The following is a 115,343-nucleotide window of genomic DNA, read 5'->3' as shown; positions in this document are numbered from 1 at the left end:
GGCCCACGTTCTCCTCGGACCCGTCGCCTCGATCCCGTCCGCCGCGCCGTGCCGCACGCACAGGACCGGCCACCGGCAGGAACGCCGAGCAACTCGGCTACCGGCTCAACAACGCGGCCCGCCAGGACGGCGGGGGCCGGGGACGACGTCCGGCCGGAGTGATGGGGGCGGACGGGCCGGCCGACACGGTCCGCCGCCCGCGTGCCGGTCCGCACCTGCGGCCCTCGCCACGCTGACGTCCAGGCGTCCCGAGCGCAAGCGACCACACGGGGAGACACAGTGCTGCGCATCCACTTCACGGACGGAGACCTCGCCCGCGTCCACCTGGCCCGCGAGCCGGATCCGGTCTGGGAGACCCTACTCAGCTTGAACCAGCTGACCGCCCCGCGGCGCGGCCTCCCCGTCTTCGCCCACTGGCGGCGCACCGCTCGGGCCAAGCTGGCCGAGGAGCGCCTGGCAGGCCCGGTCCGGATGCTCGCGGCCCTCGCCCCCGCCTCGGCGGGCTACTGGCCCGACTTCATGACACCCGACGCCTCAGCGGACGGTATGGAGGCCGCGCTCGAGGAATTGCACGCCACCCCCCGGCCACGGCTGCGCCGGGAACTGGACCGGCTGGCCGAGACCCACCCGCTGCCGCCCTGGGCACACGGCCTCGCACGCGGTGACCGGACCACGACGGAGGAGGTCGCGACGGCGTTCCGGCTGGTGCACCGCACGATCGTCACGCCGGACTGGGCCGGGACGGCCAGAACCACCGAGGCCGACCGGGCCCTGCGGACGCGCATTCTGCGCGACTGCGGTGTCCATGGACTGCTGGACTCCTTCCGCCCTCTGATGGTCTGGCGTCCTCCCGTGCTGCACGTGCGCTACCCGGAGGACCGGGACCTGCACCTCCACGGCCGCGGCGTACGGCTCATCCCCTCCCACTTCTGCTGGCACATGCCAATCGCCCTGGCCGACCCCGCCCTCCCGCAGGTCCTGGCCTACCCCGTCGCCCATCCCCCGGCCGGGGCACCGGCGGTCACCCGCGACCGCCGCCCCGAGGCCCTGGCCACCCTGATCGGCCGGACCCGCGCCCGCGTGCTGGCCGCCCTGGACGCCACCGCGACGACCGGGGAACTCGCCCGGCGCCTGGGCATCTCCGCCCCCTCGGCGAGCGAACACGTCGCAGCCCTCAGAGAGGTGGACCTCGCGCACAGCCGGCGCGTCGGCAGCCAGGTCATCCACACCCTGACCCCGCTGGGCTCCGCGCTGCTCAGCGGCGACCTCCCGCCCCACCGGCCGAGCACCTGAGACCGTCCTGCCTTTTTCGCCGACGCCCTTGTCGCCGTCGTCGACGGCACACCCACCGCCGTCGCCCCGGTCGTCGTCGGAGCGGGGTGCCGCATGAGCCGAGCCGGTTCGAGCGGTGGACAGGCGCGGGTCTATGGGGACGGATGCCTCGTCGCGGAGAAGCCCTCCGCGGGTGCCAGGACGTCGAGTTCCCGAAGGGCGCCGGTCGTGATCTCGCGGGTGAGTTCCTCCGCGCGGGCCGCGTCCCCGCCGCGGACCGCCTCCGCGACCTGAACGTGCAGGGTGACGGCTTCCGGGTCGGGGTCCGGGAACATCGCCTGGTGGTGGGTGCGGCCGCTCAGGACTTCCGCGACGACGTCTCCAAGGCGGGCGAACATCTCGTTGCCCGAAGCACTGAGGATGATCCGGTGGAAGGCCACGTCGTGGATGAGGTACGCCTCCAGTTGGTGGCCGCGTGAGGTGGCGACCATGTTCAGGGCGCACTCGGTGATCGCCGCGCACTGCTCGGCGCTGGCGTTGCGGGCGGCCAGCACGGCGGCCACCGGTTCGACGGCCGAGCGCAGCACGGTCAGTGAGCGCAGTTGGTGCGGCCGGTCGGCGCCCGCGAGGCGCCAGCGGATGACCTGGGGGTCGTAGACGTTCCACTGGCATCGATTGGCAAGGTGTCAGGCGATCCCGGTGCCGCGCTGCAGCAGCAACGCCACGTCCACCGCCGCCACGGCGACCGCGGCGGCGAACGCCGCCCGCTCCCGGCGGCGGCCCAGCACTGTCCCCGCCACCGCGAGCAGGCCGGACATGGCGAGCGCCGTAACTCCCCATGGCCCGGGTGACCCGGCGGGCCCCAGCGCCAGAACCGCGGACGCGGTCACGAGCGGCACCGGCAGCAGCAGCCGCGTGCCGTGCGGGCCCAGCCGGTGCGGACATCCCCGTACGCCTGTTGCCAGATCGCCGCGGATGTCCGGCAGCACATCGCCCAGGTGGGCGCCGATTCCCAGCAGTGCCCCGGCGGTGACCACCCACCAGGCGGGCCAGGGGTGCCCCGGCAGCCCCAGGGACACGAACGCCGGCAGCACGGCGAAGCCCACCGCGTACGGCGCCCAGGACCATGGGGTCGCCTTGAGCCGCAGGTTGTACGCCCAGGCCGCCGCCACCCCGGTCAGGTGGACGGCACCGGCCCGCAGACCACTGGCGAAGGACAAGGGCACGCACACCAGCAGTGCGGTGTACGCCACCGCCCACACGTGCCCCACGCCGACCGCGCCGTCGGCCACGGGTTTGCCCCGGCGGCCGACGGCGATGTCCCGGCGGGCGTCGAAGGCGTCGTTGCACCAGCCGACGGACAACTGGCCGCTCAGCACGGCCGCGCCGGTCAGCAGACAGCGCCCGGTACTCTGGCCGGCGATGACGGCCAGCGTCAGCATCAATGCGGTGACCGCGACGACGGGCCCGGGATGGCAGGCCCTGGCCAGCCCGCTCAACTGGCCGAACCGGCGCCCGGTCGCGCCGTCCACCATCGACTGCTCGGGAACGCTCACCCGGCCGATCGTAGGTACGCTCGCCTCGTCAGGCCGGTGCACCGCGCCCCGGGCGGTCGGCCGGACGGGCGATCCCTGGTGACGTCGCCCCGGTCCGGGGAAGAGGTGGCAGAGCAAACCACCGCAATGGGTAGACGGGCAGTAGGAAACGGGACGGGAACCACATGACGCGGATCGCAGCCCTTCACGGTGCGCTCACGCCCTTCCGCTACGCCCAGTCGGAAATCACGGACATGGTGGCCCGCACCTGTCTGCCCGAGGGCACGGACCGCCGGACCCTGGAGCGGCTGCACCGCAGCGTGAAGGTCACCTCGCGCCATATGACACTGCCGCTCGAACGCTACGGGGACCTGGACGGGTTCGGCGCCGCGAACGACATCTTCATCGCAACCGCCACCGACCTGGGCGCCAAGGCGGTCCGCGAGGCACTGCATGGTGCCGGCCTGTCCGCTGCCGACGTCGATCTGCTGGTATTCACCTCGGTCACCGGTATCGCCACCCCCTCGATCGACGCACGGCTGGCTGCCCGCCTCGGACTGCGGCCGGACGTCAAGAGGCTGCCCCTGTTCGGGCTGGGCTGTGCCGGCGGCGCCGCCGGGCTGGCCCGCTGCCACGACTATCTGCTGGGCCGGCCCGGGCAGGTGGCGGTGCTGCTGTCGGTCGAACTGTGTTCGCTCACCTTCCAGCGCGGCGACGCCTCCATGGCGAACCTGGTCGCCACCGGACTGTTCGGTGACGGCGCCGCCGCGGTCGTCCTGTGCAGCGCGGACCGGCCGGACGGCGCGGGCGGCCCGACGATCGTGGAAACCCGCAGCCGCCTGTATCCGGACACCGGGCGGGTCATGGGCTGGGACATCAAGGACTCCGGCTTCCGGGTCGTCCTCGACCCGGGGATCCCCGATGTGGTGCGCCGCCATCTCGCCGACGACGTCAAGAGGTTCCTCGGCGACCACGGTCTGAAGCCGAAGGACGTGACCGCTTGGGTGTGCCACCCGGGCGGCCCCAAGATCCTCCAGGCCGTCATCGAAGCACTCCGACTTCCCGAAGATGCGCTGGATGTGACCTGGCGTCACCTTGCCGATGTGGGCAACCTGTCCTCGTCGTCGGTGCTCCACGTGCTGCGGGACACACTGGCCGACCGCCGCCCGCCGCCGGGCACGCCGGGTCTGCTGCTGGCGATGGGTCCCGGCTTCGCCTGCGAACTGGTGCTGCTGCGCTGGTAGATGGCCGCCGGGCCGTGGAAGGACACCGAACTCATGATCTGGTACGCGACTCTGGTGGCCGCCGTCGCCGCCGAGCGTCTCGTGGAACTCGTCGTCGCCCGCCGCAACGAGCGGTGGAGCACCGCCCGCGGCGGGAGGGTGACCGGGCAGGGACACTACCCGGCGATGGTCACGCTCCACGCCGGTCTGCTGGTCGGTTGTGTGGCGGAGGTGTGGCTGGCCGCCCGGCCCTTCGTACCGGCTCTGGCCTGGCCGATGCTGGTCCTGCTGGCGGCTGCCCAGGCGCTGCGGTGGTGGTGCGTCACCACCCTGGGGCACCGCTGGAACACCCGGGTGATCGTCGTGCCCGGTCTGCCGCTGGTGACGGGTGGCCCCTACCGCCGGCTGCGGCACCCGAACTACGTGGCCGTGGTCGCCGAGGGAGTGGCCCTGCCGCTGGTGCACACCGCCTGGGTCACCGCGACCGTGTTCACGGTGCTCAACGCCGCCCTGCTCACCGTACGCATCCGCTGCGAGAACCGGGCACTGGCCGCGGCGACCGCCGCCGCCACGCCCACGCCGGCGTGATCGACGTACTGGTGGCCGGTGGCGGGCCGGCCGGTCTGGCCGCCGCCGTCCACGCGGCGCTCGCGGGCCTTGAGGCCGTCGTCGTCGAACCGCGGGCCACCCCCGTGGACAAGGCCTGCGGAGAAGGTGTGATGCCCGGCGGGGTCGCCGCCCTCGGCGCGCTGGGCGTGGAGGTCACCGGACGCGAGCTGCGCGGCATCCGTTACGTGGCCGGCCCCACCCGTGCCGAGGCGCCGTTCCGCGGCCGCGGCGGGTTGGGGATCCGCCGTACGACGTTGCACGCGGCACTGCACCGGCGCGCTGTCAGCCTCGGCGTGCGGATGGTGCCGGGCAAGGTCGGCGAGGTCCGCCAGAGCGCGGACACGGTCACCGCGGCGGGCATGACGGCGCGCTGGCTGATCGCCGCCGACGGTCTGCATTCGCCGGTGCGGCGCGGCCTGGGCCTGGAGCTGCCGGGCGCCGACCGCGGCCGGTACGGCCTGCGCAGGCACTACCTGATCGAGCCGTGGACGGACTTCGTGGAGGTCCACTGGTCCGCGGACGGCGAGGCCTATGTGACACCGGTCGGCGACGATCTGGTGGGCGTGGCGGTCCTCAGCAGCAGTCGTCGCGGGTACGAGGAGCACTTGGCGGGCTTCCCCGCCCTCGCGGCCAGGCTGCAGGGACCGGCCGCGACGCGGGTACGCGGCGCCGGACCGTTCCTCCAGCGGGTGCAGCGCAGGGTCGCGGGCCGTGTTCTGCTCGTCGGTGACGCCGCGGGCTATCAGGATGCCCTGACCGGTGAGGGCATCGCACTGGCGCTGGCGACGGCCGGGGCCGCCGTCCGCTGCGTGGCCTCCGGGCGGCCGGGCGAGTACGAGCGCGCCTGGGCCCGGCTGACCCGGCGCCACCGGCTGCTGACCAGGGCCCTGCTCGCCGCGAGCCGCAGCCCCCGTACCGCCCGCCTCATCGTCCCCGCGGCATCCCGGATGCCCCCGGTGTTCGCCGCGGCGGTCCACGCAATGCAATAGCGGCAACCCCGGCGGCTGCCTGGACACGGGGGCTGGCCCGGTAGAAGACGCCGGGCTTTCCCGTGCTGTACGCCAACGAGTCCACCCGCCCAGGTGGTCGGCGGCGCCGCCCCACGGCGGAGCGGGTCGTGAGAGTGAGCGTCGCGGTCGTGGACCGTGCCGGGGACCGCTTCCGGGGCGCCCGCGGAAAAACTCCTGTGCGCAGGCTCGCCCGCCTCTGCGACTATCCCCGAATGGCGCACAGTCTCGAATCGCTGGTCATCCGGCACACCCACCGCCTTTCCTCTCCCAAGGGCTCCGCCGGGGAAGGAGCCACCGCCGCGCGGCAGTTCGACGCGGCGCTGGCATCCGTGGGCTTCAAGCTCTCGGCGGAGTTGCTGGAGCGGCTGTCGGGGCTGTCCGAGGCGGCGGTCGTGCACACCGCCAAGCGGACGCTGCGCACCGTGAGTGAGATGGTGGGCGACCACGCCCGGCACAACTCCTACTTCATCGACTTTCCGGCGAACGTGCCGGACACCGAAGAGTTCTGGATGCGGTGTGTGGCGAAGGCGCTCCTCGACGACAGGTCGCGCGAGAACGTGCTGACGCAGCTGGCACATGGCGTGCTTGACCTGCTCAGCCTCCCCACGTACGGCCGCTACCAGCACACCTACGAGGAGATGCTCGCCGCGCAGGACGAGCTGATCGCCTCGGCGGGCGACCGAGTGACCGTCCTGCACCTCGGGCGGGACCTGGACGCCGAACTCACGGATCTGTACCTGGCCTTGGCGGGCAGCACGACGCCACTGAGCGAGGACCACCTGAGCGACCTGAAGATCCTCGCCGAGCGGTGCGCGCTCGGCCCGCAGCCGGAGTCGATCCCGGTCCGGGAGAACCGGGCGGTCGTCAACGCGGCCCGTCTCGCTGTCGGCGCGGACCTGCTGCTGGACACCGTCATCGATGTGCTGCGGCTGGCTTGCGTGCTGTCGGGCGGTGACGTGACGCTGCAGGAGCCGACCCGATTTCGGGCTCTGTCGCGGCCGGTCCGCCGTACGCTGCTCGCGGGCCTCGACGCCTTGGTCGCGGCGAACCCCGCCAAGCTGGCCGATGTGCACGCGTACCGCGAGCCTTTCAAGCGGCTCGGTGAGCGTCTCCACCCGCACGAGTTTCCACGCTGGCCGCACGCCGCAGATTTGTTCGCCGTAGCGCGGGGCGAGAAGGAGGCGCGGTCCTTCGACGGCCGTGTCGAGAAACTGCTCGACGAGTTCGATGTGCTCGGTGCGGTGCGACTGCTGAAGTCCGCTCCCGGCAAGCTGTTCCGCGCCCTGGACCTCCTGCTGCGTAGCGCCGCCGACCAGGAGGAGCGGGACGCGGTGGTCGCCGCCGCGGTGCAGGTTGCTCCCGAGGTCTCCGGCCGGGTCGTGCTTTCGGTCCGCGAGCACTTCCAGAACCGGGAGCGCGAGACCGACGAACCCCGGATCTTCGTCAACCGCCGGGGCCGCGGCTGGGTCGCCCCCGACGTCCGGCAGCCCGTCCCCGCCGCCGACCGCGATCGTCTGATCGCCGCCCTCGACGCCGAGATGCGGCGCAGGCTCCCGGCGCCGGGCCGGCTGCTGCTCGACCCCGACGTCCTCGACGTGGCGATTCCGCTCAGCGGCAGGGCGACCGCGGCCGGGCTCGGCGTACTGCCGCGCGGTTCGGTCTCGGCGGTCGACGGCGAACAGCTTCGCTTCTTCGTGTACTGGAAGGAGACCGAGGACCGGACCGACTACGACCTCTCGGCGCTACTTCTCCACACCGACTACAGCCCCGACTCCTGGCTCTCCTACACCTCTCTCAAGACTGTCGGGGGCGAGCACTCGGGCGATGTCACCGAGGCGCCGGAGGGGGCCTCGGAATTCATCAACATGTCCCTGGACCGGGTGCGCAGCGCGTTCATCGTTCCGCAGGTCAACATCTACGCCGGCGAGAGCTTCGAGAAGGTCGAGGAGTCCTTCTTCGGTTTCATGCTGCGCGACGGTGAGCAGAAGGGCCGGCCGTTCGAACCGCGCACGGTGCGGATGAAGTCGGAGCTTCGTGGGGTGGGTCGAGTGGCGCTGCCGCTGGTTTTTCGGCGCGAGGACGACGGCCGGTGGCGCGCGAAGTGGCTGCACCTGTATCTGAAGGGCATCTCGTCGGCCAACCGGGTCGAGGAGAACCAGGTGTCGGTCTCCAAGGTGGTGCGCGCCATCGTGGAGCGCGAGTATCTGACGGTGCGGTACCTGATCGACCTGATGTCCGGCGACACCACGGCCGTGGATCTGTGGGACGGCGAACCGGTTCCGGACGAGCCCGTGATGTACATCGGTCTCGAACGTCCAGAGGGGCTGCACCCGGACTCGCGGGTCATCACCCTCGAAAATCTACGCGACTTGATCCCGGGCTGAGTGCTAGCGTTGCCCACGGCGAGGCCATGAAGGGGCTTCCTTCTCAATTCCTCTTAAGATACAAGTTCTTTCGCTTTCCTCGCCGTCCTACTTCGACTGGGAGGCGCCCGCGCGGCACCTCCCAGTTTTCGTGTGCGCCAACAGCGGGAAGGCACGTGCAGTCCGCGCGCACGCCAAGCCGTCGTGGGCCACTGGGCGGTGGACATGCCCGGGTGACAGCTCCTCCCGGTCTCGCCGTCGCGGAGGAGGCTCAATCAAGACAGAACTCGTTGCCCTCGATGTCCTGCATCAGGATGCACGACTCGTTGTCCTCATCGGCAAGCAGCGTTCGTACGTGTACCGCACCGAGCGCGACCAGTCGTGCGCATTCGGCCTCCAGTGTGGCGAGGCGCTCTTCACCCACGAGTCCGGTACCGACCCTCACGTCAAGATGCACCCGATTCTTGACGATCTTCCCTTCCGGAACGCGCTGGAAGAGCAGGCGCGGGCCCACACCTGAGGGATCACTGCATGCGAAGTAGACGACCTGGTCCTCAGGCGGCAGCGAGCGATGGTAGTCCTCCCAAGTGGCAAACCCCTCCGGGACCGGCGGTACGACGTAGCCCAACACCTCGCACCAAAAGCCGGCGAGGCGCGCAGGTTCCGCGCAGTCGAAGGTGACCTGGAACTTCTTGATCGATGACATCGGCGCACCATATCAAGGGGACCCTGTTGCCCATCTCCCGGCGTGAATACGCATGTTGACGGGACGGCTGCCGTTCTGGCGCTTTCGGTGCGGCACTTGTGGCCGTTGGCGCGGCAAGCGTTGCGGGCTGCGGGGGGTGACCGTGCGGTGGAGAGGTACGAGGGATGAACGTTATCCCTGCTGCTCGGGTCCGGACCGTTTCCACCTGAATCGGAACAGGCGGCCGCCCGTGTGCGCGGCCATCGGCCCCAACCGGCCGGGCATGGCGAAATACGACGTGAGATCGTCCCATTTCCAGTCCCTGCTCGCCGCGTCGCGGTAGATCTTGCCGTGCTCGTGCAGGCGCACGAGGTGGCCACGAATCGACGCGGGCGGCGGGCCGCTCAACCAGCGGTGCCCCGGGCAGGTCAGCTCGCCCTGCTGGTAGAGGTCGTCCATCAGCGCGTCCACCTCATCGATCACCTGCTTGTCCGAACCGCGCAGGAGCCTTGGCGGCAGCCTGTTGAGCACGGCACAGATCTCGACGACTCCGCCGGTGTGCTCCTGTTCCGCGACTGTGGCGGCGATGAACGCGGCCCTCACTGGCTTTCACCCACCCCGTGTGCCGGTCGGCCACCAGAGTCGTCCCCTTCCGCAGCCCGGTCAACCGCGCCACGTCCCCGCGCCTTGCCGACGGCTCGGCTCCGCCTTCGGCTGCGGCCGCTTTGATCGACCCGGCCGGCGCCGACGACACCTTGGGCCTTCGCCCTGCGTCGTCCACACGCTCTCCGGCCGACGATGTCCGCTCATGTGGGCGTGCGAAGGGTGAGCAGAGCGACGTCGTCGTCGTTGTCGGTGGGACGGGTGCGACTCAGCAGGTCGTCGGTGAAGGAGTCCAGGGGGCGGTGTGCCAGGGCGGCGGCGTGCCGACGGAGTCGGTCCATGCCATGGTCGAGGGAGCGGCTGGGGGTTTCGATGAGGCCGTCGGTGTAGAGCACGAGCGTCGATCCGGGCGGCAGTGCGACCGTCGCGTCGGGGCGGGGCTGGTGGGATCCGGCGCCGAGGAGGATGCCGTGTCCGTCGGTGAGGTAGCGGGCCAGGCCCTCGCGGGTGACGAGCAGCGGTGGTGGATGGCCGGCGTTGGTCCAGAACAGCTCACAGTTGTGGTTGTCATCCATCGTCACCCGCGTCATGAGCATGGTGGCCATGGGCACGTCAGTGATGTGCGTCACGGCCTGGTCGAGGCGTTCGACGATACGGCTGGGCGGTTCCTGCTGGGACCAGGCGTAGGCGCGGAGCATGTTGCGCAGCTGGGCCATGCCGGCCGCGGCGTCGAGATCATGGCCGACGACGTCACCGATGACCAGGGCGGTGGCGCCGTCGGTCAGGGGGAAGGCGTCGTACCAGTCGCCGCCGACCTGGGAGGCATCGGGCGCGGGCAGGTAGCGGGCGGTCAACCGCAGCGGCGGCACGTGTGGCAGCTGGGGCAGCAGGTGGCGCTGCATGGTCTCGGCAACCTTGCGTTGCCGCTGGTAGAGTCGGGCGTTGTCCAGCGCGAGCCCGGCGCGGCGGGCGATGTCCTCCAGCAGGGCGAGATCGGATGCGGCGAACCGCTCCGGCCGTTCGGAGCGGCCCAGGGTCAGGGCCCCGAGGACCTCCCGCGGGCTGCGAACGGGGGCGATGGCCGCCGAGTGGATGCCGGTGGCCTCGAACAGGCGGTGCTGTTCGAACGCGATGCCCGAGTCCGGGGGGTCCTGGTAGGTCCGCGAGTCGGCCAGCGTGGAGGAGGCGACCCCGCGCAGGGCCCGCGACAGGGGCATCGGCGAGTCCTCGGGCACCGGCGGCAACGGACCCTGGAGATCTTCGTGGGTGACCAGCGAACCGTCTTCCTCGTGGACCACAGCGGTGCGCCACACTTCACCGCGCTCGGTGATCAAGTCGATGACGGCCCAGTCCGCCAGCCGGGGCACCACCAGGGCAACGAGCCGTCGCAGCGCCTCCTCGACCACCAGGGTGGAGGTCAGCTGCGTGGTCGTCTCGGCCAGCAGCGCCAGCCGCTCAAGCTCCGGCAGCGGCCCTGCGGCCCGCTCCGGTGCCGTGCCGAGCCCTGGGGCCTCGTCAGCGCCGGTGTGGAACAGCACCAGGGTGCCCGCCTGGTCGTCGCCGAGGTCGTACGGGGTGAGCAGCCATGACACGGGCAGCAGGGAGCCGTCTCCGCGTTCGAACCAGTCCTGACGGGCCTGGGCGGTACGCCGGGAGAGGAAAGCGGTCCGCATGGTGCACCGCATCCTGGGCAGCACCTCCCCGTGTGGGCCACGGTGCAGCAGGTCGTGTGCGTCGCGGCCCAGGAAATCCCTGGCAGGCCGGGCCAGCAGCCGCTCGGCGCGGGCGTTGACAGCGATGATGCAACCCTGCTCGTCCACCACATAGGCGGCGGTACCCAGTTCCCCCAGCGTGGTGACGAGGGACTGCCGAGCTGTTCCGCCGGCTCCCCCGGCGACGGGGTCCGTGCTCTGTGCACCCGTCATGCTGCCTCCTCGGTGATCAAGTGCCGGCCCGCCGACGGTGAGGACCCACTCACCAGCACCGCGGACCGGGCACCGGCCGCGCCAGGCCGGGCTCGGGGGCAGCCGTCGGCTGTTCAAGCCGGGCAGCACCCGCACGGTTCTGGGAGCCGCCGTCGCGCAGCCCGACGGCCGGCCCCGCAGAGGATCCACGTCCGGCGATCAGTCGGCGATCCGCCTCCCACAACCATGATGGCGTCATCGACCCGGTCGGCGAGGCCGAGTGGGGCCGCGGCGTGCGGCGAGCTGGCCCGGACGGTAAAACCCGCCCTGTCGTCCGAGTACCCAGTCCCGAGCCGGTTGCCGAGTTCGCCGGCGGCCCGCTCAACCGGGTCAGCGGCTGGACGCGGCCGACAGGAAGAGCCGCCGTTCGGGACAGCCCGTGGGTGCCGCCGGTCCGCGGGGCGATGCCGAAGTGCCGTGACGGCCCCCTCGCCGAGCAGGAACGGCGCGTCGGAGGCGCGACTCGCCTGCTCCCTGCCGCAGACCACAGCACCGCGTTCGTGCGCCGCTTCGTGCGCCGCTAGGACCTGGCGCAGATGCCTACCTCGCTGTTCACCGAGTGGGCCGCTCAGCGGCCCGATAAAGAGATGTACGGCAGCATGGGCGGTACCAGCACCGGCGGGCCAGGCCCGCGACGCCGCCTCTCCCACCCGATGCTGATGGCTGATCATGTTGCCTCCGCAGTACGGTCGGTGCTGCCCGAGGACCGCGGTCGCCTCCGCCGGTTCCCCGGGTTCCGGTGCGACGAGTGCCCGTGTGGCCGGCGCGTACACGGATCAGGCCATCCGCCCGGAGCCTGCGACACCGCCGCATGTCGCGGCCGGGACCTACCGGCAGCAGCCCCGGTTGGGGCCGGCGGAAGTCCTGCGGCACGGCGGGCCTCCAGAGAGAACTGTGATCGGCCGGATGCCGTCTGTTCACGGGTGGGTGAACGCCAATAGCGTGTGCGGCCTTCACGTCATGGGGGGTCTCGTGAACGGTCTCCGAGCGGTCGTCATCTGCCTCGTGATCGCGTGTGTCGCGGCGGTGTCGCCGGCCGCGGCTGTGACGCCGAACTGGTCGGCGCTGCCGGTCCCGGCAGCGGCCCCGCCGGTGACCGTGTCCGATCTCGCCGCCCGCGGGCCGGACGAGGCGTGGGCGACCGGGTACGAGCACGCCGCCGACGGACTGCGGCCGATGCTGTACCGGTGGGACCGCACGAAGTGGACCCGGGACACAACCTTCCCCGGCGCCGGTGAGCCGGGCCGGCTCGGCAAGATCCAGCTCGTCGGCGAGGAGGTGTGGATCCTCCAGGACCGCGCGGGGGCGGGGCAGATCCTGCGCCGGTCGGCGGGAGGGTGGAGTGCCGTCCCGCTGCCGCAGACCCTGTGGACCTACCAGGACTTCACCGCCGTGCCGGGTGCCGCGTGGGTGGTCGGTGAGGACGACACCGGGCTGAAGGTGCTGCACTACGACGGTTCCGGCTGGACCGCGCAGTCCACCCCGGACGGTGTGCTGTTCCTGATGGGGATCACCGCGCGTACCTCCACCGACGTCTGGGCCTGGGCGGACACCAGCACCGGGACCACCGCCCTGCGCTGGGACGGCACGGTGTGGCGGGACGCTAAGGTGCCGCTGCCGCCGAACAGCAACGTGCACACGATCATGCTCGAACCCTCCGGCCGGGTCACGATCGGCGGCAGCCAGTACACCGACGGCGTGGCCCGCACCTACCTGATGACCCGCACCGGGCATGCCTGGCGCACCACCTACCCACCGCTGGGCGACACCTCCACCGAGGCCATGGTGCGCGGCCCGGACGGCGCGCTGTGGCTGCCGGTGCGCAGCGACCGCGCGTTCCAGTCCAAGTACGCACGGGTGGAGGGCATCCGCACCACCTTCTCCTACGGCCCGCAGCGCACGAACGCGATCGACGTCAAACCGCGTGCACTGGCCAGGGCCGGGTCCTCACTGATGTCGTTCGGCACGGTCGAGATCTACGGCTCGAAACCGAATCTGATGAGCGAGCGGCTGGGAGGCTGACCATGGCACGCAGACTTCTCGTCTTGGCCCTCGCTGTCACCATGACCTTCTTGACCATCATGACCTCGGCCGCGGCGGAAACCCGGTCCTGGCAACACGTGCCGGTCCCGCCACAGGTACGCCCGCAGGCCGGGCTCAACGAGGCCGTGGCGTTCGGACCGGACCGGGCGTGGGCGGTGGGTGCCGACGCCGTCGGTCGCGAGGCGCCGGGCTTCCCGCTGGTGCTGCGCTGGGACGGAACCGCCTGGCGGCGCCAGAGTCTGCCCGGGATCGGGTGGCAGGGAGAGCTGCTGTCCATCGCCGCGACCTCACCGACCGCGGTCTGGGCGGTCGGCCGCGACTCGGCGGGCGGCGCACACCTGCTTCGCTTCGACGGCATCGCCTGGCGCGAGAGCCGGCCGCCGCAGGGTGTCGTGCTGACGAAAGTCGTCGCCGGCGGCGGTGAGACCTGGCTGATCGGTTCGCGGGAGAGCGCGCAGGTTTTGCTGCGCTGGGACGGGCGCGGCTGGCGGGACGTGCCGGTGCCGCCGGGCGCCGTGTACGGCCTGCACATCCTGGCGGCCGACGACGTCTGGGCCGCGGGCGAGACCAACTCGGGTGCGGCCGTGTCCCACTGGAACGGGCATGCGTGGCAGCAGACGATCGTGAACGCGTTCCCGCGGTCGGCCGTGGGCAGTGTGCTGGCGGTCTCGCCGACGGAGGTGTGGGCGGGTGGCACGGCCGGGTTCGTCGGCGGCCCGGTGGGCCGGCCGATTCCGCCCCTGCTGGTCCGCTGGGACGGGCAGGCGTGGAGCCAGGTGACCATGCCCACCGACTTCGGAGGGATCACATCGCTGGCGCCCACCACGTCCGGTGCGCTGGGCTGGGTCTCGGTGGCCCGCTCCCAGAAGTGGGGGCCACCGGGCAGCTATCCGCCGTTCGTCCCCGGCCCGGACTTCCTCGCCTGGAACGGACAGTCCTTCACCGAGCACAGCGAACCCTCGGTGGCCGGGGAGGGCGACTCCTCGGCACTACGGCTCGCACCCGTACCGGGCACGGCGACGGTCTGGTCGGTCGGTCGCGCCGCCGGCCCCGAGAACACCTTCGCCCCGCGCATCCTGCGCTTCGGCTGACCTGGTGCGCCGTCACCGGCCGTGGTGCCGGCCGTGTTTCGGCTCACCGTCCGGTGGGCGGCCGGGGTGGAGCCCACCGGGTGCAGGACGGGCCGCCCGGGTCGGGCGCGTCAGGTCGGCTTGAGGATGACCGCCTGGCCACCGGCGCGCGGGAAGCGCCCCGCGTGCCACGCGGCTCGGCCCGTGATCAGCCGGACACGCGTTCTTGTAGCAGTAGAGCCGCACGGTGCTGTTCGCCGCTCCGGTGGTGAAGTCGGCGGAGACGAATGTCCACTCGGTGCCACTGGCGCTCGCCACCGTTTCCAGGCCGCCGGTTCGACGAGGACGCGGTCCGGGCCGCCGCCGAACGCGGCCATCGCTGGCGCAACCCGGTCTGGCGCAACACGGACGGCTCACTGGCCTCCTGGTAGCCCGGCCGGGCGGCCGCACCGCGCGGCGTCCGGCCCCGTGGCGTGCACCACCAGGTCCAACGGCGGGACCGCGGTCGAGGACGCCGGGCGGTGCGGGGAAGGCCCGGCCGAGTCCGAGGACGACGGCCGAGGCCTCCGCGCGGTGCGGTGAGCTGTCCGACCGGGCCGGGCTGTGCCACTTCCTCGGCGAGTCAGCCACCCCGGCCGATACTCCCCGGGGCCGGGCCCCCTTTCCGCAGCGTGTTGACCCAGTTAGGTTCGACCAGTGAGTCAACAGCAGGAAGCAGATGTACGACACTTCGACCACTGTCCCTGGCTGTTCGCCGCGGAAGCGGCCGAGGAACAGCGCGTGGTTCAACGCGAGCGGCAGCGGAACATCGGTGGGGACAGCGAGGTCGGTGAGCGGTGCTACGTCGCCGAGTCCGCCGCGGTGTTCCCGGACCTGCTGCGGCTCGGCGACGACTCCTACATCGCCGCCCATGCCTATGTCACCGGGGAGTTGACCACCGGCGCCGACTGCACGCTGAACCCGTACGCCACCGTGCGAGGCACCGTGAACCTGGGGAACGGAGTACGGATCGGCGCGCACACGTCGCTGCTCGGCTTCAACCACTCCATGGCACCCGACCGTCCGGTCTTCCAACAGCCCCTCACCAGCCAGGGGATCACGATCGGCGACGACGTCTGGATCGGCTCACATGTGGTCGTGGTGGACGGGGTGACCATAGGCGACCACTGTGTGATCGGTGCCGGTGCGGTGGTGACCAAAGACGTCCCGGCCTGGACTGTGGCCGCTGGAAATCCGGCACGTCCCCTGCGCGACCGTCGAGGCGCCCGGGCGACGCTCGCGGCGCACGGCGCGGATCCTCTCACCCGGTTCGCCGAGAACGCCCGCGCCCAGGCCGCCGACATCCTCGCCCGGTGCTGGGACGGCGACCGGTACGTCGACCGGCCCGGGGCGACGCCGACGGTACGGGCGCACTGCGACGCCGTGGAGATCGCCGACCTGCTGCTGGGCTCAGTGCCCGAGCAGTTGACCGCCGAAGAACACGGCAAGCGGCTGTGTGCCACGCAGGACCCGGACACCGGACTGACGCCCGAGTTCGGTGAGCCACTCCCGACGCCCGACGACGACGGCTTCATCGGCGATGGCCCCGCGCTGTACCACATCCTGTCCGTCGGTTACGCCCTCGATCTGCTGGGCGCCTCCTTTCCCCATCCGGTGTGCGGTACACAGAAGATGACGCCTCGTCAACTCGTCGCACGGCTTGACGGACTGCCGTGGCGGGACGGTGCGTGGGGAGCCGGGGCCTGGATCGACGCATGGGCCACCGCGACGCACTGGAACCTGCGGCACGCCGGAGACGGCGGTGTGCAACCGGGTGCCCTGGAGGCGCTGTTCGGCTGGCTACTGACCCGGGTCGACCCATGGACCGGGATGTGGGGCAGCCCCTCCCCCGAGTCCGGGCGTCTCCAGGTCGTCAACGGCTATTACCGGCTCACCCGCGGCTCCTTCGCCCAGTTCGGGCTGCCGGTTCCGCACCCGGAGCGGGTGGTGGACGCCGTCCTGGACCACGCCCGCGATTCCCGGCATTTCGGCAGCGGCCGGGACAACGCGTGCAACGTGCTGGACGTCGCCCATCCCTTGTGGATGTGCACCCGGCAGCTTGGAACCGGGAGCCGGGGCGACGGTTACCGGTCGGCGGACGTACGCGCCTGGGCTGAGCGTCAGTTGGCCGCGATCCTGCTTCGCTGGCAGAACGGCCGGGGTTTCGGCTTCGGTTCCGGGCCGGCGGGCCCCGGTCCGGAACCGGGGCTCCAGGGCACCGAGATGTGGCTGGCCATCATCTGGTACCTCGCCGACCTCCTGGGCCGCTCCGAAGCGCTCGGCTACCGGCCACGCGGCGTCCATGGCCCCGAGCCCGCCCGCTAGTCGACCCGCAGCACCACTGCGGCGTCGATCGCACGGTGACGCACGGCACGAACCATGCCTGGCAAGACTCGCCGGAATTGCCGTGGCCCGGGGCAGGCGACCACAGGACTACGCCCGTGGTGCCGGTCCTGCTGGGTCCGCGGTCCGATTCGCCGGCCCCGGCAAGTATTGGCGTCCAACCATGCATATAGGTGCTTGGAACTGGAAACGTCGCCCCGACACTGGCCCACGGCTGGAGCGCCGCTATTGGTAACCGCGGCTAACGCAACTTGACGAATGCCTCTTGCTGAGGGTCAGCGCAGCCGGTCCTTGGCCTTGTAGTACGCCCCGGCGAAGGGCAGGAACCAGGCGGTGCCGTTGTAGAACGGCACCGGAACCTTGGGTCGAGCCAGTAGGGGATCTACTTCATGACGTACGTCCTCGGGTCCTCCTGGTCGTCCAGGGGTGTTTGTCCGGGTCCCGGCTTCAGCAGCCGAGCAGGGCCGGCAGGCCGGACAGGTCGGGCAGCTCGTCGAAGGGCTGGTAGTCGGCGCTGCCGCGGGCTCCCATGGAGCCGTTGTGGCCGTAGCGGTTGATCCACACGCGGCGAGCGAGGCCGAGGTCGCGGGTGGGGATGAGGTCGTATTCCCAGCCCTGGGCGACGTGGATGACCTGGGCGGGGTCGATGTCCATGGCCTGGAAGGCGTACTCGAAGCTCTGCCGGGACGGCTTGTACGCCTTGGCCTGCTGGGCGGTGATGACATGGTCGAACTCGACGCCCATGTTGGCCAGGTTCTGGGCGATGAGGTCGTCGTCCGTGTTGGAGATGATGGCGATCTCGTACCGGGACTTCAGCGCCCGCAGGGCGTCCGGGACCTCGGGGTGGGGGCCGAAGGTGGGCACGGCCGCGACCAGGGCCTCGCCGTCGGACTGCCGGTACTCCAGGCCGTGCAGACGCATCGCTATCTCCAGGCTGGCGGGCAGCAGCTCGCGGAAGGGGCGGTATGCCTCCAGGACGGCGTGGAACCGCATGATGCGGAAGTCGTCGAGGAACTCGTCGACGTTCAGACGGTCCAGGTCCAGCCGGTCGGCCAGGACCTTCAGGGTGGTGGGGCCGAGCTGGAAGTCGACCAGGGTGCCGTAGGCATCGAAGGTGACAATCTGACGCATGGTGTTCAACCTCTTTCCGGGCGTATGGGAGACCCTGTTAACCGGGAGTCACGATCTCGTCGAGTGCGGCCAGGTCGGCCGCATCGGAAGTTCAGGAGGCTGCCGAGGCGTTGGGGCGGCGACCTGTTTAGGGGGATGGGGGCTGAGGGGGTGCCCGAGCCCGCCGCTGGAGGACGAGCCCCCCGGGACAGGCCGGGGACGGCGAATGCTGATCAGGTAGTCGGCGGCAGCATCATTACTGCTCGGATGCGATGAGCCTCTCTCCGGCTCAAGGTGATGCGTCAGTGAAGCACTGTGGAGAACCCGGCAACAAGGGACGTGAGGCCGCGAGATCGACCGCGTATTTTGTGCCTGTGCACAATTTTCTGTCAGGGGTCCGATGTTCGGCCCTAAACAGAATGGGTCTCTGAGAGGCACCGCGAGCGGCTCCGGTGCGAACTGCGGCCCCTCGGCGCCGCTGCCCGGCGGCGTGACCGGGCTGTCGGCCGCCAAGGCTGCCGTCCACATGGAGGGCATGCGGCCTCTGACCGACACGCTTCGGCTCCGGCTCTCTCCGTCGCGGCCCCCGCCGGTTGCCCCGACCCGTCCAGCGATCGGTGGATCAGGACATCGTCGCCCGGAAGCGGGCGCCCGCGTCCGTCTCCAGCCAAGCCAGGGCGAGGACCAGCCGGGCGGCGTCGTTCGGTCGGGACAGCTTCAGCCCGGTCGCCTCTTCCGCGGCCTGCAGGCGATTGCCCACCGTGTTCCGGTGACGGTAGGTGCGTGCGGCCACCTCGGCGACCGAGCCCAGGTCGAAGTACCAGCGCAGGGTCTCGACGATGCTGTCGCTGTCGCGCAGCTCGAGCAGTGGGCGCAGCACGCCGGTGGCCATCGCACTGGTGAGCTCCTCCTGCGCCGACATGATCGCCCCGATCCAGTGGCCCTCCACGTGCCGCACTCCGGGCTGCGCGGAGCTGCGGATCGCGGCACGTGCGAACCGGATGCCCCGCGCCGTCAGCGCCAGGCCGGGGACTTCCGCGACGCCGCAGCGCCACGGGGCGAACGGCCGGAGCACGGCAAGCATGGCCTCTTCATCGAACCGTCCGTGACCGATGATGCCGAGGAGCTCGTCACCCATCCATCCGAAGTGACGTACCAGGCCCGCCCGACGCAGCGCATCGTCGACCTGGGACAACGCCGGGTCCCCAGTAGGAACGGATTCGACCACGACCACGGTCAGGGCGACGTTCTCGGAGAAGCCCAGCAACGTGGAGGCCTCGGCGACGGTGGACGGATTCTGCTCCCCTTCCAGGACCAGGCGGCTGAAGGCGCGGTTGCGCACCTCCGTACGACGGCTCGCCAGGTCGCGCTCGGTGCGGCGGTAGGCGTCGACGACCTCGACGCTGTTGGCGTCCGTCGCCTCCCAGACGCGGATCAGCCCGTCGAGGAAGTCGGGATCGGCGCTGATGCCACGCGCTCGCCCCTCTGCGAGCACGGCCTCCCACAGGGTCCTGAGGTCGAGCTGGAAGGAGTGCATCAGAGCGGTCAGGGGAAACGCCTGCTCCGCTCGCTCGCGTCCCACGTCCTCGGTGGCGCGCGAGACCGTCCGGGGCACGGGACCACCGGCCAGCCTGGTCAGGGCGAGTTCGAGGGTTCGTCGCATCCCCTCCCGTTTCTGAACCGGGTCCCAGTCCGCCGACGCGTAGGCGGGCTCCTCGGCTTCCAGTCGTTCGAGAGCACGAGAGGTCAGTTCGTCGAGCCGTTCCTCGAGGAGCCGGCGCGCGATCGCCTGCACGGCGTCGTGGCGAGCCCCGCCCTGACGGCGTCCCGGGCCGCTCATGAGGACTGCCTCTCCCGACGACAGCCGTCACCGGACCGATCCGGGGCCGTCTCCGGGTAATTCCGCTGACATTCCGGTGGGGCTCCCCGGCAGTGATTGTGCACAGGCACAAAATACCGGGTCGATGTCGCGGCCTCGCGTCCCTTGTTGCCGGATTCTCCGCGGTGTTTCATCTGACGCATCACCTCGGGCTGGAGAGAGCTCGTGACATGACCAGGCACTTGGAGCAGCTATGGCACTTCCGTTAGGCACCTGATCCCCAGTCCCTCACCTTGAGTAGGCGCTCCTGAGGGCGCCGCGTTCCTCTGGTCAGTGTCAGCGGTCGCCAGGCAGAGCGGGATCGAGATCACCCAGGACTCTCCCAGAGACTACGCCGAGCTCAAGGCGAGGGGCGAGGACCATGAGGACACCGCTGGAGCCCGCCGAGGCGCTGCGCGGGGTGCTCGCCGCCAACGTCACCTGGGACGCCATGACCGCCGCCGCGTGAGCTGTTGACCGGTCTCGATGAGCGCTCCGCCTTTGACGGACGACCCGCCTCGGACCTGATCGCCGACCAGGAGTTGGAGAGCGTCCTGGCCCGGTGTCCCACTTGGTCGAGGTCTGCGCAGCCCGTGAAGCGATCGAGACACAGCCGCGGCAGCCCTGCCCGCCGCCCCCGGGAACCGCAATCGATCGGACCGTCCGGGAGCCGGCTGACAGCGTCCGGCAAAGGTCCGACACGGGTGGCGGGGGGGGGACTGACCACGACCTGAGCGTCGTGACGCAGGCCCACGGTGAGTGATGAGCGACCTGACGACGAGAGAGAGAACGCACCGATGACCTCAGCGACCACCACCGGCCAGGACGGAACGACCATCCCCGGTCACACCGGCCCACTGCCCGGCTCACTCCTCGATCACGTGCTGCGGCAGTCCTTCGGACTCGAGGGATATGTCCAGCACCCACTGGGAGGGGAGATCGACCAGAACGTCCGGATCACCGGCGACGACGGCATGCGCTACTTCGTACGGGTCACCCGCGCGGAGCCGGACTCGGCCGACGTCCTCTGGCAGAACTCGCTCTTCCAGCATCTGGCCGCCACCGTTCCCGGCCTTCCGGTGCCACGGCTGGTCCCGACACGCGAGGGGAAGTTCCTTGCCGCCGTCGTCCACCAGGGCCGGACGCACGTGGTTCGCGTGATGAGCTGGCTCGAGGGCCGGGTCCTGGCGGAACTCGACGACCACCCCGCGGTGCTTCTGCGTCAGCTGGGAGAAGCCGCCGGGCGGCTGAGCCTCGGACTCTCCAGCATGGAGCCACCGGTGGGCTTGGAACCGCACGACTGGGACATGCGCCGGGCCGCTGAGATCGTCGAGGCGTCGCTGCACGCTGTACAGGACACGGACCGGCGGGAGTCGGTGCGCACGATCATGGGCTGGTACGACGATCTCCTGCCGGCCTGGGACCGACTGCCGCGGAGCGTCGTACACCAGGATCTCAATGACGCCAACGTCCTGGCCGACGCTGACGAGGACGGGGTGCTGCGGATCTCGGGCATCGTCGACCTGGGCGACTCGCTCTACAGTGTGCGCGCGGCGGAGGTGGCGATCGCGGCGGGTTACGCCATGGTCCGAAAGGCCGACCCGCTCGCTGCCGCGGCCGAAGTCGTGGCCGGCTTCCACTCGGTGCTCCCCCTCACGGCTGAGGAACTGGCGGCTGTCTATCCGTTGGCGGCCGCCCGGCTGTGCATGAACGCCGTGACGTGGACGCGCCGGGTCGCCGAGAGCGACACGCCGTACGGGCGGACCCGCATGCAACACACGTGGCCGGCGATCACGCAGGTGGCCAAGGTTTGCCCCGACGTCGCCGAGGCGACGTTCCGGGTCGCGTGTGGGCTCCCCCCGACGCGGGAGCAGCGGGGTTTGGAAGAGGTCTTGGCAGAGGCGGCCCGAGACGGTGCCCCGTACGCACCGGCCCCGCAACTGCTCGACCTGCGACCGGCAAGTGATCTCTACGACGAAGTCGACTGGCACGACGCGAGGGCGGTGCGCGCGAGCATCGACGACGTCCTCGACGGACGACGGCGACGGGGCTACGTGCCCCACCTCAGCGCATCGCTGCTCCTGGGGGGCCGGCGCCGCCCGGGAGCCGACGAGCCCGCGACGGTTCAGGTCGGCGGCTCGCTGATCGTGGCCGACGCCGAGGAGGTTGCCAGCCCGCTGTCCGGCGTCGTCGAAGCCCGCGGTGGCGCCGGGATGCCGTTGGTACTGCGACATGCGGTCGAGGGGCTGGAGTTCTGGACGTGCTGGTGGGGACTCGACGACACGCCACCCGTTGCGGCGACGGTCCCGGCCGGGGCGCCGTTGGGACGCGCCGCCGCGAGCGAGGAGAAGGACCCGCTCGGATCCTGCGTCCAGGTGCAGGTCCACCGCACCGCGCGGATGGCCACGTGGCCGCCGCCTCGTGTCGTGCCGCCTTCGGCACGGCAGGTGTGGAGCCACCTGTCACCCGACCCCGCCCGGCTCCTCGGGTTCACCGAATCCCCCGCCGCGGTCCCCACCATCGACGACGTCGTCTCAGTGCGCCGTCGCCACATCGCTCGCTCCCAGCGCAACTACTACCGCACCCCGATGAACCTTGTGCGTGGGCGGGACGTGTGGTTCCACGACGAGGAGGGCCTGGCCTATCTGGACTCGCTGAACAACGTCACCCACGTCGGCCATGCCGAGCCACGGGTGACGGCCGCCGCCACCCGGCAGATGCGCAAGCTCAACACCAACAGCCGTTTCGTTTACCCGCAGATCGCCAGTTACGTACAGAAGCTGGTAGCCACGCTGCCCGACCCGCTCGAGGTCGTCTTCCTCGTATGCAGCGGCAGCGAGGCAAACGACCTGGCGCTGCGGATCGCCCGCCAGGTGACAGGTCGTCAGCACATCGTCAACATCGACGGCGCGTACCACGGAAACACCGGCGTGGTGACCGGGATCAGCCCGAACCGTTACAAGGGCCCCGGCGGCGCCGGTGCACCCGCGACCACCCACGAGGTCGTCATCCCGGACCGCTACCGCAGCACCTACGGGTACGACGACGCGGACGCCGGAGTCAAGTACGCGCGCGACGCCGCGGCTGTCATCGAGCGGATCACGGCCGACGGCCGACCCCCGGCCGCCTTCATCGCCGAGTCCCTGATGGGATCGGGTGGGAACATCGTGTTCCCCGACGGCTACCTCGACGGCGTGTTCACCGCTGCCAGGCGAGCGGGTGCCCTGTGCATCTCCGACGAGGTCCAGGTCGGTGTCGGACGACTCGGGCCCTGGTGGGGGTTCGAGCTCCAGGGGGTGGTCCCGGACATCGTCACGATGGGCAAGCCGCTCGGAAACGGGCATCCCCTCGCGGCGGTGGTCACGACCCGGGAGATCGCCGACGCGTTCGACACAGGCATGAAGTACTTCAACACCTTCGGCGGCAACCCGGTCTCCTGCGCGATCGGCGAGGCCGTGCTCGACATCGTCGAGCAGGACGGGCTGAGGGAGAACGCCGTGAGCGTGGGCGGGTACTTCGCCCAGTCGCTGCGCGAGCTCCAGCAGCGCCAACCGCTCATCGGTGACGTGCGGGCGGAAGGGCTCTACCTCGGCGTCGAACTGGTCCGCAACCGCTCCACCAAGATGCCGGCCACTGAGCAGGCCTTCATGGTCACCGAGCTCACGAAGGAGCGAGGTGTCATCGTCTTCCCCAATGGCGTGCACGACAACGTACTGAAGATCAAACCGCCCATGACCTTCCGCCGCGAGCACGTGGATCTCTACGTCGACGTGCTGGACGAGGTCCTGTCCCTGCCCGAGCTGCGCTCGGCCGTTCAGTCTTGAGACGGTCAACCGTCCACTGAGGCAGTGAACGAGAGTGGCCCGCGAAAGCGAGAAGTGCCCCGCGGGCCGGCCTCTCCGGCCAGGGCTTCAAGCTCTCGCCGCCCATGGGCGGCATCGCCGCGGACCTCAGCCTGGAGCGCCGCACCTCCCAGTCGATCGACTGCATCACCACAAACGGCCGTTCCGCGGCCTGAGTCAGAAAGAGGAAACACATGACCCTGACCATCGGCGCGCTGAGGGCCGAGCCCGGCCAGAAGACCCGCGGGAGCCTGTCCGCCGACCTCGGCACCACGACGGCGGAGGTGCCCCTGATCCTCGTCAACGGCTCCCGCCCCGGCCCCAGGGTGGTGATCACCGGCGGTGTCCACGGCGGCGAGTTCATCAGCCTCGACGCCACCACCCGCCTGGCCGGGCTGCTGGAACCGGACGAGGTCGCCGGCCAGCTGGTGATCTGCCCCGTGGCCAACCCCCCGGCCGTCTACGGGGGCAGGCTCAACATCTCCCCGCTGGACGGCGTCAACATCAACCGCGTCTTCCCCGGCGACAAGGACGGCGGCCCCACCGACCGGATGGCGGCCTGGCTGTTCGAGCACCTGATCGACGGCGCCGACGCCTACATCGACCTGCACAGCGGCGGCATCGACCAGCATCTGCTCGACTTCGTCGGCTACCGCCTGACCGGCGACGACGAGCTCGACGCGAAGAACAAGGCGATGGCCCACGCGGTCGGATACGAGCTGGTCATCTTCGGCACCAGCGCCGACGGCGGCAACAGCCACGCCGCGGCGAACCGGCAGGGTATCCCCGCGATCCTCGTCGAGACCGGCCAACTCGGCGACCGCGACCCCGCCACCGTGCGCAGGCTGCTCGACGCCCTGTACCGGATCCTGCACCACCTCGGCGTCATCGAAGCGTCGCAGCACGTCAAGCCGGCTACCGTGCAGCCGCGCGACTGGATCTGGGCGGGCGACGTCGAATCTCCGGCCGCAGGCCTCTGGTACCCGGACGCGGTCACCGGCGACGAGGTCACCGAGGGACAGACCATCGGCCGCATCATCGACCCGGTCGACGGCACCGAGCACAAGATCACCGCCATCGCCACCGGAAAGATCATCTACGGCATGAACGGACTCTCCGTCCGCCCCGGCACGCACCTCGCCGCCATCTCCGCCCCGCACCACTGACGGGCCGCACGCCCGCCCACTGATCCCAACCCACTACCCCACCGAATGGCCCCCATTTCACTCTTTTTGCACGCATCTTGTATCAGGTGGGAAGTTGTCAGTAAATCACCAGGTCACAGGCTTGGTGTGCGGCGACGGAGAGGTCGAGCGTTGTCCGAGATCAGAGGCTTGAAGCTCAGTCGGATCATGCATCGGATGCAATACCGCGCACTTGGGACACGACGTGCTCCTCGGTTCGCGTGAGCCGTAGAAGCGGACAGACCTCGGTCTCCCCGTGGCGGGTCTGAACGAGACAGCCGCCCACGCGAAGGTAGTCGTCATCGCCACACCGGGAACCGTCTCCGTGGAGTTACTGCGCTCCATCGGGGCACCGGCGCTGACCGGCACCCTGCTGATCGACGTCGGGGTTGGATTGGACTGCACCGTGATGGTCGCCCCGGACAGTCTTGACGGCCCAAGCACCGTCTTCCTGTCCGGCGACGACGCCGAAGCCAAACGGACCACCGACCGGCTGCTCACCGACCTTGGCGGGCCCCCGTCGTCCCAGCTGGACATCGGCGGCATCACCACCGCGGCGGACAGGAGCACTTCGCGCTGCTCTTCATGGGCATTGCGAACGGTCTGGGATCTCACAGGTTCAACATCCAGGTGGCCGGCCGCCGCCACGACGGCTGGCCACCGCCCCCAGAAACCTGCCCATGCCCCCGCCCCCGTCCGGATGTCGACACAGCCCATCGTCCCCGGCCGGGTGCGGGTCGGCATGAGTAGCCGTACTCAGTGGAGGGTGCGGCGCGGCCGGTGTTCGCGGGGCGCCGCCGCAAGCGAAGGAGGCGGCCCCGGCGTCGTCGTGTTCAGCAGCTCAGCTTTGCGTCCGCCCAGTCCGCGTGGTCCGAGTCGATTCCGTCGGCGCCGTCCGTGACGCGGAGGCGCACGACCTGCGCGGCGGTCACGTCCGCCGACAGCGGCTGTGCGGGCATCGCGTTGGTCAGGATCCCGGTCGACGCCACCTTCGTGCCGTCGGCCCAGATCTCGAACGAGACCGTTCCCCGGGTGCCCTTCTCGTCGTCGACGCCCACGTCCGCGGTGACCGTCTCGCAGGTCTTGCCCGTGTAGTAGTCGATGGTGCTCTCGGCGTGCACGCCGAGCCCGCTTGCGTACACGGCTCCGCCGATGGTGATCGGATGCCCGTCACCGGCAGCGCTCTCGCCGTTGCTCGTGTTGCGTTCGGCCGGCCCGAATCCGTTGGCCGCGGTGAGCCATTGCAGGTCACCGAGCGCGGAGGTGCCCGTCGGCGGTGCGACGACGACCGATGTCGTCACGGGCAGGCTCATCGAGATCCGTTGCCCGGTCAGGGAGCGGTAGGCGGACTCGAGCGACAGGTCGTACGAGCCCGGGGGCGTGTCCGCAGGAGCGGTCACCTTCCATGTCGTCCGCAGCGTCCTGCCGCTCGGCAGCAGGGGCGCGGAGGTCCCTGAGGTCGCCCGTACCGTCCAGCCCTCGGGGCCGGTGAGGGCCACGGAGGCGCGTGTGGCCGGGGCGCGGCCGAGGTCGGTCAGCGTAGTCGTCAGCACGGTCTGCTTTCCCGCTTCGAGCAACGCACTTCCCTGGACGGCCAGTTCGGCGGCGGGCGGGTTCTTGACCCAGCGGCGGTCGGCCGAGACGCGGAACAGGACGGTGCCGTGGGCGGGGACGGACGCCGAGATCTGGCCGGCCGTCTCGAAGCCCTTGTGCTGCCACAGGTCGCGCAGCGAATACGCGGGCGCCTTCGGCAGCCCGACGGCTTCCGCGGTGGTGGCGATGCGCTGGGCGCTGCCGGTCTCGTTGAAGAGTGCCACCACGCGGCTGCCGTCCCGCATCTCCTTGACGACGACCCAGCGCCCGCCCTCTGACGAGAGCACGGTGCCCTGTTTGCCCAGCGGGTCCTGGTCGACGGCGATGACCTCCTTGTTGCCGAGGATGTCGAAGGTCGCGTCGGACGCCTTGCGCAGATCAGTGCCGATGAGCAGCGGCGCGGACATCACGGACCACATCGAGAAGTGTGTGCGGTACTCGGTGTCGGTCATGCCGCCGTTGCCGACCTCCAGCATGTCGGGGTCGTTCCAGCGGCCCGGTCCGGCGTACTGCGCGAGTGGCAGGTTCTTCTTGAGGATCGACAGCATCGAACCCCAGCTGTCGCTGATGTCCCCGGTCGTACGCCACAGGTGGCCGACGTCGGCGGCCCATTCCCAGGGCTTGTTCTGGCCCCATTCGCAGATGCTGTAGACGATGGGGCGACCCGTTTTCTCGGAGGCGGCCCTGAGGGCGTCACGCATGGTGGTGTAGCGCAGCTTGGCGTCGACGCCCTGGTTGTTGCAGTTGTCGTACTTGAGGTAGTCGACGCCCCAGTCCGCGAACTGCTGCGCATCGCTGTACTCGTGGCCCAGCGCGCCCGGGAAGCCCGCCCTGTTGCAGGTCTTGGTCCCGGCGCTCGTATAGATGCCGAGTTTCAGGCCCTTGGCGTGTACGTAGTCCGCGATCGCCTTGATTCCGCTCGGGAATCGGACAGGGTCCGGTACGAGTTTGCCGTCGGCGTCGCGCTCCGGCAGTGCCCAGCAGTCGTCAAGATTGACGTACTCGTAGCCCGCGGCTTTGAGGCCCTTGGAGACGAAGATGTCCGCGATCCCCTTGACCATGGCCTCGTTGAACTCGGCGCGGCAGTGTGTGGAGTTCCAGTTGTTGAAGCCCATCGGCGGGGTGAGCGCGAGGCCGTCGTCCAGGGTGGGTCCCGCTGGTGCCCGGGGTGGTGCTGCCATGGCGGCCGGGGTGGCGAGCCCGGCGGCGCACAACAGTCCTGCGGCCAACGCTCCGACCACTCTTCGGCCGGCTTTGCGGGCGGGAAGGTGACGCATCGTTACGTACCTCCGTGTTCGCGAAAGTTGAAGACGAAAGATTGGATGACTGCATGTACGCGTCATCTCGCGATCGCCCTTACGGTAGGCCTCGCCGGAGTGCCGTGGAAGAGGATTGCCGACGGTTGTCCGATACTCCACCGACCCCAAGTAGGGCCACTGGCGTGAGCAATGTCCACAGCGCGCAGTTGGTTCCGTTGGATGGCACACCGGGGAGGGAACTTGACGCGATCAGAAGTCAGCGGTTCCGCTACACGCCAATAGCCCCGGTATACATCGGATGATGCGGTGAGCATCCGGTGAGGCCGGGGGCCCGTGCGTGGACGATCCTCTGGTGACGCGCTGTGGGACTCGCACAACTCGCCTAAAAGGTTGCCCTGTTGACCCGTCAAGAACCACATCTCCCGCCTGCTCGCAAACTCGGGGACCCGGCCGTAACGCGTGCGGCGGCAGGCCGTCTTGAGCCGAAGAAGACAGCGGTCTCCACCTGCTCGACGATCGCCTCGCAGGGCCACGGATCGGACGCTGAAGCTGTCGGTACCGGTCGAACTGCCGCTCCCCGTAACGCCCCTGGGCTTCACGCTGTCCCTTGACAACAGTCTCCGGACCGAAACAAACTCTTTCAACTAGGCAGAATAGGAAGCTGGTCTGACCAGTCACCTCGAGAGCCGCCCCGGCCGCCGGTCGAGGCGGGCACGGCGCGCACGGCGGGCCCGGCGCGCACGGCGGACACGGCGCGCACGGCGGGCCGTACTCTCGAACTCGCGGGCGAAGGTGTGGTCGGTCGGGCGAGGAACAGCAGCCGCGGTCGGAGGAGCGATGTCAGGCGCATGTTGCGCCCCCGCGTCAGGGGGCGACCGGGGCACCGAGCCGTCCGCCGCACGGATCCAGGACTCGGGGCGGGACCGGGCACAGGGGCTGCGCGCCATGGTGCGCATCCCCGGAGGCACCTTCCTGATGGGAGGCGACGATGCCGACGCGTTTCCGGAGGACGGTGAAGGCCCGGTCCGAGCCGTGGAGGTGTCGCCGTTCCTCATCGACGCGACCACTGTCACCAACAGACAGTTCGCGACGTTCGTGCGCCACAGCGGCTACCGGACCGATGCCGAGCGCTACGGCTGGTCCTTCGTGTTCTACGCACTCGTTCACCCTGACGCCCGGCACCTGGTGCTCGACGGCACGGTGGAGCAGGCGCCCTGGTGGCTCGCTGTCGAGGGAGCGTCCTGGCAGGCACCCTACGGACCGGGGTCGTCATGGACCGGTCTGTCGAACCACCCTGTCGTCCATGTCTCCTGGCGCGACGCGTCCGCCTACGCGGCCTGGGCGGGCAAGCGCCTGCCCACGGAGGCGGAGTGGGAGATGGCGGCGCGTGGCGGTCTGGATCGCGCCCGCTTCCCCTGGGGGGACGAGCTGCTGCCCAGGGGACAGCACCGCTGCAACATCTGGCAGGGGAAGTTCCCTGAGGTCAACACGGGTGAGGACGGATATCTGGGAACCGCGCCGGTCAAGACCTACCGGCCCAACAACTTCGGCCTGTACAACACATCGGGCAACGTGTGGGAATGGTGCTCCGACTGGTGGAGCACCACATGGCACGCGGCCGACCGCCCCGAGACCCGCCGGGACCCCGCCGGACCTCCCGAGGGGGAGGCGAAGGTGATCCGCGGCGGCTCCTACCTGTGCCATGCGTCGTACTGCAACCGCTACCGCGTCGCCGCGCGCACGTCCAACACACCCGACAGCAGCACCGGGCACATGGGGTTCCGCTGCGCGGCGGACCTTCCCCGGTCGCGCTGATGGACCGCACGATCGGCCCCCTCCACGCTCGGCTCAGCGGCCCCTGGCGCCCGGCGGGCACGCCGCCCAGCAGCTGCGACGAGTGCGGACCCCGCTACAGGCACAGCGCACGTCTTTCGAATGTCTTACGCAAGGGAGCGTCCTGGATGACCACCGCCTCTCCGGATTCACCGTCCGCGAGCGCCGCTTTCCAAGGCAAGATCGGCACGACCTACGAGGAGTCGACCCCGTGGTGGCCCGATCAGCCCTCGCCTCCCGAGGGCACACCCAACGTCGTGGTGATCGTGCTCGACGACGTCGGCTTCTCCGACCTCGGTTGCTTCGGCTCGGACATCGACACCCCGGCCATGGACGCCCTCGCCGCCGGCGGCCTTCGCTACGCGAACTTCCACACCACCACGCTGTGTTCACCGACCCGTGCCTGCCTGCTGACCGGCCGGAACCACCACTCGGTCGGTATGCGCATGCTGTCCAACTTCGACACCGGTTTCCCCAGCGGTCGCGGACGGATCACCAAGGCCGCCGCGACACTGCCCGAGGTCCTGCGCGACAGCGGCTTCAACACCATGGCCGTGGGCAAGTGGCACCTGGCGCCGATGGAGCAGACCACCCCGTCCGGGCCGTACACCCAGTGGCCGTTGTCCCGCGGATTCGAGCGCTACTACGGCTTCCTGGAGGCCGAGACGGACAGTTTCTATCCGGAACTGTTCTACGACAACCACGCGGTGGCTCCGCCGAAGAGTCCGGAAGAGGGCTATCACCTCAGTGAGGACCTCGTCGACCGGGCGATCCAGTTCGTCACGGACCAGACGTCGGTCACTCCGGACAAACCCTTCTTCCTGTACCTGGCGTTCGGCGCGGCACACGCCCCGCACCAGGCCCCGCAGGAATACCTGGAGAAGTACCGCGGCCGGTTCGACCACGGCTGGGATGTCGAACGCGCCACCCGGCACGCGCGCCAGATCGAACGGGGCATCCTGCCGCCCGGCACCGAACTGGCGCCGCGCAACCCCGGGGTCCTGCCCTTCGACGAGCTGTCCGACGACGAGAACAAGCTGTCCGTACGCCTCCAGGAGGCCTACGCGGCGATGGTCGACCACACCGACCACCACATCGGCCGCCTCATGGAGTTCCTCGAGCGGATAGGCCGGATGGAGAACACCATCACCATCCTGCTGTCGGACAACGGGGCCAGCCAGGAAGGCGGGCAGAAGGGTTCACTCAACCCCACCGCATTTCAGAACGGCATCCCGGAGGACCTCGACGAGATGGTCGCGCGGATCGATGAGATCGGCACCACACGCGCCCATTCCAACTACCCCTGGGGCTGGGCGCAGGCGGGCAACACACCGTTCAAGCGCTACAAGCAGAACACCCACGAAGGCGGCGTCCGCTGCCCGCTCATCGTGAACTGGCCCCGGGGTCTGCCGCGCACCGACGAGATCAGGCAGCAGTTCCACCATGTCACCGACATCGTCCCGACCCTGTTCGAGTTGCTCGGTGTGCAGGCTCCCGCGGTCTACAACGGCATCCCGCAACTGCCGATCCACGGTGTCAGCATGGCCTACACCTTCGACGAGCCGACCGCGCCGACGCGCAAGGACGCCCAGTACTTCGAGATGTTCGGGCACCGCGCGATCTGGCACGACGGCTGGAAGGCCGTCACCTACCACCAGCGCGGAACGTCCTTCGACGCGGATCAATGGGAGCTCTACCACCACGACACCGACTTCTCGGAATGCAACGATCTTGCGCAGGCGCGGCCCGACCAACTGCAGAAGATGATCTCCCGCTTCTGGGTGGAGGCGGGGAAATACGATGTGCTGCCGCTGGACGACCAGGGATTCGCGTACCGGGCGAAGATTCCGCGTCCCGGCTCTCCGCGCAGGCGCACCACCTTCACCTACTACCCCGGCATGGCCCATCTGCCCGGCGCCGCGGTGCCGCCGGTGATGAATCGCGGGCACCGCATCACCGCGTTCGTCGACCGGGCCGCCGAGTCGGACGAGGGTGTGCTGGTGTCCCTGGGCAACATCAGCAGCGGATACGTCCTGTACGTCAAGGACAACCGGCTGGTCTACGAGTACAACTTCCTCGGCACCCGTTACACGGTGACCTCGTCGGAAGAACTCCCCATCGGCCCGGCTGAGTTGACCTTCGAATTCGTCAAGACCGGTGACATGCGGGGCGTGGGACACCTCTACGTGTCGGACAAGCGTGTGGGCACCGAGGCGATTCCGCGGGTCCTCCCGCACTTCCTGGGGTGGCAGGGCCTCGACATCGGCCGGGACACCCTGTCTCCCTCGTCATCCACCTATGACGGCGAATTCGCGTTCACCGGAAAGATGGAAAAGGTCGTCTTCACGGTCGCCCCGGACGAGGAAGGCGAGGAAGCCTTCGAGCGGATCGACTGACCCGCTCCCGCTCGCCGTGGCTGAAACCAGAGCACAGGGCGAAGGCCGCCTCCGCGGATCAGCGGAGGCGGCCTCTACCGTTTTCGGGGCTGGGAGCGACACGGAGCCTTCTGAGCAACTGATCCCCCGGCTCCCGGCGCGTGGCCCCGCCCGCTCGACGTCGGGTCAGTTGGGCGGCGTGTAGCGTCCGTCGATCGCCGTCCAGCCTCCGTCCACGAAGAGCTGGCTTCCCGTGACGAAGGATGACGCGTCGGACGCGAGGTAGACGACGGCGCCGGCCAGCTCCTCCGCCCGGGACCAGCGGCCCAGGGCGCTCTTGGTCGCGTAGGCCTCCGACCATTCCGGCACAGCCCTGATCTGAGCGGTCAGCGGTGTGTCCACGATGCCGGGGGCGATGGTGTTCACCCGCACGCCCGACGGGCCCAGTTCGGCCGCCGCGGTCCGCAGCAGCTGGACGAGGCCGGCCTTCGTGGCCGCGTACACGCCCTGTCCGGGCTCGACGGCCACCGCTCGAATCGAGCTGAAGCCGATGATGCTTCCCCTGCCGCGTTCGGCCATGCCACGGCCGAACGCCCGCACCAGGTCGAAGGACGCGCGCAGATTGAGCGCCACGACCCGCTCGAACTCCTCCGCCGTGTAGTCGAGCAGAGCCTTGCGCACGTTCGTCGCGGCGGTGAAGACGAGCACATCGACGGGTCCGAGTTCCTCGGCGGCACGCGTGACCGCCTCGCCGTCGAGCACGTCGAGGGCGTACGCCGAAAGGCCCGGGCCCAGCGACGCCGACGCCTCGGCCGCCGTCAGGTCACGATCGGCGCATACCACCGTGGCGCCGTGTGCGGCGAGGGCCAGGGCGCTCTCCCGGCCGATTCCGCTGCCCGCGCCCACCACGACGGCCCTGCGGCCGTCGAGCCTGAACAGGCGGGAGTACGCCTCCACCGCATCGGTGCGGTCCTTTGCTTGCATGGTCCTCACGGCTTCGTTGTCGTCGGACGGATCACTGCCATACGGGTCACGGTGAGCTCTTCGATGGCGAACCTGGGGCCCTCCCTTCCTGCCCCGGAGTCCTTCACGCCGCCGTACGGCATCACGTCGGAACGGAAGCCGGGAACCTCATTGACGACCACTCCGCCCACCTCCAGGCGGTCGAGAGCGGCGAACGCCGTGTCGAGTGCGCTGGTGTAGACGCTCGCGTGGAGTCCGTAGCGCGAGTCGTTGACCACGTCGAAGGCCGTCTGAAGATCGGGGACGGACCGTACGGCGACCACGGGGCCGAAGACCTCCTCGCCCCAGACGGCGAGGGAGCGGTCCACGTCGAGCAGCACGGTGGGCTCGATCACCCCGTCGGTGACCCCGCCTCCGGCCGCCAGGGACGCCCCCGCCTTCACCGCCTCCTCCAGCCAGGCGCACACCCGCTCGGTCGACCGCTCGTCGATGAGTGCCGAGACTCTCGTCGCCGGGTCCCGGGGGTCGCCCACGACCACCTGGGCCACTCGCTCCGTCAAACGGGCCACGAACTCCTCCCGTACGGAGTCCACCACGATGACGCGCTGCACGCTGATGCACGCCTGACCGGACGCGTAGTAACCGCCTCGTACCACCGCGTCGGCGGCGGCGTCGAGGTCGGCGTCGGCGGCCACCACCAGAGCGGCGTTGGAGCCGAGTTCGAGCAGTACCTTGGTGGGTGCCGCGTCCCGGGCGATCCGGTGGCCCACGGCGGCGGAACCGGTGAAGGACACCGCCCCGATCCGGCGGTCGGTGGTCAGTGCGGCGCCCACTTCGGGGCCCCCGGTCACCAGTTGCACCGCTGCCTGCGGCGCGCCGGCGGCGTGCAGTGCCTCGCGGAGGAGGTGCACCAGCCACAGGGTGGCGAGCGGTGTCTGCGGGGCGGGTTTGGCGATGACCGGGCAGCCGGCGGCCAGCGACGGCGCCATCTTGTGCGTGGCGAGCAGCAGCGGGTAGTTGTATCCCGCGATGCCCACGACCACGCCGATCGGCTTGCGGGTCCAGAAGCCGAGCAGACCCTCGCCCGACGGCAGCAGGTCCAGCGGCACCGTCTCCCCGTGCAGTCGGGCCACTTCCTCGGCGGCCGTCAGCAGGGTCAGCAGGGTGCGATCCACCTCGACACGGCAGTCCACCAGCGGCTTGCCGGTCTCCAGGACCAGGAGCCGCTCGAAGTCAGCGCGTCGGGAGGCGACCGCGTCGTGCGTCGCGAGCAACGCCGACCTGCGGGTGTGCGAGGGGAGTCGGCCGACCTGCTCGCGCACCGCGACGGCCGCGTCCACCGCCCGGCGTGCGAGGCCGGGGTCCCCGACCGGCGCCTGCGCCACGAGCGTTCCGTCGTAGGGAAAGCGGATGTCCTCGGCGGCGGGTGCCTCCACCCAGTGGTCGCCGATGGGAAGCCCCTCGGGAAACTCTCCCGTCACGGGGCTTTCGCCGGCGGCGGGTTTGACGTGGGTGGTCACGGTCGGTACTCCCGGTTGAGGTCGGCCGCCGACACTCCGGACAGTGCCTTGCCCAGAGTCGGAACGGCGGCGATCAGCCTGCGTGTGTAGGGATGTTGTGGTTCCTCGTACACCTGCTCGGTGGGCCCCGTCTCCACGATCTGTCCGTCGTGCATGACCGCGACCCGGTCGCACACATGACGGACCACGGAGAGGTCGTGGGAGACGAAGACCAGCGTGAGGGACAACTCGTCGACGAGGTCGGCGATGAGGTTGAGCACCTGGGCCCGTACGGACACGTCCAGGGCGCTCACCGGCTCGTCGGCCACAATGATCTTCGGTCGGGGGGCGAGCGCGCGGGCTATCGAGATGCGCTGCCGCTGGCCGCCGGAGAACTGGTGCGGATACCGGTCCGCCACATCGGTCGGCAGGCCGACGGCCTCGAGCAACTCGGCCACTCGCTCCCGGCGGTTCGGGTGCCCCTGGGCGACGAGTGGCTCGCCCACGATGTCGCCGACGCGCATACGCGGGTCCAGTGAACTCATCGGGTCCTGGAACACGAGTTGGAGTCGCTCACGGACGAACCGGAGCTGTCTCTCCCGGAGCCCGGTGATGTCCCGGCCGTCGATGGCGACGCTGCCGCTGGTGGGGCGGTCGAGCCCGGCCAGGATCCGCAGCAGGGTCGACTTGCCGCAGCCCGACTCGCCCACGATGCCGAACCGTTGCCCCTGAGGGACGGCGAAGCTGACGCCGCGCAGGGCGTGCACCGGCGGGCTGGGGTGGCGCAGCGAGGTACGGGGCCGTCGGTAGTCGCGGGTGACGTCGCGGACGCTGATGGCGTCCACGGGATCGGTTCCCGCCCCGGGTGCGAGTTTGGCGCTCGTCGACTGATCAGGCACGGCCTGCCTCCTGGTTCATGGGGACGCCGGTCCTGTGTGCGCCGTTCTCGGGCACCGGGTGGAAGCAGGCATAGCCGGAGTCCGGGCCGGTCGGTCTCCAGTCAGGCCTGGTGGCGCACGACTCGCTCGCGGAATCGCACCTGTTCCGGAAGACGCATCCGGCGGGGAAGTGGCCCGCCGGTGGAACCGACCCGCCGATCGTTATCAGGCGACCGCGGTCATCGACCACGGACAGGTCCGACGCGCCGATCAGTCCCTGGGTGTAGCGGTGCCGAGGGCGTGTGAACACCTCCCGGACCGGGCCGGATTCGACCACCCGTCCGCCGTACATGACCATGACCCGCTCGCAGACCGTGGCCACCACGGCCAGGTCGTGGGTGATGAAGAGCATGGCCGACCTGCGGTCCTCGACGCCGCGCACGATCAGGTCGAGCACCCGTGCCTGAACCGTGACGTCGAGCGCGGTGGTGGGTTCGTCGCAGACCAGGAGCGCGGGGTCGTTCGCGAGGGCGATGGCGAGCACCACCCGCTGCCGCTGGCCTCCGGAGAACTGGTGCGGGTAGGCGTGCGCGGCGGCCTCGGGATCGGGAAGCCCCACCTGGGCGAGCAGTTCCACGGCGGCGGCTCGGGCGGACGCGCGGTCGGGCCTGGTCCGGTGGATCAGCAGGACCTCGGCGATCTGTCGCCCGACCCTCATGGTGGGGTTGAGAGCCGTCATGGGCTCCTGGAAGACCATGGCGATCTCCTTGCCCCGTACCCGGGACATCCGCGTCTCGTCGGCACCCACCAGGTCGTGGTCGACCCCGGCGAGCCGCACCGACCCGGTGGTCCGTAGGTCTTCGGGGAGCAGGCCCATGATGCTCAGCGCGGTCAGCGACTTGCCCGATCCCGACTCGCCGATCAGGCCGACCCGTTCGCCGGCCCGGATGGTGAAGTCGACGTCTTCGACGAGCTTGCGGCCGCCCACCGCGACTTCGAGGTTCCGCACGGCCAGGACGTCGTCCGGCGAGTCCTGCGCGGAGGCCGGTGCCGTGTCAGGTACCGGGGTCATCGGCGGTCCTCCAGCTTGGGGTCGAAACGGTCGCGCAGGCCGTCGCCGAGCAGGTTGAATCCGAGCACCGCCACCGCGATCGCGATGCCCGGGAACACCGCCAGCCGGGGGGCGGACGACAGCATCTCCTGGCTCTCCTGCAGCATCCGGCCCCAGGACGGTGTGGGGGGCGGGGTTCCGAAGCCCAGGAAGGACAGGGCGGCTTCGGCGAGTACGGCGATCGCGAAACCGACCGACGCCTGCACGATGACGAGACTGCTGACGTTGGGCAGGACGTGCCGCAGGCCGATCGCGAACGGACCGCGGCCCGCGGCGCGCGCGGCGATGACGTACTCGGTCTTCATGACCTGGAGCGTGCCGCCGCGGATCAACCGGGCGAAATTGGGGATGGACGCGATACCGATGGCGACCATCGCGACCAGTGTGCTGGCGCCGTACACGGCGGCGAACATGATGGCCAACAGGAGCGCCGGGAAGGCGAGAAGCAGGTCGTTGCCGCGCATCAGCAGTTCGCCGAGCCAGCGGGACCCCATTCCGGCGACGATGCCGAGGGGCACTCCGACCAGGGCTGCGACCCCCACCGCCACGAATCCGACGAACAGCGTGGTGCGTGAGCCCATCAGGATCTGACTGAACACGTCGCGGCCGAACTTGTCCGTGCCGAACCAGTACTCCAGTGATGGCGTCTCCAGCCGCGCGGAGGGGTTCACCAGGGTCGGGGCGTGCGGGGTCCACACGAAGGACAGCAGCGCCATGCCGAGCACGACCGAGACGATGAGACCGCCCACGAGGAGGCCGCCCGTCATCGGGCGGCGCCGCCGGCGGCCGGCGGGCACCGCGGACTTGACGGCGGTTTCCGTGTCCAGAGCACTCATGACGCACCACCCACCCTGAGGCGCGGGTCGATCACCAGATAGGCGACGTCCACCAGGAAGTTCACGAGCAGCACCGCCATTGCGATGATCATGACCACGTCCTGCACCATGATGAGGTCCCGGTTGGAGACGCTGTCCAGCAGCAGGCTCCCCAGGCCGGGGATGACGAAGACCCGTTCGATGACGACGGCGCCCACCAGCAGCGTGGCGAGATGCAACCCCAGAACGGTGACCACGGGCACCGCCGCGTTCCGCAGGCCGTGCCGCAGCAGCGCCTGCGTCGGGCGGAGTCCTTTGGCGCGAGCGGTGCGCAGATAGTCCTCCCGGAGGACATCGAGCACGGCGCTGCGGACATAGCGGGTGAGCATGGCCGCCTGCACCATCCCGAGGGACAGCGCGGGCAGCACCAACTGCTTGAGGAACAGGACCGGATCCTCCGCCGGGGGTGTCCAGCCGTTCGCCGGCAGCCACCCGAGCCCGACCGCGAACACGGTGATCAGGAGGATGCCCGCGAGGAAGGCCGGGACCGCCACGCCGACTTGGGACAGCGCCGAGAGAATCAGCCCGGACGGTCTGCGGTGCCGTACCGCCATGAGGGTGCCCATGGGGATGGCCAGGATGCAGGCGAGCACCATGCCGGTGACGACGAGCCACAGGGTGACCAGGAGGCGGTCGGCAATCTGCGGGCCGATCGGCGCCTGGGAGATGTAGGAGTTCCCCGGGTCGAACGTCAGCAGTCCCTGTACCCAGTTGAAGTACTGGACCACGAGCGGCCGGTCTAGCCCGAACTCCTCGCGGAGTTGGGCAACCGCCGTGTCCGACGCACTGGTTCCGAGGGCGACGCGGGCCGGATCCCCCGGCAGAACCGCCATGAACGCGAACACCATCACGGAGCTCACGACGAGGCTGGCCAGGAGGATCGCGATCCGCTGCATCAGGCGGACGATCATCGGTTGGGTCCGCCTTTCACGACCGGCTCAGGCCGGTGAGATCCAGTGACTCGGAGACGGAGTTCACCGGCAGGCCGGTGATGCCCTTGTCCGCCACCATCAGGTTCGGCAGCAGGAACAGCCAGTCGGCCGCGGCGTCGCGGGACAGCAGCCGGGCGGCCTCCCGCATGTAGGTGGTCTGCTCCTCCTGGGTGCCCCGGTCCGCCTTCTTCAGCAGCGCGCGGAATTGAGGGTTGTCGTAGCGGGTGTAGTAGGTCTTGTCCCCGAAGACCGCCTGAATGTCGCGCGGTTCCACATGGCCGATGATGGACATGTCGTAGTCGGCGTTCTTGAACACGGTGCTCAGCCAGGCGGCGGGGAACTCCAGTTGGTCGAGCTTGACCTTGAATCCGGCCTGTTCGAGCTGGCTCTTGACCACGGTGCCGCACGCGGTGGCGTAAGGCAGCGTCGGAATCCGCAGCCGCAGTGTCCGGCCGGCTTCGCCGGACTCCTCGAGGAGTTGCCTTGCCTTGCTGCGGTCGTACGGGTACTCGTTCGTGAGGTCCTGGTACCACGGGTCGGTCGGGGCGACCATGCTGCCGATGGGCTTGCCGTAGCCCGCCCAGCAGGTGTCCACCAGGGCTTTGTGGTCGATGGCGTAGCGGACCGCCTGCCGGACCTTCGGATTCCGCATCGGGCCCGAGCCGTTGTTGAGGGAGAGGACCACCTCGCCGTTGGTCGAGCCCTCGACGACCTTGTACTTCGAGTTGCTCTTGAACTGGTCCAGGGCATCGGGGGACTGCATCTGCCCGATCATGTTGATGGTGCCCGTGAGCAGGGCGTTGTTCATGGCCGTCGGGTCCTTGAAGTACTTGAGGGTGACCGACGCGAAGTGCGGTTCGCGCCCCCAGTAGTCGTCACGACGGGCCAGCGTGATCGAGTCGCCACGGTTCCACTTCTTCACCGTGTACGGGCCGGTGCCCACCGGTTCGGTGGCCAGCTTGCCCACACCGGTCCGGCTGAACATCGCGCCGAGGCGTGTGGTCATCCGGTACAGCCAGTCGTTGCTCGGCTCTTTCAGGGTGACCTTGAGTTCGGTGGGCGACACCGCCTGCACCGTGTCGACGACGTCCATCTGGGACTTCAGCGAAATCGTCCAGTCGGACTTGACGCGTTCGATGGAGAACTTGGCGTCCTCGGCCGTGAACGGTGCGCCATTGCTGAACTCGGCGTCCTTGACCAGCTGGAACGTGTACGTCTTGCGGTCCTTGGAGAGCGTCCACGAGGTGGCCAGCTCGGGCTGCATCTTCCCGGACTGGTCCAGTTTCACCAGGTTCTGGTAGACGTTGTAGAGCAGTGCCTGCGGAATGGCGGCACCGGCGGTCTTGGTGAAGTCGAGGTTGGCCGGCTCGGCGGTGAGACCGATCTTCAGGGTGTCGCTGGTCTTGTCGGGGCTGTCGGCGTTTCCGTCTGCAGTGGACCCCGCCGAGCAGGCCGCCAGGAGCAGGCATGCGAGCGTGGCTGCGACCGTCGCGGTGTGCCGCGTCAGCTGCCGTTGGTGTCTCATGTGTTCTACCCCTGGCTTTCCATCGTGTGCAGGACGGCGGATGTCACGTCCGCTGTGGTGGCGTTGCCGCCGAGGTCGGCCGTGTGGTGCCGGGCATCGCGTAAGGTGCCCGCCACCGCGTCGCGGATGCGGCGAGCCGCGTCCGCGTGTCCGAGGTCGTCGAGCAGCAGCGCGCCGGAGAGCATGCATGCCACCGGATTCGCCACGCCCTTCCCGGCGATGTCGGGTGCGGAGCCGTGGACCGGTTCGTAGATGCCGGGCACGTCCGCGCCAGGCAGGACGTTGGCGCTGGGCGCCATGCCCATACCGCCGGCGAGCACCGCGGCGAGATCGGACAGGATGTCGCCGAACAGGTTGCTGGTGAGCAGGACGTCAAGGGATCGCGGAGCCTGGATCATGCGGGCCGCCATGGCGTCCACCAGCACGGTCTCCAGCCGGACCCCCGGGTACTGCTCGCCGACCTCGCGCACCACCCGGTCCCACAGCGGATAGCCGTATCGCATCGCGTTGGACTTGGTCACCAGGCACAGATTCCCCGACCGCCGGCCGGCCAGGGTGAAGGCATGGTGCGCCGCCCGCTCGATGACGCGACGGGAGTGCACGGCGATCTCGATGCCGAGATCGTGTCCGCTGCCGGCGTGCGCCACCCCGCCGGCGCCGACGTATTCGCCCTCGGTGTTCTCGCGCACGATCACCAGGTCCACGCCGTCGGTGTCGCGCACCTTGGTGGGAACGCCGGGGAACGCGCGTACCGGACGGAGGTTCACGGCGAGGTCGAGTTGTTGCCGCAGCCCGATGATCAGGCCCCAGACCAGTTCGTGTTCCGGCACATCAGGACGTCCGACGGCACCGAATAACACCGCGTCCGTCTTCTTGACGAGATCGGCCGCATCCGACGGCATCGCCGCGCCCTGCCGGAGGAACCGCTCGCCTCCCCAGTCGAATTCGGTCGTGTCGAGCCGATGGCCGTCGGCCTCCAGCGCGGCCTGGAGCACGGGGACGGTAGCGCCGACGACCTCGGGGCCTATTCCGTCACCCGGTATGACGGCGAGCCGCACAACGTTGGTGTTCCGCGTCATGGACGCACCCTTCGCTATAACTGGCCTGACCAGTAAGCTCACTTGTCAGGTACCGTGACGACTGAAGCCGGTTCTTGTCAAGGGCGCGAAGGCCTTCGGTACCGAGAGCGAAGGGAAGTTCGGGTGCTCACGGAACAAAGCCTGGCCGCAATGTCGGCCGTGGAGATGGTGGCCGGATTCGCTGACGGCACGTTGTCTCCGGTGCAGGTCCACGACGCCGTCCAGGCGGTGATCGAGGCTCGCGAGAGTGTGCTCAACGCGTTCTGGGCGCGGGACCCGGACGAATCCCGCAAGGCGGCCCTGGCCAGCGAAGGCCGTTGGGCGGCGGGGGAACCGCTCGGTCCCATCGACGGCGTGCCGGTGACGCTGAAGGAGAACGTCGCCCGCCGGGGTGTCCCCATGCCCTCGGGCAACGCGGGGGTCGAGCCGGTCGTCCCCGAGGTGGACGCGCCGATCACCGCGCGGGTCGTCGAATCCGGTGGGGTGGTACTCGGGTCGACCGTGATGCCGGACTGGGGCATGCTCTCCTCGGGGGTCTCCAGCCGGCACGGCATTTCACGCAGCCCCTGGAACCCCGCCTGGACGACGGGCGGTTCCAGCTCCGGTGCGGGGGCCGCGGCCGCCGGGGGGTACGGTCCGCTCCACGTCGGCACCGACATCGGGGGATCGATCCGGCTGCCGGGCACCTGGCTGGGTCTCGCCACGCTCAAGCCCAGCTACGGGAGGATCCCGCTGGACACTCCGTACCTGGGGCGCTGCGCCGGCCCCATGACGCGCACCGTGGCGGACGCGGCCCTGTTCATGCGTGTCCTGAGCCGACCGGATCCCCGGGACTGGTCGAGCCTGCCGCCGCAGGACATCGACTGGTCGGTGGTCGTCGATGTACTCGATGTACGCGGACTGCGGGTGGGCGTGCACCTGGACGCCGGCTGCGGGGAGCCGTGCGACGCCGAGATCCTCGCCGCGGTGAACCGTGCCGCGGCGGTCTTCGAGGCGGCGGGAGCCGTCGTGGAGCCGGTCGAGCCGTTCATGAGCCAGGATCTTCTGGACGACCTGGATCTGTTCTGGCGGGTGCGGTCCTGGAACGACTTCCGAGCACTGGCGCCCGAGGCGGGGCTGCGCGTCCACCCCTACATCATCCAATGGTGCCAGGGGGGCGCGGACGTGCCGGGCACGAGGGTACTCCAGTGCTACCAGCAGATCATGCGCATCCAGGCGCAGACCGTGGCGGCGACGGTCCCGTACGATCTGGTTCTCTCGCCGGTAGCTCCGGTGGCAGCGTTCCCCGCTGAGCAGCCGATGCCGTTCATGGAGGACGGGAAGACCATGTCCCATATCGGCTTCACGGCGCCGTACAACATGTCGGGGCAGCCGGCGGCGACCGTGAACTGCGGTTTAACGGCGGACGGTCGGCCCATCGGGCTGCAGTTCGCGGGCCGCCGGTTCGACGATCTCGGCGTCTTGAGGGCGGCGGCGTGGTACGAACGGAACCGGCCTGCAGAGGCGGTTCCGCGCTGGCCGGACAGCGCCCCCTGGGCGCCGACCGGGGAGAAGACGACAGGAACCACGGTTCGAGAAGGGAAGAAGCGTGAGTGACGGGGCACAGTTCCGGCAGGTCTCGCCGGTACGGCTCTACCAGCGCATCGTCGAGCAGATCGAGCAAGCCATCGCGCGAGGTGACCTCAAGCCCGGTCAGCGACTGCCGAGCGAGCGGGAGTTGGTGTCGCAGTTCGGGGCGAGCCGGCCCACGGTGCGGGAGGCCTTGCGCGTGCTGGAGAGCAACGGCCTGGTCCGCTCGCGCCCGGGGGACCCGAACGGTCCGGAGATCCTGCCGTTCTCGTCGGCCGGCCTGGCCAAGGAGATGACCCGGCTCGTCCAGTTCGACAATGTGTCGATGGCCGAGTTGATCTCCTTCCGCATGATCCTCGACGGGTCGGCGAGCCTGCTGGCGGCCCGGCTGCGGTCGGAGGAGGAGCTGTCCGCCATGGAACAGACGCTTGCCGTGATGTCGGACGCGATCGAGGTGGGGTACGAGGAGTTCAGCAAGGCGGACGTCGCGTTCCATGAGGCGGTGGCCGTGGCCAGCCGCAACTCCCTCATCGAGGTCTGCAACCAGGTCGTCCGGGGCGCTGTGCTCTCGCTGATCTCGGACAAGGTCTCCCACGCGGGCAACAGCACGGCGCTCATGCGGGAGTCACTCCACCACCACCAGGAGGTGCTCGAGGCGATCAGGGCAGGGGACGGCCTGGCGGCCGCGCGCATATCGCGGCGCACGCTCTACGACTACTACGCCGGCTACGTCCCCGAGAGCGAGCAGGGTCCGCTGCTCGCTCTTGTCGAGAAGGAAGACACCTGATCCGCCACCATCGTGCCCCCGCGCCGCGGCTTTGACGCACCGGGCGGGCGCGGACCTGCGGCGTACTGACATGCGTCGCAGGTCGCAGGGGTCGGCCGGATCCGCGGGGCCGCTGCTGTTGCGCAGGCAAACACTGCGGCCCTCGTGGGCTGTCCATCGTGTCGTCGTCGGTGCCGCTGGAATCGGCTGGCCGACTGCGCCTCACGCGTTTGCCTTGATGCACGAGAAGAGCCCGAGGCCCCGCGTCTTCCCTCCTCACCCCGCCACGGCGCAGTCCGGCTGCGCGACCATTTCCTGCGATGACACTTCTCAAGCGGGGCGATGCGCCGCGCGTGAAGATGTCCGCTCTCAGGGCACGGGTGTTCCGCGCTGCCAGGACGCGATGACGATCAGCGTCTTCGTCTGCAGCACACCAACGCCTTTACGACGCAGCCGATTTACCACTTTCTGCAGGTCATCGACGTTGTCGACATGCAACCGCACGAGTGCGTCCACGTCACCGGTGAGCGTCAGCACCTCGTCGACCTCCGGCAGCGTCGACGCGAACTCACGATGTCGTGGATGTCGGTGTCGCCCGTGAAACGCAGCTCGGTGACCGCCTGAAGGCCCTGACGGAGCTTGGCCTGATCCGTCGTGACCGTGTGCCGGTGATGACTCCCGAGTCCTCGAGGCGTGCGATGCGCCGGCGGACCGGCGCCGGTGAGAGCTTCACCAGACGTGCGATGTCGCGAATGATGCGCCGCCCGTCGGCTCGCAGCAACTCCAGGATCTGCAGATCGACCGAGTCGAGGTGTACGGGTGCCGACATACCGCAAGTGTAAGCAGTACTTGCCGCAACGCTCACTCTCGGCGGGAGCGGACTGCTCCGTCGAAGCGTGCCTCGCATCGCTGTGCACACCGTTGTTGTGGACGGATAGGGCCCTTGGGACCGTGTTCCTCATGTCAGCCGCCATACCACCAGCAACAGGCTTTGCTCCCAACGAAGTTGTGAGGTCAGGCACGCACCATGGTGGTGGTTCCTCGATCGGCCGGACCTGATGGTCCTTCACCGCTGATTGTCGCTTGTCGGGGGTGTTCGAGACGTGCGCGCGGTTCGGCGACCGCCCAAGGGCCTGACACCTGCCGTTCCGGCGCGCGTTGGTTCACTCCTCCTCTGACGAGGGTTGGCGGTCCTGGCCGGCGGATCCGCTCCAGCGGCGCGCGCTCCCCCAAGCGCTACTCGGTGCGCAGCGCCGTGGCCGTGCGCGCCCTGGCCGCCCAGCCGGCTGGGACCAGCGCGCCCAGCACCGCGATCACGACCCCGCCCAGCCCCAGCAGGAGCAGCTGCACAGGCTCGTACACATCGAGGACCGGCGACGGCAGACTGGTGCCTGCGGCACGCCCCATCACCGGCATGACGAGGCCGTGCAGCGCGTACCCCACCGGCACGCCGACCAACCCGCCGATCACGCCGATCGCGGTCACCGAGGCGAGCACGAGGCTCATGGTCTGCCGCGGCGACATGCCGATCGCCTTGCAGACACCCAGGTCGTGGATGCGTTCCCGGGTGTCCAGGACCACGGAGTTGAGTACGCCGAGGCCGGCCACGGAGACCAGCATCAGGGTGAGCAGCACCGCCATCGCGGACATGATGAGGATGACGCCCTCCTGCCCCGAGGGGGCGTTGGTCGTGGCGTCGCCGCCCAGCGGCTGTACGACCGCGGCGACCTTCTGGGCGTACTCGTCGGCGGAGACGCCGGACTTCACCTCGACGAGGAAGGTACTGGGCTCGGCCGACGGGAAGTCGGCCATGTCCGCGTGGATCTCCAGCTCGCTGCCCGAGGTGTCGAAGGACTCGCCCACGATCCGCAGGTTCGCGGTCTCCTTCTCGTAGGTCACCCGCACCGTGTCACCGATCTTGGTGCTGGTCCTTTCCAGGAAGCGCGTGGGCACCACGACCTGCCCCTTACCGGTGATCCAGTGCCCGGAAATCATCTCGTAGCTGCCGGAGCGCGAATCGCCTTGGTAGAGGCCGGCCTGAACCGAGCCGGAGATCCCCGCCACGGCGACCTCGGTCCGCATCCTGCCGTAGTACGACCCCGTCCCCGCCTGCGACTTGATGGCAGACCGCACCTTCGCCGGGTCGGCGACCTCGGGTTCGGACGGGCTCGCCACGCTGCCGCCCGCGGGGGACGGGCTTGCCACGCTGCCCCCCGCAGGAGGAGGCGGAGGGGGAGCGACGTTGTTCAGCTTGGTGGTCGTGACCGTGACCGGTGCACGGCTCTCGGGGTCCTGTGAGGTGCCGACCGCGGTAAGGGAAGAGGTCAGTCCTACTGCGAAGGTCGCCGCGACCGTACCGAACGCCACCGCGAGCAGCATTGCGAGGGTACGGCCCGGATGCGTGAAGGGGGTGGCGAGACCGTAGGTCACCGGTCGCGGCAGCGGCAGCCGCCCCATCGCCCGATGCGCCCACTGGCCGCGCCCTGTGCGCGGCGACCGGCCGACCGCGATGGCTTCGACCGTACGCAGTCTTCCGGCCCGCAGTGCGGGAATCAGCGCCGCGAGCCCCACCACGACCAGGGCGGCGGCCGGCACCGTGACGTCCACCCACCAGGCCACCGAAAGCGAGACGGTGCCGTATACCGCCTCGGAGTCCGAGAGCAGCGGCACTGCCAGGAGGTTTCCCAGGACGACCCCCAGGGCGATGCCGGCACCGGCCGGAATCAGCGCCTGGGCCACGTAGGCGCGTACGACCTCGCGTGGGGTGAAGCCGATGGCCTTGAGAATGGAGATTCTGCGCAGGCTGGTGCCGACCGCACCACTGATCACACTGCTGACGATGATCACCGACATCACGATGCCGAGCATGCCGAAAGCCATCACGAACGGGACGGTCGCCGCCGCACCCTGATCAGCGGCGCGTTTGGTGTCCAGCCAGGACTGGGTACTCAGCAGCGCCGCGGGCCCCACGGAGGCGGCGAGCTTCTTCCGGTCGGCGAGGATCTGCTCCTTCGTGCTCGCGGGGTCGAAGCGGTAGAGCATCTGACTCGTGACCGGGTTGCCCTCCGACGCCAGCGCGTCGACCTGCGCGGGAGTCGCCCAGGAGTCGGCGGTCTTGCCGGCCGACACAGCGAAGCCGACGATCGAAAGAGTTGGGGCGTTCAGGGTGTCCGAGGCCTTCAGGGTGGCGCCGATCCCGATGGTGGGCCCCTCGAACGACGCGGCGAGCACGATTTCGCCCGGCTTCCGCGCCCATCGGCCGGACTTCAGATCCACGCGGTCCACGTCGCCGTCCGGGCCGGACCGCCCGACCAGGGTCAGCGTCGGCAGTCGGAAGCCCTCCTGATCCACCGGGCGGAACGCCGTGGACGGGTACGGCCCCGCGCTCGCGGTGACGCCGGCCAACTTCCCGGTCTCTGCCAGCTGCGCCGCACTCGCCCTGGCCGGATCGAACTGGGCGGTGATGTGCGCACCTCGCTGCTTCCCGAAGGCGTGGTCGAAGGGCGCGGCCGCGGCGACCATCAGCGATCCGGCGACCACGGCCGACGCCACGGCCATCATCGTGGCCATGGCGATCACCACTGTTTGCACCCGCCGCCGGCTCACCCCGGAGCGTACGACCCGGCCCAAGGCGCCGGTGCCGAACCGGCTCATCGGACGGCCTGCGCGTAGGAGTCGGCGGCGATGTGACCGTCGACCAGGTGAATCGTGCGGCTCGCGCATGCCTCCGCCAGCGTCAGATCGTGCGTCACCAGCACGATGGTCTGTCCGGCGCGGTGCAGATCCATCAGCAGATCGCGGACGTCGTGGCCCGAGGCGGTGTCGAGCGCACCGGTGGGCTCGTCGGCGAGGAGCAGCGCGGGCCGGTTGACCAAGGCCCGGGCGACCGCGACCCGTTGGCGTTCGCCCCCGGACAGTCGGCCCGGGTAGGCGCGGGCATGCTTCTGGATGCCCAGCATTTCCATGAGCTCACCCGCGCGGGCCGCGGCCTTGCGCCGTCCGGTCCCGGTCAGCTGGGCCGGGAGCTGGATGTTGTCGGTGACGGTGAGGTCGTCGAGGAGATTGAAGAACTGGAAGGCCATGCCGATGTGTTCGCGACGGAATTTGGCGAGGGCGTGCTCGCTCAACTGGTCGATCCGTCGCCCGGCCACGATCACGGCGCCATCGGTCGGCTTGTCCAGGCCGGCGACGAGGTTCAGCAGCGTGGACTTGCCGCTGCCGGAAGGGCCGGTCACGGCAAAAACCGCACCCTTGGCGACGCTGAGCGTGAGCGGTCCGAGCGCCGGCGCGCCGGCGCTGTCGTAGCGCTTCGCCACACTCTCCAGTTCGATCACTTGATGCATACGAGTTGTCCGTCCTTGCGGTCGCGAGAGGCACATACGGTTGCCGGGCCTGCGAACCTAGAGGCCGCCACGTACGGGGCGCGTCGGCCGCGGAACCGACATCAGGCCCTTCCTGCGGAGGGTTCGGCCGCGGAGTCATACCTGAGAAGTAGGCCTCCGGGGCCATGCCCTGGCCGGACAGGCGGACGCGGCCGAGCGGAGAGCGCAGCACAATGCACGGATGGAGACGGAAGACCGGCGCGGCCGGCATCAGCAACTCGTCGATGCGCTGCGCCCGGAGGCGAAGGCCGCCCCGCTGTCCCGGCGAGCGGTGCGCCCCGATGTGGTGCTGGCGGTCGTACTGACTGTCATTGCCCTGTTCGTGGCGGTGCGCTATCCCGGCGACGGGCCGGTGCACATCAACCCCCCTGCGGTGGACGTCGGGACCGGGGTCCCGGCCCCGCCCTCGCCGCCCGACCCTGGTCGGGTGCCCGTGGAGGAGGACCCCTCCTCCGTCCCCCGGGCTCTGGTCGTCCTGTCGACGCTGCCGCTGGCAGCCCGGCGCCGGTATCCGCTGACCTCGTTCGTGGTGGTGCTGGGTGCAGCACTGGCCATCGGCAGCTCCGCCTCCTGGATCACCGTCCTGGCCTGTGTCATCGGCGCCTACAGCGCCGTCGTGTACAGCCGTTACCGGATCACGGCGATCGCCGTCCTGGTGATCGCCGCCGCGCTGTCCGGTTTCGCCTTCCGCAACGCGGACCCCATGCTCCCCGGATGGTCCAGCCCGGGATTCGTGCTCCTTGTGGCGGGGATGCTGGCCAGCCTCGTCCGCTTTCTGCAACTGCGGCTGGCCTCCAGCCGGGACCGGGTGACAGCACTGCAGGCGGCTCAGGAGGAGGCCACGCGCCGTGCCGTCGAGGAGGAGCGTGCCCGTATCGCCGCCGAACTGCACGACGTCGTGACCCACAATGTGAGCGTGATGGTGATCCAGGCCGGCGCGGCCCGCAAAGTGATGGAAATGGCGCCCGAGCAGTCGAAGGAGGCACTGCTGGCCGTCGAGGCGGGCGGCCGGGCCGCCATGGCCGAACTCCGCCACGTTATGGGCCTGTTGGCCTCCCCGGACCACGAGAGGTCCGACGGTCTGGCGCCCCAGCCCGGGCTCGCGCAGCTCGACGCGCTCGTCGCCCGAGTACGCGCCGCCGGTACGCCCGTGAGCGTCGGGGTGTCGCTGCCGCCGGATCCGCTGCCACCGGGCGTGGACCTCGCGGCGTATCGCGTCGTACAGGAGGCGCTGACCAACACGATCAAACATGCGCGCGGCGCGCAGGCGTCCGTCGCCATCGGTTACACCGACGCCTGTCTGGAGATCGAGATCACGGACACCGGTGGCGCCAAGGATTCCCCGCCCGTGCAGGGCAACGGCCGTGGTCACATGGGGCTGCGTGAGCGGTTGGCCGTCTACGAGGGCGAGTTGACGGCCGGGCCGACGCCGACCGGCGGCTACCGGGTGACGGCCCGCATCCCACGGAGCGCGGTATGACCGCGGACCGGCCACCTCTGCGCGCCGTCATCGCCGACGATCAAGCCCTCGTACGCACCGGTTTCAAGATGATCCTGGCCGCGGACGGCATCGAGGTGACGGCCGAGGCCGCCGACGGGGCCGAGGCTGTCGCAGCGGTTCGCCGTACGCGGCCCGACGTCGTCCTCATGGACATCCGGATGCCGGAGATGGACGGCATCGAGGCAACCAGGCGCATCATCGGCGACGCCGGCCCGGCCGGAACACGGGTCATCATCCTCACCACATACGACCTCGACCACTACGTCTACGCCGCGCTCACGGCCGGCGCCAGCGGCTTCCTGCTCAAGGACGTAACCCCCGAGCATCTGGTCTCCGCCTTACGCCTGGTGCGGACCGGCGACGCTCTCCTCGCGCCCACGATCACTCGTCGGCTGATCGAGCGCTTCGCCCATCAGGACGAACCGCGGACCATCGCCCCGCACCGCGATCTGTCCGGCCTGACCCCGCGCGAGCTCGAGGTGCTCCGCCTCCTCGCGACGGGCCTCAGTAATGCCGAACTGGCCTCCCGGCTGTTCCTCAGCCCGACCACGGTCAAGAGCCACGTCGGCCGCATCCTGTCGAAGCTGGACCTGCGCGACCGCGTCCAGGCCGTCGTCTTCGCCTACGAGACGGGGCTGATCGCCCCCGGCGGGGGCGCCTAGAAGACTGCTGAAAATCTTGTCGAGGGGCCGCCCGGCCTGCGGCCGGACAGCCCCTCGACAAGATTTTCAGCAGTCTTCTAGAGGATTGATTCCGAGGTCAGTGGTCGCAGCCGGTCAGTGTTTCAGCTGCCGTAGTGGCTCGAACGTTCGGTGTGGTTCCCGACACGGACCGGCCGCGCCGGTCAGCCGGTGCGTTCCCAGCCGCGTCGCGGAGTCCGGGCGCCGAGCCGGGTGTCGCGGCTGCGGTAGACGATGTAGGGGCGGGTCAGATAGCCGAGGGGTGCGGTGAGCATGTGCACGAGTCGGGTGAAGGGCCAGAACGCGAAGAGCAGGAGCGCGCTGAGGGCGTGGAGCTGGAACAGGATCGGGGTGCCGGTCATCAGGTCGGGGTCGGGCTGGAGGTAGAAGATCGAGCGGAACCACGGCGAGATCGTCTCGCGGTAGTTGTAGCCGCCGCCGACGACATTCGCGGCCACGGTGGCGGCCAGCCCCAGCCCTACGGTCAGGGTCAGCGAGACGTACATGGCCTTGTCGTTGACGGTGGTGGCCGAGAAGACCGGGCCGACGGTGCGGCGCCGGTAGATCAGGATGGCCAGTCCGCCCACGGTGGCGACGCCCGCGATGGTACCGAGGACGACGGCGGCGACGTGGTAGGCGTCCTCGCCGATACCTGCGGCTTCGGTCCAGCTCTCGGGAATGACCAGTCCGCCGATGTGGCCGATCAGCACGACGAGGATGCCGAAGTGGAACAGCGGGCTGCCGATGCGCAGCAGCCGCCTCTCGTAGAGCTGGGAGGAGCGGGTCGTCCAGCCGAACTTGTCGTAGCGGTACCGCCAGATGTGGCCGAGCACGAAGACCGCGAGCGCGAGGTAGGGCAGGACGACCCAGAGGAGGATGCCGCCGGTGCCGGCCTCCACCGCCACAGTGACGTGCTGCTCCGGTGCGGTCATCGGGGGCCTCCAGCGGGCGGGGCGGGCATGTACTGCGGCGGCGTGTAGGGGTCGAGACCGACCTGCTCCTCGGGCGGGCCCTGGGCGGCGAGGCGGGCCACGGCTTCCCGATCGTCGCCCGCGAGGGCGGGCAGGGTGGCCGAGACGGATCCCAGCACGTGCGCCCAGGGCGAGTTGCCGTCGTGCAGGGACAGACGCAGCAGCTCCAGACCGGCGCGGTGCTCGTTGAGCAACCGGTACCCGGCGATCGGTTCGGCGCCGGCGAACTCCAGGACGACGGCGAGGTGGTCGGGCAGCTCGTCGTCGCTCAGGCGCCAGCCGGCTCTGGCGTACGTCTGCTTCAGCCGCAGCAGGGCGATGCCACGCTTTCTGGTGTCGCCGTGGGCGTAGTACGTCAGATACGGGCAGCAGCGTTTGCGGTGGTCGAAGGTTTCCACGTAGGCCGCCGCCAGGTCGTCGACGGTGGTGCGGTCCGCGTGTCCGGTGAAGCGGAGCAGGGGTTCCCGGATCTCGGGGGGCAGTGCTGCGGCGGCCCGGCGGGCCAGGGCCAGGCGGGGCGGGAGCTGGTCGTCGGGGTAGGCGAGCAGCAGGGACTGTGCCTGCCAGGCGAGAGAGTGCCCGCCACCGGGTCGCCGAGGCGGGCCTTGGCCTCGCGGTACATCTGGAGCAGTACGCCGCGTACGTACGGGTAGCGCACGCGGGTCGGCGAGTAGGTGTACCAGGAGAAGGCCGCCCCGCGCGGGCAGCCGCGCGGCTCGTACTCGGGGCGGTCCGGGCCGACCGAGGGGTAGTCGGTCTGCTGCGCCTCCCAGGTGATGATGCCGTCCTTGACGTACACCTTCCACGAGCACGAGCCGGTGCAGTTCACCCCGTGGGTGGAGCGCACCACCTTGTCGTGCGACCAGCGTTCCCGGTAGAACTCGTCCGCCTGGCGGCCACCCTTCCTGTGAAGGCTGCGAAGATCGTCGGAGACCTCCGCCCTGGTGAAGAACCGGCGGCTGCGCACCAGAGCCTCCGCCAGATCGCTGTCCAGGCCCGCCCGCGTCTGTTCCCGGCTGGTCTCCGTGCTCACCGTGCCACTCCGCCCCGGGCGCCACGGGCCCGTTCGAATTGTGATCGGTTCCGGCCGCAATCGACTCTACGACCGCCGTCCCCCGGAAGGTCAACAGCCACACCACGACCAACATGGGGCTTGGTGAAGATCGCGCTTGTGCACGGGGCGGTTACCCCGGCACCGCTCCGTCATGCCCGCGTCTGCAAAGCCCCGTACTCCCGCTCGAGTGAGCGGGAGTACGGGATTTGCGGGAGTACGGAGTGGTGCCCGCGCCCTTACGCGGTGGTGCCCGCGGCGCGGTGCTGGCGCCGGTGGCCCGTGCGCGGCTTGCGCTCGCCGCCTCCTACCGCGGCGCGGACACCGGTGAGGGTGTAGGCCAGCGCGGCGGCGGCCACGATCGCGAGCAGGGCGAGGCCGGCCGCATACGTCCCGTACCCGCCGTAGAGCGAGCCCATGACCAGGGGCGGCAGGAAGCCGCCGAGGCCGCCCGCGGCACCGACCACTCCGGTGACGGTGCCGACCTGGTTGGCCGGGGTCAGCAGGGCCACCAGGGCGAAGGTCGCGCCGCTGCCCGCACCGAGCGCGGCGGCCATGGCCAGGAAGGCGATGGTGCCCACGGGCGCCAGCTCGGGAGTGAAGGACTGGGTTACTGCCCCCGCCACGACCACGGCCAGCGAGCCGGCCAGCACCCGGACCGGCCCCACGCGGTCCGACAGCCAGCCGCCCACCGGGCGCATCGCCACGGCCAGCAGCACGAACCCGGCCATCCGGTTCGCGGCATCGGCCTGGGTCAGGCCGTAGCCGGTCTTGAGGTAGGTGGGCAGGTAGACGGAGAAGGCGACATAGCCCCCGAACGCGACCGCGTACAGGGCGGACGCCTGCCAGGTGATGCCGAGACGGGCGGTGGCAGCCAGCCGTCGGGGCAGCGGCTCGGTCGGGACGGTCCGGCCGGGTGCATCACGCAGCAGCAGTGCGGCGGCCACCGCGTACACGGCCAGCACTGCTGCGGTGATCAGGAAGGGGGTGGACATGCTGTTCGCGTCGACCAACTTCACGGTGGTCAGGGCGCTGATCGCGGTGCCGCCCATGCCGGCGCCGAAGACGCCGATGGCGAGTCCTCGCCGCTCGGGCGGGAACCAGGCGCTGACGAGCGGGACGCCGACGGCGAAGGCGGTGCCGCCGATGCCCAGGAAGAACCCACCCAACAGCAGGCCTACGAGGGAGGAGTGTCCGGCCAGGCCGAGGTAGAGGACCGGCACGATGGTGGCCGCCGACACGATCGGGAACATGACCCGTCCGCCGAACCGGTCGGTCAGCGCGCCCACCGGTATGCGGCCCAGGGAGCCGACCACGACCGGCACCGCGACCAGCAGCGACTGCTCGAACGACGAGAGGTCGAGGCTGTCCTTGAACCGGGGGCCGAGCGGGCTGAGCAGGGCCCACGCCCAGAAGTTCACGGCGAAGCCGATCGTGGCCAGGGCCAGCATCAGCCATGCACGGCCGGACACCGGGGCATCCGACGGTGAGCTGCCGTTCTTCGACTTCATCGGCTGGACCATGGTGTCCGTCCCTTTCGTCTCCGTGGTGGTACTGCGCCACCGAGATCGCTCGGCACCACAGGTCCCCTGCCTGCGGAACGGCGTCCCGTCACCACTGTCCGCACCGGGGATCACGGGCGGCATGGGCCATGAGGCCCTATCGACCGGCAGACGGTCCCCCCGGTTCGGACCGGCCGTCCCTCCACACAGCCACCCGTACCGGTTTGCCCGCGTGGCTCCCGTGAAACAACGGTTGCGATCGGCCGTCCGCGAGCCCGAAGGGGCCCAGGGACCCGAAGGGCAGGGGCGGTTGCCCTCTCTCCCCCGCCCCAGCCACAGAGACGATGGCCTGGTGTTCCAGTCCCGGGCCCGGTCAGACGATGTCGAGAACGTCTGCCACCGGACGGCGGGGGGTGGCCGGTCCCCGGGGTCCGTAACCGAGCCGCACCACCATCTGCACCTGGCCCGTGCCCGACGAGGGGTCGCGGATCAGCAGCCGCAGCGCGCGATCCTCGAGGGCGTGGGAGGTCAGGGAGGTGGCGAGGTCGGCCAGGGTGGCCTCCAGCAGGACGTGTTCCAGTGCCTGCCCGGCGCACAGCCAGTCGGCGGGGCCGTCGCCGCGCGTACTGAGCAGGGCAAGGTGCGGAGTCCGCTCGAAGGTGGTGGTGCCGCGGTCGGCCACCGGCCGACGACCGGCGAAGTCCCGTACGGGAGCCTTGCCGTCCCGTTTGCGGGGGCCGAAGGCGTACTCGGGAACGCCGTCGACGGCGGTGTCCGCCTCCGGTCCGAGGCGGGTCCAGCGACGCAGGTCCTCGCCGGCGTCGGAGTCGAGGGCGTCGCGGCTTTCCGCGTCGCGGATCAGGTCGAGGACTGTCTCGGCGTGCCAGAGACCGGGAAACAGCAGCTCGGCTCCTTCCCGCTCGGCAGCGGCCCCCAGGGCGGCCCGCACGTCTTCGGGGATGTCCTTCTCGGCGAACGGATGGCGGCTGGTGTGCCGCTGCCGGATGGCGGAGTGCAGCCGCGCCAGGTCCTCGTCCCGCGCTCGCCCGGCGGGGTCGGCCAGGTGGACGGCGGCGAGCAGCAGCGGGTCCTGCGGTTCCGGCAGCAGCCGCGTCTCGGGGACGAGGTCCGCGTGCGCGGCCGCGACGCGCAGGTTGAACAGTGCCGCCCCGCAGCCGATGTGCAGGGCCCGGTTGTCGGGGTCGGAGTGGGGCATGGCCCGCTCGGGGTCGGCGCGCAGCTGAAGGACACGCTCGCCGGTCAGGAAGCGGAAGCGCCATGGCTGCGCGTTGTGCATGGACGGGGCCGCGGCGGCCTCGGCCACCAGGCCGGCCACCGTCCTCTCATCGATCTGTCGCAGAGCCATGGCATCCTCCTTCACACCCCGCCGCCACGTGTCCGGGTACCCCACGGCTGCTTGTCGTACGTGCCGGCGCCGCGGCCAGGACCGCGGACGATACGAGCCCGAGGGGCTGGTTCCAGTGTCCGCCCGACGGGACCGGGAGGTCTCGCACAATCTTCGGTGTCAGGACAGCACGCGATAGGTCAGGTGCGTGACCGAACTCGCTGCTCGCGACTCCGCCTGCTCGAGATTCAGCGACGGAACGCCGTCGAACAGCCGCGTGCCGGCACCGAGCGTGATCGGCACGATGTGCAGCCGCAGCTCGTCGATCAGGCCGGCGGCGAGGTACTGGTTGACGGTGGTCGCTCCGCCTTGGACGGAGACCGCGCCGTCCCCAGCCGCTTCACGCGCGCTTTTCAGTGCGGATTCGATGCCGTCGGTGACGAAGTGGAACGTGGTGCCACCGTCCATCGGCTGCGGATCACGCGGGTGGTGAGTGAGCACGAAGACCGGGGCATGGTACGGCGGATTGTCGCCCCACCAGCCGTTCCACTGCCGATCCCACTCTCCACGCACTGGACCGAACATGTTGCGGCCCATGATGAATGCCGTGGCCGCCGTCATCCGCTCCAGCTCGGCCCGGTTCTCCTCGGTATCGGTCATCCAGGCGTGCAGCTTGTCGCCCCAGCCGTCGCCGCCGTCGTCACCGAACGGGCGCTGCTCGCTCTGGTTGAGCCCGGCTGAGTACCCGTCTACGGAGATCGATAGGTCGCAGGTCACCCTGCCCATACGCGTGGTCATTGCTCTGTCCTTTCATGGCGACCTGCCGTCGCCTTCGCGGTGAGCTTCCTGCCAAGCATCAGCATGGGGCAGACGTAAGCGGTGAGCCACCAGCGGGACGGGTCGGCGCGGCGACCAACGAGCGGTACCGGCACCGGCACAACGAAGGCCGGCGGTCCGGAACGCCGACTGGTCAATGCCGCGCAGCGAGAGGACCACCGGTCAGTCGCCGGCTCGTACGAGACGTCAGCCGGTCAACGGGTAGTGGCAGGCCACCGAGCGGCCGGGGACCGTCGCGGTGAGGTGGGGGCGTTCCTCCGCGCAGCGGTCGCGGGCGTAGGGGCAGCGGGTGTGGAACGGGCAGCCGGTCGGCTTGGCGGCCGGGTTGGGGACCTCGCCGGTGAGGACGATCCGCTCCCGGGACGGTCTTCCCGATCCGTCGGACCCGTCGTCGATCTCCGGGACCGCGGACATCAGCGCCTGTGTGTAGGGGTGGGCGGGGTTTTCGTACAGCCCCTCGGTGTCGGCGAGTTCGACGATCTCGCCCAGGTACATCACCGCGATCCGGTCCGAGACGTGCCGGACCACCCCCAGGTCGTGGGCGATGAAGACATACGTGAGAGCGAACTCGTCCTGGAGGTCGGCGAACAGGTTGAGCACCTGGGCCTGGATCGACACGTCCAGCGCGGACACCGGTTCGTCGGCGACGATCAGCTTCGGGTCGGTGGCCAGCGCCCGGGCGATCCCGATGCGCTGGCGCTGGCCGCCTGAGAACTCGTGGGGATAGCGGTCCAGATGCGCCGCGGCCAGCCCGACCACGTCGAACAGTTCGGCGACCCGGCGCCGGACGGCGGCTGCGTCCCCGCAGCCGTGGATGAGCAGCGGCTCGGCCACGATGTCCCCGGCGCGGCGGCGGGGGTTCAGTGAGGCATGCGGGTCCTGGAAGACGAACTGCATACCCGGCCGCACCCGCCGCAGCCGGCGTCCGGACAGGGCGGTGATGTCCTGGCCGTCGAACTCGACCCGGCCGCCGGTGACATCGGTGAGCCGGACCAGACAGCGGCCCAGGGTGGACTTGCCGCACCCCGACTCGCCGACGACGCCGAGCGTCTCCCCGCGGCGCACTTCCAGCGAGACCCCGTCCACGGCACGCAGCACCTTCCTGCGTCGGGTGAACTCGTCGGACCGCAGGGCGTAGTGCTTGGAGACGTCCGTGGCGCGCAGCAGCACGTCGCCGAGGGGCCGGGTGGCCTCCGCGTCCGCCACCGTGTTGTGAGCCGTCACGGCGCCATCTCCCTGTCTGCCTCGTCCACCGGGTCCGTCTCACCGGACGGGTCCGTCTCACCCGACTGATCCGCCTCACCGGACGGATCCGGCTCACCCGCCGTGGCCGTTTCGTCCGCCGGCGCCCGTGCTCCGAGCCGTAGCGCCGCCCGATCGCCGGCGGGCAGCCGACAGGCGTCATGGTGTGCCGCGTCGTCGGGGGATGCGGCGAGTTCGGGGCGTTCCTCGCACCCCTCGTGCCGCAGCCGGCAGCGCGGCGCGAACGCACACCCGTCCGGCAGGCTGTCCGGCGACACGGGCGTCCCCGCGATCGTGGGCAGCCGTCGAAGCCGGGGACCGCCGACCCGGGGCACCGAGTCGAGCAGCCCCCAGGTGTAGGGATGGCGCGGGGAGTGGAACACCGCCCGGCGCGGGCCCTGTTCGGCCACCCGGCCCCCGTACATCACCAGCACCCGGTGGGCGATTTCGGACACCACCCCCATGTCGTGGGTGATGAGCACCACCGCCGAGCCTCGGGCGTTGAGGTCTCGCATCAGGTCGAGGATCTGTGCCTGGATGGTCACGTCCAGCGCCGTGGTCGGCTCGTCGGCGATCAGCAGCGCGGGCCGGCAGGCGAGGGCCATCGCGATCACCGCGCGCTGCCGCATACCGCCGGAGAACTCGTGCGGGTAGGCCTTCACGCGGGAGGCCGCGTCCGGGATGCCCACATCGGACAGCAACGTGACGGCGCGGGCGTGCGCCTCCTTCCGGGAAACCGGTTCGTGGGCCCGTATCTGCTCGGCGATCTGCCAGCCCACGGTGTAGACGGGGGTGAGGGCGGTCATCGGGTCCTGGAAGACCATGGCGATCTCCCGGCCGCGTACCGCTCGCATCTCCTTGTCGGTCAGGGCGAGAAGATCCCGGCCGCGGAACAGCACTTGGCCGGTGACGGTGACGTTCGGGCTGGTCAGCAACCGCAGTACGGCCAGCATCGACACGCTCTTGCCCGAACCGGACTCGCCGACCACACCGAGGATCTCGCCCGGGGCCACCGACAGTGAGAGACCGTCGACGGCCGTGGCCGGGCCGGTACGGGTGCGGAAGGAGACCCGCAGGTCCCGTACGTCCAGCAGGGGTTGATCTGGCTGATCCGAGGGTTCCTGAAGTGGCAGTGGCTGGTCAGGCATGGCGGGCCCTCGGGTCGAGTCGTGCGTACAGGACGTCCACGAGTGCGTTGGCGAGGACCACGAAGAACGCCGCGTACAGAACGGTCCCCATGATCACCGGCAGATCCAGGTTCTGCAGCGCGTCGTAGGTGAGCTTGCCGACCCCGGGCAGCCCGAAGACCACCTCGGTGAGCAGTGCGGCTCCGCCCACGAGCGCGCCGAAGTCCAGGCCGAACAGCGAGACGATCGGGATGAGCGAGCAGCGCAGCGCGTGCCGGATGAGGATCCGCCGCTCCGAGAGGCCTTTGGCCCGCGCGGTGCGCACGTAGTCCTCGTTCATGGCGGTCACCACCTCGCCGCGCAGCAGCCGGGCGTAGATCCCGGCGTACAGCAACGACAGGGTCAGCCATGGGAAGAGCATGTGCAGCGCCCACTGCGCGGGATCCCGGCCCAGCCCGACGTAACCGGGTGGTGGTACCCAGGAGAACACCGTGTCGTGCAACTGCTTCTGTGTGATCAGGTTGACGACCTCGCCGAGCCAGTAGGCGGGCAGCGACACGCCGATCACTCCCACCAGCATGATCACCGGGTCGGCGGCGGTGCCGCGCAGTGCGGCCGCTGCCGTGCCCATGAGGATGCCGACCGCCATCCACAGCACGGCCGCGCCGACAACGAGCGACAGGGTCACGGGCACTGCCTGCACGATCTGCGGGATGACCCGGGAGCCGCGGTTGACGAACGACTCCAGATCACGGTCGACGAGCAGATGACGCATCATCAGCAGATAGCGCACGGGCAGCGGCCGGTCGAGTCCGAAGGAGTGCCGCACCTGGGCGAGCGTGACCTGGTCGGCGTTGCGGCCCGCGATCCGTGCCGCGGGGTCCACCCCGGGTGTCGCGAAGAAGATCAGGAACACCAGCACGCTGATCGCGAACATCACCAGCAGTGCCGAGACGAGCCGCCGAACGGCGAAGTACAACATGTCTCACACCCCTCCGCGCAGCCGGGCACTCGGGTCGAGGGCGTCCCGCACCCCGTCGCCGAGGACGTTGAGGGCCGCGGTGGTCAGGGCGATCAGCAGACCGGGGGCGATGGTGACCGCGGGCCGGGTGTACAGCAGTCCCAGACCGTCCTGGACGATCGTGCCCCAGCTCGCGTCCGGCGGCTGGACGCCGACGGACAGGAACGACAGGGCCGACTCGGTGAGCATGGCCAGCGCGGTCATCAGCGGGACGAAGACGATCGCCGTGGGCAGCACGTTCGGCAGCACCTCGCGCCGCAGGATGCGCGATGTGGGTGCGCCCGAGCCGACGGCCGCCTGGATGAACTCCTTGTTGCGCAGGACCAGCACCTGACCGCGCAACGGCCGGGCGACATAGGGCACGTAGATCGCGGCGATGATGACCACCGGCAGCCAGAGACTTCCCGCCTCCACGGTGACCGGACCGAGCCGCAGTCCGTTGGTGAGCAGGACGACCGACAGACAGATCGCGAGCAGATAGACCGGGAACGCCCAGATCACGTCCAGGACGCGGGAGACGACCGCGTCCACGGCACCGCCCAAGTACCCGGCCACCACCCCGACGAACGTGCCGAGCGCGCAGGTCAGCAGGGCCGCGGAGAAGCCGATGAGCAGGCTGGTGCGGCCGCCGTAAAGCAGCCGTGCCATGACGTCACGGCCCTGGTTGTCGGCGCCGAGGAAGTAGTGGCCGGTGTCCCAGGTCGGGCCGATGGGGGTGACCCCGAGTCCGAGGCCGGTCGTGCTCGGGGTGAGCACCGGTACCGTCCTGCCGTCCACGACCGTGGTGCCGGAGACATGGGACTGGAACGGGTCGGTGTGTGCGATGTGGTCCGCGTAGAGCGGTGCGCACAGGCTCAGCGCAACGACGACGAGCAGAACCGCGGCAGCGGCCACCGCCGACCTGTTGCGCAGCAGGTCGGCGGCGGCCGTCCGCCACGGGCCCGGCGAGCGCCGGGCCCGGGAGGTCACCGGGGCGGTCACGGGGGCGCTCACTTCACCCACAGTTGCCCGACGAGCATGTAGAACTGCTTGCTGAACTGGTAGTTGCCGACCCGCTTGGACGTGAAATCGACGATCTTGGGGTTGATCAGCGGGACGACCGGGGACTCGGTCATGATGTCCTGGTCGATCGCGGCCCACTCCTGGTCGGCCTTCTTCTGGTCGGTCTGACCGGTCTTCAGCGCGTCCTGCATCCGCGCGTCGATGCCCTCGTCGCAGAACCCGGAGATGTTGATGCTGGAGTCGCTGCCCGGGTGGAACGAGGCACAGGACAGCAGCACGTTGAGGAAGTCCGAGGCCGCCGGATAGTCCTGGTACCAGGACGTCAGGGCCAGTTGCACCTTGTTCTTGGTGTTCTGGATGTAGGTGAACTGGATGTTCCCCGACAGGGGCTTCAACGTCGCCTTGTAGCCGATCTCGTTGAGCAGGCTCTGCAGATACTGGCCTATCGATTTGTTGACCTCGTCGTCGCTGACGACGATGCCGACGCTCTGCCCCGCCGTGCCCGACTGCTTGACCAGTTCCCTGGCCTTGGCGAGGTCCGGCGCCGACCAGGTCTTTCCGCCGCCCTTGGTGTAGGCGCAGGAGTCGACGTGCCCGGGGAAGCCGGGCGGCAGGACGGTGCAGGCGGGGGAGGCGAGGTTCTTGCCGCCGTACAGCCGCACCACGGCGTCGCGGTCGACGGCCCAGTTGATGGCCTGTCGCGCCAGTTTGTTGTCGAACGGGGCCATGTTGACGTTCAGCGTCAGGTACCAGAACGCGGTCAGCGGATTGACGTGTGCCTGCGAGGCGTACTTGGTGCCGATCTCGTTCAGCCGGTCGGAGGGCGGCGGGTCGTACATCCAGTCCGCCTCGCCGTTCTGTACGGCGGTGACCTCGGATTCGACGGTCTGGCCGAAGGAGTACTCGATCACATCGGGGTAGCCCTGGGGCTGCCCGTCCCGCGACCACTCCTTGAAGTGCGGGTTGCGGACCAGTTTCAGCTGCCGGTTGGGGTCGTAGGAGGCCGCCATGTAAGGGCCCGTGGTCGGCAGCGGTTTGGTGCCGGCGTCCTTCTCCGGCGAGTCCTTGGGCACGATGCTGGCGTGCGGCACCGCCAGCTTGTACGCGAACTCCGGATCGGGAGCAGTGAGGTTGATGGTGACCGTACCGGCCGACGCGTCCCCGACGACGCCCTTGTCGAGGATGCATCCGGCGGGCTTCTTGATGCAGGCGTCCGCTCCGACGATGCCGTTGTAGAAGGTGCCCGCGGTGGGGCTGGAGACCTTGAAGATGCGCTGGAAGGACGCCACCACGTCGTCGCTGGTCAGGGCCTTCCCGTCGGAGAACTTGATGCCCTTGCGCAGCGTGAACGTGTATGTCTTGCCGCCGTTGGACACCTTGGGCATGGCCTCGGCCAGGTCCGGTACGACGGTGAACGAGGCCTGGCCGCCCACCTTCTTGAACGCCAGTAGCCCGTCGTACATCGACTGGTACAACTGCCAGTACTGGAGGGTGTAGTTGACCTGCGGGTCGAAGGTCCCCGCGGCCGACTTGGCGACCAGTCGCAGGGTGCCGCCCTTGTGCTGCGGCTGGAAGGCGGACGATCCGGAACCGGAGGAGGACGCGGACGGATCGGAGGAGCCGCCGTCGCCGGAGGACGAGCAGGCGGCCGCGGTGAGGGCGAGGGCGACGGCGGTGGCGGCGAAGGCGGTCCGTCTCGTAGTGCGGGACATCCGGGAGCTCCCGTCGGTGGATCAGTCGGTGGAGTCGAGGAAGTCGCCGACTACCCGGAGGTAGAGCTCTTCCTCCTCGACGTGCGGCATGTGGCTCGAGTGCTCGAACATGTGCCAGCGCACGTCGGGAATGCGGTCGGCGAAGGGGACGATGGTCTCGGGAGTCGCTTCGTCGTACTTCCCGGACACCAGCAGGGTCGGCACCTCGATCAGGTGCAGCCGGTCGATGACCGACCAGTCCTTGAGGGTGCCGATGACATGGAACTCGTTGGGCCCGTTCATCGTGTGGTACACCGTCGGATCTGCCGCGATGTTCGCCCAAGTGGCCTCCACCTCGGGCGGGGTGGGGACGACACGGCACACATGTCGTTCGTTGTAGACCTGTTCGGCGGCCCGGTACTCCGGATGGTCGGTGGTCCCGGCCTCCTCATGGGCGAGCAGGGTCCGCTGCACGTCGGGCGGCAGTGCGGCCCGCAGACCGTGGGCCGCCGCGAGCCACAACTCCATGGAAGCGGGCGAGTTGGCGATGACCAGTCCGCGCAGTCCGGGCGGGCGGCGTACTGCGTGCTCGGCGGCGAGCATGCCGCCCCAGGACTGGCCCAGGATGTGATAGGCGTCGGCGATGCCCAACGCCTTGAGCAGATGGTCCAGTTCGTCGAGGAAGAGCTGGACGGTCCAGAAGTCGGCGCCCTTGTCGGGCAGGTGGGTGGAGCGACCGATGCCGAGCTGGTCGTAGTGGATGACGGGGCGGCCCTGGTGGGCGATGCCCGCGATGCGCAGCGTGTAGTCGTGGCCGGCGCCGGGGCCGCCGTGCAGGACGACCAGGGGTGTCCGGCCCGGTTCGCCGGTGATCCGGTACCAGGTGGACCAGCCGTTGAAGTCGATGGTTCCGGTGTGGTTCGGTTCGGGAATCGCCACGGGAAGCCTCCCGGACCGGCTGGTAACCAGCCAGTCCTTGTCCGAAACGAGGGGGTGTGACGGGTGGCTGTCATACTGATTGGGTAAATGCTCAGTCCACAAGACCTTTTACCGGAGCCGTTCCAGATGTAACTATGTGTTTACGTCGCCGGTCTCCGGTGCCGACCCGAGGAGGACAACTGACCGTCGTACCCCCGTCATCGGAGCCGGAGGACGAACTCTCCCGGATGCTCGACCGCGCCCTGTTCGGTGGTGCTCCCTCGCCGGAACTGCGCCCGGTCCGTGTGGCCTCGGCCGTCGACGAGGTGTCCGACCGGCTGCTCACGGCGATCGCCGTCGGAGACTTCCTGCCGGGCGAACGGCTGCCGGTCGAACGCGAGCTCACCCGACTGCTCGGGGTGAGCCGCCCCACCGTGCGGGAGGCCGTCGGACGCCTGCAGGTTCTGGGCGTGGTCGAGATACGCCGCGGCCGCAGCGGCGGCACCTTCGTGCGCGAGAGCTGGACCGAATCCTCCGCCGCCGCGGTCCGCCGCACACTGCTGCCACGGTGGGAACAGCTGGAGCAACTCTTCGACCTGCGTGGGCTGGTGGAGGGGATGGTGGCCGCGACCGCCGCCCGACGCCGGCGGCCCGCAGACCTCGATCCCATGCGGCAGGCCCTGGCCGCCCATCTGTCAGCGCGGACGCCCCGCGAGGAACAGGCCGCGGACAGTGCCTTCCACCGCAGCATCTGCGAAGCCACCCACAACCCGCAGATCGTCATGCTCAGCCGCGACCTGCTGACCCGTATCAGCCTCGGCTTCCCGGTGGAGCCCTGGGGCAAGGGCGAACGCTCCCACCACCACCGGGCCGGGCTGGGTCACACGGCGCTGTACGAGGCCATCGCCGCGGGCGAGCCGGAACGCGCTGAGGAGATAGCCCGCGATCACTTCACCATCAGTGCCGACATGATCCGTGACGTCCTCGCCCGGGTACAGGGCGTGGAGCCCTCCTGAGGCCCCGGCCCGGATCGCCGCGTAGCCGTCGCCTGCCGGACAGGCCCCGTTGACCCGGCTCGCCGGGAAATATCGCCTGCCGGACGAACCGCGGTCCTCCTGACCGTGGGACATGCACACTGCGCTTCGTGGGGGCGCGGCAGGGCTCGATCACCGATCCGCAGGTGATCCTCCCCGGCTCAGGAGCGCGCTGTGGCTTTCCGGACTCGTCGCCCTTGGCGTCACCGGCGCATCGGACCCGCCGCGGTCCTGCCACTGTCGGCCCTCACGGTGACGCGACCGGGTCTCGGACGATGGAGTCGCGCCTCGGGCATCGTCCGTGGGAAGGCCCGCCGGTAGTTGCTCGGCGACACTCCGATCTGTTTCAGGAAGTGGTGGCGAAGGTTGTTGGCCGTGCCGAGGCCGCTCAGCTCCCCGATCTTCTCGATGGGCAAGTCCGTTGCCGCTGGCAGGCTTTGGGCGCGTGCCATGCGCTGGTTGAGAAGCCACTGAAGCGGAGGCGTCCCGGTGGCAGCCTGCACTCGCCGGTGGAGGGTCCGCGGGCTCATCGCCGCGCGCTGTGCCAACTCCTCCCTGCCGGCGCCGTCTGGCCGCGTGGAACGAGGCCGGAGTGTTGGACGAACTGCACCTGGTGCTGCTGAAGAAGCTGCGGGCGGTGAAGAAGCTGGACTGGTCGCGGGCGGTGATCGACTCCTCCCACGTGCGGGCCGCCCGGCGGGGCCCAAAAGCGGTCCCGGCCCGGTCGGTCGCGCACGGCCGGGCAGCAAGCACCACGTCCTCACCGACGCACAGGGCGTCCCGCTCGCGGTGTCGCTGACCGGCGGCAACCGTGGGCGACGTCACCCAACTGCCGCCTCTGCTCGACAAGGTCCCGGCGGTGGCCGGGGTCGTGGGCCGGCCACGGCGACGGCCGGACGCCCTGCTCGCCGACCGCGGCTACGATCACGACAAATACCGGCGCCTGCTGTGGCAGCGCGGTATCCGCCCGGTCATCGCCGAACGAGGCCAACCCCACGGCTCCGGCCTGGGCAACTTCCGGTATGTCGTCGAACGCACCATTGCCTGGCTGCACGGCTTCCGTCGCCTGCGCATCCGATGGCAGCGACGCGACGACATCCACGCGAAGCCTTCCTCGGCCTCGCCACCTGCCTCATCACCTACAGACACCTGCAGCGCCTTTGTCAGGACTTCTAAAACTGACGATCACCGTTGACACCTGGGTCTCCGATCACTACGGAGATCCACATGCCGAAGTCCAGCCCCACCGCCCCGCCGCTTGACCGTGAGGCCAAGGAGGCGGGTTACCGGCTCGCCCTCCTGTCGAACAGCTTCGGCATGGATCCCTTCAACCCGTACGAGCACGTCGGCATCTGGGACCTCTTCGATGTATATCGTCATCTCCGAAGTGATCGGCACGGCGAAGCCGGACCCGGCGATCTACCAACTGACCCTGGATCGTCTCGGCCTTCCCGGGACAGCGTGCGTGTTCGTCGACGACCACCCGGTGAATCTTCCCCCTGCCGAAGCTCTGGGGGTCATCACCGTCCTCGCAACGAACGAGGACAAGGCGGTATCAGAGTTGGAGAGCCTGCTCGGCGTGACCGCCTCGGTATCCGTGCAGGGCTGATTTCAGCCGCCGAGCCGGACCCGGCCTGGACGCGGGGTGTCGGCCGCGCGCCAGAAGTCGATACACCGAGCGCCCGACCATGGCCCTGAAGGTGATCCGTGTCCGGCCCGGCAATGGATCGTCCGTCCAGATCGGACCGCCAGCCCCACGAAGGCGCGCCCGGCGGCACGTCGAGTGTCGATAATTCAGGCATGGGGGACACTTCCGAATCCTGGGCGGGAAAAACGGGAAAGCTGGAAGGGGACCGGAGCGGGTCACCCTAATCCCCCTAATCCTCGAAATTCAAATTCCACAAGCGCCGCATTCGCAGGCAGGGCAGAACGCCCCAACGCGCATAGATCGCGCGAACAGTACGCCCAGGCGGAGTCAACCCCGTGCGACCTGTCGATCTGCTATCAATAAACATGCCTTGAGTCGTATAAAAATTTCCTGATCGCCACATCTTGCCAACGGGCAGCCACGCGAGAATGCTCATGACCGCTTAACTTGAACGTTCTACAACCATCGATACTCGGACACGGAGAATCGCAATTCCCATGCTGAGAACGGGCAAGCAATTACGCTTGAGAAGGCTTTCGCTCGCGGGTGACAACCGACATCTGTTCGTCCCACTCGACCACAGCGTCTCGGACGGTCCGATCGTCCCCGCCGACAAGTGGGACGACCTGCTGCGCGCTCTGGTGGCCGGCGGCGCCGACGGGATCATCGTCCACAAGGGACGCGCCCGCTCCATCGCGCCGGACATCCTGAGGAACTGCGCGCTGGTGGTGCACCTGAGCGCCAGCACCGCCTGCTCCGCCGATGTGCACGCCAAGGTGCTGGTCGCCGATGTCGAGGAGGCGCTGGCTCTCGGCGCGGACGCGGTCAGCGTCCATGTGAACATCGGATCCGACACCGAGGCCCAGCAGTTGGCCGACCTCGGAGCGGTGGCCCGTTCCTGCGACGCGTGGGGCATGCCCCTGATCGCGATGGTGTATCCGCGCGGCCCCCGGATCAAGGACCCGCGCGATCCCGCCCTTCTCGCACACCTGGCGAACGTCGCCGCCGACCTGGGCGCGGACATGGTGAAGACATCGGTCGCCCTGCCGATCGACCGGATGGCGGAGGTGGTAGCGGGCAGCCCCATACCCGTCCTCGCCGCAGGCGGCCCACCCGACGGCTCCGACCTCGTCGAGTACGGCGCCGCCGTGATGGCCAGCGGCTGCCGGGGGCTGGCCGTCGGCAGGCGGATCTTCTCCTCCCCCACGCCCGCCGCCCTGGTGGCACACCTCTCGGCGGTCGTCCACGGCGACAGCGACGGCAACAACGGCGTCGGCATCGCCGACGGCATGCGTATGGCCAATTACTCGACGATCGTGGCAGGAGTGGCATGAGGTTCGCATGGATCGACCTGCGTGAGGTTCCCCGTCCGCAGCTCCAGGCGGTGGTGGACGCGGCAATCCACGCGCGGATGGCCGGAGTCGTGGCCTCCGACGCCGAACTGCTCGGCACCCTGCCCCCGACCGTCACCCGGGTCCTGGTCGCCGGAGGCAAGACGCCGGTTCCGGCGCCGACCCCCGATACGTCACTGGCCACCGCCAAGAAGTCCGGCGACAAGGAGGGCAAGGCGCCGGAGAAGGACGCCAAGTCCCCCTCCGGGATCGGCACTTCCCCCTCCGGCACCGGAGTCGACGTACTCCTGCGGAAGTTCTCCACCCAGGAAGAGCTGGACGCCCTCGCCGCCGCCCACCGCGCGGGCGCCACCGCTGGTGGCACTCCCGTCTCCGGGTTCATCGACGTACGGGACGACCGCACCCTCCGACTGTCGTGCGCGGGCGCCATGGTGCTGCCCTACACGGTCATCCACTTCGCCGACCCGACCAAGATCCCGCTGGAGATCGTGCTCGCCGCGGCCGAGTCCGCCGAGGGCAAGCTCGTGACGGTCGTCGACGGCCTGGAGGAGGCGTCCATCGTCTTCGACGTGCTGGAGCGCGGCTCGGACGGCATCCTGTTCACACCGCGCAGCGCCGACGAAGTCTTCGCGCTGGCCCGCCTGCTGGAGGCGACGACGCCCCAGCTCGAGCTGTCCACCCTCACCGTGGAGAGCATCCGGCACGTCGGACTGGGCGACCGGGTCTGCGTGGACACCTGCTCGCACTTCGAGGAGGACGAGGGCATCCTCGTCGGCTCCTACTCCTCCGGGTTCGTGCTGTGCTGCAGCGAGACCCACCCCCTGCCCTACATGCCGACCAGGCCGTTCAGGGTCAACGCGGGGGCCCTGCATTCGTACACTCTCGGCCCCGACAACCGCACCAACTACCTCAGCGAGGTCGGCTCGGGCAGCGCGCTGCTCGCGGTCGGCGCCGACGGGCGCACCCGGCGGGTCGTGGTCGGCCGGGCGAAGCTCGAATCCAGGCCGCTCCTGGAGATCCGCACCCACGCCGAGGACGGCCGGCTGGTCAGCCTGACCGTGCAGGACGACTGGCACGTACGGGTGCTCGGCCCCGGCGGGAAGGTCCTCAACGTCACCGAGCTGCGGACGGGCGACGAGTTGCTCGGCTATCTGGCCGCCGACAAGCGCCATGTGGGGCTGCCCATCGGCGAGTTCTGCAAGGAGGTCTGAGGTCCGATGGGCGAACTCGACTCAGACCTCGCCGATCTGGTGCGGCGGCTGTTCGACGCGCACGACGACCGCCTACCGTACCTGACGCACCAACAGCAGACGCTCACCCGCAGCGATTTACAGGAGCGCGTGGCCAAGCAGGCCGCCGTCTTCGCCGGGTACGGCATCGGGCCGGGCTCCACCGTGGGACTGCGGACCCCGCCCAGCTTCACACAGCTTGAAGTACTGCTCGCTTTGTGGCAGCTCGGCGCCCAGGTGCTGCTCTTCGACTTCCGGCTCAAGCCGCCGGAGGTGGACGCGCTCTGCGGTTCCTGCCGACCGCAGTTCATGGTCAGCGCCGGCTCCAACGTCCGGGCCACGTTCGGTTTCCGGTCCGAGTACGAGGTCGTCACCGAGCGGCGAAGATCCGGCCGGTCCGCCACCACCGGGCACCGCCTCGTCCAGTTCAGCTCCGGCTCCACCGGACGGCCGAAAGTCATCGGCAGGACCGCCCGGTCGCTCGCCACCGAGGTCGACAGGTTCGCCGGGGTCCCCGGCATGCCGGCCGAGGGCGACCGGCTGCTGCTGCTCAGCTCGACGGCGCACAGCTTCGGCCTGATCGGCGGCCTGCTGCACTCCCTGGCCGCCGGAGTCTCCGTCGTCTTCGCGCCCCGCGTCTCCGCCCGCGACATCCTGCGGACCGCACGGGAACACCGGGTCACCGCCGTGTTCGGCGTACCGACCCACTACGAACTCCTCACCGCCGCCACCGATCCCCCCGCCCTCCCCGACCTGCGGATCGCGGTCTCGGGCGGCGAGATCATGCCCCCGCAGGTCGCCGCCGCCTTCGCGCAGCGGTACGGCGTCGGGGTCGGCGAGGCCTACGGGACCACGGAGACCGGCATCGTCGCCATCGACGTCGGCGGCACCCTGCGCCCCTCGGTCGGCCGGGCGGCGCCCGGTGTCGTCGTCCGCGTCGACCGGGGCGAACTGGACGTCGCCCTCGAGGAGTCGCCGTACCTCTTCGACTCGGGCGGCACCCAGTACGCCGACGGCTGGCTGCACACCCGGGACCGGGCCACGCTGGACGCCACCGGCGCGGTGCACGTGCTGGGCCGCGCGGACTCCCTCGTCGTCATCGGCGGCCTCAAGGTGGACCTCACCGAGGTGGAGAACGTACTCCGCGAACACCCGGCCGTCGAACAGGCGGTCCTGGTCCACGAGGACGTGACCGAGGCGTACGTCGCGGTGCGCGCGGGCTCGGATCAGCCGTCCGCCGAGGAGTTGTCGCGATGGTGCCGCGAACGGCTGGCCGACTACAAAGTGCCGCGCGTCGTACGGCTGTTGGACGCGCTGCCGCGCACGTCCAACGGGAAGTTGGTACGGCAGGCCGCGGCGTTGCGCTCCGCTGTGTAAGGCGGGTACTGCCGGTCCCGGTTGTCGGCTGTCCGCGGGCCGGTTGTGGCTTGTCGCGCCCACGCGGCGGAGCCGCACATGTCACATCCTCGCGCCCCTGTCGGGGCTCTCTGAATCCCCCCTCTCTGGAGATATAGATCATGAGCACGTCGACCCTGGAAGACGAGATCCGCGAGTTCGTCCTGACCTCGGTCATCGACGAGATGAACATCCTGACCAGCCGCGACGGCATCACGGACGACAGCCCGGTGACCGTCGGCGGGCTGGATGTCGACTCCCTGAGCCTGATCGAACTCACCCTGCGACTCGAGTCGCGGTTCGGTGTCGAGATCCCCGACACCGACATCGAGCCCCTGGCCACGCTGACCCTGGGCGGGCTCGTCGCCGAGGTCGTCCGACGGGGTGCGAAGGCATGAGCACGAGCACGGGGGCCACCGGCCCCGACCACATCACCACGGACATCACCACCGACTCCGTACGGGAGCTGCTCTCCGACCGCAAGGTCTTCCCCGGCCTGCCCGACGACCTGGGCGAGGACGCCGAACTCGTCCTGGACTCCCTCGGGTTGGTGTGGCTGCTCCACGTGGTGGAGGAGCGGTACGGCCTGATCGTCGAGCCCTCCGACGAGGACATCGCCGGGATGACCTCGCTCGGCCGGCTCACCGAGTACCTGCGTACCGCCCAGAAGGGTGGCGCCCAGGATGACGCGTGAAGTGCGCGAAGCGCGTGCGGTGACGGTGACCGGATACGGCGTACAGACCGCGTTCGGCGTGGGCCCGGAGGCCCTGCGGCGCGGGGTGTTCGCGGGCGTGCCCGCGTTCCGGCCGACGACACGGTTCGACACGGGGCCGTACCGGACGGCGGTTGCCGCCGTCGCGCCCGCCGATCCGGCTGGGTCCGACAGTCCCGACGGGGTCGACGGGTGGGCGCTGCGGGATGCGCTCCAGCGCTGCGGTGACGCTGCGCTGGGCATGGCCGGGCTCGGGGCTGATGGCCAGGCGGCGGTGCTGTTGGGTGTTGCCGGGGATCATCGGAGCGTTACTCGGTATTGGGGGGGCGCCGGGGGTTCTGTGGAGGCCTCTCCGGGCGAGCTGTCGTACATCGGGCGCGGGTCCGATGTGGCTCGTCGCGCCCACGCGGCGGAGCCGCAAATGTCACAGCCCCGTGCCCCCGGGGCACATCTCGCTGACGCCGTTCCTGCCCAGCTGGCCGAGTTGTTGGGTGACGGGCTGGGGCTGGTCGGGACCCGGCTTGCCTTCACCAATGCCTGTGTCGCGTCCGCCGCCGCGATCATTCACGCCTGTCGGCTGATCTCCTCGGGGCGGATCGACGTCGCCGTCTGTGCGGGTGGGTATCTGGTCGAGGAGGAGACGTTCGGGAAGTTCGACTCCGGGCGGGCGCTGGCGCGGGACGGCATGGTGCGGCCGTTCAGTGCCGAGCGCAGCGGGCTGCTGCTGGGCGACGGGGTCGCCGCCGTCGTACTGGAGTCCGCCGAGCACGCCCGGCGCCGCGGGGCCCGGCCGCTCGCCTCCGTCGTCGGCTGGGGCGCCGCCACCGACGCCCACCACATCGCCCAGCCGCACCCGGAGGGCGCCGGCCTCGCCCGCGCCGTCCAGCAGGCGATGCGGCTGGCCGGGGACCCGGACGGGGCGTCCCTCGACTACATCAACGCCCATGGCACCGGCACCAAGTACAACGACGGCGCCGAGACACGGGGTCTGCGCGCCGCCTTCCCGAAGTTCGCCGAGTCGATACCGGTCAGCTCGACGAAGAGCACCACCGGCCACCTCCTGGAAGCCGCGGGCGTCGTGGAGTTCGTGATCACGATGCTGGCCCTGCTGAACGGTGTACTCCCGCCGACCGCCGGATTCGGCAGCCCCGACCCGGAGTGCGACCTCGACTACGTGCCGAACGAACCACGCCCCACCGAACCGCTCCGAGCCCTCACCGTCAACGCCGCCTTCGGGGGCGCCAACACCGCACTCGTTCTGGAGCGGCCGTGACAACGACCCACACAACCGCCCCGCGTTCCCCCCTCACCTCCCCCACCGCCCTCACCGTCCTCGCCGCCGCCACCGCGAGCCACGGCACCGGCCGGGACGACGACATCGCGCTGCCGAAGCTGCCGGGCTTCGTGGAGTCGGCGTTCAGTCCGCTGGCGTACGAGGTCGCCGCGAGGTGTCTGACCGCGCACCCCGGGGACGGCGACCGTACGGCCGTCGCGCTGGCGAGCCTGACGGGCGATACCACCACGGCCGACCTGGCCAGCTCGCGCATGGTGTCCGGGCGGGTCCACAACCCGCTGCTGTTCATGCAGGCCACCGCCAACTCCGTGCTGGGACACATGAGCCGGGAGTTCGGCATCACCGGCCAGATGTTCAGCCTCTCCACGCTCGCCGACCCGCTCACCGAACTCCTGGCCATGGCCGACGTGTTGCTCGACGACCCGGAGCTCGACCGGGTCCTCGTGCTGGGCGTGGAACTCGGTGGCGGCGAACGCGTGGCCGCCGTACACCGCGAACTGGCCGCCGACAGCGGGCGTCCGGTCCCGTCCCTCCCCGCGAAGGCGGGCCTGGCGGCGGCGATCCTGCTCGGCCGCGCCGACCACGACACCTCCGCCCCTGCCACCGTCGCCGTCGCCGTCGCCGGGGCACAGGTGCCGATCAACTCCACCAGCGGGGCTGCCGACCAACTTGGCAGCATCCGGAGCCTGTTCGAACTGGCCGCCGCCCACCGCACCGACACCGACACCGACACCGACACGGAGAGCCACACCCATGCTCATCAGTAGGCAGGAGCGGGCCCGGATCTGCTCCGACCCCGCGCTGGGCGCCGGAAACGTCCTGGCGCGGCTGGCGGCGTACGACCGTCCACGCGACGAGGTCGTACTCCGCGTGGACGGCAACTGGCAGGCGCCCGACGGCAGTTGCCCCGCCCAGCTCACCCTCGGGGAGCTGGGCGAGGTCGTCGAGACATACGCGGGCTGGTACACCGCCCAGGGTGTGCGTCCCCGCGACCCCGTCGCCCTCCACTCTTACTCCAGCGCCGAGTTCGCGGTGAACTTCCTGGCGCTGACCTCCCTCGGCGCGATCCCGTCGTTCGTCAACGGCAACCTGCCGCCCGACATCGCGCGGGAGTACGTACGACGGCAGGGTGCCGTGGGCGCCTTCACGGACCGCGCCCACCACGACGTACTCGCGGGCCCCGGATCAGCGCTCAGCTTCTGCGCGACCGCCGCCGACATCCGCCCCGAACACCGCGCCTCACTCCCGGCCTCCTACCCGTACCGTCACGACCCGACAGACCCGGTGCTCATCTCGCACTCGTCCGGAACCACCGGTATGCCCAAGGGAGTTCCGCACACCCACCAGACCCTGATGTACGCGCAGCTGCACCGCCTGCGCTACTCCACCGGCACCGACATGGAACGCACCCTCGTCGGACTGCCGGGCGCCCACAACGCGATGGTGGCGACGCTGCTGTACTGCCTCCTGCTGCGCACCGACATCAAGCTGCTCTCCAGCCAGCGCGGCACCGACGTACTGGACGCCATCGAGGAGTTCAGGCCCACCACCGTGCTGGCCTTCGCCGGGACCTTCGGCGAGATGGCCGCCGAGGACCTGACGACCCGCGACCTGTCCAGCGTGCAGGTGTGGTTCAACACCGGGGACGCGGCCCACGAAGCGCACATCCGGGCCCTCGTGCGGCACGGCAGCCACCAGACGATCGGCAAGGACCTGCGGAGGACCCGGGTCGAGGGCTCGGTCTTCGTCGACGGGCTCGGCTCCTCCGAGGCCGGCTACTCCGTCTTCCACAACCGGCACACCAAGGACACGTCGGCGTACTCGCGCTGCGTCGGCAGGCCGATCAGCTTCGCCGAGGCCGCCGTACTCGCCGAGGACGGCACCCCGCTGCCGCCCGGCGAGATCGGCCGCCTAGGCCTCAAGTCCCCCACTCTCACGCCTGGTTACTGGAACGACTCGGTGACCTGGAACCGTATGCGACTCGGCGGCTACTGGCTCACCGGCGACCTCGCCCACCAGGACGAGGACGGCAACTTCTACCACCTCGACCGCGCCCCGGACGCCATCCGTACCAGCTCCGGCGTCGTCTTCAGCACCCGCACCGAGGAACTCCTGCTGCGCGAACTGCCCGAACTGGCGGACTGCACGGTCGTCGGGGTCGCCGACGACGGCGTACGGGCCGACTGGGACGGCGACGGAGTGGCGGAGGCGTACGCGCTGCTCCAACTCGCCGACGAGGAGGGAGCCGAGGCGGTGGCCGAACAGGGTTTCATCGACGCGGAGTTGACCGACCGCGTCAACACCGCCCTCAGGGCCGCCGGTTTCCCCCCGGTCACCCGCGCCCTGCGCATGAGGCCCGACGACGTCGCCAAGGGCGCCACCGGCAAGGTCCTCAAGCGAGTGATGCGCGACCGCTTCACCGCCTCCGTCGCCTCAGCCGTCAAGGGGCAGCCATGAGCACGGGTGCGGGTGACGGCGTCAACCACCGTGCCCGGGCGAGCGAGGCGTACCGGCTGTGGTGGCAGCACGACGCGAACTGGTACCAGGCGGTGGCGAGCCGGTTCGGGCAGGAGGCGGCCAACGAGCTGAACGCCGAGGCGCTGCGCAAGGTCGCGACGCACGTCGGACAGCGCGTCGGCCGCCTCTGCGGCCCGCTCCCCGACACCGGCGACACCGGCAAGGACCTGGAGGAACTCCGCCGCCGCTACGACGACTGCGGCGACCGGATGTTCCCGCCGGAGCTGCGCAACGCGTCCACGGAGGTCGAAGACGTGACAGAGCGGGACGGTCTGATCGTCCTCACGCTCCGCCGCAGCTTCGCCGTCACCATGGTGCGGATGGCCGGTTCACTGGACGGCTACCGCTGCCCGTGCACCGACATCCACGCGGGCTGGTCCGAGGGCCTCGGCGTCACCCTGACGGAGAACCGCGCCGAGTCGTGCCTGCGCGACGGCGACAAAGCGTGTCGCCTGCTGATGCGCGTACGCACCCCCCTCAATCACGACCCCCTTGCGCACGACGACAACAAAGACGACAACAAAGAGGACTGAACGACATGCGGATACTTGTCGCGGGTGCCACCGGTGTGGTCGGCCATCCCCTGGTGGGCGCGCTGCGGGCGCGGGGCCACCAAGTGAGCGCGCTGGTACGGGAGGAGTCCCGGACCCGTGCTCCGGAGGCGGACACGATCGTGGTCGCCGACGCGCTCGACCGCGAAGCGCTGCTGGCCGCCGTGTCGGAGGCACGCCCCGAGGTGGTCGTCCACCAGATGTCGGCGCTGCGCGTGATGTTCGACAACCCCCCGGACGCCTTCACCCGGACCGCGCGACTGCGCACCGAGGGCACCGCCAACCTGATCGCGGCGGCCCGCGCGGCCGGTGCCCGGCGGCTGGTCGCGCAGTCCATCTCCTTCGCCTCCGCGCCGACCGGAGACCCGGTCGTCGACGAGGACGCGCCGCTGTGGGTGGACGCCCCAGACCCCGGCTGGGCGGCCACCGTACGGGCGGTCGCCGACCTGGAGGCCCAAGTCCTGGGCGCCTCACCCGAGTTGAGCGGCGCAGTGCTGCGGTACGGCTCGCTGTACGGCCCCGGCACCTCGTACGCCCGTACCGGCGCGTCCGCGCAATGGGTACTGGCGGGCAAGGTCCCGCTGCCCGAGGGCGGGACCGGGGTCACCTCGTTCCTGCATGTGGAGGACGCCGTGGGCGCGGCGGCTGCGGCCGTGGAGTCGGAGGCAACCGGCGTCTTCCACATCACTGACGACGAACCGGCCCCGGCCGCCCAGTGGTTGCCCCACTACGCCCAGGCCCTGGAGGCCCCGGAGCCGCCCACGATCCCCGCGGCGTCGGCCCCCCGGTTGCTCGGCTGGTTCATGGCCCACCAGCTCACCGCGGCGGCCGGCGCGTCGAACGCCAGGGCGGGTAAGGAACTCGGCTGGAAGCCGCTGCGGCCGAGCTGGCGCCACGGGCTGGGCGAGGAATGACCGGACCCGAACCAGGCTCTTCGGGGGCGACCGGTACGCCGGCCGCCCCCGGCCACCCCCGCGATGCCGTCGTCGTGTGCGTGGTCGGCGCCGGTCCGCGCGGGCTCTCGGTACTGGAGCGGCTCTGCGCCAACGCGGGCGAGGCCGACCGCCCAGTCGTAATCCATCTCGTCGACCCGTACCCGCCGGGACCGGGCGCGGTGTGGCGCACCGACCAGCCGTCCGAGCTTCTGATGAACACGGTCGCCTCCCAGGTGACCCTGTTCACCGACGACAGCGTGCCGTGCTCGGGCCCGTCGGTACCGGGCCCGAGCCTGTACAAGTGGGCCCGCACCCTGGCAACGGGATCGGGACCGGGACCCGGGGTGTACCCGGCCCCGGTCCTGGCGGAGGCCCGCCGCCTCGGCCCGGACACCTATCCGACCCGCGCCTTCCATGGCCACTACCTGGAGTGGGTCTTCGGGCGCCTGTTACGCACCGCCCCGCCCGAGGTCACGGTCCACACCCACCGGACGAGGGCGATCGCACTGGCCGACGACCCGGACGGCACCCAGTCGGTGACCCTGGCGGACGGCGAACCGCTCACCGGCCTGGGCGCGGTCGTACTGGCCCTGGGCCACGGCCAGTTGACCCCGAGCCCGGAGGAAGAAGCCCTGCGCTCCTTCGCAGCCCGCCACGCAAGTACAGACAGAGGTACGGGTACGGGTGTGTCCTACGTGGGGCCCGCCAACCCGGCCGACGCCGACCTGAGCGGAATCCGCCCCGGCACCCCGGTCGCCCTGCGCGGACTCGGCCTGAACTTCTTCGACCAGCTCGCCCTGCTCACCGAGGGCCGCGGCGGCACGTTCAAACGGGGCCACGACGAGGACGGCCGGGGTGCCGGGCTCGTGTACATCCCGAGCGGCAACGAGCCGGTGCTGTACGCCGGTTCGCGACGCGGAGTGCCCTACCACGCACGCGGCGAGAACGAGAAGGGTGCGCTGGGCCGCCACCACCCCCGCTTCCTGACCCCGGAGGTCATCGCCGGCCTGCGGCGTCACCCCGTCTGCTTCCGTGCGGACATCTGGCCCCTGATCGACCGCGAGGTGCGGACCGTCTACTACGAGGCGTGGCTCCGGGCCGCCCAAGGCCCACGGGCGGCAGCCGAGTTCGTACGGTCCCGTCTCGCGCACGGCGACGACGAGTCGGCGCTCCTCGACCGGTACGACGTACCGCCGGACGAGCGATGGGACTGGCGGCGCGTTGAACGCCCATACGGAGACCGGCACTTCACGGACCGCGCCGAATTCCGGCGCTGGCTGCTGGGATATCTGCGGCAGGACGTCGTCGCCGCCCGACTCGGCAATGTGAACGGCCCGTTGAAGGCGGCGCTGGACGCGTTGCGGGACCTGCGCAACGAGGTCCGGCTTGTGGTCGACCACGGAGGGGTGTCCGGAGAGTCGCACCGGGCCGAACTGGACGGCTGGTACACGCCGTTGAACGCGTTCACGTCGATCGGCCCACCCGCGTTCCGGATCGAGCAGCTGATCGCGCTGATCGAGGCGGACGTGATTCAGGTGGTCGGTCCGGGGATGCGGGTGCGTCCGACGGACGGTGCGGGTGATCCGCACGAAGGCGATCCCCGTGAGCCCGGTTTCCTCGTGGACGCGGAAGGGGTGTCGGAGTCGCCGGTGCTGGTCAGGGCGCTCGTCGAGGCGCGGCTGCCCGACATCGACCTGCGGCGCAACGCCGACCCGCTGCTGCGGGGGCTGCTGGCGGAGGGCGGGTGCGTCCCGTACCGGCCGGGCGGCCACGAGGCGCACGAGACGGGCGGGATGGCGGTGACCGACGGCGCGCCCCGCCTGCTGGACGTGTCGGGGCGGGCGCACCCTCGCCGGTTCGCGTTCGGGGTGCCGACGGAGGGCGTTCGCTGGGTGACGGCGGTAGGCATCAGACCGGGCGTGGGCTCGGTGACGCTGGAGGACTCGGACGCGATAGCGCGGGCGGTACTGGGACTGGAGACGGGACCAGGACCGAAAGGGTTGACCACTGATCGGACATCTGGCGCGGGGAGAAGATGAGCATGAACGGGAGGATGGGGGCGCTCTCGTCCGTCGGCACCGACGCGGGGCTGCTCGCACCCGCATGGGCGGGCACCCCGGCAGCGGCCGAAGTGACCGACGAGGCATGGCTCCAGGCGATGCTGGACGTGGAAGTGGCCCTGGCCCACGCCCAGTTCGAAGTCGGCCTGACACCGGCCTCGGCGCTGGCCTCGATCGCCTCCCAGGCCCACGCGGACCGCCTGGACCTGGTCGCCCTGGCGCACGCGGCCCGAGGCGCCGCCAACCCGGTGGTCGCCCTCGTCGCCGCCTTCACCGAGGTGGTCGCCGCGAAGGACCCGGCCGCCGCCGAGTACGTACACCGGGGTTCGACCAGCCAGGACATCCTCGACTCGGCGGCCATGCTGGTCGCCCGCCGCGTGCTCACCCTGATCGCCGCCGACCTCGAACGCACGGCCACCGCCCTGGCCGCGCTCGCGGACACCCACCGCCACACCGTCCTGGCGGCCCGCACGCTGGCCCAGCACGCGGTACCCACCACCCTCGGTCTGAAAGCGGCGACCTGGCTCCAGCTCGTCCTGGACGCCCTGACCCGGGTACGGGCGGTGGCCGAAGAGCTGCCCGCCCAACTGGGCGGCGCGGCAGGCACGTTGGCCGCGTACCGCGAGTACGCGGCCGTGGACGGCGAGGGGCGAGTTTCGCCCGAGCCGGGTGGGCCGCTCGGGTCGGGCGAGGGCGGCGGAATCGAGTTGCTGGCCCCGTTCGCGAAGGCCCTCGGCCTGGCGGAGCCGACGCTGCCGTGGCACACCGTACGTACCCCGATCGCCGAGCTGGGCGCGGTACTTCAGCTGGTCACGGGGGCGCTCGGCAAGTTCGCGCTGGATGTGCGGACGCTGTCCCGTACGGAGATCGGCGAGCTGTCCGAGCCGGCGGCGGCGGGACGCGGCTCCTCGTCGGCGATGCCGCAGAAACGCAACCCGGCGCTGGCCACCCTCATCATCTCGGCGTCCCACCAAGTGCCCGCGTACGCACTGGTATTGGCCCAGTGTCTGCTGGCGGAGGACGAGCGCCCGGCCGGGGCGTGGCATGCCGAGTGGCAGCCGCTCCGGGAGGCACTGCGGCTGGCGGGCGGTGCGGCACACACGGCGGTGGAGCTGGCGGAGGGCCTGATCGTCCACCCGGAGCGCATGCTGGCCAACCTCGATCTGACGGGCGCGGCGATCGTCACCGAACGGCTGGCGGTCGTACTCGCCCCGGTGCTCGGCAAGGCGCACGCGAAGAAGCTGCTGTCGACAGCCTCGGCCGAGTCGGCGGCATCGGGCCGCTCCCTCACCGAGATCCTCCTGGCGTACCCGGAGTTGGCGACCGCACTCACCCCCGCCCATCTCTCGGACCTGCTCGACCCGACCCGCTACACGGGCGCGGCGGACGCACTGGTCGACCGGGCGCTGCGCGGTTCAGGGACCGCGCGAAGAACAGCACGACAGAGCACGACAGGAAGGGAAGTAATGGAGGGAAGGAAGGATGACTAGGGCAACGCCCCGCTCGGTCCTGGTGACCGGGGGAAACAGGGGGATCGGGCTGGCCGTGGCCCGCCGCTTCGCGGCGGCCGGGGACCTGGTCACGGTGACCTACCGAGGTGAGAAACCACCCGGCGACGAGAAGTTTCTTTCCGTGCAATGCGATGTGACGGACAGTCAGCAGGTGGACCAGGCCTTCAAGGAGGCCGAGTCGGCCCACGGTCCGGTCACCGTCCTGGTCGCCAACGCGGGCGCCACCCAGGACCGGTTGCTGGTACGGATGAGCGAGGCGGACTTCACCTCCGTCATCGACACCAACCTCACCGGGGCCTTCCGCGTCGCCCAGCGCGCGGTGCGCGGAATGATCCGGGAACGCCATGGACGTATCGTGCTGATCTCCTCCACGACGGCCCTCCACGGCGCCCCCGGACAGACCAACTACGCGGCGGCGAAAGCGGGGTTGGTCGGCTTCGCACGGTCACTGACCCAGGAGCTCGGCCCCCGGGACATCACCTGCAACGTGGTGGCGCCCGGCCTGACCGAGACGGACATGACCCGTGCGCTCACCGAGGAGCAACGCCAGGAGCTGCTGCGGCAGACGCCGGCCGGACGGCCGGGCCACCCCGACGAGGTCGCCGACGCGGTGGCGTTCCTGGCCGGTGCCGGATATGTACGCGGCGCCGTGATCCCGGTCGACGGAGGCGCCGGACTGGGGCACTGAGGGCCGCTCACGGAACGAAATAAACGGAATAAAAGACGACATATAGCAAGAAAATTCACCTTACCGGAAGTGAAGACTGTGAACCCGATCACCACATTGCGCCCCTCCGCCACCACCGTGGAGCAGTACCGCAAGGAGGACCACTGGCGCCCAGGCACCATCCTGGACGACCTGGCGCGGTGGCGTGCCGAGACCCCCGACGCCCCCGCCCTTCTCGTGTGGGAGGCCGGCCGGGGCACCCTGGAGCTGAGCTACGCGCAGTACGCCGAGTACGTGGACCGCTTCGCCGGCGCGCTGCACGCGCTGGGGGTGCGCAGCGGTCAGGTCGTCGCGATGCAGTTGCCGAACGTCTGGCAGGTCGGACCGCTGGTACTGGCCTGCGCCCGGCTCGGGGCCGTCGCGGCGCCGATCATGTGCGCGTTCCGCCCCCGTGAGCTGGAGCGGATGCTCCGCCGGCTGGATGCCGTCGTCTGCATGACCGTCGATCGGTGGGACAACTTCGAACACGCGGCGGCGCTGGCCGAGATGGCACCCAGGCTGCCCGCACTGCGTCACCGTGTGGTGCTCGGCGAGCGGACCGCGGACGGGGACGAACGGACCACTGGCGCGGACGAGCGGACCACGGACGGCGAACTGGACTTCCGCGAGTACTTCGAGCAGACGGAGCACGACACCCTGCCGGATCCGTCCGTCGTGGACCCGGACCGGGTCTCCCTGGTGCTGTTCACGTCCGGTACCTCCGGCGAGCCGAAGGCCGTCCTGCACACCCTCAACACCTCGTACGCCTGGTACGCCCCGGTGGCAGCCGCCGACGGCATCGGCCCGGACAGCCGCGTCTACTCACCGAACGCGGCGACGCACATCGTCGGCCTCAACATGGGCATCTTCATGCCGCTGCACCGCGGGGCCTGCGCGGTCGTGACGGACCGCTGGGAGCCGGAGGCCGTCATCCCCTTCCTGGCACAGGCCCAGGTCAGCTGGATGGTCATCGTCCCGGTCTTCCTCTCCGTCCTGATCGACGCGATGGAACGCACGTCGCAGCGACTGCCCACGGTGCGGATCATCCGCGCGGGAGGCACCATCGTCCCGCAGCCACTGTTCAGGCGGGTGACCGAGACCTTCGGAATCCCGCTGGACGTGGGCTGGGGCATGACGGAGGGCGCCAACGTCTTCACCCGCGCCGGAGAGCACCCGGAGCTGGCCGGCCGCACCGTCGGGCGCTGTGCCCCGGGCCACGAGATCGACCTGCGGGCCGACCACCCGATCAGCGACGAGCAACCCGGGCGTCTCTACGTCCGCAGCCCTTCGCTGTGCCTGGCCACCTGGGGCCGGGACGACGGCCGGCTGACCGTGCTCACCGAGCACGACGACGGCTGGTATGACACCGGTGACCTGGCGGCGCCGGACGGCCACGGCGGCATCCGGCTGCACGGCCGCGCCGAGGACCGGATCGGCGTCATCATGATCCCGGTCAGTGACGTCGAGTCGGCGCTGCTGGACCACCCCGACGTACGGGACGTCGCCCTGGTCGGCTACCCGGACGGCCACGGCGGCGAACTCGCCTGCGCGGTCGTCGTACCGGGGGAGGGGACGCCCACCCTCGACGGCCTGCGCGACTGGCTCGACGGGCTCGGCATGAGCGAATGGTGCCAGCCGTCCCGCCTGGAACTCCTACCCCAACTGCCGCGCAACGAGACCGGCAAGGTGCGCAAGAACCTGCTCCGGGAACGGCTTCGGCCCGCGCTCAGCTGACTGAGGAGGATGGTCGGGTCGCCCGGGAGACTCACTCGTCCCCGGCAACCCGACCACCAGGCTCCTACGACCTGCAACCATGACCTACGACGCCAGGCGGGCCGTGGTGACGAAGAAGGTCGCCGTCGCGGTGAAGGCGTTCCGGCGGGAGAGATCGCCCAGGTCGTCCTTCCACCGCGCCGCCGCCTCCTCGCTGACGACGCCCTGGGTGAGAGCAGCCGTCAGGGCCGGCTCCAGCACCACGCCGAACGCGGACGCGTGGTCGTTCAGGGTCGCCATGACGGGAACGACCTTGATGTCGGTGAATCCGGCGTCGGCGAGGTGGTAGGCGTTGTGGGTGCCGGCGTGGGGATTCGGGACGGCCGAGCAGAACGCGTCCTTGACCGCGTCGGTCGTCTCCGGGATCCGCGAACTCACCACCATCGACGCGAGATCGGGGTCCGCGAGAACGATCGTCCCGCCCGGCCTCAGCACTCTGCGGGCCTCGGACAGCGCCTCGGCGGGATCGGGGAAGTGAAGGAAGGTCCGCTCGGACCGGTACCACGACAGTTCAGCGTCCTCGAACGGCAACTCGAAGGCGCTGCCCCTGACAACGTGACAGTGCGGGAACCGGGCCAGGGCCGCGTCGACCATGGCCTGACTGCTGTCGACCCCCACGGCGTCCTTCCCGAGCCGTACGAGATCCGCGACGGCGCGTCCGGCGCCGCACCCGATGTCCGCTCCCCTGCTCTCGGCGGCCTCCACGGCGCGATAGGTGGCCTCCCGCACCGCGCGGCCACTCTCGCTCTCCTCCATCTTCCGCAGATAGGCGATGAAGTCCTCGGGGACGGCGGAGGAATCGACGTCATGGAAGCGTGCGGCAAGGCTTTCGGCGGTGCGTGGTCCGGTGGTGTCCACGTGCTGCTGTCTCCCGTCAGGAGGGTGCCTGATGCTTCAGTGCTATGAGGTTTCGCAAGATTTACCGATAGCCCCCAACTTAGCTTAGTAATACGGGAGTTGACAGCGATTCGGGAGGGACGGACGCGTTCGGGAACACGCGAACGGAACGGACACCTCCTGATCCCATACGCCCCCCGATCACATCGGAACAACTCGGCCAACATCGGCGCATGCACTTATGGCGGAGTCATGACAAGGTCGCGACCCTGGACTCGCTCCCTCGCGACCCACGAGCCGACGAGTACCCGATGCCGATCGTCCCGTACGGCTCTCCGCAGCGCGGAGCTGCGCCCGAGCAAACCTGAGTACATCCCCCACTTCGCCTCGCTCGACCCCCAGGCCCCCGTGCCGCCTGCCTGGACGGTCTGCGGATCGCCGCGTCCCTCCTCAGCTCCACCGTCCGCGACACACCGGCCGAAGCACGCGCCTGGCACCCGTGGGGCCGCTCCGACGCCACCGGTTTCGCCGCCATGGGAATCACCGAACTGGCCGTCCACACCTACGACATCGCCCGGGCCCTCAGCCTGCCCTGGACCCCGCCCGACGACCTCAGCACCCCCGTCCTCAACCGTCTCTTCCCCGACGCTCCCCCGGGGCACAGCCCGTCCGACACCCTGCTGTGGTGCACAGGGCGTATCCCGCTACCCGCCTGGCCCGGCGCACGGAGTGGAAGTGGGACGGAAGGCCCAGCCAGTCCACCGACCCGTCCCGGGCTGTCAGAGCGGCCGTGCGGCCGTCACCGATCACCGCGTACTCCCGCAGCGGAGCGTAGCCACCCAGGCGCGAGCCCCCGGCCGACAGGTTCGGATCGGTTGCCGGAGAACCGTTGCCGGTTCCCATGCCACCACCTTCCCGTCCGCTCCCCGCAGCCGCCCGCGCACCGGTTCTCGTGCGCCCACACGCCGTGAGGCGGTTGTTCGGGCAGGTGAGAGGCGGGCGAGCCCCTGGGTTCGCCCGCCTCTCACCTGCCCTGCCGCGCCGGGTCAGTGCTGCTGCCGCTTGCCGTGGTAGCGCTGGGCGAGCCGGGCCAGGGCGACCGCCCCGAGCAGGAGTCCGAAATCGCGCAGGGCGATGTCGTAGTAGCCGGGGACGCTCAGCAGGTTGACGATGATGCCGCCCAGCCAGGCGGCGACCAGCCAGCCGCCGAAGCGCGGGGCCAGGCCCACGACGACGCCTGCCACGATCTCGATCACACCCACCGCGTACATGGCCGCCTGGGCGCTGCCCGGCACGATGTCGTTGATCCACGGTGCGAGGTAGGCGGGCCAGTCCACGAGCAGGTTGGCGAACTTGTCCAGCCCGAAGAGGATCGGCGCGACCGTGAATCCGGTGCGCAGGATGACGAACGCCTGGTAGCCGGGGTCGGTGAGGACGGCCCGCCGCGAGGGCGCCGGAGTGGTGGTTGTGGTTGCGGACGCCATGACGCACGTCCTTTCTTCTATAGACAACTCTCACCATCTATAGAAGCGCGCACAGCTTCTTTAGTCAATGACTGTTGGTTTTACACTGATGTTCGTGGACCACTCGACGGAAGCACCCCGCACCGACGTCTCCGCCGTCGCCGCTCTGGACGAGCCGACCCGCCGGAGGCTCTACGACCATGTCGTGCGCCGGCCGGGACCGGTCAGCCGCGACGAAGCCGCCGAGGCGCTGGGCCTCACCCGGCAGACCGCTGCCTTCCACCTGGACCGTCTGGCCGACGAGTCACTGCTCGACGTCGTCTACCAGCGGCGCAGTGGACGCACCGGTCCGGGAGCGGGCCGGCCCGCCAAGCTCTACCAGCGCTCCACCAGGCAGGTCACCGTCAGCCTGCCCGAGCGGCACTACGAACTGGCCGGACGGCTCCTCGCCCAGGCCCTGGAGGAATCGGAGGTCACCGGTGAACCGGTTCGGACGGTCCTGCACCGAAAGGCCCGGGAACTGGGCACACAGCTCGCCGCGCAGGACCAGGCGGATGTGTTCGATCTGCTGGAGCGCCACGGATTCGAGCCCCGCCATGACGCCGACGCCATCGTCCTGGGCAACTGCCCCTTCCACGCCCTCGCCCGCGAGCACACCCAGACGGTGTGCGGCATGAACCTCCACCTGCTCGGCGGCGTCCTCGACGGGCTCGGTGAAGGAACCCTCCAGGCTCGCCTGGCCCCCGCCCCCGGCCACTGCTGCGTCCGTCTGGAGCCGGCGCCCTCCCCGCCCGGGACCGCCGGTGCACCGGAAAGGCGCCTCTGACCCACCCGCCGGGGCACGTGGAGACGATCCTGGGCGACGGGCACAAACACCCTTGTGAAGCTCGGATCGCTCCTGCCGGACACGAGGTCACAGGCGCTCAGGCGCACGCCGGCAGCTTCGGTCACGTCCCGCCGCCCAGGTCGAACGATGCCCAGCGGACACCGTCGGCGGACAGGCGCCAGTTTCCGGCGCCGAAGCTGTCGCCCCACAGATAGAAGAGCGCTGTCGTGGTCACCCAGCCCGACATTCCTCCAGAGCCCGCGCGGCGCGCGAAGGAACGACCGCCATCGGTACTGCGCCAGACGCCGTCCTCGCTGTGGATGGTCAGACTGCCGTCGGCGCCGGCGACCGGTACGCCGAGGATCGAACGCGGTTCCACGCCCTTGCGGTGCACGAAGACCTGCTCCCAGGTGTGCCCGCCGTCGGTACTGCGGTGCAGGCTCAGCAGGCCGTTCTTCACGTCGGTCTCGTCGGGCAGAGGTCCCGGCCGGGCCGCGTACAGCACCTTCCCGGCAGCGACGACCCGCGCCGCTCCCCCCTCCCCCTGGGCCCCCGGCAACCGGGACGTGCGCCAGCTACGCCCCCGGTCCTCGCTGACTGCGAGCGCGGGTTGGCCGGAGCGCGGGTCACGGCCGAAGACGAAGAGCCAATTCGCCGCGCTCTCCCCCGCCGGGCTGATCACGCCCTTGAGCGGGGGCTGGGTGGCCAGCGTCCGGAACTGCCCGGTGGCAGGCAGGACCGCCAGCAGAGGAGACCGCTCGCATCCGTTTCCCTCCCGGTCCACCCGCAAGCAGCCCTCGACCAGGGCACCGCCCTCGGGCACCACCGCGGTCGTGCCCGGGGGACGGCTGGAACCCTGCCGCCAGCTGCGCCCTCCATCGCTCGTGAACCAGGTCCGTTCCGGCGGCGGCCACCTGCCCTCGGTGAGCAGCGCACGGCCGGGCCCCAGCACCATGAGTTCTGCCGCGATGCCGTCGTTTCCCGTCGTGTCGGGCAGCGGGGACTGCCTGAGCCGCCAGGCGTCCCCGCCTTTGTCGAGCACGGCGACTCTCTGCCGGCAGCCCGTCTTTCGGCACTCACCGAGCAGCGCGAACCCGCTGCCGTCCCGGGCGAAGCGGACGTCGACCGCGTCGCCCGGCAGGTCCGGCGCCGACGGGATCACCGGAGACCTCACCCCCGGCTCCAGGGGGACACGCCCGCCTGAACTCGTGCCCGGGTTGGAGCACGCCGCCGTGAATGCCAAGACACTCAGAACAGCGGCCACCACCATCCCCCTGAGCCTCCCCATGGGAATCCCCCGATCCGCCTCGTCCGCGATGTGCCGTCGTTTCTGGTACACCGCTCACCGCGCCCGAGTTCCCATTTCCTCGCGCGGAGGACCTGCGGCGGCACCGGGGCCCGCGTCAGACAAGCTCGGGTTGCGGTTCCGGTTGACGCTCTGGTGCGGCCTTCGCTTCCCACAGCTTGGTGGTCCGCACGTAGCCGTAGATCACTGAGGCCATCGCGAGAATGAGAAGGGGTCCGTACACCCACGGATGTTCGGCCATCTCCGTCGGCAGGTAGCGATATGACAGCAAGAGCGCGGCGAAGACCGTTGTGCCGTAGGTGACCAGCTGGATTCCCGGCCGGTCCCAGCCGCGTTCGAGCGAGCGCAGCGCTGCCTCGATCGTGAGTGTGAAGACCACGCCGGCAATGAGATCCACGCCGTAGTGGTAACCGAATCCGAGTGTTGCGGCGAGTGTGGCGATCAGCCAGAACGTGCCTGCGAACCGCAGAACCCGTGGCGCCTTGCGGGAATGAATGAAGATCGCGGTGGCCCACGCCGTGTGCAGGCTCGGCATGCAGTTGCGTGGGGTGATCTCGTCGAACGGCATCGGCTGCGGGGTATTGATCGGTGGCGCCGTGTCCGGCCACAGGTTGGCCACCGCCCAGTGCCCGCCGTCGGCGCCGTAGGCGAAGATCGGTCCGACCACAGGGAAGATCATGTAGATGCCCGGCCCCACGAGGCCGATGGCCAGAAAGGTGCGCACCAGATGATGGCTCGGGAAGCGGCGCTCGACCGCCACGTTACGCAGCTGGTAGAGCGCGACGACGACCGCGGCCACCGGAAGTTGCGTGTAGACGTAGTCGAGGGCATGGGCGCCGATCGGGCCGCCGGCCGTGACGATCCGGCCTACCAGCCACGACGGGTCGCCCAGCGCGTGATCGGCGGTTGCCACGTACTGGTCGAGCACCATGGGGCGCGTCTCTGACGTGATGAGCAGCCAGGTATCGCCGGTCTTGCGGCCGGCCACCAGCAGGAGGCCCAGCCCGACTCCCTTCAGCAGCAGGACGCGTTCCCGGCCGGTGCGGCGCGTGACAGCGATGACCGCACAGCCCAGAATCACCCACAATGCACCGTTGCCGAAGGGGTGGCCGTCGGTCATCTCGGCGTCGATGGGCCACCGCACCAGCAAGAAAACGACGTCGATGCTGATCGCGGCACCAGCCGCGATGAACCGTTCTCGCCGGGTGAGCACCACCATCACCAACGCCATGCTGGCGTACAGCAGGAAACCCGATTTGGGAGCGAATACCACCTCTTGCGCCTGGGTGGTGATCGGCCCCGGTAGACCGTAGTCACGCGCGACAATCTCCAACGCGACGAGGAACCCGAAGGTCGCCACCCCTGCCGCGGCCCACAGCAGTACCCGTGGTTGACGCCACGCATCGAAGGCGAGTCTGCGTCTTATTCGCGAAAAAAACCGAGATGTCATAGATATCAATTATTTGACCAATTTATTAGACGTTAGGTAAGTAGGTCACTTCTGCGCTATATGCCAGTTTTCCGGTGAAGGGTGGACGATGGAGGTGTCATTAGTAAGTTGGATCATGCTATCGGAGCGGTACGGCGTATTTCGCTCGTTCCGGGTGGTGCGAGGTCGGTCCGGTCCTGCCGGGTTTCCGAGTGGCACTGAAGTGTGTGCACAAGGTCGTGAACCGGCAGCGTGAGCGGGAGCTTGGCGTACCGCCAACACGCCGAACCGAGCGATCAGTTCCGCTTTGCGACGAGGTCCGCGGGCGAGCGCCCCGGCTTCCGGGTGGTGGACCTGTGGCGTGAGCCACAGCGCCCACCGCCGGCGCCGTGCCCGCTGACATCGCGAGCGTCGCCACCCGGCCGGTGACGGCGGCGTGACCGCTGCTCGTCGGCCGTCCTGTGTCGGCACCGTTCCTACATACCCGGAGGGAGCGACCGGGACCGCTTGTCGAAGCTGTCCCGGTCGGGCCCGATCACTGCTTCGTGAGCCACTCCTCGAAAGTGGTCGGCGTGATGCGGGCGCCCTCGCCGGGCAGGAGCACGTCACCGGCCATCGCCCGGCCGAACAGCGACAGCCGGGCCGACTGGACCGCGTGGTCTTCACCGTGTTCGGCGAGGACGACCAGGACGCCTACCGAGCGGTCCTGGCCGATGCCGCTGGGACGGCGCCGTCCGCAGGCCGGTGAGGAGCCTGCAATTCGTTGGCGGACGGGGTTGCTGCCCACGAGGATGCCCGCATGGACTCGGATGAGCGCATCAACGAACCGGCGGTGACTCGGTGGACGCCCTCCACCATCTACCCCGACATGTGGGTCGACCCGGACGACGACCCGCGCGAGACCGACGCCGAAATCGTCGATGAACGCGGCACGCTGCTCGACAACCTGCGCTACTACCGCCTCACCATCGAGCTGAAATGTGAGGGCCTGGACGCCGAACAGATGGCCCGGCGCTCCGTACCACCGTCCACGATGTCCCTGCTCGGGCTGGTGCGGCACATGGCCGAGGATGAACGGCACTTGCGCCGGATGGCCGGCCAAGACTCGCCCAGGATCTACCGCACCCCCGAGGACCGCGACGGCGACTGGAACGGCGCGGTCGCCGATCCGGCGGTGGTGGAGGACGCCTGGCGTCAGTGGCGGGCCGAGAGGGCACTGACCGACCGGTTCATAGCCGGCTTCACGGATCTCGGCACCCGACCTGGTGGGGACGCGCAGCTTCGCGACATCCTGGTGGCGCAGATCGGGGAGTACGCGCGGCACTGCGGCCACGCCGACCTCCTGCGCGAACGGGTCGACGGCCGAGTAGGCCAATGATCATCGCGACGGGCGTGCCGTTCCGCGGAACGGCACGCCCGTCGGGACAGGTACCGCCGGAACCATCGATCAGCGCTGTTCCGGCGCACCGAGCAGATAGGCGATGACCGCGGCCTGGAGCTGCCTCTTCGGTTCGGTCCACGGCAGGTGCCGGTCCGACTCGGGCGGCGGCCGGATCCCGCGGGTCGCGCATCCGCTCCGCGGTCATACGCTCCGTGATCTCGGCGCGGACCACCGCCATGCCCGCCCGCTCAGCGACGGTGAGCGCATTCGCGCCGCCCTCTTCGAGCAGTTCTTCCCCCTCTCCGTCCCACCCCTCCCCGCGATCACGCGGGGCATGGTCTGGAGGTGCACGGTGATGACCGGGCAGTCCCGGTTCCCGCACGAGTCCCTGGGCATGCGCGTGGTCTTCGGCCCCGGAAGGATGACCCAACTGCCGCGGAGAGCCGAGAGGTTGCGCCTGCGTAGGCTGCTGGCGCTGGGGCCACTCCCGGGCAGCGTGCCCTCGCCGAGCGTGCGGCCACGTTGCTCGGCGACGCATGCGCCGGAGTCTTCGCACAGGCACGGATGCATGTACCCGTCGACGTCGTCGTGAAGGGTCTGGACGTTGCGCGGGAGGCCGGTGCGGATGGCTGCGTGGCCATGGGCGGCGGCTCGGCGATCGGTCTGGACAAGGCGATGGCGCTGAAGTCCCAACTGCCCCTGCTCGCCGTCCCGACCACCTACGCGGGCTCCGAGATGGCCCGGGTCTGGGGGCTCACCGAAGACGGCCGCAAACGCACCGGCCGCGCCCCCTCCGTCCTGCCGCGCAGCGTGCTCTACGACCCCGAACTCACCCTGGACCTGCCGGTCGACGTGTCGGTGACCAGCGGTTTCAACGCCATCGCGCATGCCATGGAAGCCCTCTACGCGCACGATGCCTCACCTGAAACATCCCTGATGGCCGAGGAAGGCGTCCGGTCCCTGGCCGGCGCGCTGCCCGCGATCGCCGGCGACTCACGCTACCTCGACGCCCGCACCGAGGCGCTGCGCGGCGCATGGCTGTGCGGAAGCCGCCTGGGAGCCACCACCATGTCACGGCACCACAAGCTCTGCCATGTCCTCGGCGGCCCTTCGACCTGCCCCACGGCCCCACCCACACCGTCCTGCTCCCCCATGTCGCCGCCTTCGACCTGCCCCACGCGCCGCAGCCGACCGCGCCCTCCGCCGCGCTCTGGCCACCGACGACGTACCGAAACACCTCGCACGGGTCGCCGCCGAACTCGGCGCCCCTCGAACGCTCGCCGAACTCGGCCTCACGGAGCACGACTTCAGCGAAGTGATCGCCAAGGCCGGCAGTCGTCCGTACGCCAACCCTCGGCCCGTCTCGCCGACGACATCCGAGCAATCCTGAAGGACGCCCTGCGGGGCGCGCTCGCTTCGGAGGAGTCCTCCGGGTAGTGGGAGTGATCCGTGTTGGCCACCGCCTGGCCGAACCCCCCTTCGTTCACGTCACTGAACAACGTTCAACTGATTGACACCTCCGATGAATTGCTGGTTGCCTTGTGCGCCGAGCCTCCGGCGACTCCGCGCACCCCTTGGCCACGGACCACTGGAAAGGCACACCCGCATGACGAAGAACCGACACCTTCTCGCTGTCCTGGTGACGGCGCTGATGATCGCTCTGCTGGGGACGGCAGAAGCTATGCCCGCCAGAGCCGACGCGGGAACTGCCCCCGCCACTCGCCACGGCTGGGCGGGCACCTGGGAGGCGGCGGCCTCCGGCACCACCCCGGCCCTGCCCGGCGCCTCCATCCGGAATGTCGTCCACACCAGCGTCGGCGGACGCGCCGCGCGCGTCCGTATCACCAACCGGCTCGGCACCTCCCCGCTCGAACTCGGCGCCGTAACCGTGGCGTTGCAGGAGAAGGGCGCGCCGAACAGCCCGAACGCCGTCGCCGGCACGGTGCGCACCGCCACGTTTCGCGGCGCGGCCTCGGTGACCGTCCCGGCCGGCGAGGACGCGGTCACCGATCCCGTGCCATTGCTGGTGCCCGCCGCCGCCAACCTCCTGATCACCGTCTACACGCCGACCGACTCCGGCCCGGCCACGTACCACCGTTCTGCCCTGCAGACCAGTTTCGTCGCCCCTTCCGGTAACCACGCCACCGACGAGAGCGGATCCGCCTACACCGAAACCACCGGCTCCTGGTACTACGTGACCGGTGTGGACGTGTTCAGCCCGCGCACCGCCGGCAGCATCGTCGCGCTCGGCGACTCGATCACCGATGGATCGAAATCCACGTCCAGTGCCAACCGCCGCTGGCCCGACCGACTCGCCGAACGGCTGCTGGCGCTGCCACCGCACCGCCGACTCGGCGTTCTGAACGCCGGCATCGCAGGCAACCGGGTCCTGCTCGAGGGCACCGGTCCGAGCGCCCTGTCCCGGCTCGACGCCGACGTCCTGTCCCGCACCGGGGTACGCGCGATGATCCTCATGGAGGGCATCAACGACATCAAGGGCAACCCCAACCAGACCGATCCGGCCGCGTTCCAGGACGCCTACCGCGAGATCGTGCGGCGCGCCCATGCCCGCGGTATCCGTGTCATCGGCGCCACCATCACCCCGTTCGGCGGCAACGGCGGTTACACCGAGGCCCGGGAGGCCGTACGGCAGGCGGTGAACGGGTTCATCCGGACCAGCGGACTCTTCGACGCCGTCGTGGACTTCGACGCCGTGGTCCGTGACCCCGCCGAGCCCAACCGCATCCTGCCCGCCTACGACCCGGGCGACCATCTGCACTTCAACGACGCGGGCCTCAAGGCGATGGCCGACGCGATCGACCTGGACACCCTCCGCTTCCCGCCCGTGCCGAGCGCGGCACGCGACGCCGCCTGAACACCCACCCGCGGTGGCCGCCCGGGAATGGCCCGGGTGGCCGGCGCCGGCTTGGCGAGCAGGTCGAGGCCCGCTTCCCGGCAGAGGTCACTTCGTCACCACCAGCGAGAACTCGTACAGGTCGCCACGGCACAACGACTCGCCGTACTCCGCGACTTGCCCGCGGTCGTCGAATGCCGTGCGTCGTACGAGGAGGGCGGCGGAACCCTCTTTGACGCCGAGCAACCGGGCTTGACGGCCGGTCACGTTCACCGCCCGGATGTGCTGGGTGGCACGCACCACCCGTACTCCGTGGGTGTTCCGCAGCGCTTCGGACAGCGAGCCTTCGAGGAGTGACTGGTCGAGGTTCGGAAAGCGCTCGGCCGAGAGGTAGACCGTTTCCAGGCAGATGGGGAAGTCGTCGCCGAGGCGCAGGCGTTCGATGCGGTGCAGAGCTGTACCGGGGTCGACGCCGAGTGCCGTGGCATGGTGCAGATCGGCCTCGACCAGCTTCGCGGCGAGGAGTTCGGCGCTGGGGTGGTAACCGCGCGAGCGCAGGTCCTCGGAGAAGGAGGTGAGCGTGGACGTCTTGGTGATCCGGGGATGCGAGACGAAGGTCCCCACGCCCCGCACACTGCGGATGAGGCCGTCCTCGCGCAGCGCCTGGAGCGCGCGCCGGGCGGTCGCCCTGCTGACGTCGTACCGCTCGGCGAGCTGCCGTTCGGTGGGCAGCGCCTCGTCGGGCCGCATCCGGGCGATATCGGCCTGGAGCAGCCGCCGCAGTGCCTCGTGCTTGTAGGAGTCCGTCTGCGGGCCGTCGTCCCTGCGCCTGTCCTCGAGCGTCACCATCACTCCGCGGTTCGCACGTGTCCGCTACCCCCGAGAGGCGCGGTAACGGGGCACCAGCGTACGCACCACGTCCAGTGTCGCCCCGGCGGCCTGGGGATGGTGCGTCGCGATGTCGCTCTGGCCGGCGGTCCACCGCTCCTCCCAGTCGATCAGGGATACCTCGAACTCCTCAGCCTGGTACGGGGATCCTGACTCGAGGGCCCGGACGATGTGTTCGCACCAGCTTCGCCAGCGCGGTAGTTAGAACGAACGGACCAGGCCTGCCCAGTGCCGGCCCGAGTAGTCGTGCAGCTCGCTGCGGGGGTGTCCCCAGAGCGTGATGATGCGTCGCGCGTTGGCTTCGTACAACGCGGCTTCGGCGGGGGTGGACGCCCAGCTTCCGGCGTCGGCGAGCCAGGCGTCCAGCCGGTACTCGGGGCGGGTGGCCAGCAGCCGGTCCAGGTCCTCAAGGGTGGTGAGCAGCGCGGTCGCGGCGTGCCGGAAGCGGTCGGCGTCACGGGCCAGGGCCGCGTCGGCCGCCCGACGCTGCTGGGCGCACGCCACATGGGTGAGCACCTGCGCGGTGACATCGCACAGGTCCCTGCCGAGTGGACCCGCGCTGTCCTCCCGTGTCGCCTCGCCGACCAGGAGCAGCCACGCTTCGGCCAGTCCGGGTGGCACGGTGGGTGAGGGCGGCGCCGCCAGGTGCACCGGCGACTCCGGGCGCAGATCACCCCTCAGCGTTGGCCGGCAGACGACGACCGACCCCGGTGGTCCGGGGGCGTCGGAGGTGTAGACGGTGGCCCGCAGAAGCTCCCAGGCGCGCAGCAAGCCGTGAGTTCGGCGCCCGTACCGGGCCTGCGTCCAGCTCTCCAGCCACCCTGCCAGGTCCGTGATGGCGCCCTGCCAGGCGACGTCGGCCAGCAGCTCGTACAGGACCGGGTCGCCGCCGAAGGCCTCCATGCTCGCTCCGACTCCGCAGAGCGAACCACCGCGTGCGTCGGCGCCCGCCCGGCCGGGGCCGACGGCGAGTTCTGCCAGCTTTCCGTAGAGGCCGGGCCGTCCGCCCAGGTTGTGCAGCATGCACCACACCCATGGCTTTCCCCGGTGGCCGTCGGTCTGCCGCCACACCGGTGTGTGCTCGGCCCACAGGTCCAGAATCAGCATCCGGTCGTCGGGGACAGCGTCGAGGAAGGCCCGGGTCCGTTCCGCCGTCCAGTAGTCGGAGCGGTAGGAGAAGGGCCATGCCTGGTGCACCCACGTTGCCTGGTCGTCCACCGCGGTCATGGCACCGTGCACGGCCCGCGCGACCCGGGCGAGGTCGTCGGGGCCGGTCACCGGAGGTGTGGTCTCGATGAACGGATCGGCGGCGTAGAGGTGGTCGGTGCCGAAGAGACGGGTCTGTTCGGTCAGCAGCGTGGTGCCGAAATCCTCGAACAGCGGGTCGCGCGGGTCCAGGACCCCGACCTCGAAATCCCACCAGCCGAGCGTCGTCGACCGGGCGCCCCGGCGTGCGATCAGTTCGCGGGGCGCATGGCCGGAGAAGCCCTGGAGGACCGGCCGCATGCCCAGGGCACGCTCCCGGTCCAGGATGCGGCGGCCCAGGTCCGCATGGCTGTCGATCCAGCTCTGCGGCAGGGGCCCGCACCAGCCGTCGAGTGAGGCGAGCCAGTTCCAGGGGAGGTAGGCCGGGCCGCCGAGGAACCGTCGGGCGGCCTCGTCGTCGAGACCGAGGCGCAGGAGGGCCCGTTGCCAGGCAGCCTCCACACCGGTCATCGCCAGCGGCGTGGTCACGCCGTGCAGCGCCATCCAGTCGATGTGGCGCTCCCAGCGCGTCCAGTCCCAGAACGCCGTGGTGTAGCCGAACGTGCAGATGTTGAAGTGGTAGCGGTGCAGGTAGGGGGAGGTGGTCCGGGCGGCCGTGCCGGTGCGGGGCAGGCGGTCCGGCAGCCGGGGCACGGGGGCGTCCCAGGTGATCTGCGTCCGGCAGGCGGTCCGCAGATACCAGCGCAGTGCCGAGGCCACGGCGACACCGCTGGACCCGCGCAGCGCCACCCCCGATGGCCCGGCGTCGACCTCGAACCAGTCGTGCCCACCGCTCCCGGGCCCGACCGGTTCGACGTCGACGGTGAACTCCGCGGCCCGGTCCCCGACAAGCCGCTGAAGCAGCTGCCGGGCGGCGAGGCTCACCGCGCTTGCTTCCTCGGGTGATGTCATCGTCCGGACGGCTCCTGACGAGGGCGACTGTGGTACGTACCACGCATGACGAGGCTAGGTCGACCGGCTCGGGACGGTCAAGGAAGTGGGGTGCCCACAGGGCTGGTTGGGGCGGGGTCTGGGCAGCTACGGAGCCCTCTGGTACGGTCCACAGCCAGGCTGACGGCCCCGGCGACCCGCCCCGCCCGGACCCGCACCACCCGCCCGCCGCACCACCCGCCCCGTACGAGCTCCTCCCCCACACCGGCTCGACACCTCAGGTGGCCTCGACACGATGAACGCCGATCTCGCCTACTTCGCCGCTCGGCTCTGCGGGAGAACCTCACCACGCCGGCCACCGCCCAGCGGGCCACCGTCGTACCGCTGCTGCGCACGGCTGGGACTCGCGCCGGTCAAGGTGATCGCCGACCCGGCACTCTCCCCTGCCGCCCTCAACGCGCAGGCGCAAGCGGTCCGTTGACAGTGCGGCAGTACGACGGCGACGACGCCGAGCGCCACGGCAGCGGCCTGCCCAGAAGTTCAGGATCCAGAAGTTCAGGATCAGGAGTTCAGGATCCAGCAGTTCAGGAACCGCTGTCCGCTTGGCCGACACAGCGATTCGTACGGCCGGCCCGCGGCCTACCGCGGCGCGGGAGCGCACGACCGCGGTGCACTGAGGCGGCGGTCCCCATTCCTGGGCGGCGCAAGGGGTTGGTACGGCCGGCCGAGGCGGCGATCCGTTTGCCGAGGCCGTGCGAGGAGGCCGATATGACGAGATCACGCAAGGAGGCCGATGATGGACAGGACGCACCGGGTGCGCCGCCGGGTCGCGGCGGCGGCATCGTCCGTCGCGCTCGTGCTGCCGCTCACCGCCTGCGACGCCCTGACTCCCGGCAGCGCGGCCGCGGAGCCGGGGCCACGCAGCGTGCCGTCCTCGACCGCCGTGCCGGGTGAGGACATCACCCTGCGTCTGCAGTTCGCCGATGCCCCCCTGATGGTCGACGCGCTGATCGCCGCGTTCGAGAAGGACCACCCCAACATCAGAATCGAGCCGCAGTACAAAACGTTCTCGGACTACGTCCAGAACCTGAAGCTCACCATGACCTCCGACACCGCCCCCGACATCGCGCAGTACGCCGTCGGCATGACCGACCTGGCAGCGGACGGCCACATCCTCGATCTCGCGCCCTACCGGGAGGCGTACGGCTGGGACGAGGCCGTTCCCCCGGTCAGCATGGACCAGCTCACCGCGGGGCGGACCAGTGAGACCACCGGAGGTCGCGCCCTGTTCGGGGTCCCGGCCGGCCTGTCGATGACCGGCATCTATTACAACAAGGAGCTCGCCGAGCGGGCCGGGATCGACTCTCCGCCCAGGACTCTGGCGGAGTTCGAGGACCAGCTCGCAGCGGCCAAGGAGGCGGGCCTGACACCGCTCGGCGTGGGCGCGCTCGACTCCAGCGGGCTGCACCTGTGGGCCGCCCTCCTCAACCAGACCATGCCCACCGACGACTACTGGGACTGGGTCAACGGTGCCAAGGGCGCCACCATCGAGAAGCCCGCCGGGATCACCGCGAGCGAGCTGGTCATCGAGTGGAGCCGCAAGGGCTACTACAACGAGTCCGCCAACGGCACCGCACAGGTCGACTCCACCGCCCAGTTCGCCAAGGGCGACAGTGTCTTCCTGATCAACGGCAACTGGGCGGCGGGGCAGTTGGCGACCGCCATGAAGGACAACGTCGGCTTCTTCCCGATGCCGGGCGTACGGGCCTCAGCCCGCACCGTGGCCTCGGGCTTCAGCGTCTCCTACGCCATCTCGTCCCGCACCGAACACCCCGAGGCGGCAGGCGCGTTCCTCGACTTCCTGACCTCGCCCGAAGCCGGCCAGATCATCAGCGACAACGGTTTCCTGCCGGCCAACCCGAAGGCCGTGGCGAAGCCGGAAGGCGTCCTCGCCGACATCGCGGAGGGCCATCGGCGGGCCGTCGCCGACGACGGGATCACGACGTTCCCCGACTTCGCCGCTCCGGCCATGCTCGACCGGCTGCGCTCCGGCGTCCAGAAGCTCATCGCGGACCGCGTCGAGCCCGCCGACTACCTCGACTCACTTCAGGACGAGTGGGAGGAACATCATGCGCAGTAGGCCGCGGGTCCAGCCGGCGAGCGGCCGCGGGCGCAGTCCGTATCGCGGCTACGTGTACGTGCTGCCCGCCCTCGCCGTCTACCTCGCGTTCGCGGTGCTGCCCGCCCTGCACACAGCGTATCTCTCCCTCTTCGAGTGGGACGGCGTCACGCTCGGCGACTGGGTCGGCCTCGGCAACTACCAGGAGATCCTGCAGGACCCCATCCTGCGCCGGTCCGTGTTCAACGCCCTGGTGCTGGTGGTGTTCTTCTCCTTCGTGCCCATCGTGCTCGGCCTCGCCATGACCGGCCTGCTGGCCCGTCACCGGCGGCCCGGCATGGGGGCGTACCGGTTCCTCTTCATGCTGCCGCAGGTCGTTCCGCTCGTCGCCGTGGGGGTGACCTGGCGCTGGCTGTACGGGGACGACGGGCTGGTGAACCAGGCGTTGGGCGCGGTCGGTCTGGACGGCGTCACGCGGGCGTGGCTGGGCGACTTCAGCGCAGCGCTGATCGCCGTCGGGCTCGTGGGCACGTGGGTGCTGAGCGGCCTGTGCATGATGCTCTTCCTCAGCGGTGTGCAGAAGGTTGATCCCAGCCTCTACGAAGCGGCCCGGATCGACGGGGCCGGTCCTGTCCGGGAGTTCGTCTCCGTCACACTGCCGCATCTGCGCGGCGAGCTCGCCATCGCCATGACCGTGACCACGGTGGCCGCCCTCGCCAGCTTCGACATCGTGTACGTGACGACGAACGGCGGCCCCGGCGAGCAGACCACGGTCCCTGGTCTGCTCGTGTACCGACTGGCGTTCTCCGAGGGCAAGGTAGGGCTCGCCGCGGCCCTGGCGGTCGTCCTGGGCTTTCTCATCCTTCTGATCGTCTACCTCATCAACCGTCTGTCGAGGTCGGAGTCATGAACACCGCCACGCGACCGGAACGCTGGTCGGGATACGCGCTCCTGACGGTCATGGCGATCGCCGTCGTGATGCCGTTCCTGAGTGTCTTCCTGGCCTCCCTGCAGCCCGCGGGCACGCCGGTGGTGGGGCTGACCTGGCCCGAGCGGTGGAGCTGGGACAACTACGAACGGGCGTGGTCGGTGGCCGGCTTCTCCGACCTGATCCGCCACAGCATCACCATCGCGCTCGGTGTCGTCCCCGCCTCCCTGGTCCTCGCCACGCTGGCGGGCTACGCGCTGGGCACGGCGCGGCTCCCGGGCGGCAACGCAGTCGCGGCCTTCTTCGTCGCCGGCCTCACCATCCCGGTCGAACTGATCGTCGTCCCCCTCTACTTCGACCTGCGGGGGCTCGGACTGACCAACTCGTACCTGGGCGTGATCCTGGTGGAGATCGCACTGTTCATGCCGTTCAGCGTGTTCTGGATGCGCACCCACTTCCAGTCCACGCCCGCGTCGCTGGTGGAGGCGGCACGCATCGACGGTGCCTCGTCGGCCACGATCCTGCTGAGGATCCTGCTGCCGCTGGCCCGACCGTCCCTGATGACACTCGGTCTGCTCGTCTTCATGTGGTCGTGGAACCAGTTCCTGCTGGTACTGGTCCTCATCCAGGACACCACCAAGCACACGGCCCCCGCCGGACTCGGCTTCTTCGTGGGCCAGAACAGCACGGACATCCCCACCCTGGCGGCGGGCACGATCATCGTGATGCTCCCCATCCTGATCCTCTTCGTCGTCTTCCAGCGGAGCTTCGTGGCAGGACTGCTCCAGGGAGCGATGAAGGGGTGAGCCGCGCTCTGCGCAGGCAGTCGGGGAAGACACAAATGCCGGCCGCCGTCCCTCGCGCACCCCGGCGCCCGTCCCGGCCGGCGGGCCTACATGCGCGCGGGTTGGTTGGCGATCAGGAGGGTGGTGGCGGCGGGGCGGAAACCCAGGCGTGAGTAGATGCGGGCGACGGCGTCCTCTGCGTAGGCGAGGAAGACGGTATTCACCCCGTGGCCGCGCGCATGGGTGACCAGGGCCGTCGTGACGGCGGCGGCCAAGCCCTGGCGGCGGACGGTGGGAAGGGTGCCGATGCCGCCGATCTCGGTGGTGCCGTTCGCCGGGTGGTAGTGGCCGACGGCCAGCGGGGTGCCGTCCGAGGCCAGGGCGGCGATGAGTGTCTTGTGCCCGGCGCGGATGGTGGGGCGGATCGTTGCCACAGTGCCGTCCTCGGTCAGTTCCTCGGCCACCGCCGACAACTCCTTGCGGCCCGCCGGGCCCACCGCAGTGCCCGCCTCGGCGAAAGCCAGGCGCGGCAGGGCCAGGGCTGCGGGCAACGCGGGATCGTCGGCCCTCAGCGCACGGAGCGTCACGCCTTCCGGTACCGGCTGAGGGCTGACCTGCCGGCGCGGATCCAGAGCCATCAGCGGGCGTTCCGCCACTGTGAGGCCGGCGGCCGCGATGCGGGCCCGCAGCGTGGGCGCCGCCTCGGCGAGCCACTCGAAGGCCTCCGCCACACCGAGTTCGCGCTGCCGGGCCCGCACCCGGGCGATGTCACCGGCGGACACGTCCGAGGCTTCCGCCGCAGTGGGCTGAGCATGGCTGGGACCGCCGTAATACGGGGCACCTTGCTTCCTTCGCACGAACAGCCGCAACGAACCGAACTCTTCGGCGTCAGCGAACAACAACGGCACGGTGGCGTAGTACTCCTCGATCCGGGCACGCAGCGAGTCACTCATGCGGCGCATCCCACCATGGAACGGTGTGGCACCGCATCCGTGATATGTACCTCGGCAGCCCTTCGCCCGCGGGTCACAGTCGTGGTCTTCGCTTTGTAAGCGCCTGCGGCTAGGGGGTCAGGTTCCCCGCTGGACGGCGAAAATGGTTCGCTGGGCGCAGATCAAGGGCGTTAGCGTCCTGATCATGACTGTTGAGGATCCAAAAGACCTGGTTCGGCGTGGATATGACGCGCTATCAGTCCGGTATGACGAGGCATACGACTCCGACACGAAGTACCAGCCCTGGCTTGCCGGCCTGAACGCCAGGCTTGCTGAGGGCAGCAGAGTGCTGGATCTCGGCTGCGGCAGTGGGGTGCCGGTCGTACGCGACCTCGTGGCCGCAGGACACCGCGTCACCGGCGTCGACATCACGTCGGCGACGACTCGGAGGGCCTGCTCGCTCCACACCCGTCCACTGCTGTGGACATCGCGCCGTACAACAGTCTCGCCGACGTCGAAGAACCTCATCGCTCACCTCATCCCGTCCGGCCGGGCACGTCACCGGCGAGGAACGGCCTACCCGGTCGGTGCGCGGGCTCACCCCTGCAACTACTCGGCCGTCGGCGGCACTTGGCGGCAGTCGGCTGGTCACCTGTTCACCATCCTCCCAATTACTTCAGCTTCGTCGGGATCGGTGGATCGCCGACCGGGCAGTGATGGAACTACCCACGAACGTGGGGCCGTTGGGCCTTGCCCGCGAAGAATCGATGGGAGTGTGCAACCGTCATGACCAACGCCTCACCTCCAACACGGCGGGCCCTGGTGGTCCGCGGCGGTTGGGAGGGCCACTCGCCGATGGAGATCACCGACCGGTTCCTGCCATTACTCAAGGAGCACGGCTTCGTCGTCGACACCGCCGAGTCGCTGAACGTCTACGACGACGAGGACGCGCTCGCCGCCACCGACCTGATCGTCCAGTGCTGGACCATGGGCGAGATAACCCCCGGGCAGTCCCGCAAGCTCGCGGCCGCGGTCCGGGCAGGCACCGGATTCGCCGGCTGGCACGGCGGCGTCATCGACTCCTTCCGCGGCAACCTGGAGTACCAACTGTTGACGGGTGGTCAGTTCCTCATGCATCCGCCCGGGTTCGTCGACCACACGGTGCACCTGGTCCCCGAGCGGGCAGGCCACCCGGTCATCGAGGGACTGGCGGACTTCGCCGTCCACACCGAGCAGTACTGGGTCGCCACCGATCCCGACATCGACGTGCTCGCCACCACCACTTTCCCGGCCGACGGGCAGCGGGACCATGCCGTCGTCATGCCGACCGTGTGGACCAGGACCTACGGCGCCGGGAAGGTGTTCGTTTCCGCGATCGGCCACAAGACCGACGACTTCGACATACCCGAGGTCCTTACCCTCACCGAACGGGGGCTGCTGTGGGCGAGCCGGTGACACCGCTGCGGGTCGGCATGGTCGGCGCGGGCAAGATCAGCGGCCAGTACCTGGCAACACTGGCCAGGTTGGGCAATGTGCGGCTGACCGCTGTGACGGACCTGGACCCCTTCCGGGCCAAGGAGGCGGCCGCCGCGGCCGGAGCGGAGGCCGTCGGCGACCTCGAAGGCCTGCTCGCCCGTGACGACGTGGACGCCGTACTCAACCTGACGATTCCGGCCGTCCACGCACAGGTGGCACTGGCGGCGACTGCCGCCGGCAAACACGTCTACGGCGAGAAGCCACTGGCCGCAACCCGCGAGGAGGCCACCGCCGTGCTCGCCGCCGCGCGTCGGGCGGGCGTCCGGGTCGGTTGCGCGCCGGACACCGTGCTCGGCACCGGTACCCAGACCGGCCGCAAGGCCATGGACGACGGACTGATCGGCACCCCGGTCGCCGCAACCGCCTTCATGGCCACCCCCGGCCCTGAGGCATGGCACCCGGACCCCGAGTTCTACTACCGCCCCGGCGGCGGCCCCCTTCTCGACATGGGCCCGTACTACATCTCGGCCCTGGTCCATCTGCTCGGCCCGGTGGCCAAGGTGACCGGCGCGGCTTCGGCGCCCCGAACCGAGCGTGAGATAGGCGACGGCCCCAGGGCAGGGCAGCGTTTCGCCGTCGAGGTCGACACTCACGTCACCGGGGTCCTGCACCACGCGAGCGGCGCGTTGTCGACGCTGCTGATGAGCTTCGACATCCACGCCGCCCACCTGCCCAGGATCGAAGTGCACGGCACGGAGGGGTCGTTGTCGCTGCCGGACCCCAACACCTTCGACGGTCCAGTGCAGTTGTGGTCGGTCCGCTCCCCCGGCTGGCAGTCACTGCCGGTGTCCGCCGGCCACGAACACGCGGGGCGTGGCATCGGTCTGGCCGACCTGGCCGACGCCCTGGCTGCCGGGCGCCCGCACCTGGCCTCCGCGGAACTCGCCGAGCACGTCCTGGACGTGATGCTCACGCTGCTGGACGCCGCGCGCGAGGGCCGGAGCCTCACGGTGACCACCACCTGCGAGCGGCCCGCCCCGGTCGGCTGACCCCCGCGCCCGTCGGCTGACCCGGCCGTCCGCACCCGGACGTAAGCGGCGGGAGAGACCGGCCTCGGCTCCCGCCGCTTTGTGTACCTGGGGGCGCCGCACTGTCACACGACGCCGTCGTCGGCCGCAGAGTCGCGAGAGAGCCCCTGCTCAGATGACTCCCTGCGCCGCCATGGCCTCAGCCACCCGCAGGAAGCCCGTCACGTTGGCGCCGAGGACGTAGTTGTCGGGGTTGCCTCCGTACTCCTCGGCGTTGACACGGCACTGGGCGTGGACGGTGCGCATGACACTGGCGAGCCGGGACTCGGTCTGATCGAAGGTCCAGCTGTCGCGGGCGGCGTTCTGCTGCATCTCCAGCGCCGAGGTGGCCACACCACCCGCGTTGGCGGCCTTGCCCGGGCCGTAGAGCACCCCGGCCTCCCTGAACACCTCGACCGCCTCGGGGGTGCACGGCATGTTCGCGCCCTCGGCCACGGCCAGGGTTCCGTTCTTGACCAGCGCGACGGCATCGTCGTGGCGCAACTCGTTCTGGGTCGCGCACGGCAGGGCGATGTCGCACGGGACGTCGTACACCGTGCCGCGGGACGAGAAGCGCGCGGTCGGCTTCGCCTCGGCGTAGGTGGAGATCCGGGAGCGGCGCACCTGCTTGATCTCCTTCACCAGGTCCAGGTCGATGCCGTCCTCGTCTACGAGGTATCCGGAGGAGTCGGAGCAGGCCACGACTCGCCCGCCGAGGGCGTGGACCTTCTCGATGGCGTACACGGCCACGTTCCCGGAACCGGAGACCACCACATGGCGGTCGCCGAAGTCGTGGCCGCGGGTGGCGAGCATCTCCTGCGCGAAGTAGACGGTGCCGTAGCCCGTGGCCTCGGTGCGGGCGTGTGAGCCGCCCCAGGCCACTGGCTTGCCCGTGAGGACACCTGACTCGTAGCGGTTGGTGATCCGCTTGTACTGGCCGAAGAGATAGCCGATCTCGCGCGCTCCCACGCCGATGTCCCCGGCGGGCACGTCGGTGTGCTCGCCCAGGTGACGGTACAGCTCCGTCATGAAGGACTGGCAGAACCGCATGATCTCCGCGTCCGACCGGCCCTTGGGCTCGAAGTCCGCCCCGCCCTTGCCGCCGCCGATGGCCATGCCGGTCAGCGCGTTCTTGAAGATCTGCTCGAAGCCGAGAAACTTCACGATGCCGAGGTTGACGCTGGGGTGGAACCGCAGGCCGCCCTTGTACGGCCCGAGGGCGCTGTTGAACTCCACCCGGAAACCACGGTTGACCTGTACGTCACCGCGGTCGTCGAGCCACGGCACCCGGAAGATCAGCTGCCGTTCGGGTTCGCACAGCCGCTCGACGATCCCGGTGCCCAGGTACTCGGGGTGCCGGTCGAGGGCCGGTGCGAGGGAGGGCAGTACCTCGGCCGCCGCCTGGTGGAACTCCGCTTCGCCGGGGTTGCGCCGGCAGACCTCCGTATAGACGGTCTCGAGGTACGCGCTGACATCCATGGTCGCTTGTCGCCTTCTCTTTCCAGAAGCTGGGAGCAGCTTTTGACGCCATGCCCAACGAGGCCGTCGACTGTGTGTCCGGCAGTTCTGCGGGCGTTCACCCGAACGTGGGTGAGCAGCAGGCAGGTCACGCCCAGCGGGTCGACCGACGGCGGACGCGCCCGGCGGGTCCTTCACCAAGGCGTACCGCTGGGCGGGACGCCAGCCGTGCTGGTGTCTGCGTGCCGCCCCACCAGTAGCGGAGCCGTCGCGGAACCCGGTGGTGACGTGTCGTTCCACCTGGGGAAGGGCGCGTCGTTCGACCTACCATGTCGGCATGGCCGTCGACCTATTCGCAGGCATCCCCGTCAGTGACATCGCATCGGCGCTGGCTTGGTACGAGCGGCTGCTCGGCTCCCCGCCGGCGTTCATCCCGAACGACAAGGAGGCCGTGTGGGAGCTGGCGGAACATCGGTATGTCTACATCGAGCATCGGCCCGGGCACGCCGGCCACGCCTTGAACACCGTCTTCGTCGACGACCTCGACACCCGCGTCGCAGGGATCTCCGATCGGGGGCTGGATCCCCGGACTCGCGAGACCTACTCCAATGGTGTGCGCAAGGTGACGTACCAGGATCCGGACGGAAACGAGATCGCGTTCGGCGGCGCTCCGTTCTGACCCGCGCTCGTAGGGGCATCGACTCAGCCGTGCGCTGCGCGACCGGGCCGATCACTGATTGACGCCGCCCGGCAGCCGGGCGGCGAGCCACCAGTGACCGGCCTGCCATCCCGTCAGCCACGAGGGCACCAGTCCGGCGACCGTACCCGGAGCGAGCGCCATGAATACCGAGCTGCCCACGGCCGCCGTCGATCTGCGCGTACGACGAGCATGAGCCCCAGCCATGCGCCGTAAAGGGTCAGCCGACCGGCAGCGCGCGCCCGAGGATCCTGTCCAGTTCGGCGGAGCGCGGGAGGGTACCGAAGGCGTGTCCCCAGTCGCCGCCGAGCCGGGTCGCGCAGAAGGCGTCGGCCGCCTCGGCCGGGGCGTGCCGGACCAGCGGGGAGGCCTGCAGGGTCAGGGCCATCCGCTCCACCATGCGTCGGGCACCCGTCTGGTCGGCCTCGCGCAGCCCGTCCTTCAGCCGGGCCACGGCCGCATCGAGCCGGGCGTCCGCGCCGCGGGCGAGGGCGAGTTCGGCGAACAACGCGTCGGCGGTGGCGGGCTCCCGGGTCAGCGCCCGCAGTACGTCGAGGGCGTTGACGTTGCCCGAGCCCTCCCAGATCGACAGCAGGGGGGCCTCCCGGTAGTGGCGGGGCATTCCCGACTCCTCGACGTAGCCGTTGCCGCCCAGGCACTCCAGGGCCTCCGCGGTGAAGGCCGGGCCCCGTTTGGTCACCCAGTACTTGCCGACGGCGGTGGCGATCCGGCGGAACATCCGCTCGCCGTCGTCCCCTCGCACCGCCCGGTCTGCCGCGCCGGCCAGCCGGAGGGTGAGAGTGGTGGCCGCTTCGGACTCGAGGGCGAGATCGGCCAGGACGTTGCGCATCAGGGGCTGGTCGAGCAACCGCGTGCCGAAGGCGCTGCGGTGGCGCACATGGTGGCCTGCTTCGACGAGCGTCTTGCGCATCAGCGCCGCCGAACCCATCACACAGTCGAGCCGGGTGTAGTTGACCATTTCGATGATGGTCTTCACGCCTTGGCCCTCGGGCCCGACGCGCCAGGCGACGGTGCCGTCGAACTCCGGCTCCGAGGAGGCGTTGGAGCGGTTGCCCAGCGTCCTTGAGCCGCTGGATGCGGAAGGTGTTGCGGCTTACGTCGGGGCAGCACCCGCGGCAGCAGGAAGCAGGACAGGCCGCCGGGTGCCTGGGCGAGCACGAGGAACAGGTCGCACATGGGCGCCGACGTGAACCACTTGTGCCCGCGCAGGGTGTAGACGCCGGGCTCGGCGCTGGGCGTGGCCGTTGTGGTGTTCGTCCGTACGTCGCTGCCGCCCTGCTTCTCGGTCATTCCCATCCCGGCGAGCAGCCCACGCTTCTCGGTGGGCGCCCGCAGACCGGGGTCGTACTCCCGGCTGGTGAGCAGGGGTTCGTACACGGCGGCCAGCTCAGGCTGCCGGCGCAACACGGGTACGGCCGCGTACGTCATCGACGTCGGGCAGGTGTGGCCTGCCTCGGTGTGTCCCCACACCAGGGCGCCCGCGGTGCGCGCGACATGGCACCGGGCCGGTCGTCGGCCCAGGGGGCGCCCGCGAGGCCCGCGTCGACCGCCACCCGCATCAGGTGGTGCCAGCTGGGGTGGAAGTCGGCTTCGTCGACACATCGGGAAGGCGGCGTCCGATGACGAGGGCGGGCCGCTCTGGGACGCCCTTGCTCCATGGTGGAGTCAGCCCGCCGCCGGGCCTCTGCCGCGCTCCGGTCGGAGCCGGAGCGCGGCGGTGCCGGAGCGCGGCGGTGCCGGAAGGCGCGTCAGAAGAACGCGACGCCGCTCCAGCCCGAGGAAGACAGGGACGTCGGGTCGCCCAGGGTTCCGTCCGCGGCAGCCGGGTGCAGCCACAGCTCACCGGAACGGTCACTGGTCACCACGTCGCTGCTTCCGTCGCCGTTCACATCACCGACGACGGCCATCCGGGGCCGCTGCCGTGCGTCCCAACCGGACGAAGCGACGGTGGTCGGCGTGCCCAGGTCCCACAGCTGGTCGCTGCCGTACTTGACGGGGAAGTGGCGCAACGCCCCCTGCTTCGTGTCCTGCGCCCAGAAGGAAGGCGCCCCCGATTCCGAGAGCACGTCCGAGAACCGTACCGACGTCGGCCCCCAGCCGCTCGTCCGGCACCGCCCGTCTGGGACCCGGCACCGCCCGGCTGGGACCCGGCGCGCGCCCTGTGCCGCGGATGCGATCGACGCGGGCGGCGACCGAGCTCACCGGGCCCCTCCGCCGTCGTCCACCACGCTGCTCAGGTGGTGCGCCCTGGCCGCCTCCCACAGCGGTACGACGCGCTCGGTCTTCTGCTTCGCCGTGCTCGGCGACGGGGACGCGCCGTCCCTCGGCAATCCGGGCGGGGTCACTGCAGCCTCCGATCGGTCAGGGGCGCGTCACTCAACGGACGCGTCGGATATCCGTGTGCACTGATCAGATCAACCGGACCGAGCACTCCAGTTATTTCTCTCCTCAGGTGTGACCCACATCACTCGATGGAGAGACTTCGGGGCGTCAACGGCCCTTCGAGTCCTCACAGTGGGCCGGCCTCAATCCCTTCGCTTCGGCATGCTCCCGCCTGGCGCGCTCGGTCTGCAGGGCCGTCGGCGCGGCGGGCAGGGGCCCATGAGCCCCCGGTCGGCAGGCGTCCAGCAGAAGCGCGACCAGGCGTCGCCACGCATGCGGGGCGGCACAGCGGGTCATCTGGGTGACGGCCCCATTGGCGACAAGAAAGAGGAAGAGATCCTCCGCAACGAGGTCATCCCGGACGACGCCGGCCTCCTGCGCCCTCAGCAGCAGGTCGGCCAGGACGCGGGACTGGTATGCGCACATTCCCTCCAGCTCGTCCGAGGCGGGCAATGTCAACAGGAACATGTCGCCGAGCCCCCGGTCGGCCGCCATGGCGCCGCAGAGCCGCTCGAGGTATGCGCTGAACCCGACCCACGGATCCTCGCAACGGAGCGCCTCTTCCCCGATGGCCGCGACTTTCGCGAGTTCCTCTTCGAACACTGCCCCGATCAGGGCAACGCGGGTGGGAAAGCGCCGATACAGCGTCCCGGCACCCACGCCGGCACGCTCCGCCACCTCGTCCAGCGGCGCGTCGACCCCCCGCTCCTGGAAGATCTGCCGTGCGGCATCCAGGATGCGCTGCCTGTTCCGCAGGGCATCCGCGCGCAACCCTCGCGCGGCGGTCGGTGTGCTCTCCGTTGCTGCCGCCATACACCCAGACTACCAACCGGAGGGTATGGTCCGCTTTTGCTGGCGTTCTAACCGGTGGCCGCTTCGGCGAACTGGTTGGTGTCGAAGAGTTCGTTGATGTGTCCGCCGAGCTCAGACCAGTGGCGTCCGGATAGTTCGGCGGCGGCATGGGCGTCGCCGCCGGCGCAGACGTCGATGAGCTGGTCGTGGTGCTCGATGGTGTTGCGGCCGCCGAGCAGGGTGGAGAACTTGCGGTAGAGGATCCGGTGGATCTGCGGGTGGAGCTGCTCGACGATCCGGCTGAGCACGGGGTTGTCCGCGGCCGCGATGGGGACGGCGTGGAAGCGGTCGTCGGCGGCGAGCGCGGCGGTGGTGTCGTCGGCGCCGACGGCCCGTTCGAAGGCGCGGTTGGCCTCTCGCATGCTCTCAAGGTCCTGCTCGGTCATGACCGGCACAGCCGTCTCGATGGCGAGCCGGTCGAGGGAGCGGAGGACGGCGAGGGTTTTCTCGACGTCACGGCGGTTGAGGGTGGTGATGCGGGTGTAGACGCCGGGTTTGGCTTCGACCAGGCCGATGTCGGCGAGCCGGGCGAGCGCCTCGCGCACAGGGGTGCGGCTGAGGCCGAGGCGCTCGGCGAGTTCACCGTCCTTGACCTTCTCGCCCGGGAGGAGTTCGCCGCGCACGATGGAGTCGCGCACGCGGTGGAACACCTCGTCACTGAGGAGGCGGCGAGAGACAGGGCGGTCGAGCGACATATTGCGTACAGTACATCGCTCCCTCACCCTGTCCGTCTGTGTTCCGGGTTCCGGCCCGGCCGACCAGAGCCTGGGCCAGGATGAGCGCCGGGTCGATGACGGGGACGTCCACGGCGTCGGAGGGAAGACCGAGGGGGATCTCGGTGCAGCCCGCGATGACCACCTGCACGCCTTGTTCGGTCAGGCGGTGCGCGGCGCGGGCCAGCAGCGCGGTCGTCGTGTCGTCGTGGGTGCCGGCTTTCACCGCGCGGATGCCGGCCGTGACCTCGTGGTCCTGACTGCGGGCATCGGGCAGGACGAGGCGGATCCCGGAGCGGTCCAGCCACGCGTGGTACAGGCCGGCGCGGACAGTGCCGCTGGTGGCGAGCAGTCCGGCGGTGTGGATGCGAGGGCTCAACGTGGCGAGGTGCCGGGCCACTTCGCCGATCATGTGGACGATGGGCAGCCCGATGCGATCGGCGATGCGCGGGACGAAGGCGTGCGCCGTGTTGCAGGGGATGGCGATGACGGTGGCCCCGGCCTCGCGCAGGACACGGCTGCCGTCGAGGAGCCAGGGGGTGGGGTCGGGGCCGTCGCCAAGCAGGGCTTCGGTGCGGTCGGGGATGGTGGGGTCGGACCAGATGACCGTCCGAAGGTGGTCCTGGTCGCTGGAGCCGGGAGTGGTCGAGACGAGCTTGGCGTAGAAGTCGGCGGTGGCTGCCGGGCCCATGCCGCCCAGGATGCCGATGATCTCGGAGGTGGCGGCGGGAGTGGTGGTGTTCACCGCACCGTTTCCTTCTGCGGGACCGTGGCCTCGGGCGCGGCTGGGCGGATGGGTGTTGCGGGGGGTTCGCGACGGCCGCGCTTGGCTTCACGCCGGTTCTCGGAGCTGTCGATGTCTGTGCTGGTGGGACGGGTGTCTGAGGTGTTCATGAGCCTCCTGCCATATGCAATATATTGCATTCTGGGCGTTGGCCGGTAACACTGAGGCCGGAAACGCTGTCCTGTCAAGGGCCGCAAGGACGAGGAGCATCAGATGGCGCAGACGACACGCACGGAGCACGACCTGGTAGGAGACGAGGAGGTACCCGCCGACGCCTGCTACGGCGCGCACACCGAGCGGGCCGTGGAACGGATTTCGCGATCACCGCACGCCTGTTGTGGCCGCTTTCGGTCCTCCTGACTCCGCGGTCGACGTTCGGGCGGCCGATGTCAAGGAGGTGGGCCGCATTCCCGATCCGGGTGTTGGGCCCACTGAGCTCACGCCGGAACCCTGGCAAGGTCGTCGGCGAGTGACCGACCGGCTCGCGCTCGTGCTCGCGAGCCCACGACCAGGGGGAACACCATGCATCGCAAACGGCTCGCCGCCGCAGTGCTGCTCGCCGCGACGCTCACCGGGGCGCTCGCCCCCATGGCGACGGCCCATCAACCCGACCATGTCCAGCGGCAGTTGGATCTGCTCGTCGAGCGGGGCGGGGTACCGGGGGCCCTCGCCCACGACGGCCGGACCACGCATACCGCCGGTGTCGCGGACCTGGAGTCGGGCCGTCCGATGGTCGATGCGCGCGGCCGGTTCCGGCTCGCCAGCAACACCAAGGCGTTCACCGCCGCAGCCGTGATGCGTCTGGTTGCGGACGGGCACATACGACTCGACGACCGCGTGGGCGCCTATGTGCCCCAGCTCACCGAACGCACCATCACCGTACGGCAGTTGCTCAAGCAGACCAGCGGGCTGCCGGAGTACACGTCGCTGGTGGACTGGAACCGGCCCGGCACGGCCCAGGACTACCTGGCCCTCGCGCTCACCGAGAAGCCGGTCTTCGAATCCGGCACCGACTGGGGCTACTCCAACACCAACTACCTCGTCCTCGGCATGGTGATCGACGAGGTGTCGGGGGTGGACTTCCGCACGTACATCGAGCGTACGATCCTGCGTCCACTGCGCCTGGACGACACATACTGGCCCGCACCCGGAGAGTTGACCCTGCGCGGACCGCATGCCCGCAACTACGGCGTCCATCCGGCGCGACCGGGGGCCGGCCGGGTGGATGTGACCGAGCTTCCCGGGTACGAGTTCGGTGCGTCCGGGGGTCTCGTCTCCACGCCCGGAGACCTCAACGCCTTCTGGGACGGCCTGTTCGGCGGCCGGCTCCTCCCCGGCTGGGCGGTGCGCCTGATGGCCCGGGACACCACCGATGTCGGTGGCCGCGACGGCTACCCGGCCGGCAGCCGCTACGGCTACGGCATCGTCTCGATCCCGCTCAGCTGCGGCGGCGTGTACTGGGGCCACGGCGGCGACCTGCCCGGCAACTCGGTGGGCGGCGGCCGTGCCACGGCCGGCCGCGGGACCGTGACCGTCTACACCACGACGTGGGCGGCCGAAGGCGAAAACCTGCGCCTTCTTCAGGGAGCCGTGGACGCGGCCCTGTGCGCGAGGAAACGCTGACCGCTCGGCTCGCGTCGATGTGCGTCACCGGCTACTCGCCGGTGGCACCGTCGATGGCTTCGCGAAGGAGGTCCGCTTGGCCCACGTGCCGGGCGTACTCGGGACCCGTCAGCCGGCCGTGAGAGAACTGACGCGGCGCGAAACCCTCGCGCGACAGTCAGTGCTCGTGTCACCGTTCGTCACCGTCTCGGGTCTGCCGGGCCCCGTCGTTCAGAGGCCGCCCGTGAGCAGCGCGGTGCCGAGGGGTGTCAGGGTGTGGACCACCGTGTTGCGGTGGCGGGTGGTGACGATCCGGTTTCGCCTCGCGCAGTACGGCCGCGTGCTGACTGGCCGTGGGAGCGGTCACCCCGATGCGGCGGGCGAGTTCACCGGAGGTGCAGCCGTCCTCCACCACGCGCAGGGCCGCCGCGCGGCTGGGTCCGAGCAGCCGGGCCAGGGCCTTCGGGGAGCGGTCGTCGAGATCCGACCACCAGTCCGGCCCGGGAGCGATGGGGTAGACGAGCACCGGGCGCAGCTCCGCGTCGACCAGGGTCACGGGTGTGCGCCAGCAGAACACCGACGGGACCAACAGCAGGCCCCGGCCGGCGAGATGAAGATCGCGGTCGACGGGGTAGTCCGCTTCCAGGACCGGCGGCGACCATCTCAGCACGGGGCGCAGGCTGTCCAGCAGCCCGTCCACCCCCCGGTCCAGCTGGGCGCGGCCCAGTGCGGCTCGTTCGGCGTCGACGAGGGAGCGGATGCGCGGCCAGACCGGGGCGAGCGCGGCGTCGTAGTAGCCCCACGGACGCGGCGGTGGTGCGGCCGTCGGCAACGCATCGCCTCGCACACAGCACCGGGCCACGCGTTGCCGAGGGCGGGAGTACTCGGTCAGCCGGTGAGCGCGGTGCGGCGGGAGCGGGCCACAGTCAGCCCGCCGAGGAACGCGGCGACCAGTCCGATCGCTATGGCCACGATGGCACCGGCTCGCCCGTTGCCGGTGCCGAAACCACCGGTTGAGGTGGCCAGGTGCAGCCCGGCGAGGACGATACCGGTCAGCCCCACCACCATGGCCGTCATGGCCCACGCTCGCTCGTTGCCAGTGCTGATGCGACCCGCGGAGCGGGCCACAGCCAGCCCACCGATGACCACGCCGAGCAGCCCCACCACCGCGGCCACGACGGCCCCGGTTCGCCCGTCCCCGATGACGCCACCGGCGGCGGCCATCATCTGGGCTCCTGATGAGTTCATGTCCCTCTCCTCTTCACTGCGTCTCGTCTCCGAGGTTCGGATGGCGCCTGATCATGCCCGCCGACCGCGTGCTGGTCGTCCCGCGGCCGCGGTCACTTCGAGCTGCCGCCGATGGGGCACCGGGCTGCCGCGGTTGCCGCAGTCGGTCGGGAGATACCGCGTGCGCGGTAGGCGGGCGCTCGTCCGCCGGCAGGACTCGCCCGCGGGAGCATCCGGCTAAGGTGCGCGCATGAGCAGTGGACCCTTCGGCGTTCGGGCGGTTGCCAGGGACGGGGTCGTCGCGGTCTGCGTGGCGGCTGCGCTGCTGGTGGCCGGGCGGCCCGGGCAGCGCTCCGGCACGGAATTCGAGGTGCTCGGCTATGTGCTGCTGGCGGCCGGCGGCCTGGCGCTGGCCGCGGGCCGCCGGGCTCCGGTGACCGTCCTGATCGTCACTGGGCTGTGCGCGGTGGGTTACCAGGCGGCCGGTTTCGATGTTCCCGCGGTCGCGTACCTGTTCGCCGTGTACGCCGCCGTACGGGCGGGACACCGCACCATCACGGTGGTGGCGAGCCTGACCATGCTGGCCGCACTGCCCCTGGCGGCCCTGGCCTCGGGGCTGCACGACACGGGCGAGGCGTTCGCGCAGGCGCGCGGCGCCCTGGAGCTGGCCTGGCTGATCGCGGCCGGCGCCGCGGGTGAGGCGCTGCGGCAGGCCGAGCGGCGGGCGGACGAGGCCGAGCGCACCCGGGAGGAGACCGCGCGGCGCCGCGCCGACGAGGAACGGCTGCACATCGCACGGGAGTTGCACGACTCGCTCACTCATCAGATCTCGATCATCAAGGTGCAGTCCGAGGCCGCCGTCCATGTGGCCCGCAAGCGAGGCGAACAGGTGCCGGAGGCCCTGCTGGCGATCCGGGAGGCCGGCCGTGAGGCGACCCGTGAGCTGCGAGCGACCCTGGAGGCGCTGCGCGACGACGGCAGGACCCCGCCGCGAGGGCTCGCACATGTCCCGGAACTGGTTGAACGGGCCCGTACCAACGGCCTGGACGCGACGCTGACGGTCGAGGGACAACGACACGACGTGCCGGCCGCGGTGGACCGGACCGCGTACCGGATCGTTCAGGAGTCGCTCACCAACGTCGCCCGGCACTCCACCGCCGCCACTGCGTCGGTCCGGATCGACTACCGTCCGGACGCCCTCGCCATACGAGTCGACGACGACGGAAAGGCCACCGCGGACTCCGTCCCGGTGCCCGGCGTCGGGCTGCTGGGGATGCGCGAACGCGTGAGCGCCCTCGGCGGCCGCCTGCGCGCGGAACCGCGCAGCGGGGGCGGCTTCACCGTCCAGGCGGAACTCCCCGTGGAGAGAGCGTCATGATCCTGGAAGGTGCGTCATGGCCCTGGAAGGTGCGTCATGGCCCTGGAAGCGTCTTGATCCTCGAAGGTGCGTCTTGATCCTGGAAGCGTCTTGATCCTCGAAGGTGCGTCTTGATCCTGGAAAGTGAGTCATGATCCGTATCCTGCTGGTCGACGACCAGCCGCTCCTGCGCAGCGGGTTCCGCGCGCTCCTCGAGGTCGAGGGCGACATCGAGGTGGTGGCCGAGGCCGGCGACGGGGAGGAGGGTCTGGCTCTGATCAGGGAGCATCTGCCCGACATTGCGCTCATCGACATCCGGATGCCGGTCCTCGACGGGATCGAGACCACCAAGCGCATCGCCGAGGACCCGGCGTTGGCGCGGGTGCGGGTCGTCATCCTGACCAACTACGGCTTCGACGAATACGTGTTGGACGCGCTGCGTGCCGGTGCCGCCGGATTCCTCGTCAAGGACATCGTGCCGGAGGACCTCGTGCACGCCGTACGTGTGGCCGCGCGCGGTGACGCCCTGCTCGCACCGTCGATCACCCGCAAGCTGATCGAACGGTACGTCAGCGAGCCGCTGCCCACCGGTGCCGGCACGGAGCTGGAGGAGCTGACCAACCGCGAGCGTGAGGCCGTCGCCCTGGTGGCGCGCGGTCTGTCTAACGACCAGATCGCGGACCATATGGTGATCAGCCCGATGACCGCGAAGACGCACATCAACCGGGCCATGGCCAAGCTCCACGCCCGTGACCGCGCCCAGCTCGTCGTGCTGGCCTACGAGTCCGGACTGGTGGCCCCACGCAACCGCTGACCGTGCCTGCGCGGAGCGCGCGAGACGGTGTGGCCCCGGTGTTCCGGGGCCACACTGCCGCACATTGCGTCACCGGTCAGAAGTCGTCCGCCGTCCTGATGCGGTCTCGGATCCAGACGCCCGCCGGCTTGAGGGAGGACGTGCCGGTCCATGGACCGCTGTTGGAGCAGGTGCCGCGCTTGAAGACGGCACCGGTGCGGTCGTCGTCGGAGAAGTTCCAGTTGACCCAGCTGATCTTCTTGGCTTTCAGCAGGTCGAGGTAGCGCTGTGACATGGCGAAGTCGTTGCTGCCCTCACCGGCGTAGTTCTGGGTGCCGAACTCGGTGACGAAGACGGGGATGCGGTCGGCCGCGCGGGAGAGGGTCTGGAGGTATTCGTCCCGGTGGGAGTCCGCGTAGAAGTGGAACGTGTACATGATGTTGGCCGCGTTCACCGGGTTGTTGACCACCTCGGACTCGTTCGAACCGTCCGAGACGCCGAGCGAGGACCAGCCGCGGGTGCCCACCAGGACCGGGGTGTTCGGATCCTTGGCCCTGATGACGGGGATGAGTTGCTCGGCGTAGCTCTTGATGCGGGACCAGCTCACACCGCTGGGCTCGTTGGCGATCTCGTACAGCAGGTTGTTCTTGTCGCGGTGGCGCTGGGCGATCTCGGAGAAGAAGGTCTTGGCGCGGGCGAGGTTCGCGTGCGGGTCACCGGGATCGAGCATGTGCCAGTCGACGATGGCGTACATGCCGCGGGCCGTGGCCTGTTCGATGATGGAGTGAACCAGGTCGGTGAACCGGCGCGGGTCGGTCTCGTACCCGTCCTCCTGGATGTACATGGAGATGCGCAGTACGTCCGCCTTCCAGTCGGTGGCGAGCGCGTTGAGCGAGCCGTTGGTGACGCACTGGCTGTACCACTGCAGGCCGTGGGTGCTCATGCCGCGGAGCTGGATGGGCTTGCCTTGCTGGTTGCAGAGCTTGGTGCCGCAGACCTCGAGCTGTCCGTTGGCGGCGACCGGGGTGGCTGCCGACGGGGCGGCTGCTGGTGACGGGGCCCCGGCGGCCGCTGGGACCGCGGCTGCCGACTGGGTGGTGGGCGCTGTGGGGCCGGCCTGGGCCGCTCCTGGGGTCGAGAGGAGGCCGAGGAGGAGCAGCGCGGCGACGAACAGGACGAACCGTGCCGGTCTCATGGGGGATCTCCTGGCGGTCGTTGGGAGATGAATGGCGCATGGAATGGCGCATGAACGTCGACGAGTGCCGGTCGGGGGCCGTGCCTGGACGCGCGACCCAGCTGGAAGGAAACTTTCCTAACAGATAGGGAATTAGCAGTTGGTACGGACCTTTGCAAGGGATACGGCAAGACCGCCTCGGTCCGGCACGAGTGCCTCCCCGGCGCCGAGCGCCGGGGAGCTTGAAGCAGCCCCTTGTACGCGTGGACCCGGGACGCCTCCGAAACGCATCGCAACGAGTCACCCCCGCCGCACGGCCACCCCGTGCGAGGCCCCTGGTCCTGCCTGGCCCCGTCGACTCACACTTGCATAACGCTGGCCGGAACCTGCATGACCGGGCGTCAAGGGTGGCATCCTCTTCCCACTGAGAACGGACTCATCACCGAGGCGGGGGAACGCGGGGGAGGCCGGCGTAACGTGATGCAGCCCGGGAGTGGCGTGGGCCTGCGGGGGCGCAGCGGGATCATCTCGCTCGTCCAGGCCTGCCTGAAGGAGCCTCCGACGGCGGAGCGTCCCGTCGTCATGCTGCTGGGCCCGCGAGGCAGCGGTGCCAGCGAGGCGCACAGCATGCTCATGGAGCACTTCGGCCCCGAACACCCCTTCGCCTACGTCAATTTGGGCGGCTCACAGTCCCTGTTGCCCCGTTACGCGCTGGCCCTCCTCGCCCGCCAGCTCGAGCGCAAACTGCCCCGCTACGGCCGCTCCCACTTCCCGCTGCTCACCCTGGGGCTGCTCGCCTCCGACCAGTTGCTGCGGATGAACAGCCTCGCCGAGGGACGGCGTGCGATCCAGCGCCAGC

96 protein-coding genes and 8 pseudogenes (1 of these 104 only partly in view) are annotated in these 115,343 nt (G+C 70.0%); 51 read left to right on the top strand and 53 right to left on the bottom strand.

The genetic code is table 11. From position 1 onward, the window contains the following. The first annotated feature begins 279 nt into the window (after window positions 1-279). The gene (locus EF387_RS11965; protein ID WP_128376482.1) at window positions 280-1,293 is read left to right on the top strand and encodes an ArsR/SmtB family transcription factor; all 1,014 of its coding nucleotides are present in this window, start codon (window positions 280-282) and stop codon (window positions 1,291-1,293) included. Between the two features lie 131 nt (window positions 1,294-1,424). On the opposite strand, the pseudogene EF387_RS11960 reads toward EF387_RS11965, so the two are convergent. Next, window positions 1,425-1,943 (bottom strand): annotated as a pseudogene (locus EF387_RS11960) (FadR/GntR family transcriptional regulator); the annotation flags it as partial. Between the two features lie 15 nt (window positions 1,944-1,958). Further along, window positions 1,959-2,828 (bottom strand): UbiA family prenyltransferase, encoded by an 870-nt coding sequence (locus EF387_RS11955; protein WP_420802559.1) that lies wholly within the window; start codon window positions 2,826-2,828, stop codon window positions 1,959-1,961. A gap of 164 nt (window positions 2,829-2,992) precedes the next feature. Between EF387_RS11955 and EF387_RS11950 the strand changes: the two genes are divergently transcribed. From EF387_RS11950 to EF387_RS11935, 4 genes are all read left to right on the top strand, one after another. Then, window positions 2,993-4,051: a type III polyketide synthase gene (locus tag EF387_RS11950; RefSeq protein WP_128376481.1), complete on the top strand. Its 1,059-nt coding sequence runs from the start codon at window positions 2,993-2,995 to the stop codon at window positions 4,049-4,051. Window positions 4,052-4,084: 33 nt separating this feature from the next. Beyond that, the gene (locus EF387_RS11945) at window positions 4,085-4,618 is read left to right on the top strand and encodes an isoprenylcysteine carboxyl methyltransferase family protein (RefSeq protein ID WP_128376480.1); all 534 of its coding nucleotides are present in this window, start codon (window positions 4,085-4,087) and stop codon (window positions 4,616-4,618) included. Further along, window positions 4,615-5,628: an NAD(P)/FAD-dependent oxidoreductase gene (locus EF387_RS11940; RefSeq protein ID WP_128376479.1), complete on the top strand. Its 1,014-nt coding sequence runs from the start codon at window positions 4,615-4,617 to the stop codon at window positions 5,626-5,628. The genes EF387_RS11945 and EF387_RS11940 overlap by 4 nt, the downstream gene beginning before the upstream one ends. A gap of 233 nt (window positions 5,629-5,861) precedes the next feature. Beyond that, window positions 5,862-8,033: a TerD family protein gene (locus EF387_RS11935; protein WP_128376478.1), complete on the top strand. Its 2,172-nt coding sequence runs from the start codon at window positions 5,862-5,864 to the stop codon at window positions 8,031-8,033. A gap of 250 nt (window positions 8,034-8,283) precedes the next feature. On the opposite strand, the gene EF387_RS11930 is transcribed toward EF387_RS11935, so the two are convergent. The 3 genes from EF387_RS11930 to EF387_RS11920 all read right to left on the bottom strand — a co-directional run bounded on the left by EF387_RS11930 (window position 8,284) and on the right by EF387_RS11920 (window position 11,225). Then, window positions 8,284-8,718 (bottom strand): VOC family protein, encoded by a 435-nt coding sequence (locus tag EF387_RS11930; RefSeq protein ID WP_128376477.1) that lies wholly within the window; start codon window positions 8,716-8,718, stop codon window positions 8,284-8,286. Window positions 8,719-8,889: 171 nt separating this feature from the next. Beyond that, on the bottom strand, window positions 8,890-9,300 hold the full coding sequence (locus EF387_RS11925) for a hypothetical protein (RefSeq protein WP_128376476.1): 411 nt from the start codon (window positions 9,298-9,300) through the stop codon (window positions 8,890-8,892). A gap of 203 nt (window positions 9,301-9,503) precedes the next feature. Further along, window positions 9,504-11,225, bottom strand: a complete 1,722-nt coding sequence (locus EF387_RS11920; protein WP_128376475.1) for a SpoIIE family protein phosphatase — start codon at window positions 11,223-11,225, stop codon at window positions 9,504-9,506. A 1,011-nt stretch (window positions 11,226-12,236) separates the two neighbouring features. Here EF387_RS11920 and EF387_RS11915 point away from each other — a divergent pair. The 4 genes from EF387_RS11915 (at window position 12,237) to EF387_RS11905 (ending at window position 16,741) form a co-directional block, all read left to right on the top strand. Then, window positions 12,237-13,286, top strand: coding sequence for a hypothetical protein (locus EF387_RS11915; protein ID WP_128376474.1), 1,050 nt, complete (start codon window positions 12,237-12,239; stop codon window positions 13,284-13,286). A 2-nt stretch (window positions 13,287-13,288) separates the two neighbouring features. Then, window positions 13,289-14,398, top strand: a complete 1,110-nt coding sequence (locus EF387_RS11910) for a hypothetical protein (RefSeq protein ID WP_128376473.1) — start codon at window positions 13,289-13,291, stop codon at window positions 14,396-14,398. 266 nt (window positions 14,399-14,664) lie between these two features. Then, window positions 14,665-14,808, top strand: coding sequence for a hypothetical protein (locus tag EF387_RS46660; RefSeq protein WP_155589756.1), 144 nt, complete (start codon window positions 14,665-14,667; stop codon window positions 14,806-14,808). A gap of 265 nt (window positions 14,809-15,073) precedes the next feature. Next, complete coding sequence (locus EF387_RS11905) at window positions 15,074-16,741, top strand: acyltransferase (protein ID WP_128376472.1); 1,668 nt, start codon at window positions 15,074-15,076, stop codon at window positions 16,739-16,741. 465 nt (window positions 16,742-17,206) lie between these two features. Here EF387_RS11905 and EF387_RS11900 read toward each other — a convergent pair whose 3' ends face one another. Beyond that, window positions 17,207-17,890: a haloacid dehalogenase type II gene (locus tag EF387_RS11900; RefSeq protein WP_128376471.1), complete on the bottom strand. Its 684-nt coding sequence runs from the start codon at window positions 17,888-17,890 to the stop codon at window positions 17,207-17,209. 601 nt (window positions 17,891-18,491) lie between these two features. Beyond that, entirely contained in the window at window positions 18,492-19,709 is a 1,218-nt protein-coding gene (locus EF387_RS11895; protein WP_128376470.1) for a PucR family transcriptional regulator, read from the bottom strand. A gap of 815 nt (window positions 19,710-20,524) precedes the next feature. On the opposite strand from EF387_RS11895, the gene EF387_RS11890 reads away from it, so the two are divergent. The 3 genes and pseudogenes from EF387_RS11890 to EF387_RS48225 all read left to right on the top strand — a co-directional run. Further along, window positions 20,525-23,551, top strand: a complete 3,027-nt coding sequence (locus tag EF387_RS11890; RefSeq protein WP_128376469.1) for an aminotransferase class III-fold pyridoxal phosphate-dependent enzyme — start codon at window positions 20,525-20,527, stop codon at window positions 23,549-23,551. A 212-nt stretch (window positions 23,552-23,763) separates the two neighbouring features. After that, entirely contained in the window at window positions 23,764-24,735 is a 972-nt protein-coding gene (locus EF387_RS11880; RefSeq protein WP_128376468.1) for a succinylglutamate desuccinylase/aspartoacylase family protein, read from the top strand. A gap of 190 nt (window positions 24,736-24,925) precedes the next feature. After that, window positions 24,926-25,395: pseudogene (locus EF387_RS48225) on the top strand (NAD(P)-binding domain-containing protein); the annotation flags it as partial. Between the two features lie 191 nt (window positions 25,396-25,586). Here the strand turns inward: EF387_RS48225 and EF387_RS11870 are convergent. Then, complete coding sequence (locus EF387_RS11870) at window positions 25,587-27,623, bottom strand: NPCBM/NEW2 domain-containing protein (protein WP_202918211.1); 2,037 nt, start codon at window positions 27,621-27,623, stop codon at window positions 25,587-25,589. A gap of 819 nt (window positions 27,624-28,442) precedes the next feature. Between EF387_RS11870 and EF387_RS11865 the strand changes: the two genes are divergently transcribed. Both EF387_RS11865 and EF387_RS11860 read left to right on the top strand, forming a co-directional pair. Further along, window positions 28,443-29,420 (top strand): formylglycine-generating enzyme family protein, encoded by a 978-nt coding sequence (locus tag EF387_RS11865; protein ID WP_128376467.1) that lies wholly within the window; start codon window positions 28,443-28,445, stop codon window positions 29,418-29,420. A 146-nt stretch (window positions 29,421-29,566) separates the two neighbouring features. Continuing rightward, a complete protein-coding gene (locus EF387_RS11860) occupies window positions 29,567-31,834 on the top strand; it encodes an arylsulfatase (RefSeq protein ID WP_128376466.1) in 2,268 nt (755 codons plus the stop codon). A gap of 165 nt (window positions 31,835-31,999) precedes the next feature. On the opposite strand, the gene EF387_RS11855 is transcribed toward EF387_RS11860, so the two are convergent. The 8 genes from EF387_RS11855 to EF387_RS11820 are packed head-to-tail and all read right to left on the bottom strand — an operon-like array spanning window position 32,000 to window position 40,675. Continuing rightward, on the bottom strand, window positions 32,000-32,797 hold the full coding sequence (locus EF387_RS11855) for an SDR family NAD(P)-dependent oxidoreductase (protein ID WP_128376609.1): 798 nt from the start codon (window positions 32,795-32,797) through the stop codon (window positions 32,000-32,002). Window positions 32,798-32,802: 5 nt separating this feature from the next. Further along, the gene (locus EF387_RS11850) at window positions 32,803-34,296 is read right to left on the bottom strand and encodes an aldehyde dehydrogenase family protein (protein ID WP_202918210.1); all 1,494 of its coding nucleotides are present in this window, start codon (window positions 34,294-34,296) and stop codon (window positions 32,803-32,805) included. Then, window positions 34,293-35,174, bottom strand: a complete 882-nt coding sequence (locus EF387_RS11845; protein ID WP_128376465.1) for an ATP-binding cassette domain-containing protein — start codon at window positions 35,172-35,174, stop codon at window positions 34,293-34,295. The genes EF387_RS11850 and EF387_RS11845 overlap by 4 nt, the downstream gene beginning before the upstream one ends. After that, window positions 35,167-36,225: an ABC transporter ATP-binding protein gene (locus EF387_RS11840; protein WP_128376464.1), complete on the bottom strand. Its 1,059-nt coding sequence runs from the start codon at window positions 36,223-36,225 to the stop codon at window positions 35,167-35,169. Before EF387_RS11840 ends, EF387_RS11845 begins: the two co-directional genes overlap by 8 nt. After that, a complete protein-coding gene (locus EF387_RS11835; RefSeq protein ID WP_202918209.1) occupies window positions 36,222-37,100 on the bottom strand; it encodes an ABC transporter permease in 879 nt (292 codons plus the stop codon). Before EF387_RS11835 ends, EF387_RS11840 begins: the two co-directional genes overlap by 4 nt. Continuing rightward, entirely contained in the window at window positions 37,097-38,050 is a 954-nt protein-coding gene (locus tag EF387_RS11830) for an ABC transporter permease (RefSeq protein WP_128376463.1), read from the bottom strand. The genes EF387_RS11835 and EF387_RS11830 overlap by 4 nt, the downstream gene beginning before the upstream one ends. A 16-nt stretch (window positions 38,051-38,066) precedes the next feature. Continuing rightward, window positions 38,067-39,596, bottom strand: a complete 1,530-nt coding sequence (locus tag EF387_RS11825; protein WP_128376462.1) for an ABC transporter substrate-binding protein — start codon at window positions 39,594-39,596, stop codon at window positions 38,067-38,069. 5 nt (window positions 39,597-39,601) lie between these two features. Further along, window positions 39,602-40,675: an isocitrate/isopropylmalate dehydrogenase family protein gene (locus tag EF387_RS11820; RefSeq protein ID WP_128376461.1), complete on the bottom strand. Its 1,074-nt coding sequence runs from the start codon at window positions 40,673-40,675 to the stop codon at window positions 39,602-39,604. A 123-nt stretch (window positions 40,676-40,798) separates the two neighbouring features. Between EF387_RS11820 and EF387_RS11815 the strand changes: the two genes are divergently transcribed. Next, a complete protein-coding gene (locus EF387_RS11815; protein WP_202918208.1) occupies window positions 40,799-42,271 on the top strand; it encodes an amidase in 1,473 nt (490 codons plus the stop codon). After that, window positions 42,264-43,031 carry a FadR/GntR family transcriptional regulator gene (locus tag EF387_RS11810; RefSeq protein WP_128376460.1) on the top strand — a complete coding sequence of 256 codons (768 nt, stop codon included), beginning with the start codon at window positions 42,264-42,266 and terminating at the stop codon, window positions 43,029-43,031. The genes EF387_RS11815 and EF387_RS11810 overlap by 8 nt, the downstream gene beginning before the upstream one ends. Window positions 43,032-43,379: 348 nt before the next feature. Here the strand turns inward: EF387_RS11810 and EF387_RS48220 are convergent, their stop codons facing one another. The 4 genes from EF387_RS48220 to EF387_RS11795 all read right to left on the bottom strand — a co-directional run bounded on the left by EF387_RS48220 (window position 43,380) and on the right by EF387_RS11795 (window position 47,353). After that, entirely contained in the window at window positions 43,380-43,547 is a 168-nt protein-coding gene (locus EF387_RS48220) for an Lrp/AsnC ligand binding domain-containing protein (RefSeq protein ID WP_238431461.1), read from the bottom strand. 31 nt (window positions 43,548-43,578) lie between these two features. After that, the gene (locus tag EF387_RS48215; RefSeq protein ID WP_238431460.1) at window positions 43,579-43,839 is read right to left on the bottom strand and encodes a winged helix-turn-helix transcriptional regulator; all 261 of its coding nucleotides are present in this window, start codon (window positions 43,837-43,839) and stop codon (window positions 43,579-43,581) included. 407 nt (window positions 43,840-44,246) lie between these two features. Further along, window positions 44,247-46,664, bottom strand: a complete 2,418-nt coding sequence (locus EF387_RS11800) for an ABC transporter permease (protein WP_128376459.1) — start codon at window positions 46,662-46,664, stop codon at window positions 44,247-44,249. Beyond that, on the bottom strand, window positions 46,661-47,353 hold the full coding sequence (locus tag EF387_RS11795) for an ABC transporter ATP-binding protein (RefSeq protein ID WP_128376458.1): 693 nt from the start codon (window positions 47,351-47,353) through the stop codon (window positions 46,661-46,663). Before EF387_RS11795 ends, EF387_RS11800 begins: the two co-directional genes overlap by 4 nt. Window positions 47,354-47,573: 220 nt before the next feature. Here EF387_RS11795 and EF387_RS11790 point away from each other — a divergent pair, with 220 nt between their 5' ends. Both EF387_RS11790 and EF387_RS11785 read left to right on the top strand, forming a co-directional pair. Continuing rightward, on the top strand, window positions 47,574-48,872 hold the full coding sequence (locus EF387_RS11790; RefSeq protein ID WP_128376457.1) for a sensor histidine kinase: 1,299 nt from the start codon (window positions 47,574-47,576) through the stop codon (window positions 48,870-48,872). Next, entirely contained in the window at window positions 48,869-49,555 is a 687-nt protein-coding gene (locus tag EF387_RS11785) for a response regulator (RefSeq protein WP_128376456.1), read from the top strand. The genes EF387_RS11790 and EF387_RS11785 overlap by 4 nt, the downstream gene beginning before the upstream one ends. Before the next feature lie 182 nt (window positions 49,556-49,737). Here EF387_RS11785 and narI read toward each other — a convergent pair whose 3' ends face one another. The 12 genes and pseudogenes from narI to EF387_RS11725 form a co-directional block, all read right to left on the bottom strand. Beyond that, window positions 49,738-50,505 (bottom strand): respiratory nitrate reductase subunit gamma, encoded by a 768-nt coding sequence (gene narI, locus EF387_RS11780; RefSeq protein ID WP_128376455.1) that lies wholly within the window; start codon window positions 50,503-50,505, stop codon window positions 49,738-49,740. Beyond that, the gene (gene narJ / locus EF387_RS11775; protein WP_238431478.1) at window positions 50,502-51,050 is read right to left on the bottom strand and encodes a nitrate reductase molybdenum cofactor assembly chaperone; all 549 of its coding nucleotides are present in this window, start codon (window positions 51,048-51,050) and stop codon (window positions 50,502-50,504) included. Before narJ ends, narI begins: the two co-directional genes overlap by 4 nt. Before the next feature lie 77 nt (window positions 51,051-51,127). Further along, window positions 51,128-51,538 (bottom strand): annotated as a pseudogene (locus EF387_RS11770) (nitrate reductase subunit alpha); the annotation flags it as partial. Window positions 51,539-51,834: 296 nt separating this feature from the next. Then, on the bottom strand, window positions 51,835-53,118 hold the full coding sequence (locus EF387_RS11765; RefSeq protein ID WP_202918207.1) for an MFS transporter: 1,284 nt from the start codon (window positions 53,116-53,118) through the stop codon (window positions 51,835-51,837). A 352-nt stretch (window positions 53,119-53,470) separates the two neighbouring features. Continuing rightward, window positions 53,471-54,463, bottom strand: coding sequence for an Acg family FMN-binding oxidoreductase (locus EF387_RS11760; protein ID WP_128376454.1), 993 nt, complete (start codon window positions 54,461-54,463; stop codon window positions 53,471-53,473). Between the two features lie 159 nt (window positions 54,464-54,622). Continuing rightward, window positions 54,623-55,240, bottom strand: a complete 618-nt coding sequence (locus EF387_RS11755) for a dihydrofolate reductase family protein (protein WP_128376453.1) — start codon at window positions 55,238-55,240, stop codon at window positions 54,623-54,625. Window positions 55,241-55,465: 225 nt separating this feature from the next. Beyond that, the gene (locus EF387_RS11750; RefSeq protein ID WP_274388933.1) at window positions 55,466-56,503 is read right to left on the bottom strand and encodes an ABC transporter ATP-binding protein; all 1,038 of its coding nucleotides are present in this window, start codon (window positions 56,501-56,503) and stop codon (window positions 55,466-55,468) included. Next, a complete protein-coding gene (locus EF387_RS11745) occupies window positions 56,500-57,669 on the bottom strand; it encodes an ABC transporter ATP-binding protein (protein ID WP_128376452.1) in 1,170 nt (389 codons plus the stop codon). The genes EF387_RS11750 and EF387_RS11745 overlap by 4 nt, the downstream gene beginning before the upstream one ends. Then, window positions 57,662-58,630 (bottom strand): ABC transporter permease, encoded by a 969-nt coding sequence (locus EF387_RS11740; protein WP_128376451.1) that lies wholly within the window; start codon window positions 58,628-58,630, stop codon window positions 57,662-57,664. The genes EF387_RS11745 and EF387_RS11740 overlap by 8 nt, the downstream gene beginning before the upstream one ends. 3 nt (window positions 58,631-58,633) lie before the next feature. Further along, a complete protein-coding gene (locus EF387_RS11735; protein ID WP_128376450.1) occupies window positions 58,634-59,662 on the bottom strand; it encodes an ABC transporter permease in 1,029 nt (342 codons plus the stop codon). Next, window positions 59,659-61,383 carry an ABC transporter substrate-binding protein gene (locus EF387_RS11730; RefSeq protein WP_128376449.1) on the bottom strand — a complete coding sequence of 575 codons (1,725 nt, stop codon included), beginning with the start codon at window positions 61,381-61,383 and terminating at the stop codon, window positions 59,659-59,661. Before EF387_RS11730 ends, EF387_RS11735 begins: the two co-directional genes overlap by 4 nt. A 21-nt stretch (window positions 61,384-61,404) precedes the next feature. After that, the gene (locus EF387_RS11725; RefSeq protein WP_128376448.1) at window positions 61,405-62,301 is read right to left on the bottom strand and encodes a proline iminopeptidase-family hydrolase; all 897 of its coding nucleotides are present in this window, start codon (window positions 62,299-62,301) and stop codon (window positions 61,405-61,407) included. A 158-nt stretch (window positions 62,302-62,459) separates the two neighbouring features. Here EF387_RS11725 and EF387_RS11720 point away from each other — a divergent pair, with 158 nt between their 5' ends. Further along, entirely contained in the window at window positions 62,460-63,296 is an 837-nt protein-coding gene (locus tag EF387_RS11720) for a FadR/GntR family transcriptional regulator (RefSeq protein ID WP_238431459.1), read from the top strand. Window positions 63,297-63,517: 221 nt separating this feature from the next. Here the strand turns inward: EF387_RS11720 and EF387_RS48210 are convergent. After that, window positions 63,518-63,868: pseudogene (locus EF387_RS48210) on the bottom strand (helix-turn-helix domain-containing protein); the annotation flags it as partial. Between the two features lie 2 nt (window positions 63,869-63,870). Between EF387_RS48210 and EF387_RS48205 the strand changes: the two are divergent. The 16 genes and pseudogenes from EF387_RS48205 to EF387_RS11635 all read left to right on the top strand — a co-directional run. Then, window positions 63,871-64,490, top strand: a pseudogene (locus tag EF387_RS48205) (IS5 family transposase); the annotation flags it as partial. A gap of 81 nt (window positions 64,491-64,571) precedes the next feature. Then, window positions 64,572-64,923: pseudogene (locus EF387_RS11705) on the top strand (HAD family hydrolase); the annotation flags it as partial. A 536-nt stretch (window positions 64,924-65,459) separates the two neighbouring features. After that, on the top strand, window positions 65,460-66,296 hold the full coding sequence (locus tag EF387_RS11700) for a 2-amino-3,7-dideoxy-D-threo-hept-6-ulosonate synthase (RefSeq protein ID WP_128376445.1): 837 nt from the start codon (window positions 65,460-65,462) through the stop codon (window positions 66,294-66,296). Then, window positions 66,293-67,525 (top strand): 3-dehydroquinate synthase II family protein, encoded by a 1,233-nt coding sequence (locus EF387_RS11695; RefSeq protein WP_128376444.1) that lies wholly within the window; start codon window positions 66,293-66,295, stop codon window positions 67,523-67,525. Before EF387_RS11700 ends, EF387_RS11695 begins: the two co-directional genes overlap by 4 nt. A 6-nt stretch (window positions 67,526-67,531) precedes the next feature. Further along, window positions 67,532-68,920, top strand: coding sequence for a class I adenylate-forming enzyme family protein (locus EF387_RS11690; protein ID WP_128376443.1), 1,389 nt, complete (start codon window positions 67,532-67,534; stop codon window positions 68,918-68,920). Between the two features lie 140 nt (window positions 68,921-69,060). Then, window positions 69,061-69,336, top strand: a complete 276-nt coding sequence (locus tag EF387_RS11685; RefSeq protein WP_128376442.1) for an acyl carrier protein — start codon at window positions 69,061-69,063, stop codon at window positions 69,334-69,336. Continuing rightward, on the top strand, window positions 69,333-69,632 hold the full coding sequence (locus EF387_RS11680; protein WP_128376441.1) for an acyl carrier protein: 300 nt from the start codon (window positions 69,333-69,335) through the stop codon (window positions 69,630-69,632). The genes EF387_RS11685 and EF387_RS11680 overlap by 4 nt, the downstream gene beginning before the upstream one ends. After that, window positions 69,622-70,923: a beta-ketoacyl-[acyl-carrier-protein] synthase family protein gene (locus EF387_RS11675; protein ID WP_128376440.1), complete on the top strand. Its 1,302-nt coding sequence runs from the start codon at window positions 69,622-69,624 to the stop codon at window positions 70,921-70,923. The genes EF387_RS11680 and EF387_RS11675 overlap by 11 nt, the downstream gene beginning before the upstream one ends. Then, complete coding sequence (locus EF387_RS11670) at window positions 70,920-71,711, top strand: hypothetical protein (RefSeq protein WP_128376439.1); 792 nt, start codon at window positions 70,920-70,922, stop codon at window positions 71,709-71,711. Before EF387_RS11675 ends, EF387_RS11670 begins: the two co-directional genes overlap by 4 nt. Continuing rightward, window positions 71,698-73,401: a class I adenylate-forming enzyme family protein gene (locus EF387_RS11665; protein WP_128376438.1), complete on the top strand. Its 1,704-nt coding sequence runs from the start codon at window positions 71,698-71,700 to the stop codon at window positions 73,399-73,401. Before EF387_RS11670 ends, EF387_RS11665 begins: the two co-directional genes overlap by 14 nt. After that, complete coding sequence (locus tag EF387_RS11660; protein ID WP_128376437.1) at window positions 73,398-73,994, top strand: hypothetical protein; 597 nt, start codon at window positions 73,398-73,400, stop codon at window positions 73,992-73,994. Before EF387_RS11665 ends, EF387_RS11660 begins: the two co-directional genes overlap by 4 nt. 5 nt (window positions 73,995-73,999) lie before the next feature. After that, entirely contained in the window at window positions 74,000-74,926 is a 927-nt protein-coding gene (locus EF387_RS11655) for an NAD-dependent epimerase/dehydratase family protein (protein ID WP_128376436.1), read from the top strand. Beyond that, window positions 74,923-76,986, top strand: a complete 2,064-nt coding sequence (locus EF387_RS11650) for an FAD/NAD(P)-binding protein (RefSeq protein ID WP_128376435.1) — start codon at window positions 74,923-74,925, stop codon at window positions 76,984-76,986. Before EF387_RS11655 ends, EF387_RS11650 begins: the two co-directional genes overlap by 4 nt. Beyond that, window positions 76,983-78,497: a nitrosuccinate lyase gene (locus EF387_RS11645; protein ID WP_420802557.1), complete on the top strand. Its 1,515-nt coding sequence runs from the start codon at window positions 76,983-76,985 to the stop codon at window positions 78,495-78,497. The genes EF387_RS11650 and EF387_RS11645 overlap by 4 nt, the downstream gene beginning before the upstream one ends. Continuing rightward, window positions 78,490-79,206 (top strand): 3-oxoacyl-ACP reductase FabG, encoded by a 717-nt coding sequence (gene fabG / locus EF387_RS11640; protein WP_128376434.1) that lies wholly within the window; start codon window positions 78,490-78,492, stop codon window positions 79,204-79,206. The genes EF387_RS11645 and fabG overlap by 8 nt, the downstream gene beginning before the upstream one ends. Before the next feature lie 69 nt (window positions 79,207-79,275). Continuing rightward, window positions 79,276-80,958 carry an AMP-binding protein gene (locus tag EF387_RS11635; protein ID WP_128376433.1) on the top strand — a complete coding sequence of 561 codons (1,683 nt, stop codon included), beginning with the start codon at window positions 79,276-79,278 and terminating at the stop codon, window positions 80,956-80,958. A gap of 84 nt (window positions 80,959-81,042) precedes the next feature. Here the strand turns inward: EF387_RS11635 and EF387_RS11630 are convergent, their stop codons facing one another. Further along, entirely contained in the window at window positions 81,043-81,855 is an 813-nt protein-coding gene (locus EF387_RS11630; protein WP_128376432.1) for a methyltransferase domain-containing protein, read from the bottom strand. Window positions 81,856-82,880: 1,025 nt separating this feature from the next. Further along, window positions 82,881-83,318: a hypothetical protein gene (locus EF387_RS11620; RefSeq protein WP_128376431.1), complete on the bottom strand. Its 438-nt coding sequence runs from the start codon at window positions 83,316-83,318 to the stop codon at window positions 82,881-82,883. A gap of 88 nt (window positions 83,319-83,406) precedes the next feature. Here EF387_RS11620 and EF387_RS11615 point away from each other — a divergent pair, with 88 nt between their 5' ends. Next, window positions 83,407-84,123 carry a helix-turn-helix transcriptional regulator gene (locus EF387_RS11615; RefSeq protein ID WP_128376600.1) on the top strand — a complete coding sequence of 239 codons (717 nt, stop codon included), beginning with the start codon at window positions 83,407-83,409 and terminating at the stop codon, window positions 84,121-84,123. 121 nt (window positions 84,124-84,244) lie between these two features. On the opposite strand, the gene EF387_RS11610 is transcribed toward EF387_RS11615, so the two are convergent. The 3 genes from EF387_RS11610 to EF387_RS48195 all read right to left on the bottom strand — a co-directional run bounded on the left by EF387_RS11610 (window position 84,245) and on the right by EF387_RS48195 (window position 87,645). Beyond that, window positions 84,245-85,297, bottom strand: coding sequence for a WD40/YVTN/BNR-like repeat-containing protein (locus tag EF387_RS11610; protein ID WP_128376430.1), 1,053 nt, complete (start codon window positions 85,295-85,297; stop codon window positions 84,245-84,247). Window positions 85,298-85,526: 229 nt separating this feature from the next. Continuing rightward, entirely contained in the window at window positions 85,527-86,879 is a 1,353-nt protein-coding gene (locus EF387_RS11605) for a phosphatase PAP2 family protein (RefSeq protein ID WP_128376429.1), read from the bottom strand. A gap of 514 nt (window positions 86,880-87,393) precedes the next feature. Continuing rightward, window positions 87,394-87,645, bottom strand: a complete 252-nt coding sequence (locus EF387_RS48195; protein ID WP_238431456.1) for a hypothetical protein — start codon at window positions 87,643-87,645, stop codon at window positions 87,394-87,396. Window positions 87,646-87,657: 12 nt separating this feature from the next. Between EF387_RS48195 and EF387_RS11595 the strand changes: the two genes are divergently transcribed. The 3 genes from EF387_RS11595 (at window position 87,658) to EF387_RS11580 (ending at window position 91,114) form a co-directional block, all read left to right on the top strand. Beyond that, complete coding sequence (locus EF387_RS11595) at window positions 87,658-88,236, top strand: DinB family protein (RefSeq protein WP_128376428.1); 579 nt, start codon at window positions 87,658-87,660, stop codon at window positions 88,234-88,236. 525 nt (window positions 88,237-88,761) lie between these two features. Then, window positions 88,762-89,676 (top strand): iron-containing alcohol dehydrogenase, encoded by a 915-nt coding sequence (locus EF387_RS11585; RefSeq protein ID WP_338058104.1) that lies wholly within the window; start codon window positions 88,762-88,764, stop codon window positions 89,674-89,676. Between the two features lie 169 nt (window positions 89,677-89,845). Next, window positions 89,846-91,114, top strand: a complete 1,269-nt coding sequence (locus EF387_RS11580) for an SGNH/GDSL hydrolase family protein (RefSeq protein ID WP_128376427.1) — start codon at window positions 89,846-89,848, stop codon at window positions 91,112-91,114. An 87-nt stretch (window positions 91,115-91,201) separates the two neighbouring features. Here the strand turns inward: EF387_RS11580 and EF387_RS11575 are convergent, their stop codons facing one another. After that, entirely contained in the window at window positions 91,202-91,942 is a 741-nt protein-coding gene (locus EF387_RS11575) for a GntR family transcriptional regulator (protein ID WP_128376426.1), read from the bottom strand. A gap of 24 nt (window positions 91,943-91,966) precedes the next feature. Then, window positions 91,967-94,138: pseudogene (locus EF387_RS11565) on the bottom strand (alpha-N-acetylglucosaminidase). A gap of 274 nt (window positions 94,139-94,412) precedes the next feature. On the opposite strand from EF387_RS11565, the gene EF387_RS11560 reads away from it, so the two are divergent. From EF387_RS11560 to EF387_RS11545, 4 genes are all read left to right on the top strand, one after another. Beyond that, window positions 94,413-94,598 carry a hypothetical protein gene (locus tag EF387_RS11560; protein WP_128376424.1) on the top strand — a complete coding sequence of 62 codons (186 nt, stop codon included), beginning with the start codon at window positions 94,413-94,415 and terminating at the stop codon, window positions 94,596-94,598. A gap of 312 nt (window positions 94,599-94,910) precedes the next feature. After that, the gene (locus tag EF387_RS11555) at window positions 94,911-96,257 is read left to right on the top strand and encodes an extracellular solute-binding protein (protein WP_128376423.1); all 1,347 of its coding nucleotides are present in this window, start codon (window positions 94,911-94,913) and stop codon (window positions 96,255-96,257) included. After that, window positions 96,247-97,146, top strand: a complete 900-nt coding sequence (locus tag EF387_RS11550; protein ID WP_128376422.1) for a carbohydrate ABC transporter permease — start codon at window positions 96,247-96,249, stop codon at window positions 97,144-97,146. Before EF387_RS11555 ends, EF387_RS11550 begins: the two co-directional genes overlap by 11 nt. Further along, on the top strand, window positions 97,143-97,970 hold the full coding sequence (locus EF387_RS11545) for a carbohydrate ABC transporter permease (protein ID WP_128376421.1): 828 nt from the start codon (window positions 97,143-97,145) through the stop codon (window positions 97,968-97,970). Before EF387_RS11550 ends, EF387_RS11545 begins: the two co-directional genes overlap by 4 nt. 86 nt (window positions 97,971-98,056) lie before the next feature. Here EF387_RS11545 and EF387_RS11540 read toward each other — a convergent pair whose 3' ends face one another. Further along, window positions 98,057-98,911 carry a GNAT family N-acetyltransferase gene (locus tag EF387_RS11540; RefSeq protein WP_420802556.1) on the bottom strand — a complete coding sequence of 285 codons (855 nt, stop codon included), beginning with the start codon at window positions 98,909-98,911 and terminating at the stop codon, window positions 98,057-98,059. A gap of 756 nt (window positions 98,912-99,667) precedes the next feature. On the opposite strand from EF387_RS11540, the gene EF387_RS11525 reads away from it, so the two are divergent. Both EF387_RS11525 and EF387_RS11520 read left to right on the top strand, forming a co-directional pair. Beyond that, the gene (locus EF387_RS11525) at window positions 99,668-100,336 is read left to right on the top strand and encodes a ThuA domain-containing protein (protein ID WP_128376419.1); all 669 of its coding nucleotides are present in this window, start codon (window positions 99,668-99,670) and stop codon (window positions 100,334-100,336) included. Continuing rightward, a complete protein-coding gene (locus EF387_RS11520; protein WP_128376418.1) occupies window positions 100,321-101,406 on the top strand; it encodes a Gfo/Idh/MocA family protein in 1,086 nt (361 codons plus the stop codon). The genes EF387_RS11525 and EF387_RS11520 overlap by 16 nt, the downstream gene beginning before the upstream one ends. A 150-nt stretch (window positions 101,407-101,556) precedes the next feature. On the opposite strand, the gene gdhA is transcribed toward EF387_RS11520, so the two are convergent. Continuing rightward, window positions 101,557-102,903 carry an NADP-specific glutamate dehydrogenase gene (gene gdhA / locus EF387_RS11515; RefSeq protein WP_128376417.1) on the bottom strand — a complete coding sequence of 449 codons (1,347 nt, stop codon included), beginning with the start codon at window positions 102,901-102,903 and terminating at the stop codon, window positions 101,557-101,559. Window positions 102,904-103,219: 316 nt separating this feature from the next. On the opposite strand from gdhA, the gene EF387_RS11510 reads away from it, so the two are divergent. After that, complete coding sequence (locus EF387_RS11510) at window positions 103,220-103,561, top strand: VOC family protein (protein ID WP_128376416.1); 342 nt, start codon at window positions 103,220-103,222, stop codon at window positions 103,559-103,561. 51 nt (window positions 103,562-103,612) lie between these two features. Here the strand turns inward: EF387_RS11510 and EF387_RS49415 are convergent, their stop codons facing one another. The 8 genes and pseudogenes from EF387_RS49415 to EF387_RS46645 form a co-directional block, all read right to left on the bottom strand. Next, window positions 103,613-103,741 (bottom strand): hypothetical protein, encoded by a 129-nt coding sequence (locus EF387_RS49415; RefSeq protein WP_274388932.1) that lies wholly within the window; start codon window positions 103,739-103,741, stop codon window positions 103,613-103,615. Between the two features lie 58 nt (window positions 103,742-103,799). Further along, a pseudogene (locus tag EF387_RS11505) lies at window positions 103,800-105,198 on the bottom strand (acyl-CoA dehydrogenase family protein); the annotation flags it as partial. Window positions 105,199-105,348: 150 nt separating this feature from the next. After that, the gene (locus EF387_RS11500) at window positions 105,349-105,666 is read right to left on the bottom strand and encodes a hypothetical protein (RefSeq protein WP_128376415.1); all 318 of its coding nucleotides are present in this window, start codon (window positions 105,664-105,666) and stop codon (window positions 105,349-105,351) included. Between the two features lie 132 nt (window positions 105,667-105,798). Next, on the bottom strand, window positions 105,799-105,945 hold the full coding sequence (locus EF387_RS46650) for a hypothetical protein (protein WP_155589754.1): 147 nt from the start codon (window positions 105,943-105,945) through the stop codon (window positions 105,799-105,801). A 145-nt stretch (window positions 105,946-106,090) separates the two neighbouring features. After that, a complete protein-coding gene (locus EF387_RS11495; RefSeq protein WP_128376414.1) occupies window positions 106,091-106,795 on the bottom strand; it encodes a TetR/AcrR family transcriptional regulator in 705 nt (234 codons plus the stop codon). Window positions 106,796-106,842: 47 nt separating this feature from the next. Continuing rightward, on the bottom strand, window positions 106,843-107,472 hold the full coding sequence (locus EF387_RS11490) for a GntR family transcriptional regulator (RefSeq protein WP_238431455.1): 630 nt from the start codon (window positions 107,470-107,472) through the stop codon (window positions 106,843-106,845). Between the two features lie 16 nt (window positions 107,473-107,488). Then, complete coding sequence (gene cuyB / locus EF387_RS11485; protein WP_238431454.1) at window positions 107,489-108,292, bottom strand: cysteate racemase; 804 nt, start codon at window positions 108,290-108,292, stop codon at window positions 107,489-107,491. Next, complete coding sequence (locus tag EF387_RS46645) at window positions 108,289-108,441, bottom strand: hypothetical protein (RefSeq protein ID WP_155589753.1); 153 nt, start codon at window positions 108,439-108,441, stop codon at window positions 108,289-108,291. Before EF387_RS46645 ends, cuyB begins: the two co-directional genes overlap by 4 nt. A gap of 103 nt (window positions 108,442-108,544) precedes the next feature. On the opposite strand from EF387_RS46645, the gene EF387_RS46640 reads away from it, so the two are divergent. Next, window positions 108,545-108,691 carry a hypothetical protein gene (locus EF387_RS46640; protein WP_155589752.1) on the top strand — a complete coding sequence of 49 codons (147 nt, stop codon included), beginning with the start codon at window positions 108,545-108,547 and terminating at the stop codon, window positions 108,689-108,691. A gap of 162 nt (window positions 108,692-108,853) precedes the next feature. Beyond that, a complete protein-coding gene (locus tag EF387_RS11480; RefSeq protein WP_128376412.1) occupies window positions 108,854-109,954 on the top strand; it encodes a serine hydrolase domain-containing protein in 1,101 nt (366 codons plus the stop codon). A gap of 169 nt (window positions 109,955-110,123) precedes the next feature. Here EF387_RS11480 and EF387_RS11470 read toward each other — a convergent pair whose 3' ends face one another. Both EF387_RS11470 and EF387_RS11465 read right to left on the bottom strand, forming a co-directional pair. Beyond that, window positions 110,124-110,765 carry an ArsR/SmtB family transcription factor gene (locus tag EF387_RS11470; protein ID WP_128376411.1) on the bottom strand — a complete coding sequence of 214 codons (642 nt, stop codon included), beginning with the start codon at window positions 110,763-110,765 and terminating at the stop codon, window positions 110,124-110,126. Window positions 110,766-110,821: 56 nt separating this feature from the next. Next, complete coding sequence (locus tag EF387_RS11465; RefSeq protein WP_128376410.1) at window positions 110,822-111,181, bottom strand: DUF6223 family protein; 360 nt, start codon at window positions 111,179-111,181, stop codon at window positions 110,822-110,824. A 229-nt stretch (window positions 111,182-111,410) separates the two neighbouring features. On the opposite strand from EF387_RS11465, the gene EF387_RS11460 reads away from it, so the two are divergent. Further along, on the top strand, window positions 111,411-112,538 hold the full coding sequence (locus EF387_RS11460) for a sensor histidine kinase (RefSeq protein WP_128376409.1): 1,128 nt from the start codon (window positions 111,411-111,413) through the stop codon (window positions 112,536-112,538). A gap of 130 nt (window positions 112,539-112,668) precedes the next feature. Next, complete coding sequence (locus EF387_RS11455; RefSeq protein WP_128376408.1) at window positions 112,669-113,331, top strand: response regulator; 663 nt, start codon at window positions 112,669-112,671, stop codon at window positions 113,329-113,331. 76 nt (window positions 113,332-113,407) lie between these two features. Here EF387_RS11455 and EF387_RS11450 read toward each other — a convergent pair whose 3' ends face one another. Next, a complete protein-coding gene (locus EF387_RS11450) occupies window positions 113,408-114,505 on the bottom strand; it encodes a glycoside hydrolase family 5 protein (protein ID WP_128376407.1) in 1,098 nt (365 codons plus the stop codon). A 459-nt stretch (window positions 114,506-114,964) separates the two neighbouring features. On the opposite strand from EF387_RS11450, the gene EF387_RS11445 reads away from it, so the two are divergent. Then, a protein-coding gene (locus EF387_RS11445) for a hypothetical protein (protein ID WP_128376597.1) crosses the window boundary here: on the top strand, window positions 114,965-115,343 show its 5' end (the start). The gene runs 1,607 nt beyond the window's last position; the window shows 379 of its 1,986 coding nt (coding positions 1-379); it begins with the start codon at window positions 114,965-114,967; its stop codon lies off the right edge, out of view.

Source organism: Streptomyces cavernae (assembly GCF_004023625.1).
GTDB classification, from domain to species: Bacteria; Actinomycetota; Actinomycetes; order Streptomycetales; family Streptomycetaceae; genus Streptomyces; species Streptomyces cavernae.
This window is presented reverse-complemented; position numbering and strand designations above follow the sequence as displayed.

What these genes read in the sequence shown, in the direction of transcription:
- EF387_RS11950 (WP_128376481.1), top strand. Translation starts at nt 2,993, where the DNA reads ATGACGCGGATCGCAGCCCTTCACGGTGCGCTCACGCCCTTCCGCTAC.
- EF387_RS11945 (WP_128376480.1), top strand. Translation starts at nt 4,085, where the DNA reads ATGATCTGGTACGCGACTCTGGTGGCCGCCGTCGCCGCCGAGCGTCTC.
- EF387_RS11935 (WP_128376478.1), top strand. Translation starts at nt 5,862, where the DNA reads ATGGCGCACAGTCTCGAATCGCTGGTCATCCGGCACACCCACCGCCTT.
- EF387_RS11930 (WP_128376477.1), bottom strand. Translation starts at nt 8,718, where the DNA reads ATGTCATCGATCAAGAAGTTCCAGGTCACCTTCGACTGCGCGGAACCT.
- EF387_RS11920 (WP_128376475.1), bottom strand. Translation starts at nt 11,225, where the DNA reads ATGACGGGTGCACAGAGCACGGACCCCGTCGCCGGGGGAGCCGGCGGA.
- EF387_RS11910 (WP_128376473.1), top strand. Translation starts at nt 13,289, where the DNA reads ATGGCACGCAGACTTCTCGTCTTGGCCCTCGCTGTCACCATGACCTTC.
- EF387_RS46660 (WP_155589756.1), top strand. Translation starts at nt 14,665, where the DNA reads ATGTCCACTCGGTGCCACTGGCGCTCGCCACCGTTTCCAGGCCGCCGG.
- EF387_RS11900 (WP_128376471.1), bottom strand. Translation starts at nt 17,890, where the DNA reads ATGCGTCAGATTGTCACCTTCGATGCCTACGGCACCCTGGTCGACTTC.
- EF387_RS11895 (WP_128376470.1), bottom strand. Translation starts at nt 19,709, where the DNA reads ATGAGCGGCCCGGGACGCCGTCAGGGCGGGGCTCGCCACGACGCCGTG.
- EF387_RS11890 (WP_128376469.1), top strand. Translation starts at nt 20,525, where the DNA reads ATGACCTCAGCGACCACCACCGGCCAGGACGGAACGACCATCCCCGGT.
- EF387_RS11880 (WP_128376468.1), top strand. Translation starts at nt 23,764, where the DNA reads ATGACCCTGACCATCGGCGCGCTGAGGGCCGAGCCCGGCCAGAAGACC.
- EF387_RS11870 (WP_202918211.1), bottom strand. Translation starts at nt 27,623, where the DNA reads ATGCGTCACCTTCCCGCCCGCAAAGCCGGCCGAAGAGTGGTCGGAGCG.
- EF387_RS11865 (WP_128376467.1), top strand. Translation starts at nt 28,443, where the DNA reads ATGTCAGGCGCATGTTGCGCCCCCGCGTCAGGGGGCGACCGGGGCACC.
- EF387_RS11860 (WP_128376466.1), top strand. Translation starts at nt 29,567, where the DNA reads ATGACCACCGCCTCTCCGGATTCACCGTCCGCGAGCGCCGCTTTCCAA.
- EF387_RS11855 (WP_128376609.1), bottom strand. Translation starts at nt 32,797, where the DNA reads ATGCAAGCAAAGGACCGCACCGATGCGGTGGAGGCGTACTCCCGCCTG.
- EF387_RS11840 (WP_128376464.1), bottom strand. Translation starts at nt 36,225, where the DNA reads ATGACCCCGGTACCTGACACGGCACCGGCCTCCGCGCAGGACTCGCCG.
- EF387_RS11835 (WP_202918209.1), bottom strand. Translation starts at nt 37,100, where the DNA reads ATGAGTGCTCTGGACACGGAAACCGCCGTCAAGTCCGCGGTGCCCGCC.
- EF387_RS11830 (WP_128376463.1), bottom strand. Translation starts at nt 38,050, where the DNA reads ATGATCGTCCGCCTGATGCAGCGGATCGCGATCCTCCTGGCCAGCCTC.
- EF387_RS11825 (WP_128376462.1), bottom strand. Translation starts at nt 39,596, where the DNA reads ATGAGACACCAACGGCAGCTGACGCGGCACACCGCGACGGTCGCAGCC.
- EF387_RS11820 (WP_128376461.1), bottom strand. Translation starts at nt 40,675, where the DNA reads ATGACGCGGAACACCAACGTTGTGCGGCTCGCCGTCATACCGGGTGAC.
- EF387_RS48215 (WP_238431460.1), bottom strand. Translation starts at nt 43,839, where the DNA reads ATGTCGGCACCCGTACACCTCGACTCGGTCGATCTGCAGATCCTGGAG.
- EF387_RS11800 (WP_128376459.1), bottom strand. Translation starts at nt 46,664, where the DNA reads ATGAGCCGGTTCGGCACCGGCGCCTTGGGCCGGGTCGTACGCTCCGGG.
- EF387_RS11795 (WP_128376458.1), bottom strand. Translation starts at nt 47,353, where the DNA reads ATGCATCAAGTGATCGAACTGGAGAGTGTGGCGAAGCGCTACGACAGC.
- EF387_RS11790 (WP_128376457.1), top strand. Translation starts at nt 47,574, where the DNA reads ATGGAGACGGAAGACCGGCGCGGCCGGCATCAGCAACTCGTCGATGCG.
- EF387_RS11785 (WP_128376456.1), top strand. Translation starts at nt 48,869, where the DNA reads ATGACCGCGGACCGGCCACCTCTGCGCGCCGTCATCGCCGACGATCAA.
- narI (WP_128376455.1), bottom strand. Translation starts at nt 50,505, where the DNA reads ATGACCGCACCGGAGCAGCACGTCACTGTGGCGGTGGAGGCCGGCACC.
- EF387_RS11765 (WP_202918207.1), bottom strand. Translation starts at nt 53,118, where the DNA reads ATGGTCCAGCCGATGAAGTCGAAGAACGGCAGCTCACCGTCGGATGCC.
- EF387_RS11760 (WP_128376454.1), bottom strand. Translation starts at nt 54,463, where the DNA reads ATGGCTCTGCGACAGATCGATGAGAGGACGGTGGCCGGCCTGGTGGCC.
- EF387_RS11755 (WP_128376453.1), bottom strand. Translation starts at nt 55,240, where the DNA reads ATGACCACGCGTATGGGCAGGGTGACCTGCGACCTATCGATCTCCGTA.
- EF387_RS11745 (WP_128376452.1), bottom strand. Translation starts at nt 57,669, where the DNA reads ATGCCTGACCAGCCACTGCCACTTCAGGAACCCTCGGATCAGCCAGAT.
- EF387_RS11740 (WP_128376451.1), bottom strand. Translation starts at nt 58,630, where the DNA reads ATGTTGTACTTCGCCGTTCGGCGGCTCGTCTCGGCACTGCTGGTGATG.
- EF387_RS11730 (WP_128376449.1), bottom strand. Translation starts at nt 61,383, where the DNA reads ATGTCCCGCACTACGAGACGGACCGCCTTCGCCGCCACCGCCGTCGCC.
- EF387_RS11700 (WP_128376445.1), top strand. Translation starts at nt 65,460, where the DNA reads ATGCTGAGAACGGGCAAGCAATTACGCTTGAGAAGGCTTTCGCTCGCG.
- EF387_RS11695 (WP_128376444.1), top strand. Translation starts at nt 66,293, where the DNA reads ATGAGGTTCGCATGGATCGACCTGCGTGAGGTTCCCCGTCCGCAGCTC.
- EF387_RS11690 (WP_128376443.1), top strand. Translation starts at nt 67,532, where the DNA reads ATGGGCGAACTCGACTCAGACCTCGCCGATCTGGTGCGGCGGCTGTTC.
- EF387_RS11685 (WP_128376442.1), top strand. Translation starts at nt 69,061, where the DNA reads ATGAGCACGTCGACCCTGGAAGACGAGATCCGCGAGTTCGTCCTGACC.
- EF387_RS11680 (WP_128376441.1), top strand. Translation starts at nt 69,333, where the DNA reads ATGAGCACGAGCACGGGGGCCACCGGCCCCGACCACATCACCACGGAC.
- EF387_RS11675 (WP_128376440.1), top strand. Translation starts at nt 69,622, where the DNA reads ATGACGCGTGAAGTGCGCGAAGCGCGTGCGGTGACGGTGACCGGATAC.
- EF387_RS11665 (WP_128376438.1), top strand. Translation starts at nt 71,698, where the DNA reads ATGCTCATCAGTAGGCAGGAGCGGGCCCGGATCTGCTCCGACCCCGCG.
- EF387_RS11660 (WP_128376437.1), top strand. Translation starts at nt 73,398, where the DNA reads ATGAGCACGGGTGCGGGTGACGGCGTCAACCACCGTGCCCGGGCGAGC.
- EF387_RS11655 (WP_128376436.1), top strand. Translation starts at nt 74,000, where the DNA reads ATGCGGATACTTGTCGCGGGTGCCACCGGTGTGGTCGGCCATCCCCTG.
- EF387_RS11650 (WP_128376435.1), top strand. Translation starts at nt 74,923, where the DNA reads ATGACCGGACCCGAACCAGGCTCTTCGGGGGCGACCGGTACGCCGGCC.
- EF387_RS11645 (WP_420802557.1), top strand. Translation starts at nt 76,983, where the DNA reads ATGAGCATGAACGGGAGGATGGGGGCGCTCTCGTCCGTCGGCACCGAC.
- fabG (WP_128376434.1), top strand. Translation starts at nt 78,490, where the DNA reads ATGACTAGGGCAACGCCCCGCTCGGTCCTGGTGACCGGGGGAAACAGG.
- EF387_RS11620 (WP_128376431.1), bottom strand. Translation starts at nt 83,318, where the DNA reads ATGGCGTCCGCAACCACAACCACCACTCCGGCGCCCTCGCGGCGGGCC.
- EF387_RS11615 (WP_128376600.1), top strand. Translation starts at nt 83,407, where the DNA reads ATGTTCGTGGACCACTCGACGGAAGCACCCCGCACCGACGTCTCCGCC.
- EF387_RS11605 (WP_128376429.1), bottom strand. Translation starts at nt 86,879, where the DNA reads ATGACATCTCGGTTTTTTTCGCGAATAAGACGCAGACTCGCCTTCGAT.
- EF387_RS11595 (WP_128376428.1), top strand. Translation starts at nt 87,658, where the DNA reads ATGGACTCGGATGAGCGCATCAACGAACCGGCGGTGACTCGGTGGACG.
- EF387_RS11580 (WP_128376427.1), top strand. Translation starts at nt 89,846, where the DNA reads ATGACGAAGAACCGACACCTTCTCGCTGTCCTGGTGACGGCGCTGATG.
- EF387_RS11575 (WP_128376426.1), bottom strand. Translation starts at nt 91,942, where the DNA reads ATGGTGACGCTCGAGGACAGGCGCAGGGACGACGGCCCGCAGACGGAC.
- EF387_RS11560 (WP_128376424.1), top strand. Translation starts at nt 94,413, where the DNA reads ATGAACGCCGATCTCGCCTACTTCGCCGCTCGGCTCTGCGGGAGAACC.
- EF387_RS11555 (WP_128376423.1), top strand. Translation starts at nt 94,911, where the DNA reads ATGATGGACAGGACGCACCGGGTGCGCCGCCGGGTCGCGGCGGCGGCA.
- EF387_RS11550 (WP_128376422.1), top strand. Translation starts at nt 96,247, where the DNA reads ATGCGCAGTAGGCCGCGGGTCCAGCCGGCGAGCGGCCGCGGGCGCAGT.
- EF387_RS11545 (WP_128376421.1), top strand. Translation starts at nt 97,143, where the DNA reads ATGAACACCGCCACGCGACCGGAACGCTGGTCGGGATACGCGCTCCTG.
- EF387_RS11540 (WP_420802556.1), bottom strand. Translation starts at nt 98,911, where the DNA reads ATGCGCCGCATGAGTGACTCGCTGCGTGCCCGGATCGAGGAGTACTAC.
- EF387_RS11525 (WP_128376419.1), top strand. Translation starts at nt 99,668, where the DNA reads ATGACCAACGCCTCACCTCCAACACGGCGGGCCCTGGTGGTCCGCGGC.
- gdhA (WP_128376417.1), bottom strand. Translation starts at nt 102,903, where the DNA reads ATGGATGTCAGCGCGTACCTCGAGACCGTCTATACGGAGGTCTGCCGG.
- EF387_RS11510 (WP_128376416.1), top strand. Translation starts at nt 103,220, where the DNA reads ATGGCCGTCGACCTATTCGCAGGCATCCCCGTCAGTGACATCGCATCG.
- EF387_RS11495 (WP_128376414.1), bottom strand. Translation starts at nt 106,795, where the DNA reads ATGGCGGCAGCAACGGAGAGCACACCGACCGCCGCGCGAGGGTTGCGC.
- EF387_RS46645 (WP_155589753.1), bottom strand. Translation starts at nt 108,441, where the DNA reads ATGAACACCTCAGACACCCGTCCCACCAGCACAGACATCGACAGCTCC.
- EF387_RS46640 (WP_155589752.1), top strand. Translation starts at nt 108,545, where the DNA reads ATGGCGCAGACGACACGCACGGAGCACGACCTGGTAGGAGACGAGGAG.
- EF387_RS11480 (WP_128376412.1), top strand. Translation starts at nt 108,854, where the DNA reads ATGCATCGCAAACGGCTCGCCGCCGCAGTGCTGCTCGCCGCGACGCTC.
- EF387_RS11465 (WP_128376410.1), bottom strand. Translation starts at nt 111,181, where the DNA reads ATGAACTCATCAGGAGCCCAGATGATGGCCGCCGCCGGTGGCGTCATC.
- EF387_RS11460 (WP_128376409.1), top strand. Translation starts at nt 111,411, where the DNA reads ATGAGCAGTGGACCCTTCGGCGTTCGGGCGGTTGCCAGGGACGGGGTC.
- EF387_RS11455 (WP_128376408.1), top strand. Translation starts at nt 112,669, where the DNA reads ATGATCCGTATCCTGCTGGTCGACGACCAGCCGCTCCTGCGCAGCGGG.
- EF387_RS11450 (WP_128376407.1), bottom strand. Translation starts at nt 114,505, where the DNA reads ATGAGACCGGCACGGTTCGTCCTGTTCGTCGCCGCGCTGCTCCTCCTC.